Genomic DNA, 114,427 nt, shown 5'->3' with positions numbered 1-114,427 from the left:
TTAGTCAAATTAGTTGCAATGGTGGGGTTTAATTTTGTCAATATTGGTATACTTAACACTTAAAATCACAAGAAAAAATAGTATATAAAAACATTTCTATTGTGATATTTCATCTGTGTTTGATTTATAAAAATTGGAAATTTATTCGTACAAATATTGGTATACCACCATTTGTTAACACTTACATTAAGTGAGTGAAAGTCATTTTATGCCTATTGGCAATGAATAAGATTCAATTGACTATATAGGGAAAGGACGCTACATTATTAAAGCTGTGTGAATGTAATAACATAAAATAGAAAAGAAGGTTATATGAAAATCAACAAATTAGTGATTGTCCTGGCAGTTACAGCAATGACCCTTATGGGTGGGAAAATATTGGCAGATTATGCGGGGTGGACAGGAAGCGCCTCGATGAATCAGATCAAAGGCATTATTGATCAGTTGGATAGTAAGTTAACCGTGCAATCTCAAGCAATCTCAAGTTTGACACACCAAAATAATGAATTCCAGAATCAACTGACGTCTGCTCAGAACGATGTGTCAAATTACAAAACGCAAGTGGTGCAGTTGCAAGGCGACTTGCAAAGAGCAAATGATGATAAACAAAGAGAAATTCAACAAAAGATTGACGAAATTAATCAAAAAATTGCGGAAGGCAACCAGAGAGTGGCGGATAAACAAAAAGAATTAGATGGTATTCAGTCTCAGCTGAATGATGCTAACCAGAAGGCGAACCAAACTCAGGCACAACTACAAACTGCACAAAACGATTTGCGTGATGCAAATACCAAGGGGAATCAGTTACAGGGTCAACTTGATAACGCAATCCAAGATGTGCAGCAACTTGATCAGTATGCGCAAAACGTTTTGAACAAGCACCAGAACTAATAGCGGGATTGCACGCACAGCATCGAGAAATCACGATGGTTTCTCGATACATATGGGGTTAACAACGGGGATAAAAGACGCGAATAAGTACGTCTTTTTTTATTTTGATAAAGGTTTGACAATTCAATAACGCATATGATAAATTATTCTAGTAACGTATCAGTTACGTCATCCCAGCACGTTATAATATTTGCATTGTTCACAACAACCAGCGTACTTCTTTGCATATTTAAGCGTAGACTGACATAATATATTTTTTTATAAATAATACTCCTGATTATTATAGGTGCTGGGATGCTGGGATGCTGGGAGACGCGAGCTATGATTGCCATCAAACGACAATCATGGCTTTTTTGTTGGCATTTTTTAGGGATAAGCGCTAAAAAAATTGCCAACTTAAAACATTAATATAACAACGTTTACACAACAAAAACCGCGCTAAAATAATCAAGATGAAGTGACAAAAATATATTGATTTGTTTATTTGCTTGCTATTCCATTGTGATACGTGTTATAGTAAATGAGTAATAAAGTTTTTGATTTTGATTTCTCTTTTCTTGAAGGACACTCAGTACCAATTATTTAAATTACAAAAAAGATTGGTGAGTACACCAAAGGAGAAACATATAATGGAAACAGGCACAGTAAAATGGTTTAATGGCGACAAGGGTTTTGGATTTATCACACGTGAAAACGGTGATGATGTCTTCGCCCATTTCTCAGCTATTCAAAGCGATGGCTTCAAAACACTTGATGAAGGTCAATCAGTGACTTTCGATGTTGAAAGTGGCGATCGCGGTTTGCAAGCAGCAAACATCGTTAAAGCTTAATAAGGCAAAAAGCTCACTAAGGTGAGCTTTTTTTATTTTCATTTAAAACATTAACAGTTCGATTGAATTGACCACTGATTATTCTTGATAAAGGTTTGACAATTCGGTTATTGATATGCTAAATTATTTTAGTAACGTTATCCCAGCACATACATAATATTTAATGATGGTCATAACAACCATAACCATCGTCCTTCTTTGCATTCTTAATTATAAGCTAACATAATATATTTTTATAAAAATACTCCAGATTATTATTGTAAGTGCTGGGACGTTAGGGGAGACGAGCCATGATTTACTTTTGATGTAAATCATGGCTTTTTTGTAATCAATTCATTAAAAAGTGAGTCACGTTAACCGTCGTTTTAGGTAGCTTCTAAAATCGCATCTTTATATAGAAAAAACCAGCATAAAATGTGCTGGTTTTTTACATCAGAATTTGTAGCAAATTGTAGCAAAAATAACAAAAACCGACGCGAACTCACAACAACCAAAAAACCTTACGTATCAAGGGTTTATGCAACAAAAAACCGCTCTACCAACAATTGTGGTAAAGCGGTGAAAATGCGCTGGGGGGGAGTGTTAATCACTGGTATATCAACGGTTTAATGTCTATTGTAGCCAAAATGTAGCCCTTTAAACCTTATTTAACAAATCAAGCATCTTGTTTGTTTCTTCGGTACGTTTTTTGTTCAGTAGGTGGGCATAGGTGCTTAATGTAATGTTAACATCAGCATGACCTAGCCTTTCACTAACAAATTGAATTGCTAGGTCATTAGCCAAAAGGTAACTAGCATGGGTGTGACGAAGACCGTGGAACGTGATAATTTTGCTATTTATTTTTTCAAGATAGCGTCTTAACTGTTTGTTAGCAGCGTTATCAGTAGGTGGAGTACCGTTATCACTCTCAAATGCAAACTCATTCCCAAACGTCCATTTTTTTGCAATATCCATAAATACCTTTGGCATTACGATGATGCGGTTTGAAGTTTGCGTTTTTGTATTTTTAAATTTTTTATCGTGTATCTGCCACGATTTATTGACGTTTATCACATTGTTTTCAAAATCAAAATCTTCTAGCGTCAAGCCGGCTACCTCTGAAAAACGCATTCCAGAATATATTGCTGTTAATATCATTCTACTCGTCGCAGCTTCATTATCCTTTATTGAAAGTATCAAGTTTTCCATTTCTTCAGCTTCAAGAAACTTTAATTGCTTATCTTTGCTTTTGACTACTGAATATGTTTTGACGTTTCTAGTAAAATCTTTCTTTATAAAATCTTCATCAACAGCATATCTAATAAACGCGCTTGTGATATTTTTTATGTGAGATACAGAAGACAGCACGTGATCAGAACCATAATCATTAATTAATTTTTGAAAATCTTTGGAAGTTAATTCAGATAGCTTTTTTCCGTCCCATTTTTCTTTTAATAATGATAGCGTTCTTTTGTACCACTGCTTTGTAGCAGTTTCCAATTGCGGTTCTTTAAATACGTGGTACCAGTCTTCAAATGCCTCAGTAAATAGATGGTCTTTGACAACTAGGTCTTTATTTTGTTTTTTAAACTCAATATCATTTGCCCAAATGGTAGCGTCTCGTTTAGTTGTGAAACCAGACATCGTTTTACGGATACGAGTTTTACCATTCATGATTGATACGTTCGCCGTCCAAGTCTTACCACGTTTATATATTGACGCCATATAAAAAACCTCCTTTAAAAGGGGGCTTATATCTGTTATAATCTAATAGAACGCCCCGTGCGTTTATGTTATATAGCACACCCTGTTCTTAGTCCGATGGGGTGTGCTTTTTTTATTTACAATGTTTTACTTGCTAAAATTTGTTGCACTTCTGTCAAGGCTTGACCCTTTTTAAAATTTATTCTTTCAGAAGGTTCAACTTGACCAGATATCCATATTTTTACTTCTCCGTCAAGATCAAAGTGACCACTTGTTTCAGTAGAAAATTTTGAAATAGAACGATAGGCAATAGATTTGTATTCAACCTTTTTAGCAGTTAACCCTTGTTTATCAGATAAAATCAATCTTTTATTAGTAAAGACAACTAAGTCACGTACTAATTTAAAGGCATGTTCAATTACTTCATCATCAATTAGTAGCGGTGATATTTCTTCTTTAACACTTTCAATTGACACACCGGAAGCATTGCCAATCAATCCGTTCAACATTCCCATTATTAAATCTCCAAACCATTTTAGCGTGGATAGTGCACGTGTATGTACGCCCATAAGGGCATTAGTTATTGACCTGTTGCAGAACTGGTATAGTTATCCATAATTTTCTGTGATTCAGCCATGTAAACATCTTGAAGCTTTGCTGCGTAACTGTTATAGGTATCTTGTTTACCGTTACCAGTAGTCATCATTACTTTAGCCATTTTTTCTATACCTTCGTTAGAAATTTTGGCAAGTACAGAAACTTCAGCATTGCTTAGTTTTGCCAGACCCTCCATGCCATCTTGATTCGACTTAGCTTTTTCATTGTATGAAGCAATCGACTTCGGCGTTTGAACCTGTATTTTCGTGGTGTAATCAGCAAGTATTTGTTTATCTTGGTCTTCTTCCGATAGTTTTTGTGTTGATGAAGTTGATGAGGCGGATTCCGAAGTCGCTTTGGTTGATGATGTTGCTGAGGTGTCTTTTTTATCAGAACCACCACCTTGACCGCCTCCCAAAACGATCACAACAATAACCACTAACAACCAGAACCAAACGCGTTTATAAAAAGGTTTCTTTTGCACGTACGTTTTCCCATCATCTCCAACGATTTTCTTACTCATATCTCGATATCTCCTAAAGCTTTTTAATGTGAACGCTCGGCACATATATGTACACCGCATCTGCGGTTTAGAATACGACAACGCCGAAGATTGACAGTTCGTGGTCTTCATCGATTAGCATGTCTGGGTACTTTTTGTTTAATGATACGAGGCGTGCGCCGTGTTCATCTCGCATGAACTTCTTGACGAATGCCTGATGATCATAATCAGCAATAACGAACTGGCCATTACGAGCTTCATTAGTCTTTTTAACGAATATGATTTGCTTATCTTCAAATGTTGGTTCCATTGAGTCACCGTTAACAACAACAGCGAAGTCGTGTTCAGGAACAGCGCCGTCATAGTCAACTAATTCAGGTGTGCCATCAAGCAGATATTCACCAGTACCAGCAGATACAGCACCGTATACGCTAACTTGTGTACGTGTTGGTGTAGGAAACTCGATGACGTTATTTTGTTCATTGTATTGTTGCTTTGTAAAATTGTAAACAGCTTGTTGACGGTTGGCATCTAGTGAATCGTACATACTGATAACCTTGTCACGATTACCGTCGTCAGCACTTAAATCCTTATTCATCAAGTCTGTTATTGAAACACCGAATATTTCAGCAATATCGTTAAGCACGCCGATCTTTGGGGTATATTTTCCTTTTTCCCATTCGCTAACAGATGATGAACTCTTGCGTCCTAGCTTGATAGCCAAGTCGATTTGGTCCATTCCGTTTTTCTCGCGTAGGTATCGTAGGTTATTTGCAAACATAATTTTGTCTCCGTTTTTCTATACCTATTATTATACAACGTTTCGGAAAAAATGAAACACATTTCTTGAAGATAATTTCGGAAAAACTGAAATTTGTTGTTGACTTCGGAAAAACCGAATTGTATAATAAGATTATCGAAAGGAGGTGATTCGATGTTAGCAAATAAACAGGCACTTTTCGACATTCGGATTCAAAAGCGTTTAACCCAAAAGGATTTAGCTCTTGCATCCGGATTGTCTGAACGAACAATCAACACTTACGAATCGGATATTGATAATTTACGCAATGCACGATACAAAAATGTTGAGAAAGTCGCAAACGCACTCGGTGTATCAGTGGATGAAATTTTTTTGTCTACCGTTTCGGAAAAACCGAAACAAACCGCATAGAAAAAGCCCGACTAGTGAAGTAGCCGAGCTGTGGAACAATAACAGTTCCATTTTATCACGTAGAACAAGAAAGGAACAGTAACATGAACGAAGTAACAGTATTTAACTTTGAAGCGAACGAGGTTCGCACAGTAATTATTGATAATGAAGCGTGGTTCGTAGGTAAAGACGTAGCGCAAGCCTTAGGGTATCAAGATACACCGAAAGCAATTAAGCAACACGTTGACTCTGATGACCGTTTAACTCTAACTGGGCAAAACGCCCACTTAGAAAATCTACCTAATCGAGGAGTTGTTGGTGTTAATGAATCAGGTGTCTACTCGCTAATCTTTGGTAGCAAGCTAGAAAGCGCTAAACAATTTAAAAAGTGGGTCACGTCTGAAGTCTTGCCAGCCATTCGTAAGCACGGCACTTATATGACCAACGAAAAAGCGGAGGCACTTATCAATCGCCCAAACGACACCTTGGCGGACTTACTTATCCAAGCGGGCGAACAATTGAAAGCGAAAGACGTTCAGATTTCAGAAATGAAACCAAAGGCGCTATTCGCAGATGCCGTAAGCGCAAGCCAAACAAGCATTTTGGTAGGCGAGTTAGCTAAGTTGCTAAAGCAAAACGGCGTTGAAATCGGCGCTAATCGATTGTTTACTTGGCTACGTGAGAGTGGGTATCTAATTCGCCGTAAGGGAACAGACTATAACATGCCAACACAGCGCAGCATGGAACTTGAGTTGTTTGAAATCAAGGAACATAACCACATCAATTCCAATGGCGTGAATGTGACTACTAAAACGCCAAAGGTAACTGGAAAAGGTCAACAGTACTTCATTAACAAGTTTTTGCAAGCAGCATAGGAGAGGTTATGAAAATAAAAAAACCGCCGAAGCGGTCTATTGATTTTAATTCAACAGTTTCATTAGCCAGTAAAACAAGTGAGTAGATCCTTGCCATAAAAAGCCTACGATAGGAGCCCACAAAAGGTAAGACATAAACTCATCAACTATTTTTTGCTTTAAAAATGTTAGGAGTAGCAACAGATAATGAGTAAATATTTTGAATTGATCGGCGTTGGAATGCTTGTCGGATTTTCTCTTGAAATCATCGAAGCGTTCCTCATAAAAGTTGCTATCAAATACAAACAGAGGAGACTGAATTGTTTGATTAGAATTTTGAACTACATTATCGCTCATACTTTGCCAACCCAACAAATCAGACGGAAAAATTATCGTCGGTATCTTAATTTCATTAATAATACTGACAACCGTAACAAATGATGGCCTTACGCTAGCCACTATTTCACCAATTTGTTTTGAAACATTTGCTATTGAAGGCTGTATGGTTTCAAAGGTTCGACGAAATTGAGCAATTGAATCTGCGATACTAATTTGAAATCTACCAATTGATTTCAGGGCTTCGTTGATATTTTCAAAATCAAAATTAACATTTGGTGAATAAATCGTGGAAATGTTTTCCATAAAAATACCTCCTTTCCTAGACTAGGCAAATGAGCCAGTAACTAAAGGATATCACCGCACAAATAATAAAGCATTAGAAAAGGAGGCGCTTATGCCAATGTTTGAAAGCAGGAGCTACCTGCAAAAAGAAATCATTGATAAGAATCATCTCGACATGCACCTAGCAACGTTCTATAAATTTCTCAAACGTGAGAAAAACTTTCCAAAGCCATTCTTTGTGAGTGGCAACCGAAAGAAATGGGACGGCACAGCAATTCAGTATTGGCTTGATAAGAAGTCAGGGAGGTAACACATGGGACTTTGGGTAACTCATGTTTTTGGACTGGTATTCTTTACCATCGCAGTGGCATTTCTTAGCTTCAGTGTTGGCTATCAAATGCGGAAAGACGAGGAACGTCATGAGCGTAAGCGACGCAGTAGAATTTTATAAGCCGGATGCAGCATACCAAAATGTGACTTGGCATCTGGATCTGGTGAGTGAATTAGACTTCACGAAAGAAGCATGTGAGTTCGATTCACATGAAGATGCACAGTCCGCATGGCAAGACAACATCGACCTGATTGAATTGAAGATTAAGCAACTACAAACCATGCTGGATGAAGTAAGTTCACAACCAATTAGAACGGTGGTGGACTGATGAAGAGACTTAGAGAGCTACGGCTTGAAAACGCTGAGACACAGCTTGATCTATCCGTTGAGTTAGACTTCGACGCACAAGAAATATCAAGGTATGAACGTGGGGTTGTCTTGCCAAGTCTAAAGCGATTAATTACGATAGCCGATTACTTCGATGTATCAATTGACTATCTTGTAGGGAGATCAGATGAACGTTAATTACGACCTAATGTTAGCAAACGTCAAAGGCGACCTTGCTAAAGCAGAAATTGAACTGAAATTGTTTAAGACAAACACAAGTATGTCGATTAACGGAAAGTTACGAAAAGACGCAATCCGTGACATGACAAACTGGACACGAACGCTTAAGCGACGTGTTGAGAGTTTAGAAAAGGAGATGAGAGCATGAAATTTACTGAAGAACAGTTCAATAAGTTGGTCGGGTTGCAGGAAAAAGAATACCCAGACAACGTCTATTCTAGTTCGAAAAGCGATTACAACAATATCGACGAAGCGCTTAAAAAATATGATTTAGAGTTGTACCGCTTCATTGAAGACCTCGACTTAGAAAACCAAGCAGTAGCATTGATGAACATCGTAACACGCGAATTGGTGCACGATCGGTTTGTTGAAAAAGAAAAGCAGTACGTGTGGAACTCTAGGAAAACATTGGCGTATAAAGATTTTGACTATCATAAGCGCTTGTTCCGATCGCAAAGCGGTGACGTCGCAGGTGTTTTAAAAGCAAAGTCTGAAAGGGCTCTTGAAGTAGAAAAACTAACTGAAACAGAAATTCGCGAATGGGGCTACGATCCAGAACGTTTTGACAAGGAGGAAGTTAAGTAGTGGCTCAGAGAAGAATGTTCAGCAAGGAAATTACAACGAGCGACACGTTCGTAGACATGCCGATGTCTAGTCAATTGCTTTACTTCCACTTAGGAATGGAAGCGGATGATGAGGGATTTATCGGTAATGCCAGAATGTTGAGTCGAGCATACGGTGCAAACAGCGATGATTTATCACTACTTCGTGCTAAAGGTTTTATCATCATGTTTGATAACGGTGTCAGTGTTGTAAAAGACTGGAATTTAAACAATAAAATTCGCAAAGACCGAATGAAACCAACAATTTATCGTTCTGAAAAAAGTCTTCTAAACGTTGATATAGATGGAGGTTACTTCATTGACAACCAAATGACAACCAACATGCAACCAATTGACAACCAAATGTCCGCACAGGATAGGTTAGGTAAGGATAGGTTAGGTAAGGATAGTAAAGATATATTGTCCGATTCTGACGAACCCGACAGCAAGAGTATTCAAAAATCAGAACGTGATCAAATGTTTGAAACCATTTGGAAACTCTATCCAAAGAAATCTGGTAAAGCAAATGCCAAGAAAGATTTTGATAAGGCAGTTAAATCTGGTATCGATCCTGAATTGATTAAATCAAAACTTGAAGAGTATTTGAAACAGATCAAAGCTAAACAAACACCACAGCAATTCATTAAGCAGGGTTCGACTTGGTTCCACCAATGTGGCTGGGAAGATGAATACGACTTCACACCAGAAGCACGTCAGACAAATGGCTATGGTAGACAGAAACGTGAAGCCGTAGTACCTAAATTCCTGAAAGGCTAAGCCATGGATAAATGGATAGGAGAGTATGTTAAGTCAGCTATCAGTTTAAAGGCACTGGGAGTTCGCACAACGGACGAGGGACGTAGTTATGTACAAATAGATGTCCAAGAGTTAGGCGCACGTCTAAAGGCAAATGGTGGGCTTATAGAGATGATGAAGTATGTAGAGCAAACATCAGATTTTACAATCAAGTCAGTATGGGAAGCGTCACCAGTATCAATTCAGACGTTGATTGATATGAGAACAGAAAAAAACGCCTAACGGGTGCAACCGTCAGACGTAGGTATAAATACTTATCAGGGTAATTTATACCGTAATTCTAACAAGGAAAACGGAGAATAGCAAATGACAAATGATGTAGTTGTTAGCAACCTACAAGTAACAAAGTTAACACCAGCGGTTATTGAAGCACCAAATCTTGATGATTTAGTTGCAAACACGGACAAGATGTTAGCCAAGTATCGTGAATTTCCAGTGTCAGAAGAAAGTTACGATACGGCAAAGCAACAGCGATCAGTGTTGAATGCAACGATCAAGGATATTGCTGACCAACGCAAAAAGATTGAAAAGGAATTATTGGGTAATTGGGCTGAGATTAAGCCAAAGATGATGTTGATTGAAAAGGCTGGTAAAGCAGCATCTGACTTGATGAAGGATCAGATGCTGCCAGTTGAGAATGAACGTAAGGAACGTCGCAAGGCAGTTGTGATGAATGATGTAACGGCACTTGCTAACGATCAAGGTGTTGATTGGGCACGCATTCAATTCAATGAAAAGTGGCTGAATAAGACATATAGCCGAAATGACATGATCAAAGAAGTTGATGCTCAAATTGTTCAGCTGAAAAAAGATGATGAATTGTTAGCGTTGCAGACTAATCAAATCGAGATTGAAGCAACTAGTATCGGTGTAGATGCAACGCCTTATATCTCAATGTTGGGTATGCGAGACTTCGCAGACATCAAAGCGCAGATGCATCGTGATGACGAAATCGAGAAAGCACGAGAAGAGGCACGCATCAATGCCGAACAAGCCCACATTGAAGCATTGGCAAAGTCAGAACAGACACGTAAAGAAAACGCACAACAAGTCGGCGACAAGCTAGTTGATGAAAACGGTGAGGTCATTCAGGCACCGCAACCAGTTGCTGAAAAGACATACGACCGCACACTCTATATTATGGGTGCAACCAGTAGACAACTTAACGGCTTGGCAGACTACATGAAGGCGAACGGGATTGCGTTCAGGGGTGAGAAATGACTGAATTTAGTAATCTGTATGAAGCACTCGCTGAAACACAGAACAATATTGAGCAACCAAAAAAAGATGCTAGTAATCCAATGTTCAAATCCAGCTACGTGACATTGGATGCAGTTATCAATGCAATCGTTAAAGCGCGTAAAGCATCTGGTGCAAAGTTCTTTTTCACAAACGTTGTGGAAGACGACCACATGATCACTCGGATTATTGGTTATGATACAACGCTGGACTTAAAAGGTTCAAAAGTCGCTGACGACCTTGGCAATCGTGGGACAAACTCAGCGCAGGCAGAAGGATCAGCCTTGACGTATGCAAGGCGTTATAGCTTGTCTATGGCATTTGGGATAGCAAGTGATGTCGATGACGATGGCAACGGTGCAAGTGGCTCAAATCGCAAGCCAGCCACACCTAAGACAATCTCACAGGAAAAAGTAACACTACTTGAAAAACTAATCGCAGATACATCGCAACTTAGCGGACAAGACATGATGACATTTACGCTAAAGGCAGCGAACGTTTCGGCACTAAAGTTTGTGACAGAAGAAAACTACAAACCATTACTAGCAAAAGTCACTGAGTGGCATAAGAAAGCAGAGGAAAAAGCAAATGAACCAAGTTAATTTAACAGGACGACTAGCAAAAGATGTTGAAGTGCGTTACACACAATCGGGTAAAGCAGTGGCCAGCGGATCTATTGCGGTTAATCGGCGGTTTAAGTCGGAAGGTCAACCAGATGCAGACTTCATCAACTTCGTTATGTGGGGGAAACCTGCAGAAAACTTTGCGAATTTTACACATAAGGGATCACTTGTCGGTATGGGTGGCGAATGGCAGACACGAAATTATGAAAACAACAGCGGACAACGTGTCTACGTTAATGAATTAAACGCCACAAGTTTTGACCTATTGGAACCGAAAGGTGGGGCAACTAAACAACCGACCCAAATGAATAATGCTGATCCATTTGCAAATAGCGACAACGGCAAAATGGAATTTGATGACTCACAACTACCGTTCTAAGAAGGTAGTGCCATGAAAGAATTTCAGGCATACCCGATCAAGAAAGATGGACGAGACATCACATTCAGGTTTCGTGATGAAGAAGACGCGAATAAATTTCAGTCGACATTCAATCTGTTTAATCAGACATTGATTGAAATACAAGTGAGAGATGACCGTGAAATCACTGCTAAGCAACGACGGTTCATTTACGCAATGTTCAATGACATTTCAAAGTGGTCAGGCGATGCACCGGAATTTGTCAAACAATGGTTCAAGCTATCGTATGAATATTGGCAAGAATTAGATGAGTTTTCGTTACGTGATGTAGAGAAATCAGTAGCGGCCGGATTGATCACGTTCATGTTGGACTTTGTAGCTGATCATAACGTGCCACTAAGTTTTATGCCACTGGATGCACTAGAACCAGAAGAGATAGCGCATTGGGAGTATCGGGCATTGATGGAAGGCTTTGATGTCATTGACGGTTCACGACCAGTTGAGATGGCTCACGGTGAGCATGCAGTCGGTATGGGTCGTGACCGCAACAAAATTAGCAATGTCGATAACACGGTATTCAGTCTAAGCCATATACACCATACGGAATTGCACAAGATCGGGTTAACGGCATTCAAGAGTAAGTACCACGTGAATGGTGTTCACGTCACGGACGAGATTATCCAGCAACTAGAAAGCAGAGGACGACGATTTGGGTCAACAAATAATCGGATATAAAAAAGTCACGCTTGATCTCACGCATTTGAAGCCACTAACTTTGAATAAATATATTGAAGCAGAACGCAAGAGCAAATACATTGCTGCAAAACTAAAACGTATTGGTACAGCTTATGCACGCGGTGTGTTTCTGCAAGCCATGGTAGATGACGTGTTATTCACATGGCCAGCTAAGCTGAAGTTTGATTGGTACTTAGAAGACCGGCGCATTGATCCCGACAACTGGGCATTTACACAAAAGTTTATCTTTGACGGCATGCAGACAGCAAAGCTACGCGGAAAAGCATTTTTAGAAAATGACAATGTTAAAAACGTTGGCGGATTTGATCATGATTTCTATCTTGATAAGTTGAATCCGCGACTTGAAATTTATGAAATGGAGGCAACACATGAAATATGACGTGAGAATTGACGGACACACAATTGAAACGTTCGATACGTTTGAGGGAGCAAATGCACAGGCTGAAAAGCTGAACGGTACACTATCCCTCACGGCGCCAGATAAGAAAGCGATCGTGGTCGGTGACTACGGAAGGGTTGGTGATTGATATGGTAACAAAACGTGCTTTCAGAACCTCATCAAAGAAAGAATTATTGTATTATTACGCAAATTCTGTATACAACACCCATTATGGGCGAGTTATCGCACAGGCCATGATAGACAATGAATACACTTATAGCGAAGTAGCCAGACGAGCAGGTCTAAGTGATCCAACAAACGTCAGGGTGATTGTTAGCGGACAACGACGCGACCCGTACTTTAGTTCGCTTGCCAAGATTGCAATGGCACTCGATTTTACACTAGATAGGTTTACGGATGGTGTGAAATGAAAGTAGTAGACAAGCAGGTATTCATAGTTGGCTATCGTTATTCAGACAACGACCCATGGGAGACGTCGGGTTCAAGTTACTGGAACTTAGAAGATGCCGTAGCTAACGCGAACACGCAGATGTTCCGCATGCCTAAGTTGAAGACGCAAGTGTTTAAGATGGGTCGAGCAACACCAGTGGAGGTGTAGAGGAGAAAGAATTTGCAGTATGACCGTAAACGAACAATTAAAAAAGTTGCGCTGTTCTTCGGTGATCCGACTGCCATCAATCGTTCAAGTGAGTTTAAAGACTTAATTGACTTGGCTCATCTCACACCTAATGACTTGATGTATCATTCGCCCACGATTTCAGATATGCCGAGAGTGACATCGTTTGGTAATCACACAGAAGACGCAACAATTAACTTCATGGAAAAGATGAGCGAGTCGCAAACTGCTAAATGGAAAGTGCAGGTCATCTTGAGAGCAGTCAGGAATATGGACGGCAGGTTTGGTAATCTACTGTACAACAGGCACTTCATGCGGATGAGCTTTGATGAACTGGCAGATTTGACAGGGTATTCAAACGCTAACTTGAGTAAACTACTTAATACTGCATATCTAAAACTAGCGTTGTGGACTGCTGATGAACTAGATTTGATAGTATCAGTAGATAACGAGTATAAACACAGTGAATAAATATACGGTATATTAGTAGCATGCAAGATTAAACAAAGCGGGTTATTGCTCATCCCTAAAAGCATATTTGGGAGCTGGTTAGTAAGACACCGGTACAGAGTGAGCCAGCACCCAAATTTGGTCATATAGCTCAAATGGTAGAGCGCTGGAGTGAAGTCCCAGAGATTGCAGTTCAATTCTGTGTGTGACCATTCGCCTGACGAGGTGGTATAATACGATACAGATTTTATCTGAGTTGCGACTTCATTTGAAAGCGACTCCATACTAGTTAGGTAAACTCTGGGGTGAATGTATGGCCACGCGTCAGGTTCGAGTCCTGATCATTCACATTGCACTGCACCGGTGCATAAAAACGAGACGTGTGGCGGAATAGGTAAAGCAAGACAACTAGAACAATCGAAAGTCTTAAAACTGTGGGGTGCAAATCCTCACCACGTCTTTGGCAGGTTGCGCAAGAGCGCCCCAGAATTTGAGTCGTTTTGGGTTAGAAATATCGGTTACAGGGTGCGACTCCCTGTCCTGTCGTTGCGGAAACGCAAACACAACTTAATGACCAGCTTGCCTGCCGGTCGTACATAACCAAAGAAATTGTGATAAAATAGATTTTAGTCACATTTGATTTTTTTATTTGGAGAACATCATGAATGAAGACGATTTGAGACTTATTAGGCGGTCCACTCGATCGGCAGAAGTAAATACACGACACAAAAAGATGCCAAAAAAACGGGGAACATTGGAGCGTCAAAAGGCGCGTACTGAGCTGTTTGAGAATAAGAATATTAATTACCAAAAACATATGCGTGAGTTTTAGGTAACAAACACTAACACCTTAACGGGTGTTTTTTTATTGGTATAGCTCAACATATAAACATAGATTTATCTTATAATTAAGAAAAACAAATTAGGAGATGAATTATGAGAAATTTATATGATGAGACGGAATATAGATGGAGCTCGAAAGAAATTATGGAAGCAACATATACATGCGGGTATTGTGGATCTAAAATTACTAGTGATGAGGGAATGTATTTGGGCGAGTTGAACTATGGCCAAAATCAAAATGTATTTCCACAAGGTGTTTTTATATGCACTAATTGCAAAATGCCAAGTTTTATTTATAACGATATACAGGTTCCGGGAGTTAATTATGGAAATTCAGTTCATGATATACCCAATAACGTTAATAGTGTTTATGAAGAGGCTAGGAAATCGTTTTCTGTTCAATCCTATACAGGTGTAATTTTACTTTGTAGAAAGTTGCTCATGCATGTGGGTGTTGATTTAGGAGCTGATGAAAATAAAAACTTTGTTTATTATGTAAATTATTTGAAAGATAATCATTATGTTTCACAAAACAGCGGGGAATGGATAGATTCAATTAGAAAGTTTGGTAACGTGGCAACTCACCAAATTGTGGTTAATACTAAAGCAGACGCTGAGAAAATGATTAAATTTTGTGAAATGCTGCTTAAAATGAATTATGAATATCCAGCTCTGATGAATAAAGAAAGTGGCTCAACCAAAGAGACAAATTCTTAATAAACCTAATTAACGTGAGGTCCGATTTGCGAATCTAAAACAGATGCGCATGTTGGACCTTTTGTTTGGAGAAAAATCATGGAAACAGTAAAAAAATCATCATTTGATATAGTTCCGTTAGAGCTGCCTTGTTATAATGTAAATAATAAAATCAAGGTAGGTAATAAAAATATGGATCCAGAAACTAGTAAAGTTGTCGGTCAATTGGCAGCTATCGCCATTAGAAACACTGCAACAATTGTCCATGACAAAATAGCAACATCAAAGGCTCAAAGAAATGACAAAGAAACAATTGCTGAACTGACGGATATTATTCAAGATTTGTTGAGTGATAAGCAAGATTTGCAAATGATATCAGAGTCATTGAAAGATGAATTGGTTTCACAAAAGCTTTCAGATGAAGACTTGAACTTTGTTGCGGAAACGGTTGTACCTACAATAGAGAAAATTGTGCCGAATAATAACGAAAAAATGTTAACTGATATTGACAAAATAAAGCCATTGCTTTCAAGAAATACCTTAAACGTTTTGCAAACACTTGGATTTAATTTTAAACGTGGAATTGGAGAACCACTAACAGATTTATTAAACGGTGTTATTAAAGGTATGAACAATAAGCAGAACGAGGAACTCACGGTTGCTATGCTAAATAGAGACACCGAGTATTTCAAATTGGTTCAAAATGAAGAAGCATTTATACGTTGGCAGAGTTTACAAAAATAAAAAAATATTTGGTAGCGCTAGTTAGTTAAATCTAACGGTAGTTTTTTACTACATAATGCACAACAGTCCGACTTACATTGTAGGTTGGGCTTTTTTGATGAGGTAAAACATGGACGAGAAAACTAAAAAGCGCCTCATTCATATTCGTGACGCGACAAAAGTCAATAAGCAGCACGCAGAAGACTATAAGCGTACGAGCGTAGAAAGACACAGGCGCGCAGAGGCACAGAAGAAAGCAGAAATTTACGACAACCGGAATATTGATTATCGTAAACACGTGAGGTTTTAAGTATGGCATATTTTAAATGGACCAGTGAATATAGGGTGTTAGTCAAAAGGTTGTACGAGCAAGGTATGGACACGCGTCAGGTTATCGATTATTTCTTTGATAATTACGGCTTGAATGTTAGTCGGCGGTCAGTGCAACGATATCGTGGTGTACAAACACAATCAAAGCACAACAAGGTTAAAGATGTGAAACGTGGTACTGAAATCGTCATCAACAAAGACGGTAGCACAACATCATCTACTACTATGCAAATGACTTCTGAACAGGCTAAAGACCCTGACTTTGTATTGAGAGCGCACGGCTTTGATCCAACTGAATGGGATATCGTATCAGCACGCAACAACTTTTGGCAACAGAATAGCCAAGAGAATGGCTTGATTGATTTGTATCAGTCTAAGATTACGGTTAAGCCTAAGTCAGGTGATGAATTAATGCCACAAGATATTGCTAATCTGTTCAAAGCAGACATTAAGCCATACACGGTCAATCAGGTTGCACGAGACACGCACAATTTGGTTGTACCGCTTCCTGATTTGCATTTTGGTATAACTACACTAGAAGATGTTAAAGGTCACTTAGATAGGCTGTTAGAGCTTATCAATAAGGGTTACAAAACGATTGTGATTGAGCAGCTAGGTGATCTATTCCATTCTAGTCAGATGTGGTCATCACAGACTTTGAAAGGCACATTGCTTGATGAAGTTAATATGGTACAAGCCGTTGAGGACGCTAAACAGTTCTTTGACGTGTTGGTCACTGCTGCCCTGAAAAACAGCACAACACTTCACATCAAACAAATGGCTGGCAATCATTCAGGCAACATGGAGTACATGTTCATGGAGTATTTGAAAGCCAAGTACCCACAAGTCGTTGTCAAGAACAATATCCAGTTCCGTGATGCCTATTTATTGGATAACGTGGGTATCATGTTAGCCCATGGTGATTTAGCACCTAAAAACCTACCCATGCTATTTGCAAATGAGTTTGGTGGTGCCTGGTCACTAGCTCACAGTCGTGAAATTCACAAAGGTCACTTCCACAAGGAAAAGACAGTGGATGAGGGAGGCGTGATTAGTCGACAACTTGGAACAGTTAAACCGAATGACAATTATGAAATCATGAACGGTTGGACGTTATCCAAGAAAGAGCTATATGTACTTGAATATGATAGTGACAAGTTAGTTGCCGAGTGGCACGTTTAGGAGAAAAATTATGATTAACACATTATTGATTATTGCGATTGTTTTCGGACTACTTTGGTTATTTGCAGCCGTGTTATTAATTACCTTTGTAATTAGATATATGATGAGAATGAATGATCGTCGCAAGAAGTTTGAAAAAGACTTCGACAAGGAATTTGATAAGATGTCTAAACGATTCAATAATTTCTAATCCAACCCACATCTCTCTAGTAGTATAATTACTGCAAAAGGAGAAAATAATATGGGAATTTTCGAAGAAGAAGATAAAAAATTATTTAGAGAGATAAAACAATCGTATCTGGACGACGGTATACATGTTATTTTGGTTAAAGGGTTCTGTGACGATGATAAAGTTATAGACATTCTTGCTGCAGCAACTCAGATCAATGATAATCCAACAAGGTGCTTATGCTAGTTTCATGGAGTGGTTTTTAGAACCATTTCCTGTAAAATGAAACCAGCAGGAGCGTCTTTTTATTATGACTACACGAAATTATTATTCCCCTGAACAGAAGGCAGCTATCGCTGCCCTACATTGGGATGAAAAACAAACATTAAGCCAAATTTCACGTGAAAATAAAATCTCAATAAGCGCCGTTCGGCGCTGGGTCCGTGAGTATTCACCTGCGGTGAGTGACAATGGCGAAAAAATTACCAAGAAAACAGTCTCTGAACTTGAAGCGAGAATTGCCGAACTCGAACAAGATAACCAAATTTTGCGTGAAGCAGTCACTTTAATGGACAAATACTCACGTGAACAGATAAAAAAATCCAACCGACGATGAGTTTAGCGGAGCGCGCCGTCGTCGATATGTCTGAAAATGCGAAATATTCTCAAACCAAGTTGCTTGCGGTCATGAATGTGCCCTCAAGCACTTTTTATTCGCACAAAGCTCCAAAATCGCCCACAGAACACGATTTACAAGACGCTCTGATAATCGAGAAAATTCAAGAAATCGTTGACGCGCACGAGTTCAATAATTCCTACGGAATTAAGCGTATGGTGCAGGAATTGGCCGATCAATATGACATACATACCGGTGAACACCGTGTTCATCGCTTGATGCAGAAGATTGAATATAAGTCTGTTATCACTCAGTCTTATAAAGGAAATCGCGGCCGTCCAGTTGTTGAACGCGACAATCTGGTTAAAGACATTATCATTGAACGACCATACCAAGTTCTCACAACTGATGTAACTTACCTGGTGATGCCAGATAAGCAGAAACTCTATAAAGCCAGCGTTCTAGACTGGTTTACCGGTGATGTCATTGGTGCCGTCGTTGGCTATGATATGACATCTGATTTAACTAAACGAGCACTTCAAACAGCTATGCGTCAAATTCCTAAATCGATTCTCAACGCCGAAACATCAATCATTTTGCACTCAGATAACGGTTCCCACTTCATCAGTGAGGAATACGAAGATACCGTCTCATTTTATGGCCTCATGCACTCATTCAGCTCACCGGGGCATCCCGAGCACAACACAATCATCGAAAACTATCACTCATTTTTCAAATCAGAATTCTTCAACCCACGTCGCTTAAGTTGGTCAATCAATGCGATTATTGCAGGAGCGCACCGCTATGACTACTGGTGGAACACCACCAGAATATCTACAAAGACCCGTCCGGCAGCTATACCACTTGCTGCTTAACATAATGCCGGTTATCGGCACTAGCCGGTACGACGCCGTTTATAAGCCGTCACTTGTGAATTTCAAAAATTCGCCTTGTGAAGGCTTATTTGTTGCACGATACAACTTGTGAAATCCGGCTGGTTCACAATCTATACCACCTGTTTTCTCTCACTGGTAGGGCTCGGCCCTGTTCCACCTACAAAAACACCCAGAAATCACGCCGTTTTAAGCTGAAATCCGGGTTTTGAAAAATTTTCGGAGTGCGGTACCTCTCGGTGCCAAAAAAGCCTGTCCATAATCTTGACATCAGCGCCGTGTTCGAAGACGACCCGACTACCATTCCAGCCCGTAAAGACATTCTAGGCGAAGCAATTAATACGCTTAACGAAAAGGTAAAAGAAATTGTTGATGCCCGTGATTATTTACAGTGGAAAATTGACAACTATGATTCTTACATGATTGAATCCGAAAATAAATTATAGAAAACAAACGAGGTCCGGGCGATGATTGCCTGGACCTCGTTTATTCTTTTTGATTAAACTTTCGGGGTAGCTCCGGCCCCTCGCGGGGCTATCTAAAAACCACTCCAAAGTATTGACATTATTCCCTGATGTTATTCAACCAGGAATATTCCGATAGGAAGGTTCTGGAAAGCGACGTTAAACGGCAGTTAGTACCATTAGGTATTCAACCGCTATATGATACACACGACAAGTCATTCCATTGGTTTGGTAAAGTGGATGGTATTAGTTTTGATGATGATGAAAAGATGAGAACGCTAAAAGTAACGATTACTTTTAATGTTTATCCGTTTGCCATCGGCAACAATAGCGAGGGTTCTGATATTTGGGATGATGTTTATTTTCCTAATTGGATATTTCAAGACACTGAATTTACAGTTAAGGGTACACAATCAATTACGCTGTACAACATCGGTTCACGGTCGGTTAAAAGCAAGATTAAGGTAAATGGAACGATTGAAGTTAGTGGAGACTTTGGCAGTTTTGAACTATCAAACGGAACATACGATAGTACACAATTGGTTTTGGGTGTTGGTAATAATGTATTAACGCTATCCGGAAACGGCACAATCAAATTTGTGTTTTATCGTGAGGAGATGATTTAATGTACAAAATTATTGCTTATGATAAGCCGACTGATACAGTAGGCACTGTTGTATACGATCCAACTATTGATAAACACATTTCAGGCGGAAAGTTAAACCTTAAAGAGTCAGAAATTGACGATTTGCAATTAACGGTGAATCAAGATAACTATTTATTCGGCAATGTTGTTCCGTTACAGACTGTTATTGATGTATTTCAAGATAACAATCGCATATTTCGTGGCAGGGCGTTAGATATTACAAGAGAGATGAAAGACAGCGGACAATTTCTGCAGTCTTTTTCTTTTGAGTCAATTCAGAACTATCTGCAAGACACCTCTCAACGATGGGCTAAGATTCAAAACACAACACCCAAACAATTCTTTCAAAGTTTGATCGATACACATAATAACCAAGTTCCGGTATATAAACAATTTACAGTTCGTAATGTAACGGTTACTAATTCAACAGATAACGTTTATCGCTATATTGATGACGGCTCAACAACATGGGACACAATAAAGGATAAATTAGTCAGTCGTTTAGGTGGTTATATTGTTGTTGAATACGTCAATGGGGTTAATTACATTGATTATTTGCAAGACGTTGGTACAACACACGAAAACGATACCCCGATTAAGATAGCGACTAACATGCAATCAGCCAGTGTCAAGATTGACCCCACAGAAGTCATCACACAGTTAGTACCGCTTGGCGCAAATATTCAAAGCACTAACGGTGATGAGACGAATACTAGTACACCGCGAATCGACATTACGAGCGTGAATGGCGGTAAAGACTACATTGATATACCGACATTACAGAGCGAGTTCGGAATTGTTCGTAAATCTGTGACTTGGGAAGATGTGAATACACCAGCTATATTGCTGACGAAGGCTAAACAATGGGTGTCAGCACAAGTTAGTGCTACTGAAAGTTGGGCGATTAGTGCATTAGAATTGACGGACTTTGAAACATTCAACGTTTCTGATAAGTATTTATTTATCAACGAATTTGTGGCTACGGAACAATTATTAAGGATTACGGCTAAAGAAATTGATTTCAACGATTGGACTAAATCGAGTCTAACCATTGCTGATAAAGAAATATCTTTAAGTCGATACCAACTTGAAAATAAAAATGCCGCTAAAAAAGTCTCAACCTTGAACTCAAAAATTGTTAGTTATGGTGCAAAAATTAATCAATTAAATTCACAAGCAGAGGAAATGGAGAAAACAATCAACGATCAGACTTCGTTGATTGAAAATATTAAAAAAGATGTTGACGATGCTAATTTGAGTGGTATAACTCAAAAATTAAATGATTTGAGTGAGAGTGTCAACGACTTAGGAACACAAATATCTAATTTAAATTATGTACCGTTATCTGATTACACTGCATATCAGGATAGTCAGAAGACTTTAACTGATGATTTTGAGAAAAGAATAAAAATGCTAGAAAATAAGGAGATTAACACAAATGGTTGATAGAGATACAGTAGATTATCGTGATACAAGTAGTTTTGATGATAGCTCATTGCAAGACGTTCAGACAATTAAGTCTGCAATATTACACAAGCAGTACGGGAAAGATGTTAGAAGTGCGCTTGCTCAATTACCAGATTCATTAATTAAACTTTTTGGAGATACAGGGGGAAACAACAATGCGGAGGTTGAAGAAGCGAGAGGCGGCTTTGAGACTCTCGGATTACACGAACAAGCCCAGAATGCCGGCATTGATAAAGTTACTGTTGAAGTCAAAAATGCAAGAACTGATTCAAGTAGCCAAACATATCCAACGTTAAAAGAGCGAATGGATAATCAGGAAAATTATTTGAATAGCAATATTAATAGTAAGTTAGCTCAAATAAGTGCTGTTCCTGAAACGTTTGCTAATCTTGCTGCATTACAATCAAAATACCCAACAGGGAAGACTGGGCTATTTGTGACAGCCGACAACGGTCACAAGTTTATTTGGGCTAATGGAAGTTGGCAAGATGCAGGTGTTTATCAATCGGTTGGTATTTCAAATGACACAATTGTGTCAAAAAACGTTAATTACATAACACCGCGCGACATCAGAGATACTTATGCGAATGACAAAAACATTTCTGGTTGGAACCGGCCGTCATCATTCACATCGCTCAACCATACTATTATGTTCACAGGAAGTGCTGGGAACAGCGGAATTTTAATTCCAGTTGACTTACCAGACGGTGTTACTTATGCTGACGATTTAACAATTAATTTTAGTTATATGACGTCTCGTGTTGATTCTCCAGCTGCTACTTTCGGGTGGATGATAGCAAAAGATGATGGGTCATTTTTTAACGGTAAGACAGTAAAATTTGTCAATACGACACAAACAACAACTATGAAAAAAGTGACTGCACGGTTTAATTTGAAATCATTAACTTATGCTGACATTCCAAGTCACTTTAATATTCTTATTGCTATTGGCGGAGACTACACTGTAACAATTAAAGATTTATATCTAAACAAAAACGGCGTTAATATTCCGTTTTCAGAGCAAATCAAGTCATTAGATATTGAGAATACAACTAACGGAGACAACAATATCATTCCTAGCGCCGTTAATTGGGGACCAATCAGAAAGACGGTTTTGTCTGACGGAACCCTTTTGTTGAACAATGACTACGACGGTGTAACAGTGACTTCGCTAAATCAAGGTATTAGATTTAACACTTTTTGGGATGGTTTAAATGATTTATACGTCACTGTGAAAATGACAGGAAGTCCTATTTCTAAAATTGGTATCAGTCTAATTAACATGACAACTGGAGCAATCACAAGTCTTAAAACAAATGAATTCATGGTATCACAAGGGGTTTATGAGAACACTAATGATAATAAGATTTTTGTTGTAAAAAAGTCTAAATTGGTGTCGATGGGATTTAACACGAGCAATACGTGGATTTTGGTCAGTTCATCTGGTAATAGTTGGTTTCACATCAAAGACATCACAGCGTCATCGTCTATGGGATTCTCAAAAACACGAGATACAACCAATTCCATTTTAGAGAATACAACTGTTCGCCAAGAAGCATCATTTGGTCAATCGCCTAAGTTGTTGGAGTTGTCAACAACTACAACAAATAGTAATTATGCTGGTCTTGAACTAGGAACACCTAGCGATGCGCCGTTATTTACTAAAGATGTCTATCTTAAAGATGTAACAATTTATTCACCAATTGATACGACTGTTGATTTACGTGTTGGAAGCATAGATCAGAATAGTCTTTTTGTTAATAATACTTGGAATATCCCCGGTTTATCAGTAAAGGCTGGACTTAATAAAATTCGATATGAAAAGAACAAATTAGTTATCTCTGCTGGTCAAAGAATGTTTATCAAATTGAACAATGTTGGACTGTATACGCCAACTGCTGACGTTCCACTATTCAGCAAGGCACTTATCAGAGATACAACTCACGTGCTTAATGATGGAGCGTATAGCGGAAATCAATTCTATGAAAGCGATAAGATTATTCCATTCAGTTATACCGTTGTAGAAAAAAGTTTGAGCGATAGAGCAAACGAAGTTGACGCTAAAATTCAAAGTATATCTGAAAGTGTCGATACTATTGTTCCTTTCATGGACAACATTTTTATTAAATCAGCGTCAGGTAAGAAGTTTTTCTTAAAGGTTGATGAGAATGGGAACTTGACAACGAAGACAACAATTCCGTCTCACGTAGTGGCCTTTGGTAATTCATTGACTTATAACTGGGGTAACTTTGGCCTTGCTGCAAGTAATCCTAATTCGGATTGGTTCGCTCACATTAAGAATTATGTAACCAATGTAAATCCTAACGCAACATTTAACCGATTTGGACTGGGACAGTGGGAAAACGCGACAACAACAGCTGACAGAAACACTGTATTTACTAAGGACTTAGCTCCACAATTAACCTCTGACACCGACTTAGTTATTATTCAGCTCGGTGACAACATCAATACACCAGAAAAGAATGCAACATTTAAAAATGATGCAGGACAGTTGATCAAAAATATTAGACTATCATCACCAAATGCAACGATCGTTTGGATTGGACTTTGGTATCAAACTTTTGGTAATTTGATTGGCGACATTAAGAATGCGACTGATACAAATAACGCTATTTTTGTTGACATTAGTGCAATTCCTCGTATGAGCGGTACGACTAGTTATTTGGGAGCTGTTCAAACTGACGCTGACGGAAACACTCGTGTTATTGATAATACCGGTCGTTCTTCTCACCCAGGGGACTTAGGTCATCAATTGATTGCTGACGCAGTCACACGTAAGTTACAATTTTAAGACAGGAGTGATAAATGGAACGAACTTTAATTTTGATCGGCGAAATGGGTGGTGCTGGCGCGGTTGTATTCGGGGTATTTTTCTACCTATTCAAAAGCACGTTTAAACAAATGATTGAGCCTTTGTCTAAGTCGATTGACCGCCTTAGCTTTAACGTCGAGGCGCAGACTACGGCTATCAAGGAGCAAAAACTCAAGCTTGAAACACTCGAAACACGTGTAGACAGTCACGAGACACGCATTGTGGTCATTGAACATGATCGCATCACGGGAGGAAGAAAATGAAACAATCTAATAAGCTGAAACACTTGGCGATTACTGCAACAGCGGTAGTCGCTTTTATTATGGGCGCAGGTAGCGTATCAGCCAATACATTGGGTATTGATGTTGCTAGTTATCAAGGTACAACGACAAGCTATTTCAGCCAGTTTAAGAGCTATGGCGATAAGTTCACTATGGTTAAATTAGGTGGACGTGGCGGTGGTGAGGGTAGTCATTATGTGAACCCTAAAGCCTACGCACAAATTCATAACGCTGATGCCGTTGGTATGCAAACCGGTGGTTATTTCTGGGGTGAATTTGGTGATTCAGTTAGTGAAGCGAGTTATCACGCAAAATTAGCAGTACAAGACGCGCAGAACGCCGGATTAGCTAAGGGTAGCTACATTGCCTTGGACTATGAAGAAGGTGCAGGTGCTAACAAGGCTAACAACACCACAGCTATCTTGACGTTCATGGATCAGATTTACGCTGCTGGTTATAAGCCAATGTTGTACTCTGGCTATTACTATATGAACGCTAATATAGACTTATCCAGAGTGAATGCACGTTATCCCAATGCCCTATGGGTAGCTTGGTATCTAACAACAGCTAACCAAGCAACGCCACCTATGCAATACTTCCCAAATATGAGCAACGTCAAGATGTGGCAGTATGGTGATAACCATTTTGGTGTTGATGGTAACGTTATGGTAGTTGGTTCATTGGATAACAACACACCAGCTGAAGATGTAGCTAAGCCAACTAACCGACCAACTGATGAACAACCAGCAGCAACCGCTGATAAGACGCAATATGCGACATTTAGCGGCGTTTATGTAGCGGACGTATGGAAGAAGTGGCAGGGCAAGTATTACGGTGTCAACAAAGACATGGGCATTCCTGTCATCGACTACAATAACTACATGCCTGTTGGTGCTATTACTTTGACCGACAAGTACGGCCACAAGCTACGTAATCAAACGATCCAAGGCAACAACGGACGTATGGAATACTTCACGCTTGACAACAAGTATAAGGTGCTAAGCCAAACGGCTACGGCAGTTGAAGTGCAAATGAACGGCGAACCAGTGTGGATGATGAAGTCGTTTGCAACAATCAAATAAGGAGATCACATGCAAGTAAATAGTATTTCAGATGTTATTATCGCAATCGCTTTGCCAGCTATTCCAATCATTGGTGGTTGGATTGGTAAAGTCATTACTGGTAATAGCAAAGCCACAACGTTGATTAATGTTCTATCACCACTTGCTAAGGCTGCAATCGTAGCTATGCAAAAGTTAGGTGTGACGCAATATTTAGAGGGCGAAGCAAAGAAGTCTGGTGCCGTTGATATCGTTAAAAAAGCGCTATTAACATTAGGACTTTCAAATGCGAATGAAACTCTAATCAAGAACGCTATTGAAAAAGAATACGCTCTATTGATTAATGAGTTGAATCAGACATACCCACAAATGACATCTGAACAAGCTAAAGCGCAAGAGACAGCTGCACAACAAGCTAGTGAAGTAGCCAAGGCTGATGAATTGGCCAAAGCACAAAAGGCATTAGCTGATGCACAAGCAAAGGTCAACGCCTTACAAAATTGAATATATTAAAACCCGCCCGACTGGATTATCTGGTTGGGTGTTTTTTATTTTCTAAGCTTTTAACGTAATCATGAGCTCTAGCATAATTTATAATAAAGAAAGAATACGCGATTTACTTTTCTTAAAAAAGAAAATATAGCAAATTAGTAAAAATAATTGATTTATTTTACTATAAAGGTTATAGTTATTGTTGATAATAATTAAACAGAGAGGAAAATATAATGGTATTACAAGGTTTAAGTAAACTTCCTGTTAAAGTAACGACTAAGCAAGCATTGACATTGTATCAAAAAGTAGCAAATCTTAGCGCAAAGTTGGGAAGGCTAAACTCAGAGTTTTCACATTCAATGATTGATATGAACCTAATTGAATTATTAGCGTTAAACGAGTCAGTTCAATCTACTCGTGTCGAGGGTACACAAGTTACTTTTGCGGATATGATCGATGAAAGTTCAAAATCTAAAAAAAGTAGTAATGTTTTAGAGGTTGAAAACTATCATAAAGCCTTAGAATTAGGCATCGATTTGATTAAGGCTGGAAATCCGATTTCTACTAGATTAATTCAACAAATACATTCTGTATTGATGGATGGTGCAGTTAGGGGTACTAATTCCGCTAAGGGGGAATATAGAAAAATTCAAAATTTTATTGGTCCAGATAATAAAATAGAGCATGCGGTATATATTCCCGTTCCAGCTAATGAAATAGCAGAGTATATGACAAATTTAGAATATTTTATCAACGGGGAACATCATAATAGTTTCGACAATCTAAAAGATCTTGATTCAGATGAAATTATTTTAGATGAAAATACCAATGTTTTGATAAAAACAGCAATTTTACATGCTCAATTTGAATCTATACACCCTTTTCTTGATGGAAATGGACGCGTTGGTAGAATGTTGATTGTCTTAAATACAATGGGGAATGATTTGTTAAGTAATCCAGTTTTCTTTGTTAGTGAAGAGATTGAAAAAGAAAAAATAAAATATTATAATTTATTGAACGGAATACGTGGAAATGATCCTGACTGGTTTTCATGGATAGACTTTTTTATTGAAGCGAGTGATCGAATGGCAGAGCGTCTGTTGAATAAACTTACAAAGATCAGTCAACTAATAACTAGTGGATTGTCAAAAATAAAAGCATCTGGGAGAGTAACAGATTCTATACAAAATACATTTATCATGACAATTAAAGAACCTTTTGTAAATGCAGCTAAAATGTCTGATTTACTTAATATATCTGTGGTAACAGCTAGAAATAATTTAGAATATCTTTCGGAAATAGGTCTGCTTGACTTTGATAAATCTAAAAAGAGAAATAAAACCTATGTTAATTATGGGGTCATAAGGGCTGTCAGTGAGTGATATATTTCACTAGCGATGGACTATTTTCATTTACGTTGGATAAGAATATCATATAAAAAATAACCATGGGTAATAACTTAAAAGGGAATAATGTCAATACTTTGGAGTGGTTTTTAGATAGCCCCGCGAGGGGCCGGAGCTACCCCGAAAGTTTAATCAAAAAGAATAAACGAGGTCCAGGCAATCATCGCCCGGACCTCGTTTGTTTTCTATAATTTATTTTCGGATTCAATCATGTAAGAATCATAGTTGTCAATTTTCCACTGTAAATAATCACGGGCATCAACAATTTCTTTTACCTTTTCGTTAAGCGTATTAATTGCTTCGCCTAGAATGTCTTTACGGGCTGGAATGGTAGTCGGGTCGTCTTCGAACACGGCGCTGATGTCAAGATTATGGACAGGCTTTTTTGGCACCGAGAGGTACCGCACTCCGAAAATTTTTCAAAACCCGGATTTCAGCTTAAAACGGCGTGATTTCTGGGTGTTTTTGTAGGTGGAACAGGGCCGAGCCCTACCAGTGAGAGAAAACAGGTGGTATAGATTGTGAACCAGCCGGATTTCACAAGTTGTATCGTGCAACAAATAAGCCTTCACAAGGCGAATTTTTGAAATTCACAAGTGACGGCTTATAAACGGCGTCGTACCGGCTAGTGCCGATAACCGGCATTATGTTAAGCAGCAAGTGGTATAGCTGCCGGACGGGTCTTTGTAGATATTCTGGTGGTGTTCCACCAGTAGTCATAGCGGTGCGCTCCTGCAATAATCGCATTGATTGACCAACTTAAGCGACGTGGGTTGAAGAATTCTGATTTGAAAAATGAGTGATAGTTTTCGATGATTGTGTTGTGCTCGGGATGCCCCGGTGAGCTGAATGAGTGCATGAGGCCATAAAATGAGACGGTATCTTCGTATTCCTCACTGATGAAGTGGGAACCGTTATCTGAGTGCAAAATGATTGATGTTTCGGCGTTGAGAATCGATTTAGGAATTTGACGCATAGCTGTTTGAAGTGCTCGTTTAGTTAAATCAGATGTCATATCATAGCCAACGACGGCACCAATGACATCACCGGTAAACCAGTCTAGAACGCTGGCTTTATAGAGTTTCTGCTTATCTGGCATCACCAGGTAAGTTACATCAGTTGTGAGAACTTGGTATGGTCGTTCAATGATAATGTCTTTAACCAGATTGTCGCGTTCAACAACTGGACGGCCGCGATTTCCTTTATAAGACTGAGTGATAACAGACTTATATTCAATCTTCTGCATCAAGCGATGAACACGGTGTTCACCGGTATGTATGTCATATTGATCGGCCAATTCCTGCACCATACGCTTAATTCCGTAGGAATTATTGAACTCGTGCGCGTCAACGATTTCTTGAATTTTCTCGATTATCAGAGCGTCTTGTAAATCGTGTTCTGTGGGCGATTTTGGAGCTTTGTGCGAATAAAAAGTGCTTGAGGGCACATTCATGACCGCAAGCAACTTGGTTTGAGAATATTTCGCATTTTCAGACATATCGACGACGGCGCGCTCCGCTAAACTCATCGTCGGTTGGATTTTTTTATCTGTTCACGTGAGTATTTGTCCATTAAAGTGACTGCTTCACGCAAAATTTGGTTATCTTGTTCGAGTTCGGCAATTCTCGCTTCAAGTTCAGAGACTGTTTTCTTGGTAATTTTTTCGCCATTGTCACTCACCGCAGGTGAATACTCACGGACCCAGCGCCGAACGGCGCTTATTGAGATTTTATTTTCACGTGAAATTTGGCTTAATGTTTGTTTTTCATCCCAATGTAGGGCAGCGATAGCTGCCTTCTGTTCAGGGGAATAATAATTTCGTGTAGTCATAATAAAAAGACGCTCCTGCTGGTTTCATTTTACAGGAAATGGTTCTAAAAACCACTCCATGAAACTAGCATAAGCACCAAACACCCAACCGGATTAATTTCTGGTTGGGTGTTTTTTTTGTTGAAAATAAATATATTTTGAAAAAAACACAATAGTGTGGTAAATTTATTTATAGCGTATCTACGCTGACCCAGTGTTTAATCATAGTTTTCTCTACAATAAGAAAACTCATTATCCCTTTCCTTGGAACATGTTTGAAGATATGTTCTATAAATTCTCCACATTTATGATTAAGCACTGGGTTTTTGGATAAATATAAACGACCTATATCTGATGTAGGTCGTTTTTTATTAACGATAAAAAACTGACCGTTAATTCGGTTGTGTTGGATGGTTTCTGAATTTTGTTTTGGTACACATTTGCTACAAATGGTTGTCAGCGCCTTGATAACAGTGAATGAACACTCCCTGGTTGGGTCTTTTTTTGTGTAGCCATTGTAGCCATTTTGTAGCCATAAACTATAAAAATAGTGAATTTAAATGAATTTAATTATACTCTTGTGAACACTCAAAACCCTGACGTATCAAGGGTTTTCACAATTAAAAACCGCTCTACCAACAATTGTGGTAAAGCGGTGAAAATGCGCTGGGGGGGAGTCGAACCCTCGACCTGCCGGGTAGAAACCGGCTGCTCTATCCAGCTGAGCTACCAGCGCAATACAATTAATATCATAGCATAAATGACGCGATTGATAAAGAATGAATGCGCCTATTTTGTTCATTAGAAATTCATAGTATACTATATACAATGAAGACATGGAGAAGTAACTCATGAGAAAAGCATTTATTGCCCTTGGCGTGATCGTCGTTGTGCTATTATCCGCATTGTTTATCGCAAATCAGCAACCCAAGTACGCTGGTGTTTCGATGCCAAAGTCGGACTATAAACAATTACAACGCTCGCAGCGTGAAATTAAAGATTTCGTACAAACGTTGGATCGGTTTGATTATAATAAGCCAAAGACAATGACTGCCATTGAAAACGCCGGCAATGTGATTATTAAAGATAATAGCGAGAACTTGAGTAGTGCTGATGCACAAGCCTTACGCGATGCTTTCTATGGCGATCAGGGCATTATCACGATTGTGCATGCCGCGCAAAAGGGTCACTACAACATTGATGGTAGTGTGGCGTCACGATTTCATGATAAGTTTGATACAATTATAACGCTATCGGTGAATGCCTTGAATAAGAGTTCAGCGCAACGGGCAGATATCGTCAAACAAATGAAAACAGATCTTAATATTGAATCAGCTATCTATAAAATTGGTGCAAGAAACGACGAGTAAGAACGACTTGTTGCGTATGGAGAAGTGGAATGGTTAAAAGAGAAGATGCTCGTGTTTTAAGAACCAAAAAAGCGATTGAAGAAGCAACGGTAAGCTTAATTACGAGCCAACCGGATTTTTCAATCACCACACTTTTGAGCCGTGCGCAAGTGACGCGGGGTACTTTTTATAAGTACTACAAAAATAAGGAACATTTGATTTCAGAAGTGAATAATAACTTATTGGTCGAATTTACCCAACATATTCAAGGTCAATTCCGTGTCGCTAAAATGATTCAGGCGATTAGTGCCCGCGCTGCCTTTTATAATGCGGTGTTGAATTTGCATAGTGATGGGATTTATTTTGCCACCTTGATGTCACGTATGCGAACGCAAATGTTGACGCAACTCGGCAACCTTGAAGATGAGGCGTATCATCGGCAAATGGTCTATCAGTGGGAAGCGGTCATCGGCGCCTTTTGGGCCTTAATCTCAAAATGGTTGTTAGATAATATGGATTTAGATCAAGTCGCGCTCTTGCAGGAATTCACGGATATTTTGCGCGTGAATACCACTGCGGTAAGTCAAACTGGTTTAAATTTGTTTGATTTTGACATGACCAATTGAGATTGTGATGCCCGTTCTTGACGAAATGTTTAAGATTTGTTATAATTGAAAAGTTGTTAGCAGAGCTACAACCACTCAGAACAGGTTGAAGTACGTGTCGGACTAGAGCCGGCCCGCCTGGGATGGTGAGTCTAAGTATAAGGAGAATTCAATAATGGCATACGCAGTTATTGTTACAGGCGGCAAGCAATATAAGGTCGCTGAAGGCGACACAATCTTCGTCGAAAAGTTGGATGCAGCTGAAGGTGAAAAGGTAACTTTTGACCAAGTTGTTTTGGTTGATGGCAAGGTTGGAACACCTTTCGTTGACGGTGCTAAGGTTACTGGTACTGTTGAAAAGCAAGGTAAGCAAAAGAAGGTTATCACTTTCAAGTACAAGGCCAAGAAGAACATGCATTCTAAGCAAGGCCACCGCCAACCATATACACGCGTGAAGATTGATTCAATCGCGTAATCATTACTTGTAAAGGAGAAATAGACTTATGTTGATGAATCAAGAAAACTTACAAATGTTCGCGCACCACAAGGGTGGCGGATCTTCAGCCAACGGTCGTGATTCAGCTGGTCGTCGTCTAGGAACTAAGGTTGCTGACGGACAAGCTTTGAAGGCTGGCTCAATCATTTATCGCCAACGTGGTACACACATCTATCCAGGTGTGAACGTTAAAAAGGGTGGCGATGACACATTGTTTGCTTTGACAGACGGTGTTGTTAAGTTCGAACGTAAGGGTCGTGACAAGCGCCAAGTATCTGTTTACACACGTGAACAATACAACGAAATCTTGGCAGCTGCTAAGTAATTTCGATTAAAAGACACAACCAATTAAGGTTGTGTCTTTTTTATGAGCTTAAATTAATAATTATGAGATTGTGTTATAATAGAAGCATCGATTAAATAAAAAGGATGTGTTGCGATATGACGAACTATTTTGAATCACGCATTGCTAAATTACAAAAACTCTTAAAAAAGCTCGATCTCGATGGGTTGGTGGTCTATCAAGGCGCCAACACAAAGTATTTGACAGGGTTTGACGGTGGCACTGGCGATGGTGTGGTCGTGGTTGGTCCCAATCGGGCACGTCTGATTACTGATGCCCGCTATGAAGAAGACTATAAGGATCGTTTGCCTGAAGGGGTCGATTTTATGGTCACACGGGCGTATTATGAAGCAGCCGCTCAAACAGCGGTTGAATTTGGCATTAAGCGGTTGGGCTTTGAGGCCAGCATGCCTTATGCTGTTTATGATGTGATGGATGAACTCCTACCAGCTGATATCAGCTTTGATGCCGTACCAGAAGCGATTGAAGCACTTCGTGAAGTGAAAGATGAAGCTGAATTGGCTGCGCTACGCCGTGCAGCAGATGCCTCAATTAAGGCCTTTAATGATTTGATGGCTTTCATTAAGCCTGGTATGACAGAACGTCAAGTGGCGAATGAATTGGATCGTTTGCAAAAGTTTTATGGCGCAGAAAAAGCGTCATTTGATACGATTGTGGCATCTGGTTATCGTGCGGCCTTGCCTCATGGGGAAGCCACTGATAAAGTGATTGCACCTGGTGAATTGGTGACGATTGACTTTGGTTACTATGTTGATGATTACACATCAGATATTACACGGACCATTGCGATTGGCGAAGTGGATGAAGAATTGCAAAAAATTTATCATATTGTCAAGCAAGCGAATGAAAATGCCATTGATGTGATTAAGCCAGGTATTTCTGGTAGTGAAGTTGACCGTGTCGCGCGTGAATACATTACTGAACATGGTTATGGCGAAGCCTACAACCACTCAACAGGTCATGGTGTGGGCTTAGACATTCATGAAGGGCCAGCGCTAAGTGCGCGTTCAAGTGATGAAATGCAAGCTGGTCACTTACTCACGATTGAACCAGGAATTTACTTAGCTGGTAAGGGTGGCGTGCGGATCGAAGACGATGTGATTGTGACACCAACTGGTTATGAAAACTTAACGGCAAGTTTGCCTAAGGACTTGCTAGTGATTGAGGCATAATATGGCAAGTCGGCGATTAGATTTTTTGGTTTTCTATCGTGGTAACTTGGCAACGGGTTTTGACTACGTTTATCTTAAGCGCCATGAAGGGCATGCCTTTTTACAAATTGCAGATAAGACGCAACCTGTTAAAAATATTACAGATCCAGACTTTGATTTTTACAATCCGCATTTTAATGCGGCTGGTGAGCCATTTAATTGGCGTTACCGCGAAGACTGGTTGGATATGACTGCACAGTGGGATGATATTGCTGAGACTGCTTGGCAATATCTTGAGACATGGATGACGGCTTACCGTGGCCCTGCTTATCCGGATCCGAGCTTAAATGATGAGTGGGGGGTTAGGTTTAAAGCCCCTGGTGCGCAGGAACGGATTATTTGGGGGTTAAACGCCTTTCCAGCAAATTTGCAAGATTTTTCAGATTATTTGTATCAATTGGCGCATTAAGACGTTGCTCAACGCAACGTCTTTTTGCCCATTGTGGTAGAAGAGGGACGAGATGAATTTCTTTACGGCTGATACCCATTTTTTTCATCGTGACTTACTGTATGGGGGCTTTTTTGCGCCACGAGAGCAATTTGTGACCGTTGACCAAATGAATGAAACCATTGTTGCTAATTGGAATGCGCGGGTAAAATCAACCGATACGGTGTATCATTTAGGTGATATCATGCTGGCAGTTGATCGACCAGCGAAGCAAATGATGGCGGAAATGTTGGTCTATTTGCAACGGCTTAATGGCCGGCTGGTGCTGATCAAAGGTAATCACGACACGTCAGCGTTTTTGAAATATTTATTGGCGCATAATGACATAGACGACAAGGGACGGCCAAAATTTAGCGTCCATGAAGTCGGTACGCGCATGAAATTTGCCCACTACGAAGTCTTTTTAACACATTATCCGTTGTTATTTGGTTTGACTAAGAATAAGATCAACTTACATGGTCATATTCATCATGCTAGCATCCACCATAAAGAAAATATTAACGTCGGGATTGATTCACCCGATCGTGATTATTTACCGACAGACAGTGTGCCTTTTGGCGCACCGTTAAGTGAGGCAGAAGTGGTCGCGATTATTTTAGGTAAACGACGCGATTATTTACAACGACAATAACATCATGACAGAGAGTAGAAAGGAGACCGATGGCAACTGAAACCATTCATTTATTACACACCAATGATGTGCATTCGCACCTTGAAAATTGGCCGCGGATTCAGCGTTTTTTGTTAGACGCACAAGCAGCTCCAACGACGCACTATACGTTTGATATTGGGGATGCCATCGATCGCCTACATCCGCTCACTGATGCCACGATGGGTCAAGGAAATGTCGCACTAATGAATCAAGTGCATTATGATGGCGTGACAATTGGCAATAATGAGGGCTTAGTTTTACCGCATGAGGCGATGGCAACGTTGTATCAAGACGCCAATTTTGATGTAATTTTGAGCAATTTAAAAGCCTCACCAGCAGGCGAACAGCCATCGTGGGCGAAGCCATATAAAATCATGACCACGCCGGCTGGGACACGGGTGGGGGTCTTTGCCTTAACAGCACCGTATACGTTAACTTATCCAATGCTTGGTTGGTATCCGCAGGCTGTTGACGAAACGATTCAGGCATTGTTGCCGACATTGCGGGCACAGGCCGATGTGGTCGTGTTATTATCGCATTTAGGGTTGCCGACCGATGAAAAAATTGGGGCAAAATACCCTATTGACGTTGTGATTGGTGCGCATACCCATCATTTGCTGCCACATGGTAAAATGGTTAATGGGACTTTGTTGGCAGCAGCAGGTCGCTATGGGAACCATGTTGGCGATATTACCTTGACGTTGCGCAATCATCAGATTGTGTCCCAACAAGCGCAGGTAACACCGACTTATGAAATGGCAGAGGCTGATGATGATTATTCAGCGGTGCACGGTTGGTTACAGACGGGGCAATCACTGTTAAAACAGCGCGTTGTGACCCGTTTGCCACGTGATATTTCAGCTGATGAGCAGAGTTATGATGCGTTGCGTGCACTAAAAGCGTATTTTAATGTACCAATTGCAATGGTCTCAACCGGTATGTTTGTGGATGAGTTACCAGCAGGTGAGCTGAGTGACTATGAACTACTTGAAAGTATGCCACATGCCATCAACCCTATGGTGATGACACTGTCGGGTGACGAGATTAGTCAGTTAGTGACGACCATTAGCGACCAGCAGGCCGAACTGGCGATGTTACCGGTCAAAGGCAGTGGTTTTCGTGGTAAGGTGTTTGGGTATATGCGATTTAGTGGATTAGATCGTGATCGGCACGGTCAAATTTGGCTTGATGGCCATAAACTTGACCCCGCGCGACAATATCAAATTGCAACACTTGATCACTATAAATGGGTCCCTTTTTTTCCAGTGATTCAACAAGCATCAGTAACCATTGCGCAAGACTTATTGTTACGTGAACTCATGGGGCAGTATTATCAAGCAAAATATGCGCATGTTTAAAAATATGAAAGGCGGTTGACAACATGGATCGCGATACTTTGAAAGAACGGACTTTACTACAACAGGCAGAACGTAAACAGGCGTATGCCATTACCCGAGAAGGGGATGAAATTGAAATTGACCGCTTAACACTTGAACTGGTGGAAGATTTTAAGTCGGCATTCGACCTTGATATGCTTGCGGTGCGTTACACGCCATTGTTGGCGCAATATGACTATATTGTCGGTGATATTTCTGCTGAACAATTACGTTTGAAGGGTTTTTATCGCAATGATAAAAACGTTGCCAATGATGATAAAATTGAAGCCCTACAAGATTATCTTTATGAATATGTGAACTTTGGGGCACCGTACTTTGTGCTAGAAAATGTCAATCCACGACCGCTAGAACAAGAAGCGCGACCTAAAAATGCGAATCGCTCACGCCGCAACCAGCGTCGTAAATCGAATTCAGAAAAGGAAAAGCGGGTTACAAAACCGCCGATTGCTCACAAAACGGCCAAGTCAAATAATAAAAAGCCCGGGAAACGCGCTTTCGTCATTAAACAAAAATAACAGCCGACAAGGCTGTTATTTTTTGATTAAAAAGACACATAAAAAGCCGCAACCGAAGTTGCGACTTGATATAGCTCGTGAGAGAATCGAACTCTCGATTCCGCCGTGAAAGGGCAGCGTCTTAGCCACTTGACCAACGAGCCATGGTCAGTAATGTCTGATCTGTATCAGACAACTATATTAGTATACCAACTCGAAAAAAAGTTGTCAACAGGTTAATCAGAAAAAATGTCAACAAATTAAAAAACCTAGACGTTAAGTCTAGGTTTTGGTATTTAATCAAGTGGGACATCAACAGCCCAACCTTCAGGGCCTTTCTCATCGCCATATTGAATCGCTGTGAGGCGGTCATACAACTTTTGCGTCCATGGTCCAACTTCTGTTTCTGAATAGAAGACGTGCTTTTTACCGTTGTGTGTAATTGAACCAACCGGTGAGATGACAGCGGCTGTCCCCATGGCACCAGCTTCTGCAAATTGATCTAAATCATTGATTGAAATCGTTGTTTCTTCCGCCTTAAGGCCAAGTTCTTCAGCCACAGCCAACAATGAATACTTGGTAACTGATGGCAAGATTGAAGGGGACTTTGGTGTTAAGAAACGCCCATCTTTGGTAATGCCAAAGAAGTTAGCTGACCCGAGTTCTTCAATATTTTCATGCAAACGTGGGTCAAGGTAGACCACATCAGAGTAACCAGCTGCATGCGCTTCATGACCAGCAATCATAGAAGCACCGTAGTTACCACCAGCCTTAGCTGCCCCTGTGCCGCCATGGGCGGCACGATCATAATGATTTGTCACATAAGCAGTTGGCGTTAAACCACCCTTATAGTAGGCACCTACTGGTGTGGCGTAAACTTCAAAGACATAATTGTCAGCAGGATGCACCCCAACCACTGGGCCACCACCGAATTCGAAGGGACGCAGATAAAGCGTCGCACCTGTGCCATAAGGTGGAATAAAGTCTTGGTTTGCCTTGGTCACTTCACGTAATCCACGGAGGAATAATTCTTCAGGTACGGGGGCCATCATCAAACGAGCAGCTGAATCTTGGAATCGCTTGGCATTACGATCAGGGCGGAATAGATTAGCACCACCATCTTTACGCCGATAAACCTTGAGGCCTTCAAAAATATTTTGGCCATAATGAAGGCCCGTGGCTGCTTCATTGACTGGCAAATTTGAGTCGGTTTCTAGGCCGCCTTCACTCCACTTGCCGTCTTTATAGTAGGCACGGAAACGGTAGGGCAGGTCATGGTAGGCGAAACCAAGTTCAGACCAGTTGAAATCAGAGGGTTGTGCTTTCTTTTGTGACATAATCTATTCTTCTTTCTGATAAAATTATAATAATTCTACTATAACGCGTCATTAAAAATTAAACAACATCTAAATGTAAATCATTTTCATGCGTTTTACCCATTTTCTTCAGGCTATAATACATGACCATGCAGGCAACCACTGGGATAACGATCCCAAAGACGACCAACAATAAGAGGCCCGTCGGATTGGTTGAAGCCAGTGCCAATGGGGCAATGAAGCCGTTTAAACCAAGACCGGCGATGGCAAATGGCACTTTCAAATGGAAAACCCCAACCGCCACCATGGCAGACAAGCCGGCAATAAAGGCGGGGCCAAACATTAACAATGGGCTCTTCAATAGGTTTGGAAATTGGACTTTTGGTGTCACAATCGTTTGGGCAAAATTGGCCCCAAGATCATTTTGTGTCCAACCCATGGCCGTATAAACAACGAAACCAGCTGTGGTGCCAATCATGGCAGCGCCACCGGAAAGCGGATCGAGCATGACGGCAATGGCCAATGCTGCTGAAGAAGCGGGTGTCATTAAGAAGAGGAACCAAACGACAGCGACAACAAAGGCGCCAAGGAATGGATTCACTTTCATGGTTGAAGCCAGTGATTCAGAAACCCAGTTCAAGAACGGCGTTGTAACGGCGGCTGTCCCGAGACCAAAGAACGTACCAGCTAGTGTTGCCGCCAAAGGGACCAGCATCATGTCGAGTGGTGTTTTACCAGTTAGCCAGTTGCCAACCAAGACGGCTAAAATCGCCGCAAGGACCGCCGAGATGGGTTGTCCTGATGTCATCACTAACGAACCAGCTGGCTGATTGGCTAACCAACCAGTTGCGGTATGGGTGCCAGGCACAACTGTTGTCGTGAAGTAAACTGCGTTTGAGCCGACTGTTGCCGCAATCAGCGCAGCACCAGTCGTTAAGATGTTGGCGCGCATCATAATGGCAATACCTACACCTAGGGCGGGGGCTAACATTTTTTGCCCCATCAGGCCGGCTTGGATAAGTGGTGTGTAATGGAATAAATTGCCTAAGGAAGCCATCAGGAGGCCCATGCCAAGCACCGCTAAAATTGCATTAGAAATGCCAGTAGAAACGTCAAACACCACGTCTCTAAATGTCTGTGGTTTGACCTTTTTGTCGGTCAGTGATATGGCGTCTTCGGCCATTGTTGGGGTTGCATTTGCAGTTAGATCCATGTGATTCTCCTCCGTGGTGGACTGTTGACGTGCTCGCCAACGTAACAGTAGTACAGTGCCATTAAATCAAAAAGAAAAGAGGCGCTAGTGGGGTACTAGCGCCTCTTGAAAATGTTGTCAACAACAATTCCGCGCCAGTCGAGAAACCTTCTCGACTGGTAGCGAAAACAGACCAGCGAGAAGTCACATAATAATGACGGCGTTGATCTTAATGACGATTGTGAAGTTGTCAGTTGCTGATAAGTACATCGTTTTATTTCCTTTGATTTGTTGTTTTAAATTATGGCACGAAGATAATTAAATGTCAACATTTTAATTTAAAACTCATTAAAATCACGCGAACCGTTAGAAAATAATGCGTTATGATAGCACTAGAAAACAGATTGGAGAAAATCAGATGTTACTTCTAGCAGTGAAAGCCATTAGTGAAGAAGATCGTGCGTTTTTGGCTGAACACGATATTGACGTTGTGACGCCAGACACGATTACTGATGCACAAATTTCCGATGTTGTGATTAGCTATGCTTGGGATAATCGCATTGGCGATAAGATACTGGCTCAGCCAGATTCAAAATTGAAATGGATTCAGACCCAATCGGCCGGCGTGGACTATTTACCCTTACAAACCCTTAAAGAACGCGGCATTATGGTGACCAATGCGAGTGGTCTGAAAGCCGAACCCATTGCACAAACGGTGTTGAGTTACATTTTATATTTTGCCCGTGGTTTAAATGTGTACGCGACCCGACAACACTGGGAACCGTTTACCGATCAGTATATGGTTAGTGAACTGCCGGTCTTAGTTTTTGGAACGGGTCGCATTGGGCAGCAAATTGCAGCGCAAATTAAAGGATTTGGGGGCACTGTTTATGGTGTCAACACGACAGGCCGTGCTGTGCCAGGCTTTGATGAAGTTTATCCGATTACAAATTATCAAGAGGGGCTTTCAAAAGCTCGCGTTGTTGTGGATGGGCTGCCAGGCACAAAAGACACAGAAAACTTCTTTGATGAATACTTTTTTGAACAAGTGAATGAATTGTTCCTCTTTGTTAACATTGGCCGTGGTACGACTTTAGATCAAGACGCCTTGTTAGCGGCAATTGATGATTCGCGTGTGCGCTTTGCGGCCCTTGATGTCACGACCCCTGAACCTTTGCCAACACACCATCCCTTGTTTGAACGACCACAGATTTTGTTAACGCAGCATACCAGTTGGGGTGAACATGAAAACTATGGCCGGACAGGTGGTCTCTTTCGGTTATTTAAGAAAAATATCCCAGGTTTTGTTGCTGATGGCAGCCTAACTTATAATGTTGTGAATTTAGATAAGGGGTATTAACCGTTGCAAAAAGCCAAGATGTTATCATCTTGGCTTTTTTTGTTGGCTGACGCTTTACAATTGTTTACATATTTTAATCATTTAGCTGACTTGGTGTTGACATGGTCTTGTTACGATTAAACCATTAGGAAAGGTAGGGATTTGTATGATTGAGTTGAAACGACTACAAAAAGTCTATGATCAGCAGCAAGAAGCGGTGATTAAAGATGTCACGGTGTCGATTATGCCAGGTGAGTTTTTTGTGATGGTTGGCCCATCTGGGTCGGGTAAATCAACCCTTTTAAGAATGATTGCTGGCTTAGAACCCATTACTGATGGTGATTTAATCATTGATGGGGAGCGTATGAATGATTTGCCACCAAAGGCCCGTCATTTGTCCATGGTGTTTCAAAACTATGCGCTTTATCCCAATATGACCGTCGCTGATAACATTACTTTTGGATTAAAAGCCCGGAAGGTAGACAGCGCTACCCAGCTTCAACGGCTATCCGATGCCTTAGAGATGGTCAATATGACCGATTATGCGTATCGCTATCCGCGTGAATTGTCCGGTGGTCAGCGTCAACGCGTGGCCTTAGCGCGGAGTATTGTATCCGGCGCAGAGATCATTTTAATGGACGAACCGCTCTCCAACCTAGATGCCCAATTACGAGAAAGTATGCGTTATGACATTAAAGCCTTGCAACGTAAACTCGGCATCACGGTGGTCTACGTTACCCATGATCAGACCGAAGCCATGACGATGGGAGATCGGGTGATGATTTTAAATGATGGGGTGGTGCAACAAATTGGTACGCCGATGCAGCTTTATCAACTACCAGCCAATACGTTTGTGGCCCAGTTCTTTGGGACACCAAAAATGAATGTGCTACCTGGCGTGACGGACTGGCAAAATCACGGGGTTGTCATTGATACGTCCTACGATCCGGATGCTTTGGTTGGCATTCGACCAGAAGCAGCCCGACTCACACCTGAAAATGCGGATGATTTAGCGATTGATTTCTGGGTCACAACGGTGACACAAATCGGGTCGGAAACCTTATTGTTTGGGACAATTAACGGCCGAGAAGAATCCTTGCAATTTAAAATTGCTGGCCAACATGATCTGACGGCGCAACAATTTATCACGCTGTATGTCCCACGATCAGCATTGCACTATTTTGATTTGGCTGGCAAAATGCTCGCCACGGTGGGGGTGTGATATGGCACAAGTAACACCGGCAATTTATCACCAAGTAGGCACCAAGCAACGCTGGCGCCAAGCGCTGAGAACGCATTTGGTGGCCCTGGGTTTTCTCACACCGTCTCTTATTTTTCTTGGCGTCTTTATTTTTTATCCGCTGGTTAAAACCGTTTATTATAGCTTCTTTTTAACCAACGCGTTAGGAGAGCCGGTTAAATTTGTTGGTTTTGCAAATTATACGACGATTCTTAAAGATCCGGTCTTTTTGACAAGTTTAGGCGTGACTTTAATATTTGTGGTTGCCGTGACTAGCTTGACCACGATTTGTGCGTTAGCTTTAGCAAATTTGGCTCGTAAGCATTTGCGCGGGACGGTCATTTTTAGAACTTTATTTGCGTCAACGATGGGTGTTTCAGTGTCCGTGGCGTCAGTTTTATGGTTGTTCTTCTTTCAACCAACGACTGGCGTATCTGATATGATCCTAAACGCCTTACATTTACCGCCGATTCACTGGCTGACTGGTAACGTCTGGGCATTGGTTGCTGTGATTTTGACGGTTGTGTGGATGAATGTCGGGTTTGCTTTCTTGGCTATTTCTGGTGCATTAGAAAATGTGCCAACCCATTTATACGAAACGGCTGAAATTGAAGGGATTACACCTTGGCTTAAGTTTCGCTATATTACGCTCCCTCACATTAGTCCCACTTTGTTTTTTGTGGCCACGGTGACGATGATTAATGCCTTTCAGACGTTTGGACAAGTGGATTTATTGACCAAAGGCGGCCCAAATAATCATACGAATTTGATTGTTTATCAGATTTATCGGGATGCTTTTGTGAACCTCAATATTGGCAAAGCCTCGACGGAATCGATTATTTTAGCGCTTTTGATTGCGCTGGTGACCATGGCGCAATTCAAACTCACAGAAAAGCGGGTGATGTATCAATGATTATACCAACACAAGAAAAAATCTGGCGTTATACGCTCTTACTATGCCTGTCATTCTTGATTTTTGCGCCGGTACTGGTGGGCGTTTGGGTTTCGTTACTGCCAAATACAGCGATTTTAAACGGCCAATATTTTTCAACCGCGTTGTCTTTTGATAATTATCGCCAAGCGCTGACACAAACACCGATTTTGCGGTATTTATTCAATTCATTTGTGGTGGCGAGTTTGGTCATGGTGGGGCAGGTTGTTTTTTCAGCACTAGCCGCTTACGCATTTGTCTTTATCCCATTTAAAGGTAAAAATGTTATCTTTTATGCTTTTATTGCAACGATGATGCTCCCGTTTGAAGCACAATTAATTCCAAACTTTCAAACGTTACGTTGGCTTGGGTTTTTAAATCATTATGCCGCATTGGCATTGCCATTTTTTGCCACCGCGTTTGGCACATTTTTATTGCGACAGGCGTTTATGCAGGTTCCCATGGCGTTACGTGAATCAGCGTTAGTCGAAGGTATTGGCCATGCTCAATTTTTATACCGCGCCGTCTTACCTTACGCCAAAACGAGTTTGCTGACCTTGGCAGCGTATTCATTTTTGACGACTTGGAATATGTATCTTTGGCCACTGATCACCAGTTATAGTGATAACGTCCGCACGGTACAAATCGGCCTACGCCAGTTACAAGCGACTGAGGCGGTTAATTCTTGGGGCCTCATCATGGCTAGCGCCATTTTAATGATGCTCCCAAGTTTGGCAGTCTTGTTAGTATCACAAAAAGCCTTTAAATCAGGATTAATTGACGGGGCGGTGAAATCATGATGAAAAAAGTGACCACCATTATAATCGTATGTCTGACGATACTGGCTGTGATTGTCATCGGCATTACCCATGGCAAAACACCAACAGCCAGTGCTAATCAACGCACAACCATTGTTTTCTGGCATTCGATGGGTGGCAAACCGGCCGCTGCTTTGAAGCAATTAGTGGCCAAATATAATGCGTCACAAAGCAAATACACGGTCGTACCGGAATATCAAGGTGCCTATACAGAGTCCTTGCCAAAATATTTAAACGTGGCGCAATCTTCAGCAGCACCAGCGATTGTGCAAGCCCAAGAAATTGCCACAAGTACGATGTTAGCCACGAAAAGCACGATACCTATGAATCAGTTATTAACCGCGCAAACAACGGATCAAATTGAAGATAATATTGCGCGCTACTATACTGTCAATCAGCAGCTGCAAGCCATGCCTTTTAATTCATCAACGCCAGTTTTGTATTATAATAAAGGTCTCGTCAAGCAGTTAGGCTTAACACCTTTGCCACAAGATCCCAGCTATACGGACGTCTTGAATTTGGCCAAAGCAATTACTGACAAGACGGGTGGCCAAACCAAGGGGATGACGATTGAAGCGTACGGTTGGTTATTTGAAGAATTAACCGCTAACCAAAATCAACTGTTGGCCAATCATGACAATGGTCGCGCAGCTGGCCAGTATGCGACAAAAATTAATCTTAATACGCCGGCAGCGAAGCGTTTAATGCAATTTATGACGCAAGCTATTCAGGATAAGTCATTTGTGAATTACGGGTCCGGTGACATTGCCGAAGCGAACCAACAGACAGCGTTTTTAGCAGGCAAGTTGGGGATTTTCATGCAATCGTCAGCGTCAACTGGTGACTTGCAAGCCAATGCTAAGTTTAAACTCGGTGTGACGTATTTGCCACATGCTGATGGTGTGCCACGCAACGGGCTCGCGTTAGGTGGGGCGGCGTTGTGGGCAAATAAGAACCAACCCGCAACAGTCAAACAAGGCACGGCGGACTTCTTGAAATTCATGGCATCGGCCGAATCACAAGCCCAATGGCGTTTGGCAACAGGGTATCTTGCCGTGAACAAGCACGCCAAAGATTTGCCGCAGATCACCACCGCGGTCGCTAAAGATCCTAATTTGGGTGTTGCGACGCAACAACTCGCAACCAGTCAAAAAAATCCAGTAACAGCTGGGCCGTTGGTGCCAATTATGCCAATTGCTCGGACTAATATGGAAACGGCGATGCAATCCATTGCCAACGGGGCGCCGATTGATAAAAGTCTTCAAGTGGCTGAAGATGCGACTAATCAAGCGCTGGCAGCTTATAATGCTGCAAATCATTTAAAAAAGTGAGGAAGACGCATGATAAAAATTGCGCATCGCGGTATATCTGCTCAAGCACCCGAAAATACGCGGGCCGCGTTTGAACTGATGTTACCCCTTGGGGTCAATTGGTTAGAAACTGATATTGATATGACGTCTGATGGTCATCTGGTGTTGATTCATGATAGTAAAGTCGATCGCACTTCAAATGGCAATGGGACGGTCAATCACAATTCACTGATGGGGTTACAAAAGCTTGATTTTGGACAATGGTTTGCGCCAGCATTTACTGGAGAACGCATCGTCACGTTGGATTGGCTAATTGATTTTATCAATGAACATCACATCAATGTGAACTTTGAGCTCAAGACGAATGTCCGCGGTGAGCAGCAGAATTTTTATCTTATGCGTTTGCATCAAGCTATTCATCGCATTAATCGTGAAAATCAGATTATTGTGTCGAGTTTTGATGTGAAATTACTTAAAAAATTTCATGAACTAATGCCAAAAATTGCGATTGGACTGTTACTGGCAGAGCCAATTTCAGATAACACGGTCGCGCTCGCACGTTCGGTTGGTGCCACCTACGTCCATCCTGATGTTAATGGCCTCACTGAAGCGGCCGTTCAACTGTTATTAGCTAATCAGTTGGGTGTCAATGTATGGACAGTTAACGATGAAGCGATGGCACAGCGGTTAGCTGATTGGGGCGCTTATGCCATATTTACCGATTTTCCAAAGACGATGTAAATCGTCTTTTTTGATTGCAAATTATTTGCTGCACAAGGTAATATTTGCGGTGACATGTGATAAAATTAAGGGCATATTAATTGTCGGAGGCTGGATGTGGCTAAATTGGGAGAGCGGCGTGCCGCACGGGTTGCAGCAAACTATAAGCGGGTGATTAACAGTTTGGATAATCACTGGCATGTGTTAGACGATACACGTGTGGCGGTGGTGAAAGAAGTATTAGCATGGCTTGGGCATCCAGACCAAAAACTCAAGATCATCCACATTGCCGGCACGAATGGCAAGAGTTCTACAGGTGCTATGCTGGGGGCTATTTTACAGGCTAATGGCTATTCTTATGGCCATTTTTCGAGTCCTTACATTCTGTCAGATCGTGAGCAAATCACCGTTGATGATGAGATGATTTCAAAAAGTGATTTTCTCCGTCATTATCAAGATCTGGTGGCTTGTTTTAAACGCCATGGGGTATCTGCCGATCATTTGACGTATTTTGAGTATTTTACCGTCATTTCACTGTTGCATTTTGTCGATAATGCAGTCGATTTTGTTATTTTTGAAGCAGGTTTGGGCGGATTAAGAGATGCAACGAATGCGATTGCCACCCCGATGTTGACTGTTTTTACTAAAATTAGTGTTGATCACCAGCTCACGATTGGCCGTAGTCTCCAAGATATCGCTGAAAACGAAGCGGCCATTATCAAACCAGGGACCGTGGTGATTGATTATGCCGGCCAAGACTTGACTGTGCATCGTGTTTTAAAGGCGCAGGCTGAGGCGGTTGGCGCTAAGTGGTTTGAGCATACACCAGATCAAATTATTATTGCCAACACGACGCCAGCCGGTGTGGATCTTATTATTAATGGCACACCAGGTTATTTTTTAAGTATGCCTGGGGCGTTTCAGGTACATAATTTTGGGATTGTCTTACAAATTAAAGCCGCTTTGAAAACAATGGGGTATACGTTTACTACTGAGAAAACGCAGGCCGGCTTAGCCAACGTGAGCTTGATTGGTCGGATGAACTATCACCCAGAAAAAAACATTTTATTTGATGCCGCCCATAATGTTGACGGGATCACCGGTTTGGTGGCGGCGTTAAATGCTTGGCATTTGAAAATCAAACCCACGTTAATTTTAGGGGTCTTAAAAGATAAAGACTACCATGAAATGTTGGATGAAATTATTCCAGTTGTCCAGCGGGTGATCACCGTCACGCCGAAAAATAAATCGCGGGCTTTGTCAGCGGAAGAATTGGCTGCTACCATTATTATGACCTACCCGAAAGTCGAAGTTGAGATTGCCAATGATGCTTCGGCTGCGATTTCATTGGCCATGCGGGTCCGTGAATCATCACAGGCATTGATTGTGGTGACGGGATCCTTTTATACGCTAAGCGCCCTGCAAAAAGATGAGCGCATTTAAGCTGTGAGCAGCGTTTTTGAGATTTATCTCGAAATATGGTATGATAGTATGTGTTGACTTACATTAAATAAGGAGAAATCTTCATGACGCAATCGTCTCCGCAACCGCTTTTCTGGGACGAAGTTGTGGCTAATGCACAAAAAGGCCATGACTCGTCTGAAAAGCGACCATTCTTCAGTTTGGCACCAATGGAGGCCGTGACGGATACGATTTTCCGTCGTGTGGTTGAAAAAGCTGGTGCCCCTGATGTTTACTTTACAGAATTTACGAACGCAAGTTCAATGATTCATCCCAAAGCAAAGTTTTCCGTGCAAGGGCGTTTGGCCGTCGCTGAAAACGAAACACAACCAGTGGCGCAAATTTGGGGCTCACGACCAGAAGATATTGCTGGGGCAGCAAAATTATTGCCCGACATGGGTTATCGAGCAGTTGATTTGAACATGGGTTGTCCTGATCCAACTGTCGTTAAAAACGGTGCTGGGTCAGATTTGATTCGCCACCAAGATTTGGCAGCACAACTCGTCTCGGCTGCCAAAGAATCTGGGCTACCAGTGTCAGTTAAGACACGTCTCGGCTTTTATGATCCCATGGAATTCCGTGACTGGTTGCCCGTGATTTTGCAGCAAGATGTTGCGGTGTTGACGGTTCACTTGCGTTCGCGCAAAGAAATGTCAAAAGCACCCGCACATTTTGAATTAATTGATGAAATCGTGGCGATGCGTGATGCCATTGCGCCAAACACATTGCTCCAAATCAATGGTGATATCAAGTCACGTGCCGAAGGGGAAGCGTTAGCTAAAGCCCATCCAGGCGTTGACGGGATTATGATCGGTCGTGGTATTTTTGAAAACCCTTATGCGTTTGAAAAAAGTCCGCGCCAACATACTTTGGAAGAATCAATTGCCTTGTTAAAGTTGCAATTAGACTTATTTGATGAGGTAAATGCTACGGTAACGCCCAAGCATTTTGAAGCTTTGAAGCGTTACTTTAAGATTTATTTGCGTGGCTTTGCGCATGCGTCAGCTTTGCGACAAATGTTGATGGAAACTCATGCGACTGATGAAGTGCGTGAGGTGTTAGATCGCGAATTGGCGCGTGTCTATGCGGCTGTTGCTGCTGATCAGCACATTTATCGTGATAATGCAGCAGCTAGTGCCGAAATGGCAGCAGCCAATGCGGCAAAACTAGCACGTGAAGCAGCAGAAAAATAATTGAATCGTTAAACTGGTTGAGTAAACACTCAAGGCGAACGTTTGTGGGGGAGCAACGTTAGTTTTTTGTGTTTGCTCTTTTTGTTATCTGATAAAACCAGTACAATCATGTAGAAAGGATGTATTGCAGCACGCAATACAGCAAGGGAATATGACATTTTATTTAGATTTATTTTTAATGTTAGCCGCAGCCATTATCATGGGCTTAGGGGCACAACGCATCGGGATGCCGATTGTTGTTGGCCAATTGTTAGCGGGCGTGGTACTGGGGCCGAGTTTGTTGAACATTGTTCAGATTTCGCATAGTATTGAATTTATGGCTGAAATCGGGGTTATGATTTTGATGTTTATTGTCGGACTGGAAACCGATATCAAGCAATTAAAAGCAAACATCAAGCCGTCACTGATGGTAGCCGTTTTAGGCGCCGTCTTCCCGATGGTGGTCTTTTACTTCCTCGCCCAAGCGTATCATTTTGATACGAAACAAGCGATATTTTGGGGTGTGGTGTTTGCCGCGACATCAGTCTCAATTACGGCGGAAGTCTTAAATGAATATCGCCAACTCAAAACAAGAGCCGGGGTGACCATTCTTGGTGCAGCCGTAGCGGATGATATTTTAGCAGTTGCGAGCTTGTCTGGCTTCATTGCGATTTTCGGTGGTCAAGCTGATCATCAGCAACCACTTTGGCTCCAAGGTCTATTAGCAATTGGCTTTTTCGTGGGGTTATATGTTGTGAGTCGCTATGTGTTGCCAACATTTGTACGGGTGGCAACGACCATGAGTTTGCCAGCTATGAGTGGTTTGGTTGGGATGTTGCTGGCTTTGGGCGCCGGCACAGTTGCTGAGTTTGCTGGTATTTCTGCTGTGGTTGGGTCATTCTTTATCGGGGTGGCCATTGCCAACCTACCACAAGCTCACAAGATGATGTCTGAGATGGTGCCGATTGGGTACGGCCTATTTATTCCAATCTTTTTTGCAAGTATCGGCTTAAAGATTTCATTTGACGGATTTGGTGATAAGTGGGGGCTGCTACTCGTGATGTCATTAGCCGCTATTTTGACAAAGTGGGTCGGTTCTGGATTAGGTGCCAAAATGACCGGTATGAGTTATTATGATGCCAATGTCATTGGTTTGGGGATGGTGTCACGTGGTGAAATGGCCTTGATTGTGGCTAATATCGGCTTGCAAGCTCACGTTATTGGTCAGGATGCGTATTCTGAATTGGCAATTATTATCCTAGTCACGACGATTTTTGCACCAATCGCGCTGAGAAAAGTCCTTGTGAAATAATTAAAAAAACGTTGCGCCTGTTCTGGGGGCAACTTTTTTTGTATAATAAAGCTTATGGAACTCACAAGTAAAACAATTGAACAATTACTCACTGCCCATCATTTGTTAGTCGCTAAGCCGGATAGCGATCAAACATTTGATTTTTTACATTATGATACCCGTCAAGTCAAAGACCAGACGTTATTTGTTGTCAAAGGGGCATTTCGGGTAGAGTATTTGGCGCAAGCCGCTGGCGTGACTGGTTTAGTCACGGAAGAACTGCTACCGGTTGATTTGCCACAATGGCAAGTCACGGATGTCCAAAAGGCGTTGTCAGTCTTATCGATGGCCTTTTTTGACTATCCACAAAACGACTTGTGGATTGGCGCCTTTACGGGGACAAAAGGCAAAACAACCGCGGCGTACATGGCCTTTCAAATCTTACAGCACATGACGCATCAGCATACAGCGCTGTTTTCAACGGTTGATCGCATTACTGGCAATCAACCAGCTGATAAGAAAAAGTCAGATTTGACCACACCGGAATCTTATGAACTCTTCAAAGATATGCGCCGCGCTGTTGATAATGATATGACGCATTTGGTTATGGAGGTCAGCTCACAGGCTTATCTCAAACAACGTGTCTACGGCCTAGAATTTCAAGTTGGTGCCTTTTTGAACATTTCACCTGATCACATTGGACCAAATGAACATCCCAGCTTTGAAGACTATTTAGCGCATAAAATGATGTTGCTAGATCATGCTGAACAGGTTATTGTTAATGCAGCAAGTGATCAGTTATCGGCCGTGTTAGCACACGCCAAAACGCATCATGATCACGTCTATACTTATAGTCAAGCCGATCAAGGTGGCGCGTACACGTATCAGTCTCTTGAAAGTGCGATTCATGAGAGTCGTTTCACGGTTGCTGAGAGTGATTTGGCTGAGATGAACGGGACTTATCGTTTGAATTTGCCAGGTGATTTTAATGAATCAAACGCTTTAGCGGCGTTGATGATGACTGCCTTGGCGGGTGCCCAGCATGCTGATATGGTGGCTGGTTTAGATACGGTCTTTATTCCTGGTCGTATGTTGAGCTTACCGATTCCAGATCATGGGGTTGCATTTGTCGACTACGCCCACAACTACGCGTCGATGCGGGCACTGCTACAATTTGCGCAGAGTCAATATCCTGATGGTAAAGTTTCAGTGGTGATTGGCGCACCAGGCAATAAAGGTGTGTCACGCCGTGCTGACTTTGGTCGGGTGGTGTCAGAGTTTGCGGATACGGTCTTTTTGACGGCTGATGATCCACAATTTGAATCGCCAATGGCCATTGCCAAAGAAATTGCGGCCCACATTACCAATCCTGATGTGACGGTACATTTTGAAATGGATCGTATCCAAGCCATTCAACAGGCGATTGCACAGGCCAACCCGCATGATATCGTGATTGTTGCCGGAAAAGGTGAGGACCCGTATCAAAAGATTAACGGTGTTGACGAACCCTATATTGGCGACTATGCGGTTGTCCAAAACGTTTTAAATGCGAATAATGCCTAAAAAACACGCCCGTATCAGGCGTGTTTTTTTAATGAGATATCACATATTGTCTTCTTTGACATAAATGTGATATCATTAATATATGAAAAAGATTGACGAAGAAAAAACTCATAAATCAGGTCGTATTCCATTGCGGATTGCGCCAGAATTGCATGAAATATTAGCGGAACAGGCGGCGCAAGAAGGTCGTTCCCTGAATAGTTATTTGACGAAGTTGCTCGAAGCAGGCGCGCAACCAGAAACTTTTGAGGAGCGGCAAATTGTCGGTCAAATTATTTCAGGGGAAAACTTTGATTTGTTTAATCGATTAGTCTTGGTGTCGGGTATTTATTATCGTTATTTGATAGATAATGCTGCGACGGCTAAAGTGGATCGGCAATATGTTGTGATTGAAGCGACTGGCAATATTTTAACGTTGCGTGAATTAAAGCCAGTCATTGCTGTTTACGAATCTTAATACACGGGGGAGAAAGATGCTATTTTTTAAAATTGTGCCACAAAACAACGCAGGTTTAGTTGAAACGCTTGGTAAGTATCGCACGCGGAAAGAAGCTGGGCTTCACTTTTATGTGCCATTTGTCCAACGCATTCGAAATGTCAGTTTGGCCATGCGGCCATTGCGATTACCAGATTATTCAGTCATTACGGCGGATAATGCTGATATTAAAGCCAGTGTCACGTTGAACTACCATGTCACGGATGCGGTGAAATATATGTATGAAAATACGGATTCGGTTGAATCGATGGCGCAACTTGTGCGTGGTCACTTGCGTGATATCATTGGTCGAATGGAATTGAATGAAGCTTTGGGATCTACGACCAAAATTAACGTTCAGCTCGCCTCAGCAATTGGTGATTTAACGAACACGTACGGCATTAATGTTGATCGTATCAACATTGATGAATTACGACCATCAGCTTCCATCCAAGAAGCGATGGATAAGCAGTTAACGGCTGATCGTGAACGGGTGGCAACCATTGCGAAAGCCGAAGGTGAGGCACGCTCTATCGAACTCACAACTAAGGCTAAAAATGACGCGTTGATGGCGACGGCGAAAGCAGAAGCTGATGCCACTAAAACACGTGCGGATGCCGAACGTTACCGAATCGATACGGTGCAAGCTGGTTTGGCGGGGGCGGATGACAAGTACTTCCAAAACCAATCTATTAACGCTTTCGCGACGTTAGCTAATTCACCCACGAATTTGGTCGTTGTGGATAGTAAGAAAATGGCAACGCTTGGCCAATTACCGGTGGCTGGCAAGTTGTTTGATAAAGGCCTAAAATAAAAGCGCTGTTAATCCAGCGCTTTTTTGCGTGACATCAGCAGGGGTTGTGAGAATATGTTACAATTTTTTCAGTGAGTGACGGGTATTTTAGCTGCGGTCACAAGAATTAAAGGCATGCACACGCTTTGCTGTGCTTGGTAAGGAAAATGTTTAAAGAAAAAAATGTGCTGGTCGTCGTCACAGGCAGTGTATCAGCTTATAAGGCTGCTAGTTTTGTCCGTTTACTCGTGAAGGATCAGTCCCATGTACGGGTTGCGATGACGCAATCAGCACAAGAATTTATTACCAGTAAAACACTTGCCATTCTATCTGGGCATGACGTGCTAACTGATTTATTTGTTGGCCATACGACTGAGGTGGTGCATATTGACTGGGCTAAGTGGGCGGATATCATTTTCGTCGTCCCCGCCACAGCAAACATGATTGGTAAGTTGGCTAACGGGTTGGCTGATGATGCACCAACCGCAACCATTATGGCCTCAACAGCTAAAAAGATTATTGCACCGGCCATGAATGACGTGATGTTAACCAATCCCGCGGTTGTCCGCAATTTGGCAACACTTGCGGCCGATGGTTGGTTGGTGATTGAACCAGCCGAGGGCTTTTTGGCAGAAGGGTATGCCGCCAAAGGGCGCTTGCCAGAGCCAGAAGCCATTTTGGCAGAAGCGGCCATCCGACTCCGCGCCCAAACAGGCCATCTGCGTGGCAAAAAGATTGTGATTACGGCTGGTGGGACGCGTGAAGCGCTAGATCCGGTGCGTTTTTTAACCAATAAATCAAGTGGTAAAATGGGCTATGCGTTAGCCCAAGCTGCCGCCGAAAATGGGGCCGAGGTTACGCTCATCACCACGGTTGATCGCCAGACTATTTTTGGCGTCACCAAGGTCATGGTTGATTCAACTCAAGCGATGTATGAGGCCGTGATGGCGGCTTTTCCGACCGCAGATATTTTTATTGGGGCTGCAGCAGTGTCAGACTTTAAGCCTGCCACACTGGCCCAAGATAAAATCAAGAAGCAAGGGGATGGCGGTTTGACGATAACCCTTGTCCAAAATCCTGATATCTTGAAAATGGCGGGGCAGCAAAAATCAGCCCACCAGTTGGTTGTTGGCTTTGCGGCCGAGACCCAAGATGTGATTGCCTATGGGCAAGCCAAGTTGAAAAAGAAGCAGGCAGATATGTTGATCGTCAATGATGTCAGTTCGCCAAACATTGGCTTTTCATCGGATGATAATGTGATTACGATCTTAACGCCAAATCAGCCAGCAGAAACTTTACCCCAAGCAGATAAATTAACCTTGGCGCGTGAGATTATGCAACGGATTAGCACGTTGAAATAGCGGCGTTTTTGTGGTAAAATATGGTGTTACACATCGATTACAGGAGGAAAATGTGACTAGGACAGTTGAAAATCGCAATGCGCATTGTCCTTGCAATTGCGCTGTTGACTTATAAAGCAACAGCCAATACGTCACAGCTGACAAACATGGCAGACGAAGAAGAAAACAAGGCCTCTAAATATCATATTGGCGACATTTTACTCGCACCAGCTTATGGTAATTTGGAAAAGCCATTTACTGGACAAGTTGAAAAAGTTTATGAAAATTCATTGTTGGTTGAAATTACGGAAAATGATCCGGCTGACCAACCCACTGTTAACGAAATGAATCATCGTGCAGTGGTTCGAATGGATGAAATTGAAGTGATTAAGCATGCCCCAGTACCAAAAACTGCTGAGGCTGACGTTGAAGAATAAAGATGTTTCGGTAATTCATTACCAGCGAGTCTGAGTGGGTGTGAGTCAGATAATGAAGGAAACGGCGCGTATTTGGAGTCAAACAATTAGATATTGAGTGGCGAAAGCTATTAGAGTGGTACCGCGGGTGAAAACTCGTCTCTTGTGATACATCAAGAGACGAGTTTTTATTTTGCAGGCAAAAAATACGGTATAATAAAAACTAATATAAAAAAGGATATGGACACATGGCAGATAACACACAAGTTGTCTCAGCACTTGCAGCAGTGTTGACAGATTTAACAGCATCAGAAATTGCTGAAAAATTAGAAGCACCAAAATCATCAGAATTAGGTGATGTCGCATTTCCAACGTTTACGTTGGCCAAAGTTTTGCGACAAGCGCCACAACAAATCGCCGCTAATATTGTGGCAGAAATTGACCAAACTGGTTTTGAAAAGGTTGTCGCAACTGGCCCTTATGTCAATTTCTTTTTGGATAAAGTGGCAACATCTCGTGAGACCTTGCAAACGATTTTGACATTAAAGGCAGACTACGGTAACAACACCGACGGTCAAGGTGAAAATGTCACGATTGACATGTCATCACCGAACATTGCCAAGCCAATGTCAATGGGCCACTTGCGTTCGACTGTGATTGGGAACGCTTTGGCCAATATCACAGCCAAAAACGGTTACCAACCCATCAAAATCAACCATTTGGGTGATTGGGGCACACAGTTTGGTAAGTTGATTTATGCTTACAAGACTTGGGGATCAGAAGATGAAGTGAAAGCTGATCCGATTGCGACGTTGTTGCGTTATTACGTTGAATTCCACGACAAGGCCAAGGAAGATGACAGTTTGAACGATGCTGGTCGGGCTTGGTTTAAAAAGCTTGAAGATGGTGACGAAGAAGCGTTGGCATTATGGGCATGGTTCCGTGAAGAATCACTGAAAGAATTTACAGAAATCTATGATCGCTTAGACATTGGGTTTGATTCATTCAACGGTGAAGCATTCTACAATGACAAAATGGACACAGTTGTGGACCAGTTGACGGAAAAGGACTTGTTGGTCACGTCGCAAGGGGCGCAAATTGTTGATTTGTCAGATATCAACCCGAACTTGACACCTGCCATGATTAAGCGCACAGATGGGGCGACTTTGTACATGACCCGTGATTTGGCGGCGGCAGTTTACCGTAAGGATACGTATGATTTTGCCAAGTCTTTGTATGTTGTGGGTGGTGAACAACGGGAACATTTCGTTCAAATGAAGGCTGTGTTGTCATTGATGGGCTTTGAGTGGGCCGATGATGTTGAACACATTTCCTTTGGCTTGATCACCTTTAACGGTAAGAAAATGTCAACGCGTAAGGGTGATGTTGTCTTGTTGAAGGACGTCTTAAATGACGCCCATGATTTGGCTTTGAAGCAAATCCAAGAAAAGAACCCAACTCTTGAAAATAAGGAAGAGGTTGCCGAACAAGTTGGTGCGGGTGCCGTCGTCTTCCACGATTTGATGAATGACCGTACCAACAACTTTGACTTTAACTTGGAAGAAGTGGTGCGCTTTGAAGGTGATACGGGACCATACGTGCAATATACCAATGCCCGTGCTAAGTCAATTTTGCGTAAGGCGCCTGTTTCAGTTAGCTTGGATGCGGTGACGCTTGATGACCCAATGACTTGGGATATTATCACGACGTTGAACAGCTTCCCTGCTACGGTGCAACGTGCTTGGCAACAACGCGAAGCTAGCATCATTGCCAAGTATGCTTTGACGCTATCACGCGCCTTTAATAAGTACTATGCCAACTCAAAGATTTTGACGGATGATGACCAATTGCAAGCACGTTTAGCCTTGGTTGAAGCCGTTACAATTGTGTTGACAGAAAGCTTGCGTTTGCTTGGTGTGAAAGCGCCAGAAGAAATGTAACCAGGTGTTGCGTGGCCGCTGCTTAAAGTAGTAGCATTTATTCTCATGTAGGAGAAAAATATGATTTCAAAACAACAACGGCAGGCCTTAATCCTTGAGATTATTCAAAATCAAGTGATTACAAGCCAAGAAGATTTACTCAGTGAGTTATTGAAAAATCAAGTTGAGACGACGCAAACAACAATTTCTCGTGATATTCGAGCATTAGGAATTGTCCGCATTAAAGATATTGACGGCCAACTACGCTATCAACAACTATCATCAGATGATGAGCAAACTGGTAATCCGGTGACAGCAAATGCTGTGGATTCAGCAATTGCTGAATATGCCATTTTTGTCAAGCGCGTGCAATTTATGACGATTATTAAGACGACAGATTCTAGTGGTAATGCTGTTGCAGGGATTATTGACGATGCCCATTTGTCAGAAGTTGTCGCAACGTTGGCCGGTTTTGACACCATTTATGTCACCAGTCCAGATGAAGCAAGCGCGGAAGTGCTGACGGCTCGCTGGTCAGCTTTGATAGGTTAAGGTATGAAGGCGTTGAAGCAATTGATTCAGAAAATGCGTGATAAGATCAGGCCGGTTGCCCAGCGTTGGCAGTTGTGGCGATTGCTGGTGGTTATCTTTTTGACCGGTTTTCTACTAATGAGTGTGTATCTAGTGGTCCTCGCGAAAACTGCCCGCGTGCAGAACCTGCAAGCTACGCTGGCGCAAACCACGTCAGTGTATGATGATGCGGGTGATAAAGCGGGTGAATTGTATTCGCAAAAAGGGACTTATGTCAGTTATGATAGTATTTCGCAAAATATGCGTGATGCGGTCATATCGAGTGAAGATCGTAATTTTTACAAAGAACATGGCTTTTCCATTAAAGGCATTTTGCGGGCGGTGGTTCTCAACTTGAAAAATAAGTTGACGGGCTCGTCAGCAATCGCCGGTGGTGGCTCAACCTTAACACAACAGTTGGTGAAGAATGCCTACTTGACGCAAGAACAAACGATGACGCGTAAAGCCAAGGAAATTTTCTTGTCGATGCAGGTTGAGCAAGTGTATACCAAAAATCAGATTCTCACCATGTATCTGAATAATGCTTGGTTTGGTCATGGTGTTTGGGGTGTTGAAGATGCCGCGCAAAAGTATTTTGGAGTGCATGCCCGTGATTTAACCACGTCTCAAGCAGCAACCTTAACGGCCATGTTGCCAAGTCCGGCATTGTATAATCCGATTGATCACCCACAAGCCGCGCTCGACCGGCGGAATGTGGTACTTGGCACAATGGTTGCCAATAAAAAGTTATCGGCCTCTGAGTATAAGTTGGCCAAAGCCGCGCCGATGACGTTACGCGATACGTATAATAGTCAAAATAATTATCGTTATCCGTGGTTCTTTGATGCCGTCATCAATGAAGCGATTCAAACGTATGGGTTGACCGAAACAGACGTCATGAACCGTGGCTATAAGATTTATACAACGTTGAACCAGCAAGATCAGAAGCATTTGCAAACGGATTTTGATAATCCAGCGATGTTTAATTACAATACTGACGCGCAGGCGGCTAGTGTGATTCTGAATGCCAAAACTGGTGGCGTGCGCGCGCTCGTTGGTGCGCGAGAAGAGACGCATACCTTCCGCGGCTTTAATTATGCCACGCAGTCAAAGCTTTCGCCAGGTTCGGCCATTAAGCCGATTGCCGTTTATGCGCCAGCTTTAGAACGCGGTTACAGCATCGATACCATGCTACCAAACACGACGCGGACCTTTGGGACGAACCATTATTCGGTGCATAATGCCTTAGATGTGCAAACAGCAGACGTACCGATGTATTCAGCCCTGGCGCACTCGTATAACGTGCCGGCTGTTTACTTACTTAATAAAATTGGTGTTAATGCTGGGTATGTCAGTGCCAGAAAGTTTGGCTTGCCGTTAACCGAGAAAGATAAAAATCTCTCATTGGCATTGGGCGGCTTAACGAACGGTGTGTCACCCATTCAAATGGCACAAGCTTACACCGCTTTTGCCAATGATGGGGTGATGAGTGATGCGCACTTCATTACTAAGATTGTCGATGCCACAGGTAAAGTGATTGTCTCACAGCCAAAAGCAAAGCAAACACGTGTCATCAGCTCACGTGTTGCTGACAATATGACGCGGATGATGCTTGGAACTTACACCAACGGGACGGGTCTTGGCGCCGCGCCACGCGGCTTTACCATTGCAGGTAAAACAGGGACCACTGAAAATTCCAATGATACGCAAAATGCCCAATCATCGAAGGACTCATGGGCGCTGGCCTACACGAAAGATGTGGTGTCTGCCTATTGGATGGGCTTAGATACGAAGAATAAAGATAATAGTTTACCTTTGGGCCTAACCGCAACAATGGGTCCATTGGTGAAATACTCACTCCAACAAGTTTTGCCTAATACGCCAGAGACGGACTTCTCAGTCACCAATCCAAATAGCGCGTCAAATAATAACAATCAGGCGAGTCAAGGGATTGATTGGGGCCGTTTGGGATCGGATTTCTCAAATGGGGTCAATCAAGCAGTTAATGGTGCTGGCAAAGCTTGGCAAGCAGTTAAAGGCCTCTTTGGTGGCCAATAATCACGTGACGTAAAAAATTAAAAATAAGAGGATAATAATATGACAGTTAACATTTATGACAACGCCAACGAAATGGCAAATGTTTTAAAGACAACCCCACAATATACAGCCTGGCAAGCAGCATTTGATGCGATCCAAGCTGATGCAGAAGCGAAGGCATTGTTTGATCAATTCCAAGACATCCAAATGGCTGTGCAACAAATGATGCAAACGCAACAACAACCAACAGTGGAACAAGAAAAAGAGTGGAATGCTGTTGCTGAAAAAGTACAAAAAAATGACACAATCACGGCATTGTTGTCGGCTGAACAAGCTTTGAATACATTGTTGACTGAGTTAAATCATATTGTCACAAAGCCAGTAGCGGATGCTTACGCAGCTTTGCGTCGCTAAATTACAGCATAGTACGTGATGACAGCGTACTGTGTTATGAAAGAGGAAAATGATGTTAAAGAAGTTTTTTGAGTTTTTCAAAGAATGGCTTGTGCCAATTGGTACAGCGTTAATTATTGTCATCTTGATTCGCACGTTTCTATTTACTTTTGTTCACGTCAGTGGCCCATCAATGACGCCTAATTTGCAAAACAACGAGTTAGTGATTTTGAATAAGATTGCTAAGTATCAACGAGGCGATGTGGTTGTTTTTGATGCGCGTCAGGAAGATCCAAGAATTCGGCCTGGTGAAAAAGATTACGTGAAGCGTATTATTGGTGTTCCTGGGGATACCATCTCTTATAAGGACTCAAATCTTTACGTTAACGGTAAGCAAGTTAACCAAGACTATATTGGGATTAATGAACGGACCGAAGGCACAGAGATGTCATTTGGTAAGAACTGGTCATTAGCGAGTCTTTCAGCAAGTGATTTGTGGCAAAAGAAGGATCGTAACAAGGTGAAAGTGCCAGCCGGAGAATATTTCGTAATGGGTGATCATCGCTCAGTTTCTAATGACGGCCGTTACTTTGGTTTCGTTGATGCTAAGCATATTGAAGGTAAGGTGATTGTCCCATTCTGGAACTCAAATCAAACAGCTAAAGCAAACGTCAACCAACAAAATAAGCATTTCTTTGCAAAATAGCATTTGCAACTGAGCCAAAAAAATGCTACTATATGTGAAACGATAAAACCTTTAATTAAGTCCAGAGAGACTTGCAAGGCATTTAGATACTCGGGGTCGTAGTCTATACTATTGACCGTAATTTTCTAGAACCGCGTAAGTCTGCCGACTTACGCGGTTTTTGTATAAAGAGGGGTATTATGCGAAATTTTCTGAATATAAATGCACTCGATCGTGGTGATGTGTTAAAGTTGGTGCAACGGGCATTGGCCTTAAAAGCTGGTGCAACGCCAAACCAGGTACCATTCACCGTTGCCAATCTTTTTTTTGAAAATTCAACCCGAACGCATACAAGTTTTCAGATGGCTGAAAACAAGCTGGGCTATCATCAAATTGTGCTTGATCCACAAACCAGTTCGATGTCAAAAGGGGAAAGTTTAGCAGATACCCTCAAAACCCTCAAAGCGATCGGCATTGATGTTGCGGTAGTCCGGCATGCCGTCAATGATTGGTATGTGCCAGTGCTTGAAGCAGCTGGCCATCCCATCCCACAATTAGTCAACGCGGGTGATGGGAGTGGACAACATCCTTCTCAAAGTTTGCTTGACTTGGTGACCATTTATGAACAATTTGGTCATTTTGATGGGTTGCATATCCGAATTGTTGGCGATTTGTTACATTCACGGGTGGCACGCTCCAATGCGGAAATCCTACATCAATTAGGTGCCAACGTCACATTCTCAGGACCGGACAGTTGGTTACCTGATGATTTTCAACAATTTGGTCACTTCGTCGCCATTGATGAAGATTGGGACAAACAGGATGTGGTCATGTTTCTCCGCGTTCAGCATGAACGGATTACCCAAACGGAAAACTTAAGTTTTTCAGCTAGACAGTATCACGAACAATATGGCTTAAATCAGGCGCGTTATGCACGTTTGAAAGCGACTGCGATTGTGATGCATCCAGCCCCAGTCAATCGCGATGTCGAAATCGCAGACGACTTGGTGGAAGCCCCAAAATCTCGCATCTTTGAGCAAATGACGAACGGTGTTTATGCCAGAATGGCAATCTTAGAATATACAATGGAGACTGAACATGCAGCTGATTAAAAACGCAAACCTGCTCGTAGACGGTGAGCTTAAGCAACACGATGTCTTGATCGATGGTCAAAAAATTGCGCAAGTCGCCGAAACAATCACAGCCCCTACGGCAGAGGTATTTGATGCCAATGGCGCTTTTCTGACCAATGGCTTGGTGGACGTGCATGTGCATTTCCGTGAACCAGGCTTTACGTATAAAGAAACGATTGCTTCTGGTTCGGCAGCAGCGGCTCGCGGCGGTTTTACAACCGTTGTTGCCATGCCAAATCTCAATCCAGTACCGGATAGTCCTGAACGGGTTGCCCAACAGGTTGCGTTAAATGCCAAAAACGGGGTTGTCCATGTCGAACAATATGGCGCTATTTCAGCTGGATTAACGGACCAGACGGTTTCAGATATTGCAGGCATGTCAGCCGCTGGGGCAGTTGCCTTCAGTAATGATGGGAAAGGGGTGCAAACAGCCGATACGATGCTGCAAGCCATGACGGCAGCAGCTAGCGTCAATAAGCCATTGGTTGCGCACTTAGAAGATGATTCCTTACTCCATGGTGGCGTGATGAATGCTGGCGAAACGGCCAATAAATTGCAATTACCAGGTATTACAGGATTAGCCGAAAGCGCACAGCTTGCACGTGATCTTGTCCTAGCGCAAGCAACTGGGGTGCATTACCACGTGGCTCATATTTCAACGAAAACGTCTGTTGAACTCGTGCGTTTAGCGAAGGCACAAGGCGTGCATGTGACGGCTGAAGTATCACCACACCATCTTTTATTAGCTGATTCAGATATTACTGGGGATAACGCCTTGTTCAAGATGAATCCACCGCTACGTTCGCAAGCCGATCGTGAAGCGGTGTTAGCAGGTTTGCTGGACGGCACGATTGACATGGTAGCGACTGACCATGCGCCACACGGGACGGCAGAAAAGGCACAATCCTTTAAAACAGCCCCATTCGGCATTACGGGCATTGAAACGAGCTTCCAATTGCTTTATACGCATTTGGTGAAATCAGGGGTAATGACGTTGGAAACGTTGATCCACCGCATGTTGATTGCGCCGGCTACGACCTTTGGTTTGCAAGCGCCAACCCAAATTGCTGCTGGCGAAACGGCCGATTTGGTCTTGTTTGATTTAGCAGCACGGGACACGATTGCTGAAGCAGACTTTAAATCACTCGGTATAAACACGCCGTTTGTGGGTTGGCCAGTTTATGGTCGCACAATGGCGACTTGGGTTGCTGGTGACCTTGTGTATCAAGCATGACACTGCAGAACGTAAATTACAGTAAGGATAAGGGACAAATGAAAAAGCGATATTTAGTACTTGAAAATGGATCGATCTATGAAGGTGAAGCCTTTGGGGCTGAGACAGACGTGATGGCCGAACTGGTATTTAACACCGGTATGTCAGGCTATCAAGAATCAATCACAGATTTATCCTATCGTGGTGAAATGATTGTCTTCACTTATCCTTTAATTGGTAATTACGGCATCAACCGTGATGACTTTGAAAGTTTACGGCCAGCAGCCTCAGCCATTGTTGTACATGAAATTGCCCGTCGCCCAAGTAACTGGCGACAAATGATGAGTTTGACGGAATGGGCTGAACGCATGGGGATGCCAGGGATTACTGGCGTTGATACGCGTGCTTTGACGCGTGAATTGCGTGACCAAGGCGCCATGAAGGCGGCTTTGGTTGATGAAGTGACGGATGATGTGTTTGCGCAATTGCGTGATTTTGAAACATCAGCAGATTTGGTTGCCGAAGCGACGACGAAGACGCAATATCAAAATCCAACGGATGGTGTGTCAATCGCCTTGATTGATTTTGGTTTGAAGAACTCGATTTTGCGCGCTTTAGCAAAACGTGGCGCTAACGTGATGGTCTTTCCAGCAGATGTTTCAGCCGAAACGGTGCTAGCAGCGAATCCAGACGGCGTACTTTTGTCAAATGGCCCTGGTAACCCTGAAGATGCTGCGTATGCCATTCCAACCATTCAAACGTTACAAGAGCAGTTGCCATTGATGGGGATTTGCCTCGGTCATCAGTTATTTGCGCTGGCTAACGGCGCCCAAACTTATAAAATGAAATTTGGCCATCGTGGCTTTAACCACGCTGTGCGCCATTTGACCCATGAACGTTTGGACTTTACCTCACAAAACCACGGCTATGCCGTGGATCGTGATAGCTTGGGGGACACCAACCTCGAAGTAACCCATGAAGAAATCAACGATTTAACAGTTGAAGGCTTGCGCCTCAAGAACCACCACGCTTTCTCAGTTCAATTCCATCCTGATGCTGCCCCAGGGCCACACGATGCGGAATATTTATTCGATGATTTTTTGAACATGATTGCTGAAGCACAAAAGGAGACAACACAAAATGCCTAAGCGTACAGACATTAACAAAGTATTGGTGATTGGTTCTGGCCCAATTGTGATTGGACAAGCTGCTGAATTTGATTATTCAGGGACGCAAGCAGCCTTGAGCTTGAAGGAAGAAGGCTACCAAGTCATTTTGGTGAACTCAAACCCCGCCACAATTATGACGGATGCAGAAATCGCTGATAAGGTTTATGTTGAACCAATTTCAATTGATTTCATCGAACGTATTTTGCGTAAGGAGCGACCAGATGCCATTCTACCAACACTTGGTGGCCAAACTGGCTTGAACATGGCCAAGGATTTGTCTGAAGCAGGTATCTTGGATGATTTGCATATCGAATTGCTAGGGACAAAGCTCACGGCTATTGAAGAAGCGGAAGACCGTGAAGCGTTTAAGGATTTGATGGAACGTTTGAATGAACCGATTCCTGAATCAACGATTGCGACTACTTTGGAACAAGCCTTGGCATTTGCCGACACGCATGGCTATCCAGTGATTGTTCGTCCTGCCTATACCTTAGGTGGTACGGGTGGTGGGATTGCAACCACGCATGACGAGTTAGTCGAAATTGCCGCCAATGGTTTGGAATTGTCACCTGTGACGCAAGTGTTGATTGAACGTTCAATTGCGGGCTATAAAGAAATTGAATTTGAAGTGATGCGTGATGCCAATGATAATGCGCTGGTCGTGGCATCCATGGAAAACTTTGATCCTGTTGGTATCCACACGGGTGATTCAATTGTGACGGCACCAGTGCAAACTTTGTCAGATCGTGAAGTGCAAATGATGCGTGATTCAGCCTTGAAAATCATCCGCGCCTTGAAAATTGAAGGTGGCGTGAATATTCAAATGGCGTTGGATCCAAAGTCTTATAAGTATTACATTATTGAAGTCAACCCACGTGTTTCACGGTCATCAGCGTTGGCTTCCAAAGCAACAGGTTATCCAATTGCTAAAATGGCTGCCAAAATTGCGGTTGGGTTGACGTTAGATGAAATTATTAACCCTGTCACTGGCACGACTAAGGCCGAATTTGAACCAGCATTAGACTATGTGGTCTTTAAAATTCCACGTTGGCCATTTGATAAGTTTGCCACAGCGGATCGCCGTTTAGGCACGCAAATGAAGGCCACTGGTGAAGTCATGGCAATTGGTCGTAACATGGAAGAAGCCATGTTAAAAGCCGTGCGATCGCTTGAAATCGGTGCAACAGGCTTAAATGACATCACATATGATGATATGACAGATGAAGCGTTGCTTGATGCTTTGATGCCTGCACGTGATGATCGTTTGTTCATGATTGCTGACTTGTTGCGTCGTGGTGTCAGCATCGAAACAATTCATGATAAAACACAAATCGATGAATTCTTCCTGGATAAGGTGTCACACATCATTGAAATCGAACGTGATTTGGCAGCGCATGTTGGTGATTTAGATTACCTACACTACGCGAAGAAAAATGGTTTTGCAGATGAAACCATTGCAGGTCTCTGGCAAAAATCAACGGCAGAAATTCGTCAACTACGCCAAGAAGCCGGCATTATCCCAGTTTATAAGATGGTGGATACGGTGGCAGCTGAATTTGAGTCACAAACGCCTTATTTCTATGCCACTTATGAACGTGAAAATGAATCCGTGAAGTCGGATAAGCCATCTGTTATCGTACTCGGTTCAGGACCAATTCGTATCGGGCAAGGCGTGGAATTTGATTACGCGACCGTGCATGCCGTTAAGGCGATCCAACGGGCCGGTTACGAAGCCATTATCATGAACTCGAACCCTGAAACGGTCTCAACAGATTTTTCAATCTCAGACAAGTTATACTTTGAGCCTTTGACGCTTGAAGATGTTTTGAATGTGATTGACTTAGAACAACCTTTGGGTGTTGTGGTGCAGTTTGGTGGTCAAACAGCGATCAATTTGGCACAACCCTTGTTTGAAAATGGTGTCCATATTCTAGGCACAACCGTTGAAGACTTGAATCGTGCCGAAGATCGTGAAGCCTTTGATCAAGTCATTAAACAATTACAATTGCCACAACCCATTGGTAAAACAGCTACCACAGTTGCAGAGGCCTTAGCAGCGGCCCAAGAGATTGGCTATCCGGTGTTGATTCGCCCATCTTATGTGTTAGGTGGTCGGGCAATGGAGATTGTCTCATCAGATGATGAATTACAAGACTATATGCAACGTGCTGTGAAGGTGTCAAATGACCACCCCGTTTTGATTGATTCTTACTTGGTAGGACAAGAAGCAGAAGTGGACGTTCTGTCAGATGGTGAAACCGCAGTTATTCCAGGTATCATGGAGCATATCGAACGTGCAGGTGTTCATTCAGGCGATTCAATGTCAGTGTACCCACCACAGTACTTGTCACAAAAAGTCCAAGATGAAATGACGCAAGCAGCCATTAATTTGGCAAAGGCCATGGGGACGATTGGGTTGATGAACGTACAGTTCGTGATTCATGAAGACACGGCTTACGTGATTGAAGTGAACCCACGAGCTTCACGTACGGTGCCATTCATTTCAAAGGTGACTCACATCCCATTGGCACAACTGGCTACTCGTGTGATGTTGGGTGAAAAGTTGGCAGATATGGGCTTTGAAACGGGTTTGGTGCCAGCTGATGATATGGTCCATGTGAAAGCACCAATCTTCTCATTTACGAAATTACCAGACGTTGATTCACTACTTGGGCCAGAAATGAAGTCAACTGGTGAAGTCATGGGCTCAGATGCAACTTTGCCAAAAGCTTTGTATAAAGCCTTTGTGGCCTCAAACATTAAAGTACCACAATATGGCAATGTTCTCTTTACAGTCGCTGATGACGATAAGGAAGAAGCGTTAACATTAGCCCGTCGTTTCAACGACCTTGGATTTGCCTTGTTTGCAACGGCCGGGACAGGTGCTTATCTTGCTAGTCAAGACATGCCTGTTGAAACGTTGGATAAAATTGCTGAATCTGACAACAATTCAGTCGAAGCCCTGCGTGCACAAAAGCTCCAAGTCGTGATTAACACGACACAAGCCGATGACCGAGCTGAATCAGACGGGCGTTTGATTCGAAATGCGGCCATCGAAAACGCTGTCCCACTCTTTACGGCATTAGATACCGTTAGTGCTTTCTTGGATGTCCTGGAAAGTCGTAGTTTTACAGTCAATGAAATGAAATAATACCTGCAGTACTAATAAAATTGTCCAGTGAGACAAATTAGGAGAAGAAAATGACACAGCAACGCTTAGCAGTAAAGTTACCAGGCTTAGACTTGAAAAATCCGATTATGAATTCAGCAGGGGCTGTATATTTTGGCCTGGAAGATATGTACGGGATTGAAAAAACAGGTGCCTTGGTGACAAAGACGATTACCATGGCGCAACGTGCAGGGAATCCACAACCTTGGGTTATTAACATCACCAGTGGGGTGATGAACTCTGTTGGTTTGGCTAATCCAGGTGTTGAGCAGGTCATGGCTGATTTATTGCCAAAAATTACGGCAAAATATGCCGGTGAACTCCCAGTGATGGCATCTATTGCAGGTGAATCCGTTCAAGAGTATCGTGATTTAGCAAAGTTGTTATCTACAACGGGGCATATCACGGCCATTGAGGTGAACCTATCATGTCCAAACGTGGATCGTGGGGGTATGGCCTTTGGGGTGGATGCACAAGCTGCAGCAGAAGTGATTACGGCGGTAAAAACTGTGACGGATTTGCCAATATATGCCAAGTTGTCACCTAATGTGACGGATATCAAACCGATTGCTAAAGCGGTTGAAGCAGCGGGTGCTGACGGCATTGTCTTGATTAACACGGTAGTAGGGATGCGCTTTGACTTGAATACCCGTGCGCCACAATTAGCACGTGGTACAGGTGGTATGTCTGGGGCAGCGATTCATCCGATCGCAGTCCGGTTTGTATATGAAGTTGCCCAAACTGTGACAATTCCAGTGATTGGAGTTGGTGGGATTCGCACAGTCGATGACGCCTTAGAAATGCTGATGGCTGGTGCGAGTGCTGTCCAAGTCGGTTCCGTGTTGGCCGAAAAACCAGACACGATGTTAGACATCATTGCAGCGCTGCCTGAAGCCCTCGATCGCTATGGTTTTGACGATGTGCAAGCCGTGACGAACACGTTTAAAAACTCACAGAACTGAAGTTGAAAGGAATGCTGATGACTGCACCTGTTTTTATTGCCTTAGATTTTCCGGATGCTGCCAGTGCGCAAGCGTTTTTGGTACCATTTCGTGACTTACCCGAACAACCAGCTGTGAAGGTTGGGATGGAACTGTTTTACGCAGCCGGACCAGAATTTGTGCGTGAATTACGCCAACAAGGCTTTACCGTCTTTTTAGATCTTAAACTTTACGATATTCCAAATACCGTTGGGCATGCTGTGGCACGCCTTGCGCAACTGGACGTGCAATATTTGACCGTTCATGCCGCTGGTGGGACCAAAATGTTGGCGCAGGCGGTTGCTAATAAAGGCGCCAACATGAAAATTCTGGCAGTCACACAACTCACCTCATTTTCAGAAGCGGAGATGCAAGCAACGCAGCAAACGCCATTATCAATGGCTGATAGTGTGCAGCATTTGGCGAAGTTGGCCTATGCCGCTGGGGTGGATGGCACGATTAGTGCGCCAGGGGAAGCTGGACTCATTCGGGCTGTGACGGCTGATGATTTCCTACGCATTACACCTGGCATTCGTTTGGCCGGTGATGCCGCTGATGACCAAGCACGCATTACAACACCAGCCGTTGCCCGCGAGTCAGGTGCCACGGGTCTGGTTGTCGGTCGTTCAATTACAAAAGCACAAACGCCAGTTGTTGCTTACCAACGCGTTATGGCAGAATGGGGAAATGAAGCATGACAGAATATGCAACACAAGTCGCAAATGATTTATTAAAGATTGGGGCCGTGAAGTTTTCACCGGAAGCTCCCTTTACTTGGGCCTCTGGTATTAAAAGCCCAATTTATACGGATAACCGAATGACGATTGGCTTTCCTGAAGTTCGTCAAAATATTTTTAAGGGTTTGGCAGAACTCATTACGACCCATTATGGGGATGTTGAAATCATCGGTGGTGTCGCCACGGCTGGTATCCCACACGCGGCTTGGGTAGCCGAAACGTTGAACAAGCCCATGATTTATGTCCGCTCAAAGCCAAAAGATCACGGTGCCGGTCGGCAAACAGAAGGGGCTGACGTGGCTGGTAAAAAAGTGGTCCTCATTGATGATTTAATTTCAACTGGTGGGTCAGTTTTAGGTGCTGTTGAAGCGGTTCGCAAGTCAGGCGCTGACGTATTGGGTGTTGTCTCAATCTTTTCATATGAATTGCCCGCTGGCGTGGCTAACTTTGCACAAGCCGGATTAACATTTCAATCCTTGACAACCTATTCACAACTCATTGATGCTGCCATTGCGCGAGGCGATTTGAACGCCTCGCAATTGGCAACGTTAAAAGCATGGCAACAATCACCAGCTGATTGGCAAGCTTAAACAAGTAAAAAAAGCTGAACGACGAGAGTCGTTCAGCTTTTTTGATTAATAAATGGCATCGCGGTATAAGCCAATGACTTTACCAAGAATGGTGACACTATCTAAAATAATGGGTGCCATAGCGTCATTTTCAGGTTGTAACCGGAAATGATCGGCTTCACGGAAGAAACGCTTAACGGTGGCTTCGTCATCGTCATTCATTGCGACAACCACATCACCATTATCAGCGTTATCTTGCTTACGCACAATGACTTTGTCACCGTCTAAGATACCGATGTTCACCATTGAGTTCCCGCGGACGTTGAGCATAAACATATCGCCATCAAACTGCATCAAGTTATCTGGAATTGGGAAAAACTCAGTCGCTTCTTCTTCAACCGCGAGAATGGGCGTACCGGCTGTTACTTGACCAAGAACAGGAATGCGACCAGGTGTGGTTGACACACCTAACGCTTCTAGTCCTAAATCCGTTACTTCAATCGCACGGGCGCGTGGTTTTGAAGCATCTTTTAATAAGTAGCCTTTCTTCACTAGGCGTTCGATGTGCCCGTGGATTGTAGAAGAAGACGAGAGACCGACTGCTTCACCAACTTCGCGAACCGTTGGCGGATAACCGTTATTGGTTTGCGCTTCATGAATAAAGCGCAACACTTGGAGTTGTTTGCTTTCTTGAATTTTGATTGCCATGATGGGTATATTCCTTAATGATAAGTGATTTAATATGACTTCATTATAGCGAAAGTGGGAACAGAAATCAAACGTTTGTTCGTTTTTCGGCAATAACGTCCTATAAATAGGGGGAATCTTTAACAAAAATTTGAAAACGACGACCACGGATGACGGTGTGATGGCTAAAAAATGTGACAATAAGATATTTTACGGGCTGTATTCATCTGGCTAATCGTCCTGTCGACCTGAATTTTGTGTTATAATGGTTGGTAGACAATTTTATTAAGGGGTTATTTAACCATGAACACAGGACTTTCAATCTTGATTTTCGTTATTGGCTTGGTTATCGGCTTGATCGCAGGTTTCTTCCTTGCACGTAACGCCATGAAGAATTATCTTGCCAAAAACCCACCGATTTCAGAAGAAATGATGAAATCAATGATGATGTCAATGGGACAAAAGCCATCACAAAAGAAGTTGGCACAAATGATGGCACAAATGAAGCAACAAAGCGAACGTGCACAAAAAAAATAAGCCAGAAGGCTTATTTTTTTTCGCGTTTTGGATCAACATAGACAAAATCAGGATTGATTTCTTGGTCTAAGCGATCAAACGCATCTTGAATCATTTGTGTATATTTGGTAATGTTTTCTTTGTCCAACTTATCCTTGCGATCAACCACAATCGGTTCCCCGAAATTAATCGTCGTATTGTTGCGCTTGAAAAGTTGACTAAACTTAACTGGGCCTTGATACACAGCCGGTACAATGGCTTTACCAGACATCTTGGCAATTAAGATGGTGCCAGATTTGAGTTCCGCACTGTGGCGTGAACCAGAAGGGAACATGATCAGTGACCGGTTACCAGATTTCAATTCACGCACTGGGACTTTAATCACACTGGGCCCAACGTTTTCACGATCCACAGGGAACGCACCAGCGGATCGGATGAGCCAAGCAAGTGGGGGGAACTTAAACAATTCAATTTTTGCCATAAAAATGAAGTGCTTGGGATAGGCGGCTACGGCATACCAAACGGGATCCCACCAAGAACGGTGAGGGCCAACAAGGATATAATTATCGTTGACGGGGAGACGATCACGGTGCATATATTTAATGCGACCGTTAATTGTCCAAATCAAGCCAACGACAATGCCGTGGAGTACGTCATAAAATTTCATGCTAATTCACCTCATAAACTGTCCTAACTATTTTACACGATATCGCGAGAAAAAAACAATGATTGAACCAATTCTTAAACAAGGTGAACGACTTGATGGTTTACCAGCACAAAACATTCGTATTATTCAAAATCCAGATATGTTCGCCTATTCGCTCGATGCCATTTTATTGGCTTATTTTGCTGGCGTGAAAGGCAAAGGCAGCGGCTTGACTGTCGATCTCGGTGCTGGCACTGGGGCAGTTGGCTTGTTTTATGCCCCAAAGGTGACGGGGCCAATCACCTTAGTTGAGATTCAACCCGAACTCGCTGAAATGGCGCAACGTAGTGTGGCACTCAATGGCTTGCAAGATCGTGTGTCGGTGGTACAAGCAGATATGAAAGCCATTTTTGATGTCATTCAACCAGGATCAGCCGAAACGGTGCTATCTAATCCCCCTTATTTTCCCTTAAATGACACGACGAAGACTAATAACGACCAACATTATGAGATTGCTCGGCACGAGGTCACGATTGATTTGCCTGGTTTGGCGCAGGTTGCCAATAAATTACTTAAAAACAACGGCAAGTTCTATATGGTGCACCGGCCAGATCGGTTGGCTGACATTTTTGCTACCTTTGCGCAGCGCAAGTTGATGATTAAACGCGTGCAGTTTGTTTATGGCAAGGCTGATCGAGAAGCCAATATGGTACTCGTCGAAGCCATCAAAGCTGGGAAACCAGGTGGTGTGCGGATTATGCCACCCATTGTGGCCTATACCGCCGATAATGATTACACAGAGACGGTTAAGACGATTTTGTACGGACAAGCGTGGCCAAAATGAAACCCTACTTTTTTTATGTGCTTTATACAGCGGATGGCTACTTTTATGGTGGCTTTACCGATGATGTGCAGCGGCGGTTAGCCACGCACGAAAAAGGGCAAGGCGCGAAATTCACCCGAGTTAAATCACGACATCCGTTGCAACTCATTTATTCGGAAAGTTTTGCCACGAAAGGCGATGCGTTACGTGCCGAAGCGGCTTTTAAACGGTTAACCCGCGCTAAAAAAGAAGCTTTCCTAGTGACACGTGGTGTTTCAGCCACAATTTGGGAAAAATAGCTTGATTTATATCTGAAACACTGTATAATATTAACTGTTGTCAAAAGCAACAAATACACACGGCAAACGAGTTCACATAGGTGCAGCAATGTCAGTGTGAATGTCGAATTTGTCGGCGGAAAAAACCTAGGAGGCCACATCATGGCAGTTATTTCAATGAAAGAACTCCTCGAAGCAGGAGTACACTTCGGTCACCAAACACGTCGTTGGGACCCAAAGATGGATGAATTTATCTTTACAGAACGTAATGGTATTCACATCATCGATTTGCAAAAGACAGTTAAGTTAGTTGATGAAGCTTACAACTTCATGCGTAACGCATCAGCTGATGGCGCAACTTTCTTGTTCGTTGGGACAAAGAAGCAAGCTTCAGACGCAATTGCTGAAGAAGCAACACGCGCTGGTCAATACTACATCAACCACCGTTGGTTGGGTGGTACTTTGACAAACTGGAACACAATCAAGACACGTATCCAACGTTTGAAGGATTTGGAAGCAATGGCCGAAGACGGCACATTTGACCAATTGCCTAAGAAGGAAGTTGTGTTGTTGAACAAGCAACGCGAAAAGTTGAACAAGTTCTTGGGTGGTATCAAGGACATGCCTGGTTTGCCAGACGTTTTGTTCGTTGTTGATCCTAAGAAGGAAGAAATCGCCGTTAAGGAAGCTAACATGTTGAACATTCCTGTTGTGGCAATGATCGACACAAACGCTAACCCTGAAGTGGTTGACGTTAAGATTCCTGCAAACGATGACGCTATTCGTGCCGTTCGTTTGATCACTTCAAAGATGGCTGATGCTATTATCGAAGGTCGTCAAGGTCAAGATTCAGCACCTGAAGATGCATTCGTTGAAGGCGATGAAACAACAGAATCAATCGAAGAAATTGTTAGCATTGTCGAAGAAGGCAACAACTAATCAGTAAGATTTAAATGACATTTGCCGTTCCTGCGGACCTGTTTGGGACGCGGAAACGGCATTTTTATTTGTTCGAAACCAGAACAAATCATGCTATAATAAACTTATAAACATTTTTAGAGGAGCAATATAATGGCAATTACTGCTGCACAAGTAAAAGAACTACGTGATAAGACATCTGTTGGTATGATGGATGCGAAGAAGGCTTTGGTTGAAGCTGACGGTGACCTTGACAAGGCAATCGACTTGCTCCGTGAAAAGGGTATGGCTAAGGCCGCTAAGAAGGGCGACCGTATTGCTGCTGAAGGTATGACTTACGTTGCCGTTAAGGGTAACAAGGCTGCCATCATCGAATTGAACTCAGAAACTGACTTCGTGGCTGGTAACGCTGAATTCAACGATTTGTTGAAGACTGTTGCTAACACAATCGTTGAAAACTCACCAGCAGACGTTGAAGCTGCTTTGGCTTTGGAAGTTGAAGCTGGTCAAACTTTGAACGAAAAGATCATCGGTACAACACAAATTACTGGTGAAAAGATCACTTTGCGTCGTTTCACAGTTGTTGAAAAGGCAGATTCAGAAAACTTCGGTGCTTATTCTCACTTGGCAGGTTCAATTTCAGCATTGGTTGTTGTTGAAGGTGCCTCTGAAGAAGCTGCTAAGGACATCGCAATGCACGTTGCTGCCATTGCACCACAATACGTATCAGACGCTGATGTACCTGCTGAAGTTGTTGAAAAGGAAAAGGCTGTTCAATTAGCTTCTGAAGACTTGGCTGGTAAGCCTGACAACATCAAGGAAAAGATGGTTGAAGGTCGTATCAAGAAGTTCTTGGCTGAAATTTCATTGTTGGATCAAGCGTTCGTTAAGAATGGTGATCAAACTGTTGCCGAATTTATTGCATCACAAAATGGTTCAGTAAAGTCATTTGTCCGTTACCAAGTTGGTGATGGTATCGAAAAGAAAGTGACTGATTTGGCCGAAGAAGTTGCTAAGCAATTGGGTTAATTGCTTATAAAAGTGCGTTATTTTCATATAACGCACTTTTTTTGCGGGAAATTTTGGTATAATGGACTAGATAATGAAAATGAGGTAAATCATGACTGATATTAAATACAAACGTGTATTGATGAAACTTTCGGGCGAAGCATTAGCTGGCGACAAAGGGCAAGGCATCGACCTTGCCGTAGTTTCTGAAATTGCGCAAGATTTGAAAGAAGTACACGATCTTGGCACACAAATCGCCATTGTTGTCGGCGGTGGTAACCTTTGGCGTGGTGAACCCGCATCAAAAGTTGGGATGGAACGTTCTCGTGCCGATTACACGGGGATGCTTGGCACAACCATGAATGCTTTGGTGTTACAAGATGCCTTGGAACGTGCTGGCGTTGATACACGTGTACAAACAGCCATTACGATGCAACAAATTGCCGAACCTTATATTCGTGGGCGCGCGATTCGTCACCTTGAAAAAGGTCGGATTGTGATTTTTGCAGCCGGAACAGGTTCACCTTACTTCTCAACAGATACAACGGCAGCTTTGCGTGCTAATGAAATTAACGCGGATGCCATTTTGATGGGTAAGAACGGTGTGGACGGCGTCTATGATTCTGATCCAAACAAGAATGCGGATGCCGTTAAATTTACTGAATTAACACACTTAGATATTTTGCAAAAAGGTTTGAAAGTGATGGACTCAACCGCAAGCTCACTTTCAATGGATAATAACATGCCACTTGTGGTCTTTAACCTGAACACCCCTGGCAATTTGAAGCGTGTCGTATTGGGTGAAAATATTGGAACAACAGTTACAGGAGGAAAATAATGGCTTTTGATATAACAGATGCAAAGGCGCGTATGCAAGGCGCACAAGATGCATTACAACGTGAACTTGGTAGTATCCGGACAGGACGTGCGAACCCACGTATTTTGGATCGCATTGAAGTGGAATATTATGGGGCAATGACACCCTTGAATCAAGTGGCGTCAATCTCAGTACCAGAAGCACGTATCTTGTTGATCACACCATTTGATAAGTCAGTGCTTGACGAAATCATTCGGGCAATTAACATGTCTGATCTTGGACTAAATCCAGCTTCAGATGGGAATATTGTGCGTTTGGCGATTCCACAAATGACAGAAGAAGGTCGTAAGGAATTAGCTAAGCAAGTGAAAGCTGAAGCTGAAAAGGCGAAAGTTTCAGTTCGTAATGTGCGTCGTGATGCAATGGATAGCGTGAAAAAGGACAAGGAATTGCCTGAAGACGTTGCCCGTAAAGCTGAAGATGCTATCCAAAAGTTGACGGATGACAACATTAAGGCAATTGATGCGATTGCAGCCGAAAAAGAAAAAGAATTGCTAACAATCTAACACACGTTAGTATTTTTCTTAAGTAGTGTGTGATAAACACATGACACAAAAAGACTTGGTAACACACCAAGTCTTTTTGTTTAAATGATTGGAGAGGTGATGAGCAGGTCTTGGCAATATTGGCGACTGGGGTTGAATTTTCGTGAAGGCGCCTACCGGTTGGACTTTTGGTGGATGCGGGCCATTAATGTGGTTCTGGAACTCATGCTATTAGCGATACCTGTCATCTTTTTTCAGTCATGGTATTGGGGATTTCAAAGTCTTGCGATATTTTCTGTTATCAAACTGGTACCAGATATGGCTTTGCTGACACGTCGACTAAGAGATACTGGTCTGGCACTCAACCAAATAATGTTTGTGATGCTAAGTCCATCCTTATTGTGGATTGGTGTACAGGTTGTCGCAGAATTTGGGCTCATTTTTTTGCTACCGATTGTGGTATTGGGCTATTTTGGTTGGTTTGTTTTTATGGTCTCTCGACGATCAGCGTATTGGACACCACAACTTAATCAAAAACAAAAACTGGCCTATGGTTTTGGTTTTGTTGGCCTAATCATGTTGACTATGACGTTCACCGGCTACCTGATGGTAGCGGGGCAAACGACAATCAATCGTCTCTTACAGCCTGTTTTATCTGATCCGAAAACAGCTACCGCTGGTTCAGTAGCTGATACGGCTGCATCAAAATCGGCATCATCAAGTGCTACGCAACATAACACATCGGCAGCATCGTCATCAGTACCCGAAAAACCAGTGACGCGAAAGGCTGATGATAAGCAGACAACGGCTTATCGGCAATTGCCGACGATGACGATTGGGGATGCGAGTTTTGGTTTTATGACGGTGAATGGGCAGTGGCAACAAGATCCCACAACCTTACAATGGTGGCAACTCGCGCAAAATATTGTGATTGATACCCGCGATCGTGGTCAGGGATTTGGGGTCGATACGGCGAGTTTTACCTTTAAAGCGATTAGTAGTCAAAGTCACTTTCAATTAACGACCCAGGGTGAGATGTCTGGTACACGCTACGATGGGACTTATCAGTCACCGACCGCAACGCAACCAGATGCGATGAGTTATTTGGAATGGCGGATGCCAGATCATCAATTGCGCGCAGTGTATGTCATTGCGCCGACGATAGCATTACGTAATTTGGTCGTTGATCAAATTATTCAATCATATCATGTGTAGGACTTGACGTTTTGTGCATGACAAGGCATAATAAAAGATAATAACGTTGGTAAACGATGAGACCATGTGGCGATGGTTGAGGGCATCAACGCTTCGAGTGTCTGCTTCGGCAGGAAATCAGGTGGAACCGCGCGCAAGCGTCCTGATGTCAATTGATTTTGGCATCGGGACGTTTTTTGTTTGGATGCAGAAAGGACGGATTGTGATGGCACCAGCAAGAGAATTTGAAGCTTATTTTGATGATCCCGATATCCCTGAACAACACTTGGCGCAGTTGCAACGCGTGCGTCAGTTTGTCCATGAGATTTATCCGGACATTACGGAACGGGTTGCCTATGCCATGCCAGGTTTTTATCCAGTAGAAGGCAAAAAAGCAACCGAAACACTGCTCTTTGTAATGGCACAAAAAAATTGGTTGGGCATCTACGCGTTGCCAGAATTTAATGTGACCTATCAAGACTTTTTAACTGCTGAGCACCTGCAAATGGGTAAAGGGTCAATTCAAGTCCCTTATGATTATCCAGCCGATAAATTACGCACGTTGGTTGGAAAAATTATACTGTATAATTTGAAACGGTTTCATTTCAATGTGCCAGCCACCACGTTACAATTTGCCTAACTTGATGGTGCGAATAAGTAGCCGTCAGGGCGTCAAAAATAAGGAGTAAAACATGACAAATAAATTATCAATGCAAGATATTATTTTAACGTTGCAACAATACTGGGCGAAGCAAGGCGCAAACCTGATGCAAGCCTATGATAATGAAGTGGGGGCCGGTACCCAATCCCCATATACGTTCCTACGCGCTAATGGGCCAGAACCTTGGAACGCGGCTTACGTACAACCTTCTCGTCGACCAGCCGATGGCCGTTATGGGGATAACCCAAATCGTTTGTTCCAACACCACCAATTCCAAGTGGTAATGAAGCCCAGTCCAGTTAATATCCAAGAACTTTACTTGGGGTCATTGGAAGCCTTGGGCATTAAGCCACTAGAACATGATATTCGCTTTGTTGAAGATAACTGGGAAAATCCTTCAATGGGTGCGGCTGGTATTGGTTGGGAAGTTTGGCTTGATGGCATGGAAGTCACGCAATTTACTTATTTCCAACAAGTTGGTGGGATTGAAGTCGATTCTGTCACGGCTGAAGTAACGTATGGTTTGGAACGTTTGGCTTCTTATATTCAAGATGTCCCAACTGTCTATGATTTAGAATGGGGCAATGGCGTCCTTTATGGTGATATTTTCAAGGAACCTGAATTTGAACATTCAACTTACGCCTTTGAAGCGTCAGATCAAGACATGCTCTTGCGTCATTTTGACGAATATGAAGCCGAAGCGACACGTTTGTTAGGCCTTGGCTTAGTACACCCAGCCTATGACTATATTTTGAAGTCATCACATACCTTTAATTTGTTGGATGCCCGTGGCACTGTGTCTGTGACGGAACGTGCAGGGTACCTTCACCGTATTCGAACAATGGCCCGCCAAGTGTCAAAGGTTTTCATCGAAGAACGTGCTAAGTTAGGCTTCCCCTTGTTGAAAGACGAAGCCTTGCGGGAGAAGTATCTGGGTGAAAATGGTAAATATACGGTGGATGAAACAGTCTAACGGATCGCAATAGACTTGACGGTCATTCGTCAGGTTGATGTGGGTTACAAACTAAAATTGGAGAAATCAAGATGTCAACATTTTTACTAGAAATTGGATTGGAAGAAGTGCCGGCGCATTTGGTCACCCCATCAGAAGCGCAACTGGTAACGCGGACTGCAGCCTTTTTAGCCGAACATCGCTTAGCTGTAGGGGAAATTAAGGCTTATTCAACGCCTCGTCGTTTAGCCGTACAATTATTAGATGTCGCTGCTGAATCAGAAACTTTGTCAGAAGAAAAGCGTGGGCCTTCAATTGACCGTGCAAAAGATGAACAAGGGAACTGGACAAAGGCAGCCCAAGGGTTTGCGCGCGGCCAAGGGGCAACGCCCGAAGACTTTGAAGAACGTGATGGCTATGTCTGGCTAACAAAGACAACGCCTGGTGTGCCAGCGGCAGAAATTTTAGCACAAATTGGCGATGAAGTTGTCGCACAAATGAAGTTCTCAACGTACATGAAGTGGGCCAACAACGCTTTCTTATATGTGCGACCAATTCGTTGGTTGGTCGCCTTACTGGATGACAAGGTGCTGGATTTCAGTATTTTAGATGTTCAAACAGACCGGATTACGCGGGGTCACCGCTTCTTGTCAAACGAACAAGTGACAATTCCGACTGCTGAGGATTATGTTGAAACCTTAAGAGCTGCGCATGTGTTGGTTGATGCTGACGAACGTCGGGCAACAATCAGTCAACAGTTGGCAGCCATTGCGCAAGAAAATGGCTGGGTGTTGCAACTTGATTCTGACAAGTCACAAGACTTATTGGAAGAAGTCAACAACATTGTTGAATGGCCAACGGCCTTTGCGGGTAGCTTTGATGACAAGTATTTGGCCGTACCAGATGATGTGTTGATGACTTCAATGCGTGAACACCAACGTTTCTTTTACGTGACTGATCAATCAGGTCAACTCTTGCCACACTTCCTATCAGTTCGTAATGGGAATGATGAACATTTGGGTAACGTGATTGCTGGTAATGAAAAGGTATTGGTAGCACGTTTGGAAGATGCTGAATTTTTCTATCATGAAGACCAACAAAAGACCATTGCGGATTATATGGCAAAAGTTGAAAAATTGGTTTTCCACGAAAAAATTGGGACTGTTTACGAACATATGCAACGTGTCGGCCTTTTGGCAGCCGAATTAGCGGATAAGTTAGGTTTCGATGACACGAAGAAAGCCGATTTGGCACGTGCAGCTGACATTTATAAGTTTGATTTGATGACAGGTATGGTCGGTGAATTCGACGAATTGCAAGGTATTATGGGTGAGCACTATGCGCAACTGTTCGGTGAAAACACTGCAGTTGCAACAGCCGTACGCGAACATTACATGCCAACGTCTGCTGCCGGTGAAGTAGCTCAATCAGATATTGGTGCTGTCTTAGCGATCGCTGACAAATTAGATACTTTGGTGACATTTTTTGCCGCCGATCTTGTCCCATCAGGGTCAAATGACCCTTATGGTTTACGGCGTGCAGCGACAGGGATTGTCCGTACATTACAAGCCAAGCAGTGGCGAATTGCGTTAGCACCATTGCTTGAAAGCTTTATTGCCAAAACAGGTGACGTATCAAGCCATGCTGATACTGCAGCAATCCGTGCCTTTATTTTAGATCGTGTCCGAAAGTTAGCCCTTGATGCTGGCACACGTCAAGATCTTGTAGCAGCCGGTACTGCTAATGTCGTGAACTTGGATGTTGTGTATGTGGCACAACGAGTACAAACACTAGCCCAACATGCTGATGATGCGAACTTCCGTGATGTCATTGCGTCATTGACACGTGTGTCACGCTTGGCTGTGAAGTATTACACGGATGCGACAGTTGATCCTGCTTTGTTTGAAAATGAAGCTGAAGTGGCGTTGTATGCGGCAACGCAATCACTTGATTTGCACACGCTAGTGCTAGCAGGCAGTGAAGCTGTTTACCAAGCATTGGCCAACTTACAAGCCCCAATTGCGGCTTACTTTGATGAGACAATGGTCAATGTTGACGACGAAGCCGTTAAAAATAATCGTTATGCACAACTACATCTGATTAACCGCTTGATTTCAGGATTGGGTGATTTAGAAAAAATCGTCATTAAGTAATCGTTGGTTGCGGTAATAGACTGAAAGATAGAGGCGACAATTAATATGTTAAATATTGCTTATGTTGGTTTTGGTAAAAGTACGAATCGTTACCATTTACCGTATTTAAAGTTACGTTTGGATAAATTCCGCGTTGGTCGTGTTGTGACGCCAACACTTGGCAAGCGGCCGGCTGATCAAGCTTACTGGGAAGCAACTGGGACGATTTTTTCAACCGATATACAAGATATTTTAGACGACGACACGATTGATTTAGTGGTGGTCGTCACGCCATCTAGCAGTCATTTCACTGTTGCCAAGCAGTTGTTAGCCGCTGGCAAGAACGTGTTGGTTGATAAGCCAATGGCAGCTAATCTCGCTGAGGCACAAACATTAGTCCAACTGGCACGTGAGCAACAGTTATTTTTGATGCCGTACCAATCGCGACGCTATGACAGTGATTTTTTAACCGTACAACATATTTTGAATCATGGTTATTTGGGGCGTTTGGTTGAGTTGGAAGTCCACATGGACCATTATCGACCTTCAGATGGAGTGGTCTCAGGACCTACGATTGATGGGTCACTCTTTGGTCACGGGGTCCATTTAGTTGATCAAGTGGTGAGTTTACTCGGAGCACCACAAGCTGCAACCTATGATTTACGAGCAACGCGTGAATTAGGGGCAGACGTCGATGATCAAATTGAAGTGAATTTATTCTATGAGGATGCCGTAAAAGCGACGGTACAAACCACCGAATTAGCGATGGTACAACACCCAAAGTGGCAATTACGTGGGACAAAAGGCACGTTTATCAAGTATAATGTTGATGAACAGGAAAATGATTTAAAAGCCGGCGTGATGCCAGGCACACCAGGATTTGGCCTTGATGCGCCACAAAATTATGGACAACTGGTTTATGTGAATCAAAGTGGTGATCGCATTGAAAAGCAGATACCAAGTGTACCAGGCGATTATGGGCGCATTTATGACAGTGTTTTTGACACGCTGACACATGGCGCACCCAAATTGGTGAGTGATGAACAAATGTTAACGGTGATGACAATCTTGTCGGCGGCTGATTTTAATCATAGTCCGAGTGTTGTAAAATTTTAATCACGTCCTAACACATTAAGTTTGGCAATTTGCTAAACTTTTTTCATTTTGTCACATAAAAATGGTGGGACGACAAATACTGGAGAAGAGATGACGAATAGAACAAAAGGTTTGCTGTTTGCAATCCTTGGGCCACTGTTGTGGGGAATTAATAGTGTCGTAGTTGACATGTTATTTGCGCAGGGCGTCAATGCGCGTTGGTTTGCTACCTTTCGATTGATAGTGGCAGGTGCGGTCTTGCTCGTTTGGGCCTATTTGAAACAGGGTAATCAAATTTTTGCGCCGTTTAAGCGCTGGCGAGATGCTGGGCATTTGTTAGTATTCTCGTTTTTGGGCATGTTATTTGTCCAATACACCTATATTATGGCGATTGAAGCGGGAAATGCCGCTACCGCAACGGTGTTACAATTTACGAATCCAATTATGATTGCCATTTTCTTGGCAATTCGACATTGGCAACTGCCGGCCCGACAAGATGTTATCGCCATTATTTTTGCAGTTGTCGGCACAGTCTTAATTGCCACGCATGGCCAAATTGGCACACTAGCAATGTCGACACCCGCGTTAGTTTGGGGCTTACTAGCTGGTGTGGGCGCGGTCTTTTATACGTTATTACCGCATCAATTGATTACAAAATTTGGCGCAGTCACAGTGAGTGCCTGGGCGATGGCGATTAGTGGCATTGGGATTAATTTTGTGAATCCAGTTTGGATTGACGCGCCAGATTGGCGTTTACCAGTCATTGGGTTACTCAGCTTTTCAATTTTGATTGGGACAGCGTTTGCTTATGTGGTGTTTATTCAGAGCTTGGCTTGGATTAAACCAACAGTAGCCAGCACATTAGGTGCCCTGGAACCGTTGATGGGGACGATATTAAGCATCCTGATTTTCCATATCGCATTTGGTGTGGCAGATATGATTGGCTCAATCTTAATTATTAGCACCGTCTTTATTCAAGCGTTGCGTCGAACAATTTAAAAAGGTGTGTGGTGTTATGTTAGAAATAGCATGCCATCACGCTTTTTTTATCGGTTTCATGATAAAATGAATAGAATAGAATAATTGAAAGAAAGCGCGTTTTTCACGCAATATAAACATGACAGAAATTAATTTAGAACAACTTAAGAAGAGACAAAAACATATCCGTAACTTTTCCATTGTGGCACATATTGATCACGGGAAGTCGACGATTGCCGACCGTATTTTGGAGCATACCCATACGGTGGCTGAACGCGACATGCAAAATCAATTGTTGGATACAATGGATTTGGAACGTGAACGTGGGATTACCATTAAGCTAAATGCCGTAGAAGTGCAGTATGATGCCAAAGATGGTGAAACTTATATTTTCCACTTAATTGACACACCTGGACACGTTGACTTTTCTTATGAAGTGTCACGTTCTTTGGCTGCCGCCGAAGGTGCCATTTTAGTCGTCGATGCCTCACAAGGCGTGGAAGCCCAAACGTTAGCCAATGTTTATTTGGCCCTAGATAACGGCTTGGAAATTTTGCCAGTCATTAATAAAATTGATCTCCCAGCTGCTGATCCCGAAAAGGTTCGTGCTGAGATTGAAGATGTGATTGGGATTGACGCTTCAGAAGCTGTGTTAGCATCCGCTAAAAAGGGCATTGGTATTCCAGAATTATTGGAAAAAATAGTCACGGATTTGCCTGCGCCAACAGGAGATTTGGAAGCCCCATTACGGGCTTTAATTTTCGATTCGGCCTATGATCCATACCGTGGTGTTGTGGTCAACATGCGTGTGCGTGAAGGTATTGTGAAGCCGGGTGATAAAATTCGCATGATGAACACGGGTGCCGAGTATGAAGTCAATGAAGTCGGTGTGATGTCACCCAATGCGCAAAAGCGTGACTATTTGATGGCCGGTGATGTTGGTTATTTGACGGCTTCCATCAAAGATATTCATACGACGCATTCTGGTGATACGATTACCAGTGTGGCGAATCCGGCAACCGAACCATTGGCCGGTTATAAGCCAATGACACCAATGGTTTATTCAGGACTATATCCATCTGATAATGCCAAATATACGGATTTGCGTGATGCCTTAGAAAAGTTGCAGTTAAACGATGCGGCTTTGACATTTGAACCCGAAACATCACAGGCCTTGGGCTTTGGTTACCGTGTTGGGTTCCTCGGGTTGTTGCACATGGATGTGATTCAAGAACGGCTAGAACGTGAATTTGATTTGGATCTTGTGACTACGGCACCTTCGGTTACTTACCGTGTATTGACCAATGATGGCGAAGAATTGGAAATTGAAAACCCATCAGAAATGCCTGAACCATCTAAGGTGAAGGCAATTGAAGAACCTTATGTTGATGCGCAAATTATGGTACCCAATGAATATGTTGGGGCCGTCATGGAATTGGCACAACGTAAGCGTGGTGAATTTGAAACGATGGAATATTTGGATGCGTCACGTGTCAATGTCAAATATAAGATGCCGTTGTCAGAAATTATTTTCAACTTCTTTGACAAGTTAAAGTCAAGCACACGTGGCTACGCTTCGCTAGATTATGAAATTTCTGGTTATCGCCCATCGGACTTGGTCAAGATTGATATTTTGCTGAATTCGGAAAAGGTCGATGCGTTGAGTTTCATTGTGCATCGTGATTTTGCTGCTGAACGTGGTCGTATTATCACATCAAAGTTGAAAGAAATTATTCCTCGACAAAACTTTGAAATTCCCGTACAAGCAGCGATTGGCGCAAAAATTTTGGCCCGAACGAATATTAAAGCCTACCGTAAGGACGTGACGGCCAAGATTCATACAGGTGATCCTGATCGTCGTGCTAAATTGTTGGATAAGCAAAAGCGTGGTAAGGCACGTATGAAGTCCGTTGGGACAGTCGATGTCCCACAAGAAGCCTTTATGGCAGTGTTGAAGACGGAGGATGATACACAATATGCCCGAGGAAACTAAGGATTACCCAAAATCACGGATGGCCAAATATTGGGGTGGGGCACAAAAGACGTTTGTGCAACGTTACCGTGTGATCATTGTGACGATTTCAGTCCTGGTGATGCTTGGTGTTGTTGGTTTTGCCATCGCACGGATTGGTTTTAACTATGACGGTGTTAGTCAAGCAACGCGCCAAAAGTTAGCCAAAAAAGAAGCAACAACCGCGTTATCATTTGGTTTAACAGGGCAGGCATCTGCGCCAAATGTAAAAGATGTGGTGCATTTAACCCCAGCCGCTTGGCAAAAGGAAATTACGACGAGCATCCAACAAGCACTTAATCATGGGGATGCCGTGGCTGATCAAGTGGACTTTGATGGGAAAACCTATCATAAATCAGAGGTGATGGCAGCGTTATCACGCCATTATTTGGCAACGCTACAACACGATCGCCACTACCGCATTAATCAGATTACCTTTGATCGTTACCATAATGCGACCGTGTCTTATACTGTTGTGCCAATTGATCTCCCAGCGGCACAAAAGAAAGTACGAGATTACGTCGATGGCGAATTGAATAAAAAGGCTGATGACGTGCACAAATTATCTGAGCCACAGCTCAGACTAGTTGCTTATGCGATGGTGTCGGACAATTGGCAAAATGTGTTACAAAATCAGTTGCCAACAGCTAAACCAATTCAAGCTAAAATGACCTTACTTTATACCGGCCGCTGGTTACATGGCGACTATCAAGTATCAAAGGAAACACTCAATAATATTTTAAATACGGGATTAGCAGAATAGGAGTCTTAAATGTCATTACTTGATACATTCAAACAATTATGGCCTTTTGGGCAAGATAAGATGTGGGCGGTTGGCTTTGATCAAGCCTTACCAGTTGAAGATCCTAATGTTTTCCTGGCTAAAAAGGTTGCCCGACCACGACCAGCAGCGCATGAATTGTTGGTTAAAGTTGCTGCCAGTGGTCTCAATCCGGTTGATAGTAAGATGCGGCAAAATTATCAAGACACCGGTGTTTTTCGCATTCTTGGTTTTGATGCGATGGGTGAGGTGGTTGCGACTGGTGCTGAAGTATCAAATTTTGCCGTTGGGGATAAAGTTTATTATGCTGGTTCACAACAGCAACAAGGTGCGCATGCGGATTATCAAGTTGTTGATGCGCGTTTAGTGGGACATGCCCCCCGTGCTTTGACACCAGCGGAAGCAGCTGCTGTGCCTTTAACAGCAATTACAGCAGTTGAAATTTTACACGACGCTTTTGGATACGATATAACAGCCGAAGCCGCTGCCGGCAAGAGTATCTTAATCTTAAATGGTGCTGGTGGTGTCGGGTCGATGCTTATTCAACTGGCAAAATATTTGGGAATGACCGTGATTACAACTGCTTCACGATTAGAGTCAGTAGAATGGGTGAAGCAGCTGGGTGCTGATTATATTTTAGATTATCAGCAAGATATCAAAGCCCAATTGATCAAAATTCAACATGAACAAGTCGATAATATTGCGATTTTGCAAGATACCAATACGTATTGGCCGTTGGTTTTGACAACAATTCGCCCCTTTGGTCGGATTGCCAGCATCGTTGAAACAACTGGACCAATTAACATGGGGCCGTTGAAAAATATCGGGGCGCAATTTAGCTGGATCTTTATGTTTGCCAAGGGCAACTATGGTGTCGATATGGCATCACAAGGTGAGGCTTTGAATACGGTCGCCAACTTAATTGATCAACATATCATACAATCGACACTCACGACAACATTTGAGGGCTTAACCGTTGAAAATCTGCGCCAAGCAACAGCGCTGGTTGAAGCTGGCCACATGATTGGCAAAGCGGTGATTAGACATGAGGAAATAGGATGAACTGGCAAGCAGTGCAAATTACAACACAACCTGAAGCAATCGAAGCGGTATCAGATATTTTGTTACGGGTTGGTGCAGAAGGTGTTCAAATTGAAGACACGGCTGAGGTACAAGTCATTGCCTATTTTGCTGATGATGATCAATTCCCCCAAGTCTTAGCTACTATTCGTGCAGATCTAGATGAATTGGCGCGTTTTGGTATTCAGGCGGCACCAGCTACGATTACTGTGAACGGGATTGCCCAATCGGATTGGGAAAATAATTGGAAACAATACTATCATGCGCAACGGATTACACGCCATTTGACGGTTGTGCCATCTTGGGAGCCGTTTGAACCACAGCAGGCTGATGAAAAGCCAATCGTGATGGATCCCAAGCTAGCTTTTGGGACTGGCACGCATGAGACAACGCAGTTGATGATGCAAGCCCTTGAAACAGTTGTACGCGGTGGTGAGTCGATGATTGATGTGGGAACGGGGTCCGGTGTTTTGGCCGTTGCGGCCAGACAATTAGGCGTTGGCCCAATTTTAGCCACGGATATTGACGATATGGCAGTGGCCGTAGCAAAAGAAAACTTGGCGTTAAACCCAGTAGCTGCAGATATTCCTGTCGTGGCCAGCGATTTGTTAGCAGATGTTACCGTTGAACCAGTTGATTTAATTGTGGCTAATATTTTAGCAGATGTCATTGCGCGTCTCATTCCACAAACAATCCCACTCCTGAAACCAAACGGTTATTTCTTGGTCTCTGGGATCTATGACGCGATTGCCCCAGAAATTGAACAGCAACTGGTATCACATGGCTATCATGTGGTGCAAAAAGCACAAATGGGTGAATGGCATAGTTATATTGCAAAACGAGAGGAAACGGAGTAATGCAACGTTATTTTCTTAAGCAACCAATCGCTGATGACATTGTTCTCACATCTGACCAAGATGTTTTTAAGCATTTTGGTAAAGTGTTGCGCGCACGGGTCGGCTCGCAGGCAGAGTTTGTCAGTCAAGATCAAGCGGTGGTCGTTGGTGAAGTCGTAGCGATTACACCAACGGAGATGACCCTGAAAGTGGTCTCGCGGTTAACGGAAAATGTAGAATTGCCAGTCCAGGTCACGGTGATTGTGTCACCATTAAAAAATGATCGGTCTGATTGGTTTGTCCAAAAAGCCACGGAACTTGGTGTGCATCGCATTATCTTTACAACGATGACGCGCACAGTGGCTGATTGGCGGAAACAACAGCTTAAAAAAGCGACGCGTTTAGAAAAAATTGCGCAAGCAGCTGCAGAACAGTCGCATCGCTTGATGATTCCGACCATTGATTTTTTATCGTGGTCAGAAGTCTTATCGTTACCCAAGCAAGCTGGGATAGTCGCTTGGGAAGAATCTGCGCGTGAGGGTGAAGTGGGGACACTTGTTCAAGTCGTCAAACCCTTACCAACGGGTGCGGAATTGGCTCTAGTGTTTGGACCTGAAGGGGGCCTCACAGCTGATGAAGTGGCGGACTTAAGTGCGCATGGTTTTAAACCAGCAGGGCTAGGGCCGCGCATTTTACGTGCCGAAACGGCACCATTGTATGCCTTATCGGCAATTAGTGTTTTAAAAGAATTGAATTAATTTTTTGCCACAAAACATAACATTGGGCTACTATATTAACGTGCGCTGTAATATAATCAGATAAGATAGAATTGTTATTAAAGGTGGTCACGGATGAAAAAGACGTTTAAAAAATATTATGGTTATCAATGGTTGGCTGCAATTATATTTGGCTGGGGCCTACCTTTCTTGGGTGAACTAGCAGGTTGGACGAGTTTGCATAAGGTGATTTTTATTTATATCATCCTTAATAGTGCTTACATGTTGTATCTAGGCTATGATGTTCGCCGCCATGGTTATTCACCCGTCACATTATTGCTGATGCCAGTCATTTTTGCATTAGTTGCGACACTTTGGTTCGGTTTAGTATCGATGTCATACGGCTTTTATTTCAGTTTATTATACGTTGTCTTAAGCCTCTTTACTTTTTTGGGTGATACACGAGATGATCCAGATGAAAATTTGATTCCGATTGAAAATGGTTTTCATGATTTGAATTCTGGTGAGTCAGAAACGTTCCAAATACCGGTTGAAGGTGGCTTTAAATCGTAATATTAGCCCAGATTAGTCAGGGATTGTGTTGGAATAAAGTTATGAAAAAGCGCGACCTTTCGCGCTTTTTCTGTTATAGTTATAACAGGTATTTTTACAGAACTGTGTTTGGTGATTGAGATAAAACAACCTGAACACAGCGATAATGGAGGAAATTTAATTGATCACAGTATCAGACATGAGCTTCAGCTTTGCTGGGCCTAAATTATATCAAGATGTTAACTTAAAGTTGACGCCTGGCAATACTTACGGTATTATCGGTGCCAATGGTGCCGGCAAGTCAACTTTTTTGAAGTTATTACAAGGTGAATTGCAACCAACAGAAGGTGTGATTGCGATTGGTGAAGGTGAACGGATGTCATCTTTGCAACAAGATCACTTTGCTTTTGATGAATTTACCGTGTTGGACACAGTGATTCAAGGGCATAAGCGTTTGTATCAAGTCAAGACAGAAATGGACGCCATTTATGCCAAGCCGGATTTCAATGATGAAGACGGTGTTCGCGTAGCGGATTTGGGTGCAGAATTTGAAGAGCTTGATGGTTGGAACGCAGAAGTTGAAGCGGGTCAATTGTTGAGCAAGTTAGGCATTCCTGACGATATGCACTACACGTTAATGGGTGAATTGACTGAAAACGATAAAGTGAAGGTGTTGTTGGCGCAAGCTTTGTTTGGAAACCCTGACATTTTGGTGCTTGATGAACCAACCAACGGTCTGGATGTGCAGACAATTAACTGGTTAGAAGATTTCTTGGCTGATTTCCCGAACCTAGTTATTGTGGTGTCCCACGACCGTCACTTCCTAAACGCCGTGTCAACAAACATCTTGGATGTTGATTTTGGTAAGATTACACCATTCGTCGGGAACTATGATTTTTGGCGTGAATCTTCTGAATTGGCGCAACGTTTGGCTTCTCAGCAAAATGCTAAGAAGGAAGAACAAATTAAGCAATTGCAAGAATTCGTGGCCCGTTTCTCAGCCAATGCTTCTAAGTCAAAGCAAGCTACTGCACGTAAGAAACAATTGGAAAAGATTACGTTGGATGACATCAAGCCATCATCACGTAAGTACCCATTCATTAATTTCCCAATGAACCGCGAATTGGGCAACGACATGATTCGTGTTGAGAATGTGTCTAAGACAATTGATGGCGAAAAAGTACTCGATAATATTTCATTTATCGGCCGTCCTGGCGATAAAATTGCGATCTTGTCACGTTCTGATTTGGCAACCACAACACTTATGCAAATTATTGCCGGCACACTTGAACCAGACACTGGGTCAGTGACTTGGGGTGTGACAACATCACAATCTTATATTGCCAAAGATTTGAATGATAACTTTGACGATCAAGAAGCAACGATTTTGGATTGGTTGCGTGATTTTGCGGAAGAAGATCAAAAGGACAATACAAGTCTTCGTGGTATGTTGGGACAAATGTTGTTCCGCGGCGACGATTCTTTGAAGCAAATCAAAGTCCTTTCTGGTGGTGAAAAGGTGCGTATTACCTTGGCTAAGATGATGCTATTGAAGGCCAATGTCTTGCTCATGGATGACCCAACGAACCACTTGGATTTGGAATCAATTCAATCATTAAACGATGCCGTGGTGAACTTTAAGGGTGGCATTATTATGACTTCTCACGATCACGAATTCTTGGCAACGACTGCCAACCACGTGATTGAAGTTTCAGCCAAAGGTGCTGTGGACCGTGTGGATACAACGTATGATGAATTTATTTCAACACCAAGTATCCAAGAAAAGGTCAAGGAACTTTATTAAGCTGTGTGTTTAACCCATATAGCGTAAAAAGGCGTCTGAGGACGCTTTTTTGCGTCAACGCACATGATCAAAGGAAAGATAATAACCATGACAATAGGGATTGATAAAATCGGATTTTACACACCAAATTATGTGTTAGATCTTACTGAGCTCGCGCAAGCACGTGGGGACGAACCAGAAAAATATACAATTGGCATCGGCCAATCGCAACAAGCTGTCGTACCCAACTATGAAGACGTCGTGACGATGGGCGTTAATGCTGCCCAAAGTATTTTAACGGATGACGACCGTGCAGCGATTGATATGGTCATTTTTGCCACGGAATCAGGGATTGATAATTCCAAATCAGCCGCTGTCTACGCTCAAAAATTATTAAATTTATCAGAATTTTCGCGTACCATTGAGTTAAAGCAGGCTTGTTATGCAGGAACGTTTGGCTTGATGCAGGCACGCGACTACGTGACCTTGCATCCAGAAAAGCGTGTTTTGGTGATTGCGGCTGACATTGCCCGTTATGGTTTGGGAACACCAGGTGAAGTCACACAAGGCGCCGGTGCCGTTACTATGGTTGTGGCGAGTGAACCGAAAATTTTAGCGATTAATTCAGATTCTGTTTATATGAGTCGGGATGTCGCTGATTTCTGGCGGCCGGTTGACCGTGAAGAAGCGTTAGTTGACGGTCATCTCTCAACTGATGTTTATAAAGAGATGTTTTTAACACTTTGGCAACGTTATCAAAAGCAAACGCAACATGTTCTTGATGATTTTGCTGGCTTTGCGTTCCATTTACCTTATACAAAAATGGGGAAGAAGGCGCTGGATCAAATTATGGCCGAAGCGTCACCTACCCAGCAAATCCGTTTGGCTGAGCATTTAACAGCCAGTCAAGTCTATAGTCGTCAGGTGGGAAATCTATATACCGGGTCGGTTTATCTCAGTTTGCTATCTCTATTAAGCCAGGCAACGGATCTGGTGGCAGGGGAAGATATTGCTATCTTTAGTTATGGGTCTGGGTCTGAGGCTGAATTATACTCAGTGACCTTACAAGATAATTTTGCCGACTATGTCCCAAAAACTATGACGGATGCCTTATTGGCAAACCGACACCAGGTCAGTGTGACTGAATATGAAGCGATGTTCACTTCGCACTTGTATGATTCGCATGTTGATGCGAAAACACAAGCTCATGATGATGCCAAAACGGTACAATTTTTAGGGTGGCAAGCCGGCGAACGGTTGTATCGTTAGCCGCAAATTGCATTCAGTTAATGACAAGGGTGCGCGTCTTATTGTATAATACGTAAAATAACTTTTTAAAGAGGAAAAATCGTGGCAAAAGCAGTTGTAACCGTAGTTGGAAAAGATAAGCCAGGCATTATCGCCAGCGTGGCACAAACCTTAGCATCACATGATGTGAACATTTTAGATGTCTCACAAACGATCATGTCGGATATTTTCACAATGAGCATGTTGGTGAATCTTGAACAACTAGACGAAACCTTTAATGGCTTACAAGATGATTTAAATGTACTTGGGCAACAGTTAAATGTTGAAATTCATACCCAACGTGAAGAAATTTTTGATGCGATGCGTCGTGTTTAAAAATTGATGTTAGGGGTTATTTTTGATGTGGCATTGCGGTTGATTAATGGCCAAAAATTTGGGAGAAGTCATGGAAACCACGCAAATTATAGAAACAATTAACATGGTTGCCGAAGAGCATTTGGATATTCGTACTGTGACAATGGGTATTTCACTGCTTGATACGATTGCTGGGACACCGGCAGATACGGCAAAAAATATTTATGATAAAATTACAACCTACGCCAAGGATTTAGTGGCGGTCGCGCAACAAATCGAACGTGAATTCGGGATTCCAATTACCAACAAGCGGATTAGTGTGACGCCAATTGCTTTAATCGCTGGTAAAGCTACGCCAGATGAGATGTTGTTATACGCGCATGCCTTGGATGATGCGGCTAAAACTGTTGGGGTTGACTTTATTGGCGGGTATTCAGCGCTTGTACAAAAGGGGTTTGCCAATGGTGACCTGGCTTTGATCAAATCATTGCCACGCGCGTTGACCGAAACAGACCTTGTCATGTCAAGTGTGAATATTGGGTCATCCAAAGCAGGCATTAACTTGGACGCGGTTAAGTTAATGGGTGAAACGATCAAAGCGATTACGGATAAGTCAGACACAGCCAATGCGAAGTTAGTGGTGTTTGCCAATGCGGTGGAAGATAATCCGTTTATGGCAGGGGCTTTCCATGGCGTGACAGAAGCCGATGTGGTGATTAATGTCGGTGTTTCTGGCCCTGGTGTGGTGAAGCGTGCACTTGAAAAAGTGAAGGGCGAACCAATTCATATTGTTGCGGAAACGGTTAAAAAGACTGCCTTTAAGATTACACGTGTCGGTCAAATGGTTGGGGCGTTAGCGGCTGAACGGTTGGGCGTTGAATTTGGCATTGTGGATTTGAGTTTAGCACCAACACCGGCTTGTGGTGATTCAGTGGCGGAAGTCTTGGAAGAAATTGGCTTAGAAATGGTCGGTACTCATGGGACAACAGCGGCTTTGATGTTGCTCAATGATGCGGTTAAAAAGGGTGGCGTGATGGCGTCACAGCGTGTTGGTGGATTATCAGGGGCCTTTATTCCGGTTTCTGAAGATGCGGGCATGATTGATGCGGTTAAAGCTGGTATTTTGTCATTGGCCAAGCTTGAGGCGATGACATCCGTCTGCTCAGTTGGGTTGGATATGATTGCCGTACCTGGTGATACGCCAGCAACAACGATTGCGGCTATGATCGCTGATGAAGCAGCGATTGGTGTGCAAAACAACAAGACAACCGCAGTCCGCGTGTTACCAACCAACGGGACTAAAGTTGGTGATATGGTGGACTATGGTGGCTTGCTGGGGACAGCGCCAGTGATGCCGGTTGTACCAAAATCAAGTGCTGATTTTATTAATCGTGGTGGGCATATTCCGGCCCCAATTCATTCCTTTAAGAATTAAAAAAGCAACGCCCAGATGGGCGTTGCTTTTTTAATTACTGCGTTGTTGTGTATTTGGGCTCGTGATTTGTGTGGTGTGATTACTTTTAGCTTGCGCAAACATAATCACCGTATAGACCAGCAAAACCATAACAACCAGTACTGCGATGACGCGAGCGGGGTGTTGCCACAAGACCCGATACCAGTGCCGACGGATAGGTTGTGTCAGATTATCCGCCTGATTTTCGGTCATTTCAGCTGTCAACGCATAAGCAAAACTATCGGCATCAACCGCTTTTGGCGTGGCTTCATATGATACGATTGAAACGGCGCGGGAATCCGTGTTGGACTGTGGGTGCTTGGGAGTGTGTCGCGCATCACGGTTAGTCAAAATATTTTTACGGAAAGTCGCAAGTCCTTGCTGAATCTGATGTTGCAACGTGTTGATACCATCACGTAGTTGTTCAAGTGGTGTTTGTATTGGAATTTTCATAAGGATACTCCCTGATGTCTATTTTTGTTTTTCAATCAAGAATAAAATTTAGCTACTTCTATCATAGCGAAATACGTGGTTAACAGGGGGATGTTTGATTGATTATAACTAAATTTAAAAGTTCTTAAGTTTTTCAGGTTATAATAAGAATATGACAACCAAAGAAGCACAATTGTATCAAGATTACCTGCAAGCTGAACGGCAATATTCTGATTTAACCGTTAAAGCTTATCTAACCGATATCGAGGCTTTCACCACGTTTTTAGCCGAAAATGGTGGTTTTACGACCTACCGTGCGGTGCAGACTTTAGACGTTCGGGTGTATTTAAATGAGTTGTATGAGCGCCGGTTGGCACGTACAACAATTGCGCGCAAAATCAGTAGTTTACGGATGTTTTTTCAATTTATGTTGGCCAATCAATTTGTCAGTGATAATCCGTTTGAAAATGTGGCGTTGCGCAAACACCAAAGCCATTTACCGGAATTTTTTTACGAATCGGAATTGACGACATTGTTTGAAGTGGCTTATGCAGAAGACGAGCCACTTTGGCAACGTAACGCGGCATTGCTTGAATTTTTGTATGCGACAGGTGCGCGTGTGGCGGAAATTGCCAATTTAACCATTGCCCAACTCGATTTTGCCCAACGATTAGTGTTAATTCATGGTAAAGGTAACAAGGATCGCTACGTGCCATTTGGTCATTTTGCAGCGCAAGCGATGACCCAGTATTTACATGAGCTACGACCGCAGTTAGTGGCGAAACAAGCCCCGCATGATCGTGTCTTTGTGAATCATCGTGGCGAACCGATTACGGCAGCTGGGATTACTTATATTTTAAATGAATTGATGAAAAAATCAGCGTTAACTGGCACCATTCATCCGCATATGTTGCGTCATACTTTTGCCACCCATTTGTTGAACCACGGGGCTGATATGCGCACAGTTCAGGAATTATTGGGACATGTGAACTTGTCAACCACGCAGATGTATACACATGTGACACGTGAAAGCCTGCAAAAAAATTATCAGTCTTTCTTTCCACGGGCAAAAAAAGACTGATCAACGCAGACAGCACAACATTTTGTAAAAAAATTTGGTAGAATATAGATATTATGATTACACTAGAAAACAATGACTTAAAAGTTCAAATTAACGAATACGGCGCTGAATTGACAAGCGTTTGGCATAAACAGGCTGAGTTGGAATATATTTGGGTTGGAGACCCTAAATATTGGGGACGCCATGCGTCTAATCTTTTTCCAATTGTTGGTCGTTTACGCGGTGATCAATTCAAAGTTGCTGGTGAAACTTATTTTATGAATCAACATGGTTTTGCGCGTAATACCTTGTTTGAGGTCGTCGAACAAAGTGAGACTCGTGCGGTTTTCCGGATTCATGACACGGATTCAACTTTGCGTATTTACCCATTTAAGTTCCAATTTGATATTAGTTATGAGCTAACCGATGACAACGAATTGAAAGTTGCTTATATTGTGACGAATACGGATAAAGAAGAATCCCTCTTCTTTAGCGTTGGTGGGCATCCTGCCTTTAATCTACCATTGGATGGCGGTAAGTTTTCAGACTACTACGTATCAATTGAACCAGAAAAAATCTATGATCGCGTACGCTTGACTGGGCCATACTCAAATCCTAATGCTGCAACACCGTTTAATGCCAATATTCCGTTGCGGTTGCGACAAGAAGATTATCATGATGATGCCATTATTCTAAAGTTAGATCGCCAAAAAACGTCATTCTTGCTAGCACGTTTGGCGAACCAACACGGGCTACGGATGACGTTAGAAAACGCACAATTTATTGGCATCTGGACACCAGCCGGTAAGCAAGCACCATTTATTGCCCTGGAGCCTTGGTGGGGTATTGCTGATACGGTAGATTCAACGGGTAACTTCAAAGAAAAGTTTGGCGTGAATGTTTTGGCTGCCGGTGATACCTTTAAAGGCACATATAGTATGCAATTCTTTTAAGATAGTTAACTTCCGTTTTTATAAAATTTTAGATGCCATGATTAATCATCATCACGGCACTCAACGTTTTGAAAATATTGCTCACGCAACTATTTTTAGAACGTTTTTATTTGTATAAAAATGATAAAATGAACATTAGTAAGCAGATTAAGAGGATTAACACCTAATTATGACTAAAATTAACTTGAGTGGGCTACTTAACGTGGCGGATGCTGATCTCGTCAATACGCTCCAACCTGACATGGCGAGCGTGATACTTGCGCCAGGACACCGCTACAGTGTTGGGATTATGACAGCGATGCAGATTCGTGAGCAGTTGGATAAAAACATACCACTATATGGTGTGTTTGACGATCAAAATGTGATGGATATCCTCACTTTTTTTGATAATGGTGTCATCCAAGGCGTGCAGTTGCCAAGTCAAACAACTGAAGATGCAGTAACCTTGTTACATGATCGGGGTGTTCCCGTGATTCAAGTTCGAGAACCGGTAGAAGTCATGCTAGAAGCAGCGGCTGATATTATTTTGATAGATACCGCTGCTACGATTGAGACATCTTTTGATTGGCAATCAGTGCCACCTAAGCCGCTTCGGAAAAAGCCAATCATGTTGGCGGGTGACTTGACAGTTGACAATCTACAAACTGTGATGACGCAGGTGCAACCAGAATGGGTCGCCATTGCTACGGCTGTTGAAGGTGATGGTGTGAAGAATCCGACCTTGCTGTCACAATTGGTCACGATTGCCCATCAAAATTAATATCATGGCCACAAAAAAGGCACACAATTTAACGCAAAATTGTGTGCCTTTTTTATCGTGTTGATTTAAAGTAAAAAATAAGGAGTCCGAAAATCAACAGGGATAAGCTAATCGCCAGCAAATTAAACCAACCAAAGCCAATTAAGACGCCGCCGTGTGATTGTAGGAGTGCGGCAACGGTGGTGCCCAAAGCCCCCATAAACATTTGTGTTGATTGAATAATGGCTGTCGCATCAGATTTTACCGCATCAGTTTGTTCAGCAATTGCGGCTGTTTGTGCATTTGTATACGACATATTGCGACCGAGAATAAACAAAATGTAGAGCACAATCACTAAGATGAGACTCAACTGCTTCGTCAAAATTGTCAGAATGATAACAGTCGCAGTGAAAATACTGTGACCAATATAGATCGGTGCTTTAGCACCGATTTTGTCGTACATACGACCAAATAAGGGGTTGAAAAAGGCGCCTAACAGGGTACCAGGTAATAAAGCAAATCCTGCCCAGAAGCTTGAGGTGTGTTGGACATTTTGGAGATAGGTTGGAATGATTAAATTTAACCCCAACATGACAAACATATACAACGAAATCGCAACTAATAAGGCGGTAAATTTTAATTGTGTCAGTAGTTTTAAATTTAAGAATACTTTTTGTGAGGTGTTGCTACGCCAAATAAAAGCCAGTAGCATGATGACGGCTAAACTTAAATAAGGCCAATTCAAAGTGCCGGATTCAAGTGTATTGACCACCAGTAAGGCTGCCGTTAGCGACACAGCTAGGAGCGCAAAAGCCACAGCGTCAAATGATTTGGTGATGGGTGGTTGTTTAATTTTACCAATTGTCCACCAACCCAGTAGTAAAGAGACGAATGGTGCGATTAATAGAATAAAGAAAATGGACCGCCAACCCAAAATTTCAACTAAGGCACCGCCGTAAGTGGGACCAAATGACGGCGCTAAACCAACCACCAGTGAGGCGAGCCCCATATAGGTACCCACGTATTTAGCTGGTACGACATCAACAACATAGTTGAAGACTAACGGCATGGCAATGCCGGCGGCAATACCTTCTAGGATACGGCCGATCAAAAGCCATGTGAGTGTTGGGGCAAAACCACTTAACAGCGTGCCAATTAGGAAAATAAACACACTACTCAACCATAACCATCGGCTATTAAAGCGCTTAATCAAAAAAGCACTGGTCGTAATCATGATGGTGACGGCTAAGAGATAAAGCGTCGTCACCCATTGAATCCTGTTTAAATCGCGATTGAATTCTTGTGATAACACCGTAAAGGTGACATTCATGGCGGTTTCAGCCATAATGCCTGAGAAGGCAACGACTGAGAGAGCGACAATCGCCAAAAGTTCTTTTAACGCTACTTTTTCTGTCATGCATAAACTCCTTAAAAAAGCTGACGTGTCTTTCCAGACATGCCAGCTTTGCAATTCGATCAATTGCGCTGATTAAAATTGAATTACAATTCATTTAGTCTATAATGAATTTTCTGGCATGTCAAGTTATCAGACACAACTTAGTACGATATATTATTAGAATAATTTTTTGTTCGTTGGTATGCAGTATAGCATTAAAATTTATTAAATCTTGTTTTATGAGACACCATCTCATGATACGATCATAATAGTTGAAAGTTAATCTGTTGGGCAGGCAAAGCAATGGCAATATACAACGAATATGACGCCACAAAGCCTCACACTAAATGACAAGTATATCTTTGTGAGTGCCTATGACCATACGCGTCAATTAAATTCGGTGTTGTTTTTGATTGACCGCAAAACGCACCAGTGGATTAAGACAATTACCTTACCAACTCGTGCGCATGTTGGCGGGATTACCATTGATGACCGTACGCAAACCCTATATCTGTCAGATGATAGTCAAGGGGTGACAAAATTAGGGCGTATTCAAATTAGTAAGCTGATCAAATCTAAAAAAGACCAAATTTTGACGTAATTTGACGACGTCATAACACTAGCAGATATCAAAACTGCGGCGACAATTGAGTATTACCAAGATGCCATCTGGGTTGGGACATTTAGTGCCAACAAAAATGGGTTGATTCAACGTTTTCCTATTAATCGCACGACCAATACGTTGATGGCTGATCCAGACGGGCAAGCACCAACGGGTAAACTGAATCGTGATACCAAGCTTCAAACAGCAAACGGTCACATTCAAGGCATCAATTTCTATCATGAAAATTTATATATTACTTTTTCTTATGGTAAGCAGCCCGCTGCTATGATGCGTTATCAGTACGATGCGACAACCAATGAGTTTACTTATGCTGGGACGATGGCGCAGTTGCCACCTTATTTAGAAGGGATTGATTTTCAAGGGGATAATATTTGGCTGATTTTTGAATCAGGTGCCAAAGCTTACCGCAAGAAAACACCAATCATTGTTGACCGAATTTTACAAACAGATATTTCAAATTTTGATTTTAAGTGATCAGGTTTGACAGACAGCTGATGATTGCTGACAAAATATCAGAATTTAATCATGAAATAATCGGGCTTAATGCCCAACATAAGCTTATACTTGAGAGAAACCTAACATAAAAAGGATATCAACACATGTTAACAGGGATTATTTCAAGTTTACTCAATTTTAATGTCTACTTACCGCAACTGGCACACCAAAATCCGATTTTGGTTTATGGGATTTTATTTGCCTTAATTTTTATTGAAACAGGGTTGGTGATTTTACCGTTTTTACCGGGTGATTCGATTTTATTTTTAGTCGGATCATTGTCGACATTATCGTTTAACGGCCTGAACTTTTTGCTGTTAGTGTTATTGTTAGTGCCGGCAGCAATTCTGGGCGATTTTGTGAATTTTGAAATCGGGGAACATTTTGGGCCTGTCCTTTCTTCTAGTCGTTGGGGGGCCAAGCTCATTAGTCGTGACAAATTGGAAAAGTCACAAAACTTTTTTGATAAGCATGGTGCCAGTGCCATTATTTTGGCACGTTTTACGCCAATCGTTCGAACGTTTATCCCATTTATAGCCGGCATGAGTCGTATGCAATACGCCAAATTTGCCCGTTATAATGCGGTGGGTGGGGCGAGTTGGATTGTGCTGATGTTATTGGCGGGCGCATTATTTGGGGCCATTCCGTTGGTCAAACAAAACTTTGAATTGATTACCGTGGGGATTGTTTTCATCTCAATCTTACCAATGCTGGTGTCAACACTAGTCAATAAAGCTAAACAAGGCTAAGCCTGTAACGCTCAAAATAGTTGTGGGAACACGACTATTTTGAGCGTTTTTTATTACCGATAGTGCATAGGCCGATTTATGCTAGCAGTTAGATTCGTCTTGTCATCAGGTGATTTATGGTACAATATTTTCAGATTGTTAAAAAATAAATGATCAGCATGTACACATAATTGCAGTAAAATATCATCACGATATGCTAGGGAGACGAACGATGGGAATGATTCATTTGCCGAATATGCGGTTTTATACCTATAACGGCGTATTCGATGAAGAAAAGAAATTAGGGCAGCAAATTGCAGTGGATGTCACTGTTCATTATCCAATTGAAACGGCTGTGAAAGATGACGATTTAACCACAACAATTTCATATGTTGATGTCTATCAACGGGTTGAAGCCATTGTAACAACTAGCCAATTTAACTTGATGGAAAGTCTGGCTAATGCTTTGTTAGTGGCGTTATTAACCCAATTTCCGCAGGTGGATAAAATTGAAGTTGCTGTTCATAAGGATTACATTCCATTGCCTGGTATCTATGATCCGTTTGTTATTCAAGTCAGTGGGACACCAACTGACCTGTCAAAGTGGGCTGAAGCATGACGCGGGCCTATTTGAGTATGGGGTCCAATATTGGTGATCGGTTAGGCAATTTACAACGGGCTGTGCAGCTGTTGCATGCGATGCCAGCAATCACAGTGACCGCCGTCTCACAAGTCTATGAAACCCAACCAGTTGGGGGCGTGGTCCAAGATGATTTTTATAACATTGCGGTCCGATTAGAAACAACACTGTCAGCACCAGAACTGTTGGCCAGCCTACATGTGATTGAGCAACAACTCAAGCGTGTCCGCGAAATCCATTGGGGACCGCGTACCATTGACCTCGACATTTTAGTGTTCGGGGATGAAGTCTGGTCAGACGATGTCTTGACCATTCCGCACCGTGAAATGGCAAACCGACGTTTTGTCTTGCAACCACTTTTAGATGTGATTGCAGCGGATCGTCGACATGAAATTGAACGATTATTAGCTAGCACGACCGACACCAATTGGGTGCGCGTTGTGACTGGTGCGAGAGTAGAATATGAAAACATTTAATAACGAACAAATTTTGAAACTGCAAACAGGCGTCACCGACTTATTGGCAGCAATTGGGGATGATCCAAACCGTTCAGGCGTTATTGAGACCCCTGAACGTGTCGTTAAAGCACATGCCGAAATCTTTGCCCATACCGGTGAAACGCAATTTTCCGACTATAAATTATTTGACACCACGCAAGATGCTGATATGGTTGTTGTCGAAGGCATCCCGTTTTATTCAATGTGTGAGCATCACTTATTACCATTTTTTGGTACCGTTGATGTGGCCTATGTACCAGATGGTGAAATTATTGGGTTGAGTAAGGTACCACGTTTGGTAGATTGGGCGAGCCGCCGCCCAAGTGTACAAGAAAATTTGACCCATTTGATTGCAGATGAAATGCAACGTATTGTACATCCCAAAGGGTTGGCCGTTAACGTCACAGCGCGCCATATGTGCATGGAAATGCGTGGCATTAATCAACCAGGGACGCAAACCAATACGTCAATTTATCGTGATTTATTAAAAACCGATACCTTTTTGCGGGATAGTTTTGCCCGTCGGGTCAGTCAGCGTTAATCAGATGACTTATCAAACTATTCAACAACAATTAGATAAAGGCTGGCGGGTGTTCGATCCCAACCGGCTAACATTTTTACGCACGGTCTTGCAATGGGTCGGACAACCAGATCAAGGTTTGACGATTATTCAAATTGCGGGTACCAATGGGAAAGGCTCAACTGGGGCGATGTTGCGTGAGGTCTTACGCGCACATGGCGAGACAGTGGGGCATTTTGCCAGTCCAGCAGTGTTTAACGACCGTGAACAAATTTGGTTAAACGGTCAGTTCGTGACCGAGGCAGCTTGGGTGACAGCTTATCATCAATTGCTACAGGCTTTAGTTGCTCATGACCGGACGATTGACGATTTATCTTACTTTGAAGTGTGGACAATTGTGGCATTGTTGGTGTTCCAAGCCGAACACGTGACTTATGCCATTTTGGAAGCTGGTTTGGGTGGGCGTGATGATGCGACACACATGGTGGGACAAGCTGCCGTAGTCGCCTACACCGAAATTGGTCTGGATCATCAAAATATTTTAGGTCAAACACTGGCCGAAATTGCACAAAATAAAGCTGATCTTATCACGCCTGGTGCGTTAGTTGTCAGTGATTTAGCACAACCAGCTGAAGTGTTAAACATTTTAAAAACGACCACCCAGGCTAAACAGGCCATCTGGGCTGCGCAGCCAGTGACGGTTAAGGTGTGCCAGGATACGCCTGACGGCTTAGCCGTGTCAGTCGCTGGAGAACACTACCAACTTGGTTTAGTGGGGGCGTTTCAACGTCGTAATCTCAGCGTGGTCTGGCAAATTCTGGCGGCACTAGAGCAGCGAGAACAGGTAACGTTTGATGTGGCAACTCGTCGTCGCGGGCTAGCACAGGCGCAAATGTTAGGGCGTATGCAAGTCGATCAAACGCGACATATTCTATTGGATGGTGCTCATAATGAAGATGCCGCGCAAGGTCTCGTGGCATCATTGACGAACTGGGCATTACCGGAGCGGCCAATCTTGGTCCTTGGGGTATTAGCAGATAAAAACTACCACCAAATGCTTACTATTTTATTACCCTTGGTTTCAGCGGTGATCACGGTCACGCCAAATAATCCACGCGCGTTATCGGCTACAGCATTAGCCGAAGCCGTTCAAGCGATTGATGCGAACTTGCCTGTGACGGTTATGGACCAAGATCCCTTAGCTTATGCTATGGCACAACGTACGTCATCAAGCCAATATATTGTGGTGGCGGGTTCATTTTATACGTTAAATGTAGTTGGAGGTTTTTCATGATTAATCGGCTTGTGATTGCATCAAATAATTCGGCGAAAACCCGCGAAATTGTGGCTGTTTTTGCCACATTTGGCATGACTGCCGTGAATTATCGCGAACTGATGCCAGAAAAAACATTTCCGGCAGAAACAACGGATGATCAATTTGAGAATGCGTTAGTTAAAGCACGGTTTATCCAACAATTTTTACCCGATGAATTCATTTTAGCTGATGATACGGGGGCATTTTTTGCGGCCTTCCCTGACAAATTCGGCCTAACGATTGCGCGAGATTTTAAAGCGATGGGCTTTCAATCGATGCAAGAAGAGGATGCGTATTTACTAGGATTGTACCAACCTGGTATGGATCGTGGGGCCAATTTGGCGGCGTTGTTTGTATTGCTTACGCCAACAGGGGCTGTTTATCAGAGTACCGGTCGCGGTGGTGTGACGCTTGCGTTAGCGCCGCGGGGAACTTATTCAGCTGGTTTTGATACATTATTTGAAGCTGAAAATGGCTTGACGTTGGCTGAGATGCCAATGACCGAACGCGTACATTATTCGCATCGTGGACGCGCAGCAAAACAGTTATTGGAGAAAATTGGGCATGCATTTTGAACAAATCACAACAGAAAATCCGGTGTTAGCACAAATGGTTGTGCGCGGCGAAGGGGCTGCTTGGCGGATCACCGCTGCCGATCAACAGTGTTTGGCGGAATACAGTGCGATCCCATTAACCGATGATACGTACTGGCTGAGTCGCGGAGCGATTGTCGCATTGCACGAACGTACTGCCAGTCCTGAATTGCAACAGTGGTTAGTCGCGATTGATCACCTCTGGGTCGTGAATGATAAAACCTTGCATGACGCCGATGGCATTATCTATGGTGTGTTAAATGTCAGTCCGGAATCATTTTATAACGGGGACCAAGTCGCGGATGTTGACACGATGGTGGCCCGAGCCGGTGAGATGTTAGCCAAAGGGGCAGATGTGATTGAAGTTGGTGGGCAAACGACCAAACCAGGCTTTGAAGCAGCTGGTCTTGAATTAACCCCAACTGCAGAAATTGATCGCATTGCACCGGTTATCACAGGTATTAAGGCGCAATATCCTGACGCTGTGATTGCCGTCGATACCTATAAATATGACGTTATGGTCCGCGCCGTTGCCTTAGGCGTTGATATTATCAATGATGTGAATGGCTTTTTGGATGACCCTCGGAAAGCACCATTTCTGGCAGACCACCAAGTTGGACTGTTAACGATGTGGAATCCACGTGGCGAAACTGTCGTGAACTTGCAAGCGGAAATGCATGCGTGGTTTGAAGATAATTTAGCGCAATTAACTGCGGCGGGCATTGATCGACAACGTATTGCGTTAGATCCTGGGGTGGGTTACGCGAAAAACTCTGATGTTGCGCAGGATTTGGCAATGATGAATACCATTGGTCATTTACAAGACCTACAACGGCCAGTTATGACTGCCGTTTCTAACAAAGGTTGGGCCAAGTTTTTATTAGGTTTGCCAAAGTTGGCGCGTGCGGATGTGTCATTGGTGGCGGCAACAGAAATGTTTCAGCGTGGTGCACGCATTCTACGTGTGCATGATGTACAATCAGCCAAGCAAATGACCCAAGTGGTGCGCGCGATTGCGCAAAGTTTTTGGCAAAAATAGTGTCATTTTTAACTTGTTATCGTTTGGAAAATAAGGTATACTACTAGTGACCAACTGGGTAGTATCTATCTACCTACCCGCCAGTAACATGAATTTGTTACTGGCGTTTTTTTATGGCCTTTTTTCTTGCAAACGCGTGATGAAAGGCGCAAAATGAAGCCATATTATAGCGAAAATTTGGAGTGAGTTGCTGATGGCAAATGACGTTTTACAGGTGCAAAACTTGGACAAGTTTTTTGGTCGGTTTCATGTTTTAAAGCAAGTCACATTTACGATTCACCAAGGTGAGGTATTTGCTTTACTGGGGCCAAATGGCGCGGGGAAATCAACCCTGATTCGTACTATTTTGGGACTCTTAAAACCAAAATCTGGGCAAGTGACGTTAAATGGCCACGATGCTTTAACAGATATTGTGGGCACCCATCAACGGATTGCTTACGTGCCAGGAGATGTTTATTTGTGGCCCAATTTAACCGGCGGTGAAATTATTGATTTGCTGTTGCGGATGGGCGGTCACGAACATACGGCAAAAACAGATACGTTGATTAAAAAGTTTGCGCTTGACCCAACCAAAAAAGCGCGCACTTACTCCAAAGGTAATCGCCAAAAGGTGGCGTTAATTGCCGCGTTTTCTGCTGATGTGGATTTATATATTTTTGATGAACCAACCAGCGGGTTAGATCCCTTACAGGCGCTTAATTTTCAGTCGGAAGTATTGGCGCTGAAAGCGGCCAATAAAGCGGTGTTGTTAAGTTCTCATATTTTAGATGAAGTTGAGAAAACAGCGGATCAAATTGCGATTATTCGACAAGGCGAAATTATTGAAACTGGCGAATTACAAGACTTGCAGCATATCGCCAACCTGAATGTCTTAGCGATTGTAACCGAAGATGCCACTGGATTGGCCACGATGTCTGGGGTAACGAACTTGAAACAAGACGGTCAGCGTCTGACTTTTACTGTCTCGCACGATGGGCTAGCGGCGGTGACCCAACAATTAGCACGATTTGGTTTAAAAGATTTACGCATAACGCCACCAACTTTAGAAGAAATCTTTTTGACTTATTATCAGGATGGGGCAGCGCATGAACAATAATCTTGCAAAGACCACGCAGTTGACGTGGTTTTACCTCAAAAAAGATTGGCTGGTCTTGACCATTTGGTTTGTGATTGTCGGCGGCTTGAATTTGATTATTGCCGCCATTTACAACCAGATTTATGGGACACCTGCGCAAGTACAAAGTATTGTGACAACGTTAAAAACGCCGGCAATGGTCGCACTTTTTGGCTTATTACCACCCTTAACGACGTATACGACCTTTGATATTGCAGTGGGGGAAATGTTATTATTTACCATCATGATGATGGTGGTGATGAATTTCCAACTGGTGATTAAAAATACACGCGCTGAGGAAGAAAAAGGCGTCAATGAGCTGTTGCGTAGTCTCGCAGTGGGTAAATTTGCCCAACCGGTGGCCGTCTTAATTGAAGTGATGATCATCAACGTGGCGATTGCCTTAACTGGTATATCCTATCGGGTATTAAATGGGGCTACCTGGCCGGCGACACTGTTATTTGTGGTGGGACTATTGAGTAGTGGCTTATTGTTTATGAGTATTGGTCTGCTGACCGCACAGCTTGCACGTCAGGCACGATTAGCGACCGCCATGGGATATTTGATTTTTGGTGTGATGTTTGTTGGGCGCATGGTGACAGACACCGTCAAGCCGCAACTCACTTGGTTATCACCATTAGGTTGGGTGGAAAAGAGCCAAATTGGCGCGACAAACAATTGGCTACCCGTGATATTATTAGTATGTTTAAGCCTCGTGATCATTGGTGGGAGTCTGTGGTTGTTAGCGACGCGCGATTTGGGAACAGGTCTTGTCAGTATCAGTGTTGGACCCGCGACGGCACCCAAATCTTTGCGTGGCTGGCTTAGCTTACAAGTGCGTTTAGAACGGAGCAGCTTTGTGATTTGGTTACTGGGGTTAAGCACTTTGGGGATAAGTTATGGCGCCATTTTTCATCAAATTAAGCAACTAGCAGCCGACAATGCTGTCTTAAAAAATTTGTTGGGCACGTCAAAAATGATGCTTCTTGGTGATCAAATTGTGCTGGTCTTCATGCACACCATTTTAATTATGCCAGTCACGGTCGCCAGTATCGCTGGGCTCATTGCCATTGGTCGCTTTAAGCGTGATTTAGAAAATGGCACGATGGATTTAATTAGTGCGCATTCAATTAGCCGATTACGCCTATATGCCGGTTATGTTGGCAGTGGGGTGCTGTTCACATTGGGTGCATGGCTTGCTGCCATTTACAGTATGTTTGTAGCTCAAGCGATTGTGATGCCAACGCCCATTACGATTGCCAAATTTAACGCGGTGGCAGTTAATGCGTTCCCGATTTTGCTATTTTTTGTCGGTTTAGCGGCAATTTTGTTGGGGTGGTTGCCAAAGTGGTATCGATTGGTTTATTTGGTCTTAGGGCTTAACTTTTATATGCTGTATTTAGGTAAAATGCTCAAAATGCCAGAATGGTTAATTCAAGTCATGCCGAGCTCGTGGGTTGCGCAAGCACCGTTATCGGCAATTGATTGGGGATCATGGGGTATTGTATTAGCAATTGCCTTGGCGTTGATTAGGCTAGGCTATCTTGGTTATCGTCAAGGGGATTTACGTGATTAGTCATGTCACAACTTGAAAATAGAATCGATTTGATTGGCTTGGGTAACTTACGATAGAATGAAAGGTGTTGTCTGATCATGAGATGAGGCAATAGCGAAAAGAGAGTAACGGAATTTAAACATGACAGAATTAGTTTTGACCGAGTTATCAGCAACAGCGCTTGCAGCTCGTGTTGCAGCAGGCGTAGGCTTGCCACAAAAGCAAACCCAAGCAACTTTGACATTATTAAATGATGGGGCAACGGTGCCTTTCATTGCACGTTATCGTAAGGAAATGACCGGCGAATTAGACGAAGTGCAAATTCGTGATATTCAGGCAGCTGCTAAAAAAGTGCAAGACTTGGTGGCCCGTCAGCATACGGTATTAAAGGCGATTCATGAGCAACAACAATTAAATCCACAATTACAGGCAGCTATTCAAGCCGCAACAACTTTACAAGCAGTGGAAGATTTATATTTACCTTATAAGCAAAAGCGGCGGACAAAAGCCATGATTGCGCGAGAAATGGGCTTACAACCATTAGCTGATCGCGTGATGGCAGACCTGACGGCACCAATCAACTATGCTGAATTTATCAATGATGATTTGCCAACAGTCACAGCTGTGCAAGCTGGTTTACACGAAATTTTAGCTGAACAAATTGGTGAAAATGCGACCTACCGACAGTGGCTGCGGACACGCATGCAACGGGATGGTGTTTTAGTGGCCACGTTAAAGCGTGGTGGGCGTGAAAAAGACCCACAAGAAGTTTATGGGCAATACTATGCGTTTAGTGAACCCATCAAGACGCTGACAAACAATCAGTTCCGTATTTTAGCTGTTAATCGTGGTGAAAAGGATGGCGTGCTATCTGTTAAAATTGATTTTCCTGAAGCACGTATGTATCATTTTATGCAAACGACAATGCGTCAGGGACAAGCAACAGATGGTGAAGGTTTTCAGGTGCTCCAACGCGCGATTGAAGATGCCTACAAGCGCTTTATTCAACCCGCAGTTGAACGTGAAGTGCGCCAAACCTTAACGCAAGGTGCCCAAGCACAGGCGATTCAAGTTTTCGGTCAGAATTTATATCACTTACTTATGCAAGCACCGTTAAAGGGACAGGTTGTGATGGGCTTTGATCCAGGGTTCCGAACTGGTTCTAAGCTGGCAATCATTGACGCGCAAGGTAAATTCCTGAAAAAGCAAGTGATCTATCCGCATAAGCCGGCCAACGCCCAACAACGGGCGGATGCGGCTAAAATATTTAAGACATTGGTGACGACGTTTAATGTGCAACTAGTTGCTATTGGTAACGGCACAGCATCCCGTGAATCAGAAGAATTTGTGGCGGCGAATTTACCGCAAGGGGTAAAATATGCCATTGTGAACGAAGCAGGCGCCTCAGTCTATTCAGCATCCGATGCCGCGCGTCAAGAGTTTCCTGATTTGCATGTGGAAGAACGATCAGCGATTTCCATTGGTCGCCGTATTCAGGATCCACTGGCTGAACTGATTAAAATTGATCCAAAATCCGTCGGAGTCGGTCAATATCAACATGATTTGAATACGAAAGCTTTGGATGAACAAGTTGATGCAGTGGTGGAGACAGCAGTTAATCAAGTGGGCGTTAATTTAAATACTGCAAGTGCGGCGCTCTTAACCCACATTGCGGGTTTGAACCAAACGTTAGCACAAAATATTGTTGCTTATCGTGAGGCCAATGGTGAGTTTAAGTCTCGCGTGGCGTTGAAAAAAGTGCCACGCTTGGGACCAAAGGCGTACGAACAAGCAGCTGGTTTCTTACGGATAGTATCAGGTGATAATGTGTTGGATAATACAGATATTCACCCAGAAAGTTACGCCGCAGCTCAGGCATTGTTGGCATTAGCCCAAGTATCCCACCATGAGTTAACCACACCAGCAGCTAATCAAAAGTTACGCCTGCTAGATACGATTGAAACGGCTAATCAACTAGGTATTGGGGTACAAACACTGCATGACATTGTGGAAAGTTTACAAAAACCAGGCCGTGATGGGCGATCAGAAATGGTTGGCGCCTTGTTAAAGTCAGATATTTTACACATTGATGATCTGAAGCCTGGCATGAAGCTGCAAGGTACGGTGCGTAATGTCGTTGATTTTGGCGCCTTTGTGGATCTTGGCGTGAAGCACGATGGGTTGGTGCATATTTCTCGGCTAGCTAAACACCGTGTTAAAACACCGGCTGATATTGTGGCCGTTGGGGATATTGTCGATGTTTGGGTGGTTGAAATTGATACAAAACGCCAACGTATTGGCTTAACGATGATCCAACCGGAGGAAAGTACTGCATGATAATTCGCGCTGCAACGCAAGCTGATCAAGATGCGATTTTACAATTAGAACAAACAATTTTTGATGCCATGGATTTGGCGATTTATGATGAATTAAGTGTAGCTGATGTGCAGACAGCCTGGCGCTTGGCTGTGACGCAATCAGATCAGGCGCGTTATCACTACCGACGCGCTTTGGTGGCACAAGATGATGCCGGTCAGGTCATTGGGGTTTTGTTTGGTTATCCAGATACTGATGAACCCGTGCTAGACACGGCAATGCAAACTGTTTTAGCTGATCAGTATAGTTATCACCGGTGGTTGTTTGAGGATTCTGAAGTCTTTGAGAACGAATGGTATATTGATTCTGTCGTTGTCACGTCTTCGGCACGTGGTCAAGGTGTTGGTCAGGCGCTGCTGAAAGCCGCCGAAACACGGGCACGACAAGAAGATCGCCATGTGATTGGCCTAAATGTTGATGATTCAAATCCTGATGCAATGGCGTTGTACCAACGTTTAGGGTTTGTGCCAACAGGAGACTTAATGATTGGTTCGCACCACTATACACATATGCAAAAAAATCTAATCTAAAAAAAGGATGCCATTGGCATCCTTTTTTAGAAGAAAAAATATTTTTTCTTTGGGCGTAGATAAGAGAAACCTTCACCCAATTGTTCCTGCGCTGTAAAGATTGAAACAAACGCTTTTGGATCAATTTCTTCAATAATGTGTTGGACTGTATTGACTTCGGAAGGGTCGACAACAGCGTAGACAACGCGTTGTTCGCGGTGAGAATAACCCCCTTCAGATTTTAACAAACTAGTCCCACGTTCTAATTCTGCCATAATGGCATGTGAAATTTCTTCTGGATAGTCCGTGAAAATCATAAATGACCGAGCCGTATAAGCGCCTTGTTGCGTGAGTGCTAAGACTTGAGTAAAAACGAATGAGGCGATCAAGGTATACATCATGTGCACAATATCAATGTAGACCAGGGACAAAAGTAGGACCACTGCATCCAATGCAAACATGGTTCGACCAATTTGAATGCCAAATTTTTGTTCCATAATGCGAGCCACAACATCAGTTCCGCCAGATGTTCCACCAAAGCGGAAAACAATTCCTAGACCAGCACCGGCAACGATACCGGCAATCAGACCAGCAATTAGCATATCTTGATTCAGGGCTGGTGGTGTCGGGAACACTTGCCAGATATAGAGCCAAATTGACAGTGATGTAATCCCCCAAATGGTATAGATCAGGGCACGCCGACCGAGAATACGGTAGCCAATAAATAATAATGGAATATTTAAGATGAAAGTTGTATAGGCCGGATTCCAATTGAATAGGGCTTTTAAAATCAAAGTGATACCAGATATACCACCTTCAGCCAAACGGTTGGGGATATTAACATTGATTAGTCCCCAACCGTATAGGCCGGTACCAATGGCAATCATAATCACATCTTTTATTGAGATACGTTCTAAGTTTGTTTTGAGCATATGTGATTTTTCTCCTCAAAGTCGCTAATCTAATCTTATCATAAAATCAGTTAGCAGAAGCAGAATGATATTTATTCTATGTTATAATAGAGAACAATGAGAGGTAAGGTATGACAGATTACGATTATCATCGTCCTAAATTTAAAAAACAAGGTCATCCTATTCGCAATTTTTTCATTGTGTTAGCTGGTCTTGTGGTGGTGAGTTTGGGTATGTTTCTCTATATCACCTATTCAACATCACAAAGTACGTCGACGCGGATTCAAACGCAGACGCAATCTAGTAAAACGATTGATGAAACGATTGATTCGACAACTGGTAGTACCGCCAGTCAATCTTCGAGTCAACAACATTCAGCTGCATCATCAAGTAGTCAGGTAACGCAAAGTTCAAGTGCTTCAAGCAGTCAGAATGATAGCATTAAAGAGTCAGCGCAACTCAAAGGGAAGCCAATTAGTGAGGCGATTGCTTGGGCAAAAGCGCATGGCCGTTATTATTCATGGTCTATTACGTCAGGTGGTAACAATGCGGTCGTGACGGCCGTGACCGATGATGGGCGCAATATCAATTTCGTTGCCTCAGCACCATAAAAATTAAGTAAAGAAGTTTAGGCTATGCCCCACAAAATTTTAACAATCGCTGGTTCCGATACCCTTGCAGGTGGGGGACTTCAGGCAGATTTAGCAACATTTTCCAATTATAACTTTTTTGGCCTAAGTGTGACCACAAGTATTGTGACGGTGACACCAGATGCCTTTCAAATTTTCCCGCTTGATTTAGCAGTGATTGCGGCACAATTAGAATCGGCTTTAGCACTGGAAGATATTGTTGCTGTTAAGGTTGGCTTATTGCCAACACCTGATATTGTTCGCCTTGTTGCCCAATATCTACGGGATGTTAATATCCCGATTATTGTTGATCCGGTGATGGTGTTTAAGGAAACAACACAGGTTGAGACAAAAGATATTGTGGCCTGTTTAATTGATCAGCTCGTACCGTTAGCAACGGTGGTGACACCCAATCTACGTGAAGCGGAAATTTTAACCGGCCAAACAATTACTTCACGGGCGGATATGGTGCAAGCAGCGCAACGACTCGTGGCGCTTGGTGCACAAAATGTCTTATTAAAAGGTGGGACCTTGTTGGCCGGCGATGAGGCGGTTGATGTGTTATATGATGGGACAACAGCGACATTTTTGACGCAAGCGAAAATTCCGGAAGCTAAGATGTACCATAACGGCGCTGGTTGTACCTTATCAGCCAGTTTAGCGGTAAACCTTGGTCAAACGGCTGATGTTTTAGCCGCCGCACAAGATGCGAAAGAATTTGTCTGGTATGGGATTAAGTATGGTGTCGATTTAAATCACACCTTTGATGTTGGAAATGTCTGGCAAGGCGCACGGAGGGCCGAAAAATGAAAGAAGCACAACACACAAAGCACTTGGCAATTTTGGCGGTGATTATTGCCTTTAATGTCGCCTTATCTTATATCGTTAAAATTCCCGTACCAGCAACAAACGGTTTTGTGAATTTAGTCGAAGCGGGTATTTTTATTGCGGCACTATTAGGTGGCGCACGAAGTGGGATGATTGTTGGTGGCTTGAGTGGGTTGTTGCTTGACTTACTTGCTGGTTATCCGCAATGGATGATTTTTTCATTGGTGATTCATGGTCTTGAAGGTTATGTTGTCGGGTACTTTGGTTATCAGAAGCGCGTCTCAAGTCAGGTCGCTGGCTTGATTTTAGGTTCGGTCATTATGGTCGTGGGTTATTTGTTAGCTGGGGCCTTGCTTTATAATTGGGCTGCCGGTGTGGCTTCCATCATTGGTAATATTGCCCAAGCTGTTATGGGCTTGATTGTCGCATTAGTTTTGATGCCAGTCTTTAAGCGTATGCCACAAGTGAATTTAAAAAATTAAACATAAAGCGACGGGTTCTACCTGTTGCTTTTTCATGTGAAGAGGTAGCAATATGATGACATATCACGAAACGCGTGCGTTGGCTCAAAGCGACTTACAGCAACTCTATGCGGCACTTGAAGCCACTGAATTTGGCGCTTACTTTGCGACACCTACTGATGATACTGTACGTTTTGGTATTGGCGCAGTTGCTACGGCAAAAACGGCTCAGGCATTACAAGGTGCGGTTGTTTTTGGTGCGCAGGCATTTGACGAGCAAGTGTACCCGCAGTCTGAATTGATGGCGGGTTTTTGGTTTGTCCCCGAAGTGACGGTGACCATCACGGCAGATAAAATTACGTTCGGATCAGATACCGTATCCGATTTTACAAAGTGGCTGGCGCAGTTCGTGCCAAAACAGCCAAATACGGTGACCACTAGTCATGTGACAGATGAAGTGGATTGGATTGAACGGACAGAGAATTTGATTGATACCTTAGCTATCGATCAAACCCTAGCCAAAGTTGTTTTTGGTCGGCAACAGACCCTGCAGTTATCCGACACGTTACGACTAGCACAAATTATTCGTGCGTTAGCTGTGCAGGCGAATACGTATCATGTGGTTTTAAAGCGACAGGATGAATTATTTATTTCAGCAACACCCGAACGGTTAGTGGCCATGTCAGATGGTCAGCTCGCTACGACGGCGGTTGCTGGGACAAGCCGACGCGGTACGGATAGAGCTGACGATATGGCATTAGGCGAAGCATTGTTGGCCAGTCAAAAAAATCGCATTGAACATCAATATGTCGTGGCAAGTATCATGACACGATTGCAAGACGTGACGACGTCGCTAAAGGTGCCGGACACGCCAACTTTACTCAAAAATAAGCAAGTTCAGCATTTGTATACACCAATTACAGGGGACATTGCGGCACATTTAAGTGTGACTGATATTGTTGATCGCTTACATCCAACACCAGCACTGGGTGGCGTCCCACGTGAAGCAGCGCTGCATTATATTGCGACCCATGAGAAGACACCGCGTGGCTTGTTTGCCGGTCCCATTGGCTATTTTACCGCGGATAATAGTGGGGAATTTGTGGTTGGTATCCGTTCCATGTATGTGAATCAAACGCAGCGACGGGCAACGTTATTTGCTGGTGCCGGGATTGTGGCTGACTCCGATGCGCAACAAGAATATGAAGAAACTGGGTTGAAATTTGAACCCATGCGGCAATTGTTAAAGGACTACAATCATGTCGAATGAGACGTTAACAAAAAATACGAAACATTTGTTACAGGCGCTTTTTCAAAGTGGGGTGCGGCATTTTGTGGTGTCACCTGGCTCACGGTCAACGCCCATTGCTTTACTGTTGGCTGAATTTGCTCGTCAACAAGAGCAACTACAACTATATATTGATGTCGATGAACGTTCAGCAGGCTTTTTTGCCTTGGGGATTGCCAAAACGTTACATCAACCCGTCGCTTTGCTAGGCACTTCTGGCACAGCGATTACAGAATACACGCCAGCGGTAGCAGAGGCTGCTATTTCACATATTCCCTTAATCATTTTATCAACAGATCGACCAGCTGAGCTGCAACAAAATGGCGCACCGCAAACGTTGTCACAACAGCGTCTATTTGGTGAGATGACGAAGCATTACCTTGAAGTCACGTTACAAGATCCACATCCGGATGTAACCGCTTATATTGATTTTATGGTCCAAAAGCAGGTGCATCGTATCGTATCTGCGCCACAAGGCCCATTACAAATTAATTTGCCCTTACGGAAACCACTGATGCCAGTGCTGCATGATCCGGAACCGATTAGCATTGCGCCGGTTGATTTTGAGACACCGACACCACACTTTGCCCCACAACAACTGGCTTATCAGCGGGTCGTGATTTTAGCCGGTCCGAATGAAGGGCCATCTTATCAACAAGTGTTGGCCCAATTTTCTCGTGCTAATCATGTGCCAGTGATTGCAGATGTGTTGAGTCGGGCGCGTACCCCAGAAACAATTTATGGGATTGACGCCTTAATTAAAGCGGGCAAAATGGCAACGGTGCCCAAACCAGACCTTGTCATCCGTTTTGGGGCAACGCCTGTTTCGGCCAGTGTGCTGCAATGGTTACGCCAAGAAAATATTCCTGTCTGGCATGTTGATGAACAGGCTGGTA

131 protein-coding genes, 3 tRNA genes and 1 other annotated feature (1 of these 135 only partly in view) are annotated in these 114,427 nt (G+C 42.9%); of the genes, 117 read left to right on the top strand and 17 right to left on the bottom strand.

Going from position 1 to position 114,427, the window contains the following annotated elements; translation table 11 throughout:
* The first annotated feature begins 312 nt into the window (after positions 1-312).
* Together FGL80_RS07870 and FGL80_RS07865 are read left to right on the top strand one after the other, a co-directional pair.
* Positions 313-891 carry a hypothetical protein gene (locus FGL80_RS07870; RefSeq protein WP_055307706.1) on the top strand — a complete coding sequence of 193 codons (579 nt, stop codon included), beginning with the start codon at positions 313-315 and terminating at the stop codon, positions 889-891.
* Positions 892-1,520: 629 nt separating this feature from the next.
* The gene (locus tag FGL80_RS07865) at positions 1,521-1,721 is read left to right on the top strand and encodes a cold-shock protein (RefSeq protein ID WP_010000672.1); all 201 of its coding nucleotides are present in this window, start codon (positions 1,521-1,523) and stop codon (positions 1,719-1,721) included.
* 636 nt (positions 1,722-2,357) lie between these two features.
* On the opposite strand, the gene FGL80_RS07860 is transcribed toward FGL80_RS07865, so the two are convergent.
* From FGL80_RS07860 to FGL80_RS07845, 4 genes are all read right to left on the bottom strand, one after another.
* Positions 2,358-3,425, bottom strand: coding sequence for a tyrosine-type recombinase/integrase (locus FGL80_RS07860; protein ID WP_147001950.1), 1,068 nt, complete (start codon positions 3,423-3,425; stop codon positions 2,358-2,360).
* 116 nt (positions 3,426-3,541) lie between these two features.
* The gene (locus tag FGL80_RS07855) at positions 3,542-3,919 is read right to left on the bottom strand and encodes a PH domain-containing protein (protein WP_146975134.1); all 378 of its coding nucleotides are present in this window, start codon (positions 3,917-3,919) and stop codon (positions 3,542-3,544) included.
* A 65-nt stretch (positions 3,920-3,984) separates the two neighbouring features.
* Positions 3,985-4,524 carry a hypothetical protein gene (locus FGL80_RS07850; RefSeq protein ID WP_147001948.1) on the bottom strand — a complete coding sequence of 180 codons (540 nt, stop codon included), beginning with the start codon at positions 4,522-4,524 and terminating at the stop codon, positions 3,985-3,987.
* A gap of 67 nt (positions 4,525-4,591) precedes the next feature.
* Positions 4,592-5,284 (bottom strand): XRE family transcriptional regulator, encoded by a 693-nt coding sequence (locus FGL80_RS07845; protein ID WP_147001947.1) that lies wholly within the window; start codon positions 5,282-5,284, stop codon positions 4,592-4,594.
* Positions 5,285-5,437: 153 nt separating this feature from the next.
* Between FGL80_RS07845 and FGL80_RS07840 the strand changes: the two genes are divergently transcribed.
* On the top strand, positions 5,438-5,674 hold the full coding sequence (locus FGL80_RS07840; RefSeq protein WP_147001945.1) for a helix-turn-helix transcriptional regulator: 237 nt from the start codon (positions 5,438-5,440) through the stop codon (positions 5,672-5,674).
* Between the two features lie 83 nt (positions 5,675-5,757).
* Positions 5,758-6,528 (top strand): phage antirepressor, encoded by a 771-nt coding sequence (locus FGL80_RS07835; protein ID WP_147001944.1) that lies wholly within the window; start codon positions 5,758-5,760, stop codon positions 6,526-6,528.
* 45 nt (positions 6,529-6,573) lie between these two features.
* Here FGL80_RS07835 and FGL80_RS07830 read toward each other — a convergent pair whose 3' ends face one another.
* Positions 6,574-7,149: a hypothetical protein gene (locus FGL80_RS07830; protein WP_147001942.1), complete on the bottom strand. Its 576-nt coding sequence runs from the start codon at positions 7,147-7,149 to the stop codon at positions 6,574-6,576.
* Between the two features lie 91 nt (positions 7,150-7,240).
* Between FGL80_RS07830 and FGL80_RS07825 the strand changes: the two genes are divergently transcribed.
* From FGL80_RS07825 to FGL80_RS07675, 34 genes are all read left to right on the top strand, one after another.
* Complete coding sequence (locus FGL80_RS07825; protein ID WP_048701061.1) at positions 7,241-7,438, top strand: hypothetical protein; 198 nt, start codon at positions 7,241-7,243, stop codon at positions 7,436-7,438.
* 109 nt (positions 7,439-7,547) lie between these two features.
* Positions 7,548-7,787, top strand: coding sequence for a hypothetical protein (locus FGL80_RS07820; protein WP_055307715.1), 240 nt, complete (start codon positions 7,548-7,550; stop codon positions 7,785-7,787).
* Positions 7,787-7,984: a helix-turn-helix domain-containing protein gene (locus FGL80_RS07815; RefSeq protein ID WP_055307716.1), complete on the top strand. Its 198-nt coding sequence runs from the start codon at positions 7,787-7,789 to the stop codon at positions 7,982-7,984. Before FGL80_RS07820 ends, FGL80_RS07815 begins: the two co-directional genes overlap by 1 nt.
* Positions 7,974-8,174 (top strand): hypothetical protein, encoded by a 201-nt coding sequence (locus tag FGL80_RS07810; protein ID WP_147001940.1) that lies wholly within the window; start codon positions 7,974-7,976, stop codon positions 8,172-8,174. The genes FGL80_RS07815 and FGL80_RS07810 overlap by 11 nt, the downstream gene beginning before the upstream one ends.
* The gene (locus FGL80_RS07805) at positions 8,171-8,611 is read left to right on the top strand and encodes a hypothetical protein (RefSeq protein WP_147001938.1); all 441 of its coding nucleotides are present in this window, start codon (positions 8,171-8,173) and stop codon (positions 8,609-8,611) included. The genes FGL80_RS07810 and FGL80_RS07805 overlap by 4 nt, the downstream gene beginning before the upstream one ends.
* The gene (locus FGL80_RS07800; RefSeq protein WP_244297932.1) at positions 8,611-9,405 is read left to right on the top strand and encodes a DNA replication protein; all 795 of its coding nucleotides are present in this window, start codon (positions 8,611-8,613) and stop codon (positions 9,403-9,405) included. Before FGL80_RS07805 ends, FGL80_RS07800 begins: the two co-directional genes overlap by 1 nt.
* 3 nt (positions 9,406-9,408) lie before the next feature.
* Entirely contained in the window at positions 9,409-9,666 is a 258-nt protein-coding gene (locus FGL80_RS07795) for a hypothetical protein (RefSeq protein WP_147001937.1), read from the top strand.
* Positions 9,667-9,750: 84 nt separating this feature from the next.
* Positions 9,751-10,665, top strand: a complete 915-nt coding sequence (locus FGL80_RS07790; RefSeq protein WP_147001936.1) for a DUF1351 domain-containing protein — start codon at positions 9,751-9,753, stop codon at positions 10,663-10,665.
* The gene (locus FGL80_RS07785; protein WP_147001934.1) at positions 10,662-11,285 is read left to right on the top strand and encodes an ERF family protein; all 624 of its coding nucleotides are present in this window, start codon (positions 10,662-10,664) and stop codon (positions 11,283-11,285) included. The genes FGL80_RS07790 and FGL80_RS07785 overlap by 4 nt, the downstream gene beginning before the upstream one ends.
* On the top strand, positions 11,272-11,685 hold the full coding sequence (locus FGL80_RS07780) for a single-stranded DNA-binding protein (protein ID WP_029509777.1): 414 nt from the start codon (positions 11,272-11,274) through the stop codon (positions 11,683-11,685). Before FGL80_RS07785 ends, FGL80_RS07780 begins: the two co-directional genes overlap by 14 nt.
* A gap of 12 nt (positions 11,686-11,697) precedes the next feature.
* Complete coding sequence (locus tag FGL80_RS07775; RefSeq protein WP_147001933.1) at positions 11,698-12,399, top strand: putative HNHc nuclease; 702 nt, start codon at positions 11,698-11,700, stop codon at positions 12,397-12,399.
* A complete protein-coding gene (locus FGL80_RS07770) occupies positions 12,374-12,799 on the top strand; it encodes a dTDP-glucose pyrophosphorylase (protein WP_244297930.1) in 426 nt (141 codons plus the stop codon). Before FGL80_RS07775 ends, FGL80_RS07770 begins: the two co-directional genes overlap by 26 nt.
* Positions 12,789-12,947, top strand: a complete 159-nt coding sequence (locus FGL80_RS09075) for a hypothetical protein (RefSeq protein WP_186737152.1) — start codon at positions 12,789-12,791, stop codon at positions 12,945-12,947. The genes FGL80_RS07770 and FGL80_RS09075 overlap by 11 nt, the downstream gene beginning before the upstream one ends.
* Position 12,948: 1 nt before the next feature.
* Positions 12,949-13,230, top strand: a complete 282-nt coding sequence (locus FGL80_RS07765) for a helix-turn-helix domain-containing protein (RefSeq protein ID WP_147001932.1) — start codon at positions 12,949-12,951, stop codon at positions 13,228-13,230.
* Complete coding sequence (locus FGL80_RS07760) at positions 13,227-13,418, top strand: hypothetical protein (protein WP_055307729.1); 192 nt, start codon at positions 13,227-13,229, stop codon at positions 13,416-13,418. The genes FGL80_RS07765 and FGL80_RS07760 overlap by 4 nt, the downstream gene beginning before the upstream one ends.
* A gap of 12 nt (positions 13,419-13,430) precedes the next feature.
* Positions 13,431-13,907: a hypothetical protein gene (locus FGL80_RS09125; RefSeq protein WP_244297928.1), complete on the top strand. Its 477-nt coding sequence runs from the start codon at positions 13,431-13,433 to the stop codon at positions 13,905-13,907.
* A gap of 119 nt (positions 13,908-14,026) precedes the next feature.
* A tRNA-Phe gene (locus FGL80_RS07750) sits at positions 14,027-14,098 on the top strand.
* Between the two features lie 449 nt (positions 14,099-14,547).
* On the top strand, positions 14,548-14,718 hold the full coding sequence (locus tag FGL80_RS09070; RefSeq protein WP_186737150.1) for a hypothetical protein: 171 nt from the start codon (positions 14,548-14,550) through the stop codon (positions 14,716-14,718).
* A 104-nt stretch (positions 14,719-14,822) separates the two neighbouring features.
* Positions 14,823-15,446, top strand: coding sequence for a DUF4145 domain-containing protein (locus FGL80_RS07745; protein WP_147001931.1), 624 nt, complete (start codon positions 14,823-14,825; stop codon positions 15,444-15,446).
* A gap of 78 nt (positions 15,447-15,524) precedes the next feature.
* Positions 15,525-16,169 (top strand): hypothetical protein, encoded by a 645-nt coding sequence (locus tag FGL80_RS07740; protein WP_147001930.1) that lies wholly within the window; start codon positions 15,525-15,527, stop codon positions 16,167-16,169.
* Between the two features lie 109 nt (positions 16,170-16,278).
* Positions 16,279-16,458 (top strand): hypothetical protein, encoded by a 180-nt coding sequence (locus tag FGL80_RS07735; RefSeq protein ID WP_147001929.1) that lies wholly within the window; start codon positions 16,279-16,281, stop codon positions 16,456-16,458.
* 65 nt (positions 16,459-16,523) lie between these two features.
* Complete coding sequence (locus FGL80_RS07730; RefSeq protein ID WP_244297926.1) at positions 16,524-17,660, top strand: helix-turn-helix domain-containing protein; 1,137 nt, start codon at positions 16,524-16,526, stop codon at positions 17,658-17,660.
* 10 nt (positions 17,661-17,670) lie between these two features.
* Complete coding sequence (locus FGL80_RS07725; RefSeq protein WP_147001927.1) at positions 17,671-17,850, top strand: hypothetical protein; 180 nt, start codon at positions 17,671-17,673, stop codon at positions 17,848-17,850.
* Between the two features lie 51 nt (positions 17,851-17,901).
* Positions 17,902-18,075, top strand: a complete 174-nt coding sequence (locus FGL80_RS09065; RefSeq protein ID WP_186737148.1) for a hypothetical protein — start codon at positions 17,902-17,904, stop codon at positions 18,073-18,075.
* Positions 18,076-18,139: 64 nt separating this feature from the next.
* A complete protein-coding gene (locus FGL80_RS07720; RefSeq protein ID WP_048699725.1) occupies positions 18,140-18,445 on the top strand; it encodes a transposase in 306 nt (101 codons plus the stop codon).
* Positions 18,442-19,320 (top strand): IS3 family transposase, encoded by an 879-nt coding sequence (locus FGL80_RS07715; protein WP_055307687.1) that lies wholly within the window; start codon positions 18,442-18,444, stop codon positions 19,318-19,320. The genes FGL80_RS07720 and FGL80_RS07715 overlap by 4 nt, the downstream gene beginning before the upstream one ends.
* A 257-nt stretch (positions 19,321-19,577) precedes the next feature.
* The gene (locus FGL80_RS07710; protein ID WP_055307686.1) at positions 19,578-19,784 is read left to right on the top strand and encodes a MerR family transcriptional regulator; all 207 of its coding nucleotides are present in this window, start codon (positions 19,578-19,580) and stop codon (positions 19,782-19,784) included.
* Between the two features lie 128 nt (positions 19,785-19,912).
* Positions 19,913-20,428 carry a phage tail family protein gene (locus FGL80_RS07705; protein ID WP_147001926.1) on the top strand — a complete coding sequence of 172 codons (516 nt, stop codon included), beginning with the start codon at positions 19,913-19,915 and terminating at the stop codon, positions 20,426-20,428.
* The gene (locus tag FGL80_RS07700; protein ID WP_147001925.1) at positions 20,428-21,894 is read left to right on the top strand and encodes a phage tail protein; all 1,467 of its coding nucleotides are present in this window, start codon (positions 20,428-20,430) and stop codon (positions 21,892-21,894) included. Before FGL80_RS07705 ends, FGL80_RS07700 begins: the two co-directional genes overlap by 1 nt.
* Positions 21,887-24,727, top strand: coding sequence for an SGNH/GDSL hydrolase family protein (locus FGL80_RS07695; RefSeq protein ID WP_147001924.1), 2,841 nt, complete (start codon positions 21,887-21,889; stop codon positions 24,725-24,727). Before FGL80_RS07700 ends, FGL80_RS07695 begins: the two co-directional genes overlap by 8 nt.
* Positions 24,728-24,741: 14 nt before the next feature.
* Entirely contained in the window at positions 24,742-25,011 is a 270-nt protein-coding gene (locus FGL80_RS07690) for a hypothetical protein (protein ID WP_095652997.1), read from the top strand.
* Positions 25,008-26,111 (top strand): GH25 family lysozyme, encoded by a 1,104-nt coding sequence (locus FGL80_RS07685; protein WP_147001923.1) that lies wholly within the window; start codon positions 25,008-25,010, stop codon positions 26,109-26,111. The genes FGL80_RS07690 and FGL80_RS07685 overlap by 4 nt, the downstream gene beginning before the upstream one ends.
* Before the next feature lie 9 nt (positions 26,112-26,120).
* The gene (locus FGL80_RS07680; RefSeq protein ID WP_147001922.1) at positions 26,121-26,594 is read left to right on the top strand and encodes a holin; all 474 of its coding nucleotides are present in this window, start codon (positions 26,121-26,123) and stop codon (positions 26,592-26,594) included.
* A gap of 221 nt (positions 26,595-26,815) precedes the next feature.
* Complete coding sequence (locus FGL80_RS07675; protein ID WP_147001921.1) at positions 26,816-27,964, top strand: Fic family protein; 1,149 nt, start codon at positions 26,816-26,818, stop codon at positions 27,962-27,964.
* 209 nt (positions 27,965-28,173) lie between these two features.
* On the opposite strand, the gene FGL80_RS07670 is transcribed toward FGL80_RS07675, so the two are convergent.
* The 4 genes from FGL80_RS07670 to FGL80_RS07655 form a co-directional block, all read right to left on the bottom strand.
* Positions 28,174-28,380, bottom strand: a complete 207-nt coding sequence (locus FGL80_RS07670; RefSeq protein ID WP_055307686.1) for a MerR family transcriptional regulator — start codon at positions 28,378-28,380, stop codon at positions 28,174-28,176.
* Positions 28,381-28,637: 257 nt separating this feature from the next.
* Entirely contained in the window at positions 28,638-29,516 is an 879-nt protein-coding gene (locus FGL80_RS07665) for an IS3 family transposase (RefSeq protein ID WP_055307687.1), read from the bottom strand.
* Complete coding sequence (locus tag FGL80_RS07660; protein ID WP_048699725.1) at positions 29,513-29,818, bottom strand: transposase; 306 nt, start codon at positions 29,816-29,818, stop codon at positions 29,513-29,515. Before FGL80_RS07660 ends, FGL80_RS07665 begins: the two co-directional genes overlap by 4 nt.
* 641 nt (positions 29,819-30,459) lie before the next feature.
* Positions 30,460-30,533, bottom strand: a tRNA-Arg gene (locus FGL80_RS07655).
* A gap of 115 nt (positions 30,534-30,648) precedes the next feature.
* Between FGL80_RS07655 and FGL80_RS07650 the strand changes: the two genes are divergently transcribed.
* From FGL80_RS07650 to FGL80_RS07610, 9 genes are all read left to right on the top strand, one after another.
* Positions 30,649-31,167 carry a hypothetical protein gene (locus FGL80_RS07650; protein WP_010000604.1) on the top strand — a complete coding sequence of 173 codons (519 nt, stop codon included), beginning with the start codon at positions 30,649-30,651 and terminating at the stop codon, positions 31,165-31,167.
* Positions 31,168-31,196: 29 nt separating this feature from the next.
* Positions 31,197-31,772, top strand: a complete 576-nt coding sequence (locus FGL80_RS07645; protein WP_055307751.1) for a TetR/AcrR family transcriptional regulator — start codon at positions 31,197-31,199, stop codon at positions 31,770-31,772.
* Between the two features lie 59 nt (positions 31,773-31,831).
* Positions 31,832-31,915: a sequence feature (ribosomal protein L21 leader region), on the top strand.
* 11 nt (positions 31,916-31,926) lie between these two features.
* Positions 31,927-32,226, top strand: a complete 300-nt coding sequence (rplU, locus tag FGL80_RS07640) for a 50S ribosomal protein L21 (protein ID WP_010000601.1) — start codon at positions 31,927-31,929, stop codon at positions 32,224-32,226.
* 28 nt (positions 32,227-32,254) lie between these two features.
* Positions 32,255-32,572, top strand: coding sequence for a 50S ribosomal protein L27 (rpmA, locus tag FGL80_RS07635; RefSeq protein WP_010000600.1), 318 nt, complete (start codon positions 32,255-32,257; stop codon positions 32,570-32,572).
* 116 nt (positions 32,573-32,688) lie between these two features.
* Complete coding sequence (locus FGL80_RS07630) at positions 32,689-33,783, top strand: M24 family metallopeptidase (protein ID WP_055307752.1); 1,095 nt, start codon at positions 32,689-32,691, stop codon at positions 33,781-33,783.
* A 1-nt stretch (position 33,784) separates the two neighbouring features.
* Entirely contained in the window at positions 33,785-34,231 is a 447-nt protein-coding gene (locus FGL80_RS07625; protein WP_055307753.1) for a hypothetical protein, read from the top strand.
* Between the two features lie 52 nt (positions 34,232-34,283).
* The gene (locus tag FGL80_RS07620; RefSeq protein WP_055307754.1) at positions 34,284-34,901 is read left to right on the top strand and encodes a metallophosphoesterase family protein; all 618 of its coding nucleotides are present in this window, start codon (positions 34,284-34,286) and stop codon (positions 34,899-34,901) included.
* A 29-nt stretch (positions 34,902-34,930) separates the two neighbouring features.
* Positions 34,931-36,280 carry a bifunctional metallophosphatase/5'-nucleotidase gene (locus FGL80_RS07615; RefSeq protein WP_147001920.1) on the top strand — a complete coding sequence of 450 codons (1,350 nt, stop codon included), beginning with the start codon at positions 34,931-34,933 and terminating at the stop codon, positions 36,278-36,280.
* Positions 36,281-36,303: 23 nt separating this feature from the next.
* Positions 36,304-36,834, top strand: coding sequence for a YutD family protein (locus FGL80_RS07610; protein WP_055307756.1), 531 nt, complete (start codon positions 36,304-36,306; stop codon positions 36,832-36,834).
* Positions 36,835-36,905: 71 nt separating this feature from the next.
* Here the strand turns inward: FGL80_RS07610 and FGL80_RS07605 are convergent.
* The 3 genes from FGL80_RS07605 to FGL80_RS07595 form a co-directional block, all read right to left on the bottom strand.
* Positions 36,906-36,977, bottom strand: a tRNA-Glu gene (locus FGL80_RS07605).
* 132 nt (positions 36,978-37,109) lie between these two features.
* A complete protein-coding gene (locus FGL80_RS07600; RefSeq protein ID WP_010000593.1) occupies positions 37,110-38,150 on the bottom strand; it encodes a branched-chain amino acid aminotransferase in 1,041 nt (346 codons plus the stop codon).
* 58 nt (positions 38,151-38,208) lie between these two features.
* Positions 38,209-39,342: a PTS sugar transporter subunit IIC gene (locus FGL80_RS07595; protein WP_055307757.1), complete on the bottom strand. Its 1,134-nt coding sequence runs from the start codon at positions 39,340-39,342 to the stop codon at positions 38,209-38,211.
* Positions 39,343-39,739: 397 nt separating this feature from the next.
* On the opposite strand from FGL80_RS07595, the gene FGL80_RS07590 reads away from it, so the two are divergent.
* The 26 genes from FGL80_RS07590 to pyrE all read left to right on the top strand — a co-directional run bounded on the left by FGL80_RS07590 (position 39,740) and on the right by pyrE (position 68,785).
* Positions 39,740-40,681 carry an NAD(P)-dependent oxidoreductase gene (locus tag FGL80_RS07590; RefSeq protein ID WP_147001919.1) on the top strand — a complete coding sequence of 314 codons (942 nt, stop codon included), beginning with the start codon at positions 39,740-39,742 and terminating at the stop codon, positions 40,679-40,681.
* Positions 40,682-40,826: 145 nt separating this feature from the next.
* Positions 40,827-41,882 carry an ABC transporter ATP-binding protein gene (locus FGL80_RS07585; RefSeq protein WP_055307759.1) on the top strand — a complete coding sequence of 352 codons (1,056 nt, stop codon included), beginning with the start codon at positions 40,827-40,829 and terminating at the stop codon, positions 41,880-41,882.
* Between the two features lies 1 nt (position 41,883).
* Complete coding sequence (locus tag FGL80_RS07580) at positions 41,884-42,813, top strand: carbohydrate ABC transporter permease (RefSeq protein ID WP_055307760.1); 930 nt, start codon at positions 41,884-41,886, stop codon at positions 42,811-42,813.
* Positions 42,810-43,631 (top strand): carbohydrate ABC transporter permease, encoded by an 822-nt coding sequence (locus tag FGL80_RS07575; protein WP_055307761.1) that lies wholly within the window; start codon positions 42,810-42,812, stop codon positions 43,629-43,631. The genes FGL80_RS07580 and FGL80_RS07575 overlap by 4 nt, the downstream gene beginning before the upstream one ends.
* A complete protein-coding gene (locus tag FGL80_RS07570; RefSeq protein WP_147001918.1) occupies positions 43,628-44,980 on the top strand; it encodes an ABC transporter substrate-binding protein in 1,353 nt (450 codons plus the stop codon). The genes FGL80_RS07575 and FGL80_RS07570 overlap by 4 nt, the downstream gene beginning before the upstream one ends.
* Before the next feature lie 9 nt (positions 44,981-44,989).
* Positions 44,990-45,700, top strand: a complete 711-nt coding sequence (locus tag FGL80_RS07565) for a glycerophosphodiester phosphodiesterase family protein (RefSeq protein ID WP_055307763.1) — start codon at positions 44,990-44,992, stop codon at positions 45,698-45,700.
* Positions 45,701-45,796: 96 nt separating this feature from the next.
* Entirely contained in the window at positions 45,797-47,122 is a 1,326-nt protein-coding gene (locus FGL80_RS07560; protein WP_010000588.1) for a bifunctional folylpolyglutamate synthase/dihydrofolate synthase, read from the top strand.
* A gap of 83 nt (positions 47,123-47,205) precedes the next feature.
* Entirely contained in the window at positions 47,206-48,333 is a 1,128-nt protein-coding gene (locus FGL80_RS07555; protein WP_055307764.1) for a tRNA dihydrouridine synthase, read from the top strand.
* A gap of 151 nt (positions 48,334-48,484) precedes the next feature.
* Positions 48,485-49,624 carry a cation:proton antiporter gene (locus FGL80_RS07550; RefSeq protein WP_055307765.1) on the top strand — a complete coding sequence of 380 codons (1,140 nt, stop codon included), beginning with the start codon at positions 48,485-48,487 and terminating at the stop codon, positions 49,622-49,624.
* 54 nt (positions 49,625-49,678) lie between these two features.
* Complete coding sequence (gene murE, locus FGL80_RS07545; RefSeq protein ID WP_147001917.1) at positions 49,679-51,166, top strand: UDP-N-acetylmuramyl-tripeptide synthetase; 1,488 nt, start codon at positions 49,679-49,681, stop codon at positions 51,164-51,166.
* Positions 51,167-51,248: 82 nt separating this feature from the next.
* Positions 51,249-51,623: a toxin-antitoxin system HicB family antitoxin gene (locus tag FGL80_RS07540; RefSeq protein WP_055307767.1), complete on the top strand. Its 375-nt coding sequence runs from the start codon at positions 51,249-51,251 to the stop codon at positions 51,621-51,623.
* Between the two features lie 16 nt (positions 51,624-51,639).
* Positions 51,640-52,455, top strand: coding sequence for an SPFH domain-containing protein (locus FGL80_RS07535; RefSeq protein WP_010000582.1), 816 nt, complete (start codon positions 51,640-51,642; stop codon positions 52,453-52,455).
* A 146-nt stretch (positions 52,456-52,601) separates the two neighbouring features.
* Entirely contained in the window at positions 52,602-53,795 is a 1,194-nt protein-coding gene (gene coaBC / locus FGL80_RS07530; protein ID WP_055307768.1) for a bifunctional phosphopantothenoylcysteine decarboxylase/phosphopantothenate--cysteine ligase CoaBC, read from the top strand.
* Positions 53,796-53,941: 146 nt separating this feature from the next.
* Positions 53,942-54,211, top strand: coding sequence for a DUF2187 domain-containing protein (locus FGL80_RS07525; protein WP_029508918.1), 270 nt, complete (start codon positions 53,942-53,944; stop codon positions 54,209-54,211).
* A gap of 227 nt (positions 54,212-54,438) precedes the next feature.
* Positions 54,439-56,130 carry an arginine--tRNA ligase gene (argS, locus tag FGL80_RS07520; protein WP_055307769.1) on the top strand — a complete coding sequence of 564 codons (1,692 nt, stop codon included), beginning with the start codon at positions 54,439-54,441 and terminating at the stop codon, positions 56,128-56,130.
* 60 nt (positions 56,131-56,190) lie between these two features.
* Complete coding sequence (locus FGL80_RS07515) at positions 56,191-56,661, top strand: arginine repressor (protein ID WP_055307770.1); 471 nt, start codon at positions 56,191-56,193, stop codon at positions 56,659-56,661.
* 3 nt (positions 56,662-56,664) lie between these two features.
* On the top strand, positions 56,665-58,737 hold the full coding sequence (locus tag FGL80_RS07510; RefSeq protein WP_055307771.1) for a PBP1A family penicillin-binding protein: 2,073 nt from the start codon (positions 56,665-56,667) through the stop codon (positions 58,735-58,737).
* Positions 58,738-58,776: 39 nt separating this feature from the next.
* Positions 58,777-59,130, top strand: a complete 354-nt coding sequence (locus FGL80_RS07505) for a YlbF family regulator (RefSeq protein ID WP_147001916.1) — start codon at positions 58,777-58,779, stop codon at positions 59,128-59,130.
* 52 nt (positions 59,131-59,182) lie between these two features.
* Positions 59,183-59,815: a signal peptidase I gene (gene lepB / locus FGL80_RS07500; protein WP_010000573.1), complete on the top strand. Its 633-nt coding sequence runs from the start codon at positions 59,183-59,185 to the stop codon at positions 59,813-59,815.
* Positions 59,816-59,994: 179 nt separating this feature from the next.
* Positions 59,995-60,906: an aspartate carbamoyltransferase catalytic subunit gene (locus FGL80_RS07495; protein ID WP_055307773.1), complete on the top strand. Its 912-nt coding sequence runs from the start codon at positions 59,995-59,997 to the stop codon at positions 60,904-60,906.
* Positions 60,893-62,161: a dihydroorotase gene (locus FGL80_RS07490; protein WP_055307774.1), complete on the top strand. Its 1,269-nt coding sequence runs from the start codon at positions 60,893-60,895 to the stop codon at positions 62,159-62,161. Before FGL80_RS07495 ends, FGL80_RS07490 begins: the two co-directional genes overlap by 14 nt.
* A 38-nt stretch (positions 62,162-62,199) precedes the next feature.
* The gene (locus FGL80_RS07485; RefSeq protein ID WP_055307775.1) at positions 62,200-63,288 is read left to right on the top strand and encodes a carbamoyl phosphate synthase small subunit; all 1,089 of its coding nucleotides are present in this window, start codon (positions 62,200-62,202) and stop codon (positions 63,286-63,288) included.
* On the top strand, positions 63,281-66,460 hold the full coding sequence (carB, locus tag FGL80_RS07480) for a carbamoyl-phosphate synthase large subunit (RefSeq protein ID WP_055307776.1): 3,180 nt from the start codon (positions 63,281-63,283) through the stop codon (positions 66,458-66,460). Before FGL80_RS07485 ends, carB begins: the two co-directional genes overlap by 8 nt.
* A gap of 50 nt (positions 66,461-66,510) precedes the next feature.
* Positions 66,511-67,440, top strand: coding sequence for a dihydroorotate dehydrogenase (locus tag FGL80_RS07475; RefSeq protein ID WP_147001915.1), 930 nt, complete (start codon positions 66,511-66,513; stop codon positions 67,438-67,440).
* Positions 67,441-67,457: 17 nt separating this feature from the next.
* Positions 67,458-68,156, top strand: a complete 699-nt coding sequence (gene pyrF / locus FGL80_RS07470; RefSeq protein ID WP_055307778.1) for an orotidine-5'-phosphate decarboxylase — start codon at positions 67,458-67,460, stop codon at positions 68,154-68,156.
* Positions 68,153-68,785 carry an orotate phosphoribosyltransferase gene (gene pyrE / locus FGL80_RS07465; protein WP_055307779.1) on the top strand — a complete coding sequence of 211 codons (633 nt, stop codon included), beginning with the start codon at positions 68,153-68,155 and terminating at the stop codon, positions 68,783-68,785. Before pyrF ends, pyrE begins: the two co-directional genes overlap by 4 nt.
* Before the next feature lie 45 nt (positions 68,786-68,830).
* Here the strand turns inward: pyrE and lexA are convergent, their stop codons facing one another.
* Entirely contained in the window at positions 68,831-69,472 is a 642-nt protein-coding gene (gene lexA, locus FGL80_RS07460) for a transcriptional repressor LexA (RefSeq protein WP_055307780.1), read from the bottom strand.
* 282 nt (positions 69,473-69,754) lie between these two features.
* On the opposite strand from lexA, the gene FGL80_RS07455 reads away from it, so the two are divergent.
* Positions 69,755-69,988 carry a YneF family protein gene (locus FGL80_RS07455; RefSeq protein WP_029509844.1) on the top strand — a complete coding sequence of 78 codons (234 nt, stop codon included), beginning with the start codon at positions 69,755-69,757 and terminating at the stop codon, positions 69,986-69,988.
* A 10-nt stretch (positions 69,989-69,998) separates the two neighbouring features.
* On the opposite strand, the gene FGL80_RS07450 is transcribed toward FGL80_RS07455, so the two are convergent.
* Positions 69,999-70,634 (bottom strand): lysophospholipid acyltransferase family protein, encoded by a 636-nt coding sequence (locus FGL80_RS07450; RefSeq protein WP_055307782.1) that lies wholly within the window; start codon positions 70,632-70,634, stop codon positions 69,999-70,001.
* A 58-nt stretch (positions 70,635-70,692) separates the two neighbouring features.
* Between FGL80_RS07450 and FGL80_RS07445 the strand changes: the two genes are divergently transcribed.
* The 22 genes from FGL80_RS07445 to FGL80_RS07340 all read left to right on the top strand — a co-directional run bounded on the left by FGL80_RS07445 (position 70,693) and on the right by FGL80_RS07340 (position 92,810).
* The gene (locus FGL80_RS07445) at positions 70,693-71,457 is read left to right on the top strand and encodes a tRNA1(Val) (adenine(37)-N6)-methyltransferase (protein ID WP_055307783.1); all 765 of its coding nucleotides are present in this window, start codon (positions 70,693-70,695) and stop codon (positions 71,455-71,457) included.
* The gene (locus FGL80_RS07440) at positions 71,454-71,735 is read left to right on the top strand and encodes a GIY-YIG nuclease family protein (RefSeq protein WP_055307784.1); all 282 of its coding nucleotides are present in this window, start codon (positions 71,454-71,456) and stop codon (positions 71,733-71,735) included. The genes FGL80_RS07445 and FGL80_RS07440 overlap by 4 nt, the downstream gene beginning before the upstream one ends.
* 141 nt (positions 71,736-71,876) lie before the next feature.
* Positions 71,877-72,653, top strand: coding sequence for a 30S ribosomal protein S2 (gene rpsB, locus FGL80_RS07435; RefSeq protein ID WP_010000909.1), 777 nt, complete (start codon positions 71,877-71,879; stop codon positions 72,651-72,653).
* A 132-nt stretch (positions 72,654-72,785) separates the two neighbouring features.
* Positions 72,786-73,661, top strand: coding sequence for a translation elongation factor Ts (gene tsf, locus FGL80_RS07430; RefSeq protein ID WP_010000910.1), 876 nt, complete (start codon positions 72,786-72,788; stop codon positions 73,659-73,661).
* 91 nt (positions 73,662-73,752) lie between these two features.
* Complete coding sequence (gene pyrH / locus FGL80_RS07425; protein ID WP_029509848.1) at positions 73,753-74,478, top strand: UMP kinase; 726 nt, start codon at positions 73,753-73,755, stop codon at positions 74,476-74,478.
* Positions 74,478-75,023, top strand: coding sequence for a ribosome recycling factor (gene frr / locus FGL80_RS07420; RefSeq protein WP_010000912.1), 546 nt, complete (start codon positions 74,478-74,480; stop codon positions 75,021-75,023). The genes pyrH and frr overlap by 1 nt, the downstream gene beginning before the upstream one ends.
* 99 nt (positions 75,024-75,122) lie before the next feature.
* On the top strand, positions 75,123-76,217 hold the full coding sequence (locus tag FGL80_RS07415; protein WP_147001914.1) for a DUF805 domain-containing protein: 1,095 nt from the start codon (positions 75,123-75,125) through the stop codon (positions 76,215-76,217).
* A gap of 205 nt (positions 76,218-76,422) precedes the next feature.
* On the top strand, positions 76,423-76,836 hold the full coding sequence (locus tag FGL80_RS07410; RefSeq protein ID WP_172792711.1) for an iron chaperone: 414 nt from the start codon (positions 76,423-76,425) through the stop codon (positions 76,834-76,836).
* 52 nt (positions 76,837-76,888) lie between these two features.
* Complete coding sequence (gene glyQ / locus FGL80_RS07405; protein ID WP_010000918.1) at positions 76,889-77,830, top strand: glycine--tRNA ligase subunit alpha; 942 nt, start codon at positions 76,889-76,891, stop codon at positions 77,828-77,830.
* Positions 77,831-77,901: 71 nt separating this feature from the next.
* The gene (gene glyS / locus FGL80_RS07400) at positions 77,902-79,962 is read left to right on the top strand and encodes a glycine--tRNA ligase subunit beta (RefSeq protein ID WP_147001912.1); all 2,061 of its coding nucleotides are present in this window, start codon (positions 77,902-77,904) and stop codon (positions 79,960-79,962) included.
* A gap of 45 nt (positions 79,963-80,007) precedes the next feature.
* The gene (locus FGL80_RS07395) at positions 80,008-81,057 is read left to right on the top strand and encodes a Gfo/Idh/MocA family oxidoreductase (RefSeq protein ID WP_055307789.1); all 1,050 of its coding nucleotides are present in this window, start codon (positions 80,008-80,010) and stop codon (positions 81,055-81,057) included.
* A 90-nt stretch (positions 81,058-81,147) separates the two neighbouring features.
* Positions 81,148-82,035 carry a DMT family transporter gene (locus tag FGL80_RS07390; protein ID WP_055307790.1) on the top strand — a complete coding sequence of 296 codons (888 nt, stop codon included), beginning with the start codon at positions 81,148-81,150 and terminating at the stop codon, positions 82,033-82,035.
* Positions 82,036-82,153: 118 nt separating this feature from the next.
* Positions 82,154-84,007, top strand: a complete 1,854-nt coding sequence (lepA, locus tag FGL80_RS07385; RefSeq protein WP_055307791.1) for a translation elongation factor 4 — start codon at positions 82,154-82,156, stop codon at positions 84,005-84,007.
* Positions 83,991-84,788 (top strand): hypothetical protein, encoded by a 798-nt coding sequence (locus FGL80_RS07380; protein WP_055307792.1) that lies wholly within the window; start codon positions 83,991-83,993, stop codon positions 84,786-84,788. The genes lepA and FGL80_RS07380 overlap by 17 nt, the downstream gene beginning before the upstream one ends.
* Positions 84,789-84,797: 9 nt before the next feature.
* On the top strand, positions 84,798-85,868 hold the full coding sequence (locus tag FGL80_RS07375) for a zinc-binding alcohol dehydrogenase family protein (protein WP_055307793.1): 1,071 nt from the start codon (positions 84,798-84,800) through the stop codon (positions 85,866-85,868).
* Positions 85,865-86,743, top strand: coding sequence for a 50S ribosomal protein L11 methyltransferase (gene prmA, locus FGL80_RS07370; protein WP_055307794.1), 879 nt, complete (start codon positions 85,865-85,867; stop codon positions 86,741-86,743). Before FGL80_RS07375 ends, prmA begins: the two co-directional genes overlap by 4 nt.
* The gene (locus tag FGL80_RS07365) at positions 86,743-87,480 is read left to right on the top strand and encodes an RsmE family RNA methyltransferase (RefSeq protein ID WP_055307795.1); all 738 of its coding nucleotides are present in this window, start codon (positions 86,743-86,745) and stop codon (positions 87,478-87,480) included. The genes prmA and FGL80_RS07365 overlap by 1 nt, the downstream gene beginning before the upstream one ends.
* Before the next feature lie 93 nt (positions 87,481-87,573).
* Entirely contained in the window at positions 87,574-88,011 is a 438-nt protein-coding gene (locus FGL80_RS07360) for a hypothetical protein (protein WP_055307796.1), read from the top strand.
* Between the two features lie 160 nt (positions 88,012-88,171).
* Positions 88,172-89,794, top strand: coding sequence for an ABC-F family ATP-binding cassette domain-containing protein (locus FGL80_RS07355; RefSeq protein WP_055307797.1), 1,623 nt, complete (start codon positions 88,172-88,174; stop codon positions 89,792-89,794).
* An 87-nt stretch (positions 89,795-89,881) separates the two neighbouring features.
* The gene (locus tag FGL80_RS07350; protein WP_147001911.1) at positions 89,882-91,042 is read left to right on the top strand and encodes a hydroxymethylglutaryl-CoA synthase; all 1,161 of its coding nucleotides are present in this window, start codon (positions 89,882-89,884) and stop codon (positions 91,040-91,042) included.
* A gap of 81 nt (positions 91,043-91,123) precedes the next feature.
* The gene (locus FGL80_RS07345) at positions 91,124-91,396 is read left to right on the top strand and encodes an ACT domain-containing protein (protein WP_055307799.1); all 273 of its coding nucleotides are present in this window, start codon (positions 91,124-91,126) and stop codon (positions 91,394-91,396) included.
* A 70-nt stretch (positions 91,397-91,466) separates the two neighbouring features.
* On the top strand, positions 91,467-92,810 hold the full coding sequence (locus FGL80_RS07340) for a PFL family protein (RefSeq protein ID WP_055307868.1): 1,344 nt from the start codon (positions 91,467-91,469) through the stop codon (positions 92,808-92,810).
* A 30-nt stretch (positions 92,811-92,840) separates the two neighbouring features.
* Here the strand turns inward: FGL80_RS07340 and FGL80_RS07335 are convergent, their stop codons facing one another.
* Positions 92,841-93,281, bottom strand: coding sequence for a hypothetical protein (locus FGL80_RS07335; RefSeq protein WP_055307800.1), 441 nt, complete (start codon positions 93,279-93,281; stop codon positions 92,841-92,843).
* Positions 93,282-93,432: 151 nt separating this feature from the next.
* On the opposite strand from FGL80_RS07335, the gene xerC reads away from it, so the two are divergent.
* From xerC to FGL80_RS07320, 3 genes are all read left to right on the top strand, one after another.
* Positions 93,433-94,341 carry a tyrosine recombinase XerC gene (gene xerC / locus FGL80_RS07330; protein WP_055307801.1) on the top strand — a complete coding sequence of 303 codons (909 nt, stop codon included), beginning with the start codon at positions 93,433-93,435 and terminating at the stop codon, positions 94,339-94,341.
* Positions 94,342-94,394: 53 nt separating this feature from the next.
* On the top strand, positions 94,395-95,273 hold the full coding sequence (locus tag FGL80_RS07325) for an aldose 1-epimerase family protein (protein WP_055307802.1): 879 nt from the start codon (positions 94,395-94,397) through the stop codon (positions 95,271-95,273).
* 169 nt (positions 95,274-95,442) lie between these two features.
* The gene (locus FGL80_RS07320; RefSeq protein WP_055307803.1) at positions 95,443-96,033 is read left to right on the top strand and encodes a phosphoribosylanthranilate isomerase; all 591 of its coding nucleotides are present in this window, start codon (positions 95,443-95,445) and stop codon (positions 96,031-96,033) included.
* Between the two features lie 52 nt (positions 96,034-96,085).
* Here FGL80_RS07320 and FGL80_RS07315 read toward each other — a convergent pair whose 3' ends face one another.
* A complete protein-coding gene (locus FGL80_RS07315; protein ID WP_055307804.1) occupies positions 96,086-97,429 on the bottom strand; it encodes an MFS transporter in 1,344 nt (447 codons plus the stop codon).
* A gap of 301 nt (positions 97,430-97,730) precedes the next feature.
* Between FGL80_RS07315 and FGL80_RS07310 the strand changes: the two genes are divergently transcribed.
* The 13 genes from FGL80_RS07310 to FGL80_RS07250 all read left to right on the top strand — a co-directional run bounded on the left by FGL80_RS07310 (position 97,731) and on the right by FGL80_RS07250 (position 109,435).
* On the top strand, positions 97,731-98,009 hold the full coding sequence (locus FGL80_RS07310) for a hypothetical protein (RefSeq protein ID WP_055307805.1): 279 nt from the start codon (positions 97,731-97,733) through the stop codon (positions 98,007-98,009).
* Positions 98,010-98,153: 144 nt separating this feature from the next.
* Positions 98,154-98,507 (top strand): hypothetical protein, encoded by a 354-nt coding sequence (locus tag FGL80_RS07305; protein ID WP_055307806.1) that lies wholly within the window; start codon positions 98,154-98,156, stop codon positions 98,505-98,507.
* A gap of 125 nt (positions 98,508-98,632) precedes the next feature.
* Entirely contained in the window at positions 98,633-99,277 is a 645-nt protein-coding gene (locus FGL80_RS07300) for a VTT domain-containing protein (protein ID WP_055307807.1), read from the top strand.
* 211 nt (positions 99,278-99,488) lie between these two features.
* A complete protein-coding gene (folB, locus tag FGL80_RS07295) occupies positions 99,489-99,875 on the top strand; it encodes a dihydroneopterin aldolase (RefSeq protein WP_010000945.1) in 387 nt (128 codons plus the stop codon).
* Entirely contained in the window at positions 99,872-100,372 is a 501-nt protein-coding gene (gene folK / locus FGL80_RS07290) for a 2-amino-4-hydroxy-6-hydroxymethyldihydropteridine diphosphokinase (protein WP_055307808.1), read from the top strand. Before folB ends, folK begins: the two co-directional genes overlap by 4 nt.
* On the top strand, positions 100,359-100,934 hold the full coding sequence (folE, locus tag FGL80_RS07285) for a GTP cyclohydrolase I (protein ID WP_055307809.1): 576 nt from the start codon (positions 100,359-100,361) through the stop codon (positions 100,932-100,934). The genes folK and folE overlap by 14 nt, the downstream gene beginning before the upstream one ends.
* A gap of 4 nt (positions 100,935-100,938) precedes the next feature.
* Positions 100,939-102,207 (top strand): bifunctional folylpolyglutamate synthase/dihydrofolate synthase, encoded by a 1,269-nt coding sequence (locus FGL80_RS07280; protein ID WP_055307810.1) that lies wholly within the window; start codon positions 100,939-100,941, stop codon positions 102,205-102,207.
* Positions 102,204-102,803 carry a non-canonical purine NTP pyrophosphatase gene (locus FGL80_RS07275; RefSeq protein ID WP_055307811.1) on the top strand — a complete coding sequence of 200 codons (600 nt, stop codon included), beginning with the start codon at positions 102,204-102,206 and terminating at the stop codon, positions 102,801-102,803. Before FGL80_RS07280 ends, FGL80_RS07275 begins: the two co-directional genes overlap by 4 nt.
* Positions 102,793-103,860, top strand: a complete 1,068-nt coding sequence (gene folP / locus FGL80_RS07270; RefSeq protein WP_055307812.1) for a dihydropteroate synthase — start codon at positions 102,793-102,795, stop codon at positions 103,858-103,860. Before FGL80_RS07275 ends, folP begins: the two co-directional genes overlap by 11 nt.
* 193 nt (positions 103,861-104,053) lie before the next feature.
* Complete coding sequence (locus FGL80_RS07265; protein WP_055307813.1) at positions 104,054-104,956, top strand: ABC transporter ATP-binding protein; 903 nt, start codon at positions 104,054-104,056, stop codon at positions 104,954-104,956.
* Complete coding sequence (locus FGL80_RS07260; RefSeq protein ID WP_055307814.1) at positions 104,946-106,550, top strand: ABC transporter permease; 1,605 nt, start codon at positions 104,946-104,948, stop codon at positions 106,548-106,550. Before FGL80_RS07265 ends, FGL80_RS07260 begins: the two co-directional genes overlap by 11 nt.
* A 120-nt stretch (positions 106,551-106,670) precedes the next feature.
* Positions 106,671-108,866, top strand: a complete 2,196-nt coding sequence (locus FGL80_RS07255; protein ID WP_147001910.1) for a Tex family protein — start codon at positions 106,671-106,673, stop codon at positions 108,864-108,866.
* Positions 108,863-109,435 (top strand): GNAT family N-acetyltransferase, encoded by a 573-nt coding sequence (locus FGL80_RS07250; protein WP_055307816.1) that lies wholly within the window; start codon positions 108,863-108,865, stop codon positions 109,433-109,435. The genes FGL80_RS07255 and FGL80_RS07250 overlap by 4 nt, the downstream gene beginning before the upstream one ends.
* Before the next feature lie 26 nt (positions 109,436-109,461).
* Here the strand turns inward: FGL80_RS07250 and FGL80_RS07245 are convergent, their stop codons facing one another.
* The gene (locus FGL80_RS07245) at positions 109,462-110,346 is read right to left on the bottom strand and encodes a YitT family protein (RefSeq protein WP_055307817.1); all 885 of its coding nucleotides are present in this window, start codon (positions 110,344-110,346) and stop codon (positions 109,462-109,464) included.
* 110 nt (positions 110,347-110,456) lie between these two features.
* Here FGL80_RS07245 and FGL80_RS07240 point away from each other — a divergent pair, with 110 nt between their 5' ends.
* The 5 genes in view from FGL80_RS07240 to menD are tightly spaced (at most 55 nt apart) and all read left to right on the top strand, a layout consistent with a single transcriptional unit that may run on beyond the window.
* The gene (locus FGL80_RS07240) at positions 110,457-110,936 is read left to right on the top strand and encodes a hypothetical protein (RefSeq protein WP_055307818.1); all 480 of its coding nucleotides are present in this window, start codon (positions 110,457-110,459) and stop codon (positions 110,934-110,936) included.
* A gap of 24 nt (positions 110,937-110,960) precedes the next feature.
* Entirely contained in the window at positions 110,961-111,764 is an 804-nt protein-coding gene (locus FGL80_RS07235) for a bifunctional hydroxymethylpyrimidine kinase/phosphomethylpyrimidine kinase (RefSeq protein ID WP_055307819.1), read from the top strand.
* Positions 111,761-112,264 carry an ECF transporter S component gene (locus FGL80_RS07230; protein WP_010000899.1) on the top strand — a complete coding sequence of 168 codons (504 nt, stop codon included), beginning with the start codon at positions 111,761-111,763 and terminating at the stop codon, positions 112,262-112,264. Before FGL80_RS07235 ends, FGL80_RS07230 begins: the two co-directional genes overlap by 4 nt.
* A gap of 55 nt (positions 112,265-112,319) precedes the next feature.
* Positions 112,320-113,513 carry an isochorismate synthase gene (locus tag FGL80_RS07225; RefSeq protein WP_147001986.1) on the top strand — a complete coding sequence of 398 codons (1,194 nt, stop codon included), beginning with the start codon at positions 112,320-112,322 and terminating at the stop codon, positions 113,511-113,513.
* On the top strand, positions 113,503-114,427 hold the 5' portion of the coding sequence (gene menD, locus FGL80_RS07220) for a 2-succinyl-5-enolpyruvyl-6-hydroxy-3-cyclohexene-1-carboxylic-acid synthase (RefSeq protein ID WP_055307820.1). It continues 701 nt past the right edge of the window; 925 of the gene's 1,626 nt are visible here — the first part of the coding sequence; the start codon lies at positions 113,503-113,505; its stop codon lies beyond the right edge, outside the window. Before FGL80_RS07225 ends, menD begins: the two co-directional genes overlap by 11 nt.

The sequence above is a fragment of the Leuconostoc lactis genome (assembly GCF_007954625.1).
Taxonomy (GTDB): Bacteria; Bacillota; Bacilli; order Lactobacillales; family Lactobacillaceae; genus Leuconostoc; species Leuconostoc lactis_A.
The sequence above is the reverse complement of the archived record's forward strand: the minus strand, read 5'-3'. Positions and strand labels throughout refer to the sequence as shown.

Bases quoted from the DNA above. Each gene is read 5' to 3' on its own strand.
- FGL80_RS07510 (WP_055307771.1), top strand. From the start codon at position 56,665: ATGAAGGCGTTGAAGCAATTGATTCAGAAAATGCGTGATAAGATCAGG.
- FGL80_RS07525 (WP_029508918.1), top strand. From the start codon at position 53,942: ATGGCAGACGAAGAAGAAAACAAGGCCTCTAAATATCATATTGGCGAC.
- FGL80_RS07550 (WP_055307765.1), top strand. From the start codon at position 48,485: ATGACATTTTATTTAGATTTATTTTTAATGTTAGCCGCAGCCATTATC.
- FGL80_RS07260 (WP_055307814.1), top strand. From the start codon at position 104,946: ATGAACAATAATCTTGCAAAGACCACGCAGTTGACGTGGTTTTACCTC.
- FGL80_RS07840 (WP_147001945.1), top strand. From the start codon at position 5,438: ATGTTAGCAAATAAACAGGCACTTTTCGACATTCGGATTCAAAAGCGT.
- FGL80_RS07515 (WP_055307770.1), top strand. From the start codon at position 56,191: ATGATTTCAAAACAACAACGGCAGGCCTTAATCCTTGAGATTATTCAA.
- FGL80_RS07790 (WP_147001936.1), top strand. From the start codon at position 9,751: ATGACAAATGATGTAGTTGTTAGCAACCTACAAGTAACAAAGTTAACA.
- FGL80_RS07495 (WP_055307773.1), top strand. From the start codon at position 59,995: ATGCGAAATTTTCTGAATATAAATGCACTCGATCGTGGTGATGTGTTA.
- FGL80_RS07380 (WP_055307792.1), top strand. From the start codon at position 83,991: ATGCCCGAGGAAACTAAGGATTACCCAAAATCACGGATGGCCAAATAT.
- FGL80_RS07580 (WP_055307760.1), top strand. From the start codon at position 41,884: ATGGCACAAGTAACACCGGCAATTTATCACCAAGTAGGCACCAAGCAA.
- FGL80_RS07855 (WP_146975134.1), bottom strand. From the start codon at position 3,919: ATGGGAATGTTGAACGGATTGATTGGCAATGCTTCCGGTGTGTCAATT.
- FGL80_RS07785 (WP_147001934.1), top strand. From the start codon at position 10,662: ATGACTGAATTTAGTAATCTGTATGAAGCACTCGCTGAAACACAGAAC.
- argS (WP_055307769.1), top strand. From the start codon at position 54,439: ATGGCAGATAACACACAAGTTGTCTCAGCACTTGCAGCAGTGTTGACA.
- FGL80_RS07450 (WP_055307782.1), bottom strand. From the start codon at position 70,634: ATGAAATTTTATGACGTACTCCACGGCATTGTCGTTGGCTTGATTTGG.
- FGL80_RS07410 (WP_172792711.1), top strand. From the start codon at position 76,423: ATGGCACCAGCAAGAGAATTTGAAGCTTATTTTGATGATCCCGATATC.
- FGL80_RS07665 (WP_055307687.1), bottom strand. From the start codon at position 29,516: ATGAGTTTAGCGGAGCGCGCCGTCGTCGATATGTCTGAAAATGCGAAA.
- FGL80_RS07870 (WP_055307706.1), top strand. From the start codon at position 313: ATGAAAATCAACAAATTAGTGATTGTCCTGGCAGTTACAGCAATGACC.
- FGL80_RS07615 (WP_147001920.1), top strand. From the start codon at position 34,931: ATGGCAACTGAAACCATTCATTTATTACACACCAATGATGTGCATTCG.
- FGL80_RS07570 (WP_147001918.1), top strand. From the start codon at position 43,628: ATGATGAAAAAAGTGACCACCATTATAATCGTATGTCTGACGATACTG.
- FGL80_RS07310 (WP_055307805.1), top strand. From the start codon at position 97,731: ATGACGCCACAAAGCCTCACACTAAATGACAAGTATATCTTTGTGAGT.
- FGL80_RS07375 (WP_055307793.1), top strand. From the start codon at position 84,798: ATGTCATTACTTGATACATTCAAACAATTATGGCCTTTTGGGCAAGAT.
- folE (WP_055307809.1), top strand. From the start codon at position 100,359: ATGAAAACATTTAATAACGAACAAATTTTGAAACTGCAAACAGGCGTC.
- FGL80_RS07250 (WP_055307816.1), top strand. From the start codon at position 108,863: ATGATAATTCGCGCTGCAACGCAAGCTGATCAAGATGCGATTTTACAA.
- FGL80_RS07475 (WP_147001915.1), top strand. From the start codon at position 66,511: ATGACACAGCAACGCTTAGCAGTAAAGTTACCAGGCTTAGACTTGAAA.
- FGL80_RS07860 (WP_147001950.1), bottom strand. From the start codon at position 3,425: ATGGCGTCAATATATAAACGTGGTAAGACTTGGACGGCGAACGTATCA.
- FGL80_RS07350 (WP_147001911.1), top strand. From the start codon at position 89,882: ATGACAATAGGGATTGATAAAATCGGATTTTACACACCAAATTATGTG.
- FGL80_RS07445 (WP_055307783.1), top strand. From the start codon at position 70,693: ATGATTGAACCAATTCTTAAACAAGGTGAACGACTTGATGGTTTACCA.
- FGL80_RS07720 (WP_048699725.1), top strand. From the start codon at position 18,140: ATGACTACACGAAATTATTATTCCCCTGAACAGAAGGCAGCTATCGCT.
- FGL80_RS07830 (WP_147001942.1), bottom strand. From the start codon at position 7,149: ATGGAAAACATTTCCACGATTTATTCACCAAATGTTAATTTTGATTTT.
- FGL80_RS07395 (WP_055307789.1), top strand. From the start codon at position 80,008: ATGTTAAATATTGCTTATGTTGGTTTTGGTAAAAGTACGAATCGTTAC.
- pyrE (WP_055307779.1), top strand. From the start codon at position 68,153: ATGACAGAATATGCAACACAAGTCGCAAATGATTTATTAAAGATTGGG.
- FGL80_RS07715 (WP_055307687.1), top strand. From the start codon at position 18,442: ATGAGTTTAGCGGAGCGCGCCGTCGTCGATATGTCTGAAAATGCGAAA.
- glyQ (WP_010000918.1), top strand. From the start codon at position 76,889: ATGACAAATAAATTATCAATGCAAGATATTATTTTAACGTTGCAACAA.
- FGL80_RS07630 (WP_055307752.1), top strand. From the start codon at position 32,689: ATGACGAACTATTTTGAATCACGCATTGCTAAATTACAAAAACTCTTA.
- FGL80_RS07440 (WP_055307784.1), top strand. From the start codon at position 71,454: ATGAAACCCTACTTTTTTTATGTGCTTTATACAGCGGATGGCTACTTT.
- FGL80_RS07235 (WP_055307819.1), top strand. From the start codon at position 110,961: ATGCCCCACAAAATTTTAACAATCGCTGGTTCCGATACCCTTGCAGGT.
- tsf (WP_010000910.1), top strand. From the start codon at position 72,786: ATGGCAATTACTGCTGCACAAGTAAAAGAACTACGTGATAAGACATCT.
- glyS (WP_147001912.1), top strand. From the start codon at position 77,902: ATGTCAACATTTTTACTAGAAATTGGATTGGAAGAAGTGCCGGCGCAT.
- rplU (WP_010000601.1), top strand. From the start codon at position 31,927: ATGGCATACGCAGTTATTGTTACAGGCGGCAAGCAATATAAGGTCGCT.
- FGL80_RS07675 (WP_147001921.1), top strand. From the start codon at position 26,816: ATGGTATTACAAGGTTTAAGTAAACTTCCTGTTAAAGTAACGACTAAG.
- FGL80_RS07775 (WP_147001933.1), top strand. From the start codon at position 11,698: ATGAAAGAATTTCAGGCATACCCGATCAAGAAAGATGGACGAGACATC.
- FGL80_RS07650 (WP_010000604.1), top strand. From the start codon at position 30,649: ATGAGAAAAGCATTTATTGCCCTTGGCGTGATCGTCGTTGTGCTATTA.
- FGL80_RS07685 (WP_147001923.1), top strand. From the start codon at position 25,008: ATGAAACAATCTAATAAGCTGAAACACTTGGCGATTACTGCAACAGCG.
- FGL80_RS07225 (WP_147001986.1), top strand. From the start codon at position 112,320: ATGACATATCACGAAACGCGTGCGTTGGCTCAAAGCGACTTACAGCAA.
- folB (WP_010000945.1), top strand. From the start codon at position 99,489: ATGGGAATGATTCATTTGCCGAATATGCGGTTTTATACCTATAACGGC.
- FGL80_RS07760 (WP_055307729.1), top strand. From the start codon at position 13,227: ATGAAAGTAGTAGACAAGCAGGTATTCATAGTTGGCTATCGTTATTCA.
- frr (WP_010000912.1), top strand. From the start codon at position 74,478: ATGGCTTTTGATATAACAGATGCAAAGGCGCGTATGCAAGGCGCACAA.
- lepB (WP_010000573.1), top strand. From the start codon at position 59,183: ATGTTAAAGAAGTTTTTTGAGTTTTTCAAAGAATGGCTTGTGCCAATT.
- FGL80_RS07835 (WP_147001944.1), top strand. From the start codon at position 5,758: ATGAACGAAGTAACAGTATTTAACTTTGAAGCGAACGAGGTTCGCACA.
- FGL80_RS07315 (WP_055307804.1), bottom strand. From the start codon at position 97,429: ATGACAGAAAAAGTAGCGTTAAAAGAACTTTTGGCGATTGTCGCTCTC.
- FGL80_RS09075 (WP_186737152.1), top strand. From the start codon at position 12,789: ATGAAATATGACGTGAGAATTGACGGACACACAATTGAAACGTTCGAT.
- FGL80_RS07765 (WP_147001932.1), top strand. From the start codon at position 12,949: ATGGTAACAAAACGTGCTTTCAGAACCTCATCAAAGAAAGAATTATTG.
- FGL80_RS07555 (WP_055307764.1), top strand. From the start codon at position 47,206: ATGACGCAATCGTCTCCGCAACCGCTTTTCTGGGACGAAGTTGTGGCT.
- FGL80_RS07745 (WP_147001931.1), top strand. From the start codon at position 14,823: ATGAGAAATTTATATGATGAGACGGAATATAGATGGAGCTCGAAAGAA.
- FGL80_RS07455 (WP_029509844.1), top strand. From the start codon at position 69,755: ATGAACACAGGACTTTCAATCTTGATTTTCGTTATTGGCTTGGTTATC.
- FGL80_RS07585 (WP_055307759.1), top strand. From the start codon at position 40,827: ATGATTGAGTTGAAACGACTACAAAAAGTCTATGATCAGCAGCAAGAA.
- FGL80_RS07810 (WP_147001940.1), top strand. From the start codon at position 7,974: ATGAACGTTAATTACGACCTAATGTTAGCAAACGTCAAAGGCGACCTT.
- FGL80_RS07700 (WP_147001925.1), top strand. From the start codon at position 20,428: ATGTACAAAATTATTGCTTATGATAAGCCGACTGATACAGTAGGCACT.
- prmA (WP_055307794.1), top strand. From the start codon at position 85,865: ATGAACTGGCAAGCAGTGCAAATTACAACACAACCTGAAGCAATCGAA.
- FGL80_RS07490 (WP_055307774.1), top strand. From the start codon at position 60,893: ATGCAGCTGATTAAAAACGCAAACCTGCTCGTAGACGGTGAGCTTAAG.
- FGL80_RS07850 (WP_147001948.1), bottom strand. From the start codon at position 4,524: ATGAGTAAGAAAATCGTTGGAGATGATGGGAAAACGTACGTGCAAAAG.
- rpsB (WP_010000909.1), top strand. From the start codon at position 71,877: ATGGCAGTTATTTCAATGAAAGAACTCCTCGAAGCAGGAGTACACTTC.
- FGL80_RS07485 (WP_055307775.1), top strand. From the start codon at position 62,200: ATGAAAAAGCGATATTTAGTACTTGAAAATGGATCGATCTATGAAGGT.
- FGL80_RS07505 (WP_147001916.1), top strand. From the start codon at position 58,777: ATGACAGTTAACATTTATGACAACGCCAACGAAATGGCAAATGTTTTA.
- FGL80_RS07415 (WP_147001914.1), top strand. From the start codon at position 75,123: ATGAGCAGGTCTTGGCAATATTGGCGACTGGGGTTGAATTTTCGTGAA.
- FGL80_RS07280 (WP_055307810.1), top strand. From the start codon at position 100,939: ATGACTTATCAAACTATTCAACAACAATTAGATAAAGGCTGGCGGGTG.
- FGL80_RS09070 (WP_186737150.1), top strand. From the start codon at position 14,548: ATGAATGAAGACGATTTGAGACTTATTAGGCGGTCCACTCGATCGGCA.
- FGL80_RS07730 (WP_244297926.1), top strand. From the start codon at position 16,524: ATGGACACGCGTCAGGTTATCGATTATTTCTTTGATAATTACGGCTTG.
- FGL80_RS07845 (WP_147001947.1), bottom strand. From the start codon at position 5,284: ATGTTTGCAAATAACCTACGATACCTACGCGAGAAAAACGGAATGGAC.
- carB (WP_055307776.1), top strand. From the start codon at position 63,281: ATGCCTAAGCGTACAGACATTAACAAAGTATTGGTGATTGGTTCTGGC.
- xerC (WP_055307801.1), top strand. From the start codon at position 93,433: ATGACAACCAAAGAAGCACAATTGTATCAAGATTACCTGCAAGCTGAA.
- FGL80_RS07625 (WP_055307753.1), top strand. From the start codon at position 33,785: ATGGCAAGTCGGCGATTAGATTTTTTGGTTTTCTATCGTGGTAACTTG.
- FGL80_RS07535 (WP_010000582.1), top strand. From the start codon at position 51,640: ATGCTATTTTTTAAAATTGTGCCACAAAACAACGCAGGTTTAGTTGAA.
- FGL80_RS07565 (WP_055307763.1), top strand. From the start codon at position 44,990: ATGATAAAAATTGCGCATCGCGGTATATCTGCTCAAGCACCCGAAAAT.
- FGL80_RS07690 (WP_095652997.1), top strand. From the start codon at position 24,742: ATGGAACGAACTTTAATTTTGATCGGCGAAATGGGTGGTGCTGGCGCG.
- FGL80_RS07590 (WP_147001919.1), top strand. From the start codon at position 39,740: ATGTTACTTCTAGCAGTGAAAGCCATTAGTGAAGAAGATCGTGCGTTT.
- lexA (WP_055307780.1), bottom strand. From the start codon at position 69,472: ATGGCAATCAAAATTCAAGAAAGCAAACAACTCCAAGTGTTGCGCTTT.
- FGL80_RS07230 (WP_010000899.1), top strand. From the start codon at position 111,761: ATGAAAGAAGCACAACACACAAAGCACTTGGCAATTTTGGCGGTGATT.
- murE (WP_147001917.1), top strand. From the start codon at position 49,679: ATGGAACTCACAAGTAAAACAATTGAACAATTACTCACTGCCCATCAT.
- FGL80_RS07815 (WP_055307716.1), top strand. From the start codon at position 7,787: ATGAAGAGACTTAGAGAGCTACGGCTTGAAAACGCTGAGACACAGCTT.
- FGL80_RS07325 (WP_055307802.1), top strand. From the start codon at position 94,395: ATGATTACACTAGAAAACAATGACTTAAAAGTTCAAATTAACGAATAC.
- FGL80_RS07275 (WP_055307811.1), top strand. From the start codon at position 102,204: ATGATTAATCGGCTTGTGATTGCATCAAATAATTCGGCGAAAACCCGC.
- FGL80_RS09065 (WP_186737148.1), top strand. From the start codon at position 17,902: ATGGGAATTTTCGAAGAAGAAGATAAAAAATTATTTAGAGAGATAAAA.
- FGL80_RS07365 (WP_055307795.1), top strand. From the start codon at position 86,743: ATGCAACGTTATTTTCTTAAGCAACCAATCGCTGATGACATTGTTCTC.
- FGL80_RS07705 (WP_147001926.1), top strand. From the start codon at position 19,913: ATGTTATTCAACCAGGAATATTCCGATAGGAAGGTTCTGGAAAGCGAC.
- FGL80_RS07300 (WP_055307807.1), top strand. From the start codon at position 98,633: ATGTTAACAGGGATTATTTCAAGTTTACTCAATTTTAATGTCTACTTA.
- FGL80_RS07340 (WP_055307868.1), top strand. From the start codon at position 91,467: ATGGAAACCACGCAAATTATAGAAACAATTAACATGGTTGCCGAAGAG.
- FGL80_RS07795 (WP_147001937.1), top strand. From the start codon at position 9,409: ATGGATAAATGGATAGGAGAGTATGTTAAGTCAGCTATCAGTTTAAAG.
- FGL80_RS07320 (WP_055307803.1), top strand. From the start codon at position 95,443: ATGACTAAAATTAACTTGAGTGGGCTACTTAACGTGGCGGATGCTGAT.
- pyrH (WP_029509848.1), top strand. From the start codon at position 73,753: ATGACTGATATTAAATACAAACGTGTATTGATGAAACTTTCGGGCGAA.
- folP (WP_055307812.1), top strand. From the start codon at position 102,793: ATGCATTTTGAACAAATCACAACAGAAAATCCGGTGTTAGCACAAATG.
- FGL80_RS07265 (WP_055307813.1), top strand. From the start codon at position 104,054: ATGGCAAATGACGTTTTACAGGTGCAAAACTTGGACAAGTTTTTTGGT.
- FGL80_RS07660 (WP_048699725.1), bottom strand. From the start codon at position 29,818: ATGACTACACGAAATTATTATTCCCCTGAACAGAAGGCAGCTATCGCT.
- FGL80_RS07780 (WP_029509777.1), top strand. From the start codon at position 11,272: ATGAACCAAGTTAATTTAACAGGACGACTAGCAAAAGATGTTGAAGTG.
- FGL80_RS07680 (WP_147001922.1), top strand. From the start codon at position 26,121: ATGCAAGTAAATAGTATTTCAGATGTTATTATCGCAATCGCTTTGCCA.
- FGL80_RS07825 (WP_048701061.1), top strand. From the start codon at position 7,241: ATGCCAATGTTTGAAAGCAGGAGCTACCTGCAAAAAGAAATCATTGAT.
- rpmA (WP_010000600.1), top strand. From the start codon at position 32,255: ATGTTGATGAATCAAGAAAACTTACAAATGTTCGCGCACCACAAGGGT.
- FGL80_RS07620 (WP_055307754.1), top strand. From the start codon at position 34,284: ATGAATTTCTTTACGGCTGATACCCATTTTTTTCATCGTGACTTACTG.
- FGL80_RS07305 (WP_055307806.1), top strand. From the start codon at position 98,154: ATGGCTGATCCAGACGGGCAAGCACCAACGGGTAAACTGAATCGTGAT.
- FGL80_RS07245 (WP_055307817.1), bottom strand. From the start codon at position 110,346: ATGCTCAAAACAAACTTAGAACGTATCTCAATAAAAGATGTGATTATG.
- FGL80_RS07725 (WP_147001927.1), top strand. From the start codon at position 17,671: ATGATTAACACATTATTGATTATTGCGATTGTTTTCGGACTACTTTGG.
- FGL80_RS07695 (WP_147001924.1), top strand. From the start codon at position 21,887: ATGGTTGATAGAGATACAGTAGATTATCGTGATACAAGTAGTTTTGAT.
- coaBC (WP_055307768.1), top strand. From the start codon at position 52,602: ATGTTTAAAGAAAAAAATGTGCTGGTCGTCGTCACAGGCAGTGTATCA.
- FGL80_RS07360 (WP_055307796.1), top strand. From the start codon at position 87,574: ATGAAAAAGACGTTTAAAAAATATTATGGTTATCAATGGTTGGCTGCA.
- FGL80_RS07805 (WP_147001938.1), top strand. From the start codon at position 8,171: ATGAAATTTACTGAAGAACAGTTCAATAAGTTGGTCGGGTTGCAGGAA.
- FGL80_RS07255 (WP_147001910.1), top strand. From the start codon at position 106,671: ATGACAGAATTAGTTTTGACCGAGTTATCAGCAACAGCGCTTGCAGCT.
- lepA (WP_055307791.1), top strand. From the start codon at position 82,154: ATGACAGAAATTAATTTAGAACAACTTAAGAAGAGACAAAAACATATC.
- FGL80_RS07335 (WP_055307800.1), bottom strand. From the start codon at position 93,281: ATGAAAATTCCAATACAAACACCACTTGAACAACTACGTGATGGTATC.
- pyrF (WP_055307778.1), top strand. From the start codon at position 67,458: ATGACTGCACCTGTTTTTATTGCCTTAGATTTTCCGGATGCTGCCAGT.
- FGL80_RS07645 (WP_055307751.1), top strand. From the start codon at position 31,197: ATGGTTAAAAGAGAAGATGCTCGTGTTTTAAGAACCAAAAAAGCGATT.
- FGL80_RS07600 (WP_010000593.1), bottom strand. From the start codon at position 38,150: ATGTCACAAAAGAAAGCACAACCCTCTGATTTCAACTGGTCTGAACTT.
- FGL80_RS07595 (WP_055307757.1), bottom strand. From the start codon at position 39,342: ATGGATCTAACTGCAAATGCAACCCCAACAATGGCCGAAGACGCCATA.
- FGL80_RS07740 (WP_147001930.1), top strand. From the start codon at position 15,525: ATGGAAACAGTAAAAAAATCATCATTTGATATAGTTCCGTTAGAGCTG.
- FGL80_RS07735 (WP_147001929.1), top strand. From the start codon at position 16,279: ATGGACGAGAAAACTAAAAAGCGCCTCATTCATATTCGTGACGCGACA.
- FGL80_RS07540 (WP_055307767.1), top strand. From the start codon at position 51,249: ATGAAAAAGATTGACGAAGAAAAAACTCATAAATCAGGTCGTATTCCA.
- FGL80_RS07865 (WP_010000672.1), top strand. From the start codon at position 1,521: ATGGAAACAGGCACAGTAAAATGGTTTAATGGCGACAAGGGTTTTGGA.
- FGL80_RS07240 (WP_055307818.1), top strand. From the start codon at position 110,457: ATGACAGATTACGATTATCATCGTCCTAAATTTAAAAAACAAGGTCAT.
- FGL80_RS07820 (WP_055307715.1), top strand. From the start codon at position 7,548: ATGAGCGTAAGCGACGCAGTAGAATTTTATAAGCCGGATGCAGCATAC.
- folK (WP_055307808.1), top strand. From the start codon at position 99,872: ATGACGCGGGCCTATTTGAGTATGGGGTCCAATATTGGTGATCGGTTA.
- FGL80_RS07575 (WP_055307761.1), top strand. From the start codon at position 42,810: ATGATTATACCAACACAAGAAAAAATCTGGCGTTATACGCTCTTACTA.
- FGL80_RS07390 (WP_055307790.1), top strand. From the start codon at position 81,148: ATGACGAATAGAACAAAAGGTTTGCTGTTTGCAATCCTTGGGCCACTG.
- FGL80_RS07610 (WP_055307756.1), top strand. From the start codon at position 36,304: ATGGATCGCGATACTTTGAAAGAACGGACTTTACTACAACAGGCAGAA.